Origin of the sequence: Halomonas maura (assembly GCF_030409305.1) — a bacterium.
Taxonomy (GTDB): Bacteria; Pseudomonadota; Gammaproteobacteria; order Pseudomonadales; family Halomonadaceae; genus Halomonas; species Halomonas maura.
The window spans coordinates 1-113,002 of the sequence record NZ_JAUFPQ010000016.1; the positions used below are offsets into that span (position 1 = coordinate 1).

General features: G+C 67.8%; 104 protein-coding genes and 2 pseudogenes (1 of these 106 cut by a window edge). 67 read left to right on the plus strand and 39 right to left on the minus strand.

What is annotated here, in order from left to right:
- Positions 1-75 precede the first annotated feature (75 nt).
- Both QWY76_RS09235 and QWY76_RS09240 read right to left on the minus strand, forming a co-directional pair.
- Positions 76-714: a TRAP transporter small permease subunit gene (locus QWY76_RS09235; RefSeq protein WP_290310867.1), complete on the minus strand. Its 639-nt coding sequence runs from the start codon at positions 712-714 to the stop codon at positions 76-78.
- 97 nt (positions 715-811) lie between these two features.
- On the minus strand, positions 812-1,831 hold the full coding sequence (locus QWY76_RS09240) for a TRAP transporter substrate-binding protein (RefSeq protein ID WP_290310868.1): 1,020 nt from the start codon (positions 1,829-1,831) through the stop codon (positions 812-814).
- Positions 1,832-2,066: 235 nt separating this feature from the next.
- Between QWY76_RS09240 and QWY76_RS09245 the strand changes: the two genes are divergently transcribed.
- From QWY76_RS09245 to QWY76_RS09255, 3 genes are all read left to right on the plus strand, one after another.
- The gene (locus QWY76_RS09245; protein WP_290310869.1) at positions 2,067-3,812 is read left to right on the plus strand and encodes an IlvD/Edd family dehydratase; all 1,746 of its coding nucleotides are present in this window, start codon (positions 2,067-2,069) and stop codon (positions 3,810-3,812) included.
- 28 nt (positions 3,813-3,840) lie between these two features.
- Positions 3,841-5,640, plus strand: coding sequence for an IlvD/Edd family dehydratase (locus QWY76_RS09250; RefSeq protein ID WP_290310870.1), 1,800 nt, complete (start codon positions 3,841-3,843; stop codon positions 5,638-5,640).
- A 103-nt stretch (positions 5,641-5,743) separates the two neighbouring features.
- The gene (locus tag QWY76_RS09255; protein ID WP_290310871.1) at positions 5,744-6,667 is read left to right on the plus strand and encodes a Gfo/Idh/MocA family protein; all 924 of its coding nucleotides are present in this window, start codon (positions 5,744-5,746) and stop codon (positions 6,665-6,667) included.
- Positions 6,668-6,682: 15 nt separating this feature from the next.
- On the opposite strand, the gene QWY76_RS09260 is transcribed toward QWY76_RS09255, so the two are convergent.
- A complete protein-coding gene (locus QWY76_RS09260; protein WP_290310872.1) occupies positions 6,683-7,648 on the minus strand; it encodes a LysR family transcriptional regulator in 966 nt (321 codons plus the stop codon).
- Between the two features lie 504 nt (positions 7,649-8,152).
- Here QWY76_RS09260 and QWY76_RS09265 point away from each other — a divergent pair.
- From QWY76_RS09265 to QWY76_RS09280, 4 genes are all read left to right on the plus strand, one after another.
- Positions 8,153-9,145, plus strand: a complete 993-nt coding sequence (locus QWY76_RS09265; protein ID WP_290310874.1) for an arabinose ABC transporter substrate-binding protein — start codon at positions 8,153-8,155, stop codon at positions 9,143-9,145.
- A 26-nt stretch (positions 9,146-9,171) separates the two neighbouring features.
- Entirely contained in the window at positions 9,172-10,665 is a 1,494-nt protein-coding gene (gene araG, locus QWY76_RS09270) for an L-arabinose ABC transporter ATP-binding protein AraG (protein ID WP_290310875.1), read from the plus strand.
- Between the two features lie 42 nt (positions 10,666-10,707).
- Positions 10,708-11,721, plus strand: a complete 1,014-nt coding sequence (gene araH / locus QWY76_RS09275; protein ID WP_290310877.1) for an L-arabinose ABC transporter permease AraH — start codon at positions 10,708-10,710, stop codon at positions 11,719-11,721.
- Between the two features lie 89 nt (positions 11,722-11,810).
- Positions 11,811-12,710 carry an SMP-30/gluconolactonase/LRE family protein gene (locus QWY76_RS09280; RefSeq protein WP_290310878.1) on the plus strand — a complete coding sequence of 300 codons (900 nt, stop codon included), beginning with the start codon at positions 11,811-11,813 and terminating at the stop codon, positions 12,708-12,710.
- A 28-nt stretch (positions 12,711-12,738) separates the two neighbouring features.
- Here QWY76_RS09280 and QWY76_RS09285 read toward each other — a convergent pair whose 3' ends face one another.
- Together QWY76_RS09285 and QWY76_RS09290 are read right to left on the minus strand one after the other, a co-directional pair.
- Positions 12,739-13,506, minus strand: coding sequence for a FadR/GntR family transcriptional regulator (locus QWY76_RS09285; protein WP_290310879.1), 768 nt, complete (start codon positions 13,504-13,506; stop codon positions 12,739-12,741).
- A 117-nt stretch (positions 13,507-13,623) separates the two neighbouring features.
- On the minus strand, positions 13,624-14,526 hold the full coding sequence (locus QWY76_RS09290; protein ID WP_290310880.1) for a LysR family transcriptional regulator: 903 nt from the start codon (positions 14,524-14,526) through the stop codon (positions 13,624-13,626).
- 103 nt (positions 14,527-14,629) lie between these two features.
- Between QWY76_RS09290 and QWY76_RS09295 the strand changes: the two genes are divergently transcribed.
- The 11 genes from QWY76_RS09295 to QWY76_RS09345 all read left to right on the plus strand — a co-directional run bounded on the left by QWY76_RS09295 (position 14,630) and on the right by QWY76_RS09345 (position 25,398).
- Complete coding sequence (locus QWY76_RS09295; protein WP_290310881.1) at positions 14,630-15,748, plus strand: muconate cycloisomerase family protein; 1,119 nt, start codon at positions 14,630-14,632, stop codon at positions 15,746-15,748.
- A 32-nt stretch (positions 15,749-15,780) separates the two neighbouring features.
- Positions 15,781-16,071, plus strand: coding sequence for a muconolactone Delta-isomerase (gene catC, locus QWY76_RS09300; RefSeq protein WP_290310882.1), 291 nt, complete (start codon positions 15,781-15,783; stop codon positions 16,069-16,071).
- A 45-nt stretch (positions 16,072-16,116) separates the two neighbouring features.
- The gene (catA, locus tag QWY76_RS09305) at positions 16,117-17,091 is read left to right on the plus strand and encodes a catechol 1,2-dioxygenase (protein ID WP_290310883.1); all 975 of its coding nucleotides are present in this window, start codon (positions 16,117-16,119) and stop codon (positions 17,089-17,091) included.
- An 85-nt stretch (positions 17,092-17,176) separates the two neighbouring features.
- Positions 17,177-18,544, plus strand: a complete 1,368-nt coding sequence (locus tag QWY76_RS09310) for a Rieske 2Fe-2S domain-containing protein (RefSeq protein WP_290310884.1) — start codon at positions 17,177-17,179, stop codon at positions 18,542-18,544.
- 33 nt (positions 18,545-18,577) lie between these two features.
- Complete coding sequence (gene benB / locus QWY76_RS09315) at positions 18,578-19,069, plus strand: benzoate 1,2-dioxygenase small subunit (protein WP_290310885.1); 492 nt, start codon at positions 18,578-18,580, stop codon at positions 19,067-19,069.
- 57 nt (positions 19,070-19,126) lie between these two features.
- On the plus strand, positions 19,127-20,170 hold the full coding sequence (gene benC / locus QWY76_RS09320) for a benzoate 1,2-dioxygenase electron transfer component BenC (RefSeq protein ID WP_290310886.1): 1,044 nt from the start codon (positions 19,127-19,129) through the stop codon (positions 20,168-20,170).
- Complete coding sequence (benD, locus tag QWY76_RS09325) at positions 20,167-20,952, plus strand: benzoate diol dehydrogenase BenD (RefSeq protein WP_290310888.1); 786 nt, start codon at positions 20,167-20,169, stop codon at positions 20,950-20,952. The genes benC and benD overlap by 4 nt, the downstream gene beginning before the upstream one ends.
- A 68-nt stretch (positions 20,953-21,020) precedes the next feature.
- Positions 21,021-22,262, plus strand: coding sequence for a benzoate/H(+) symporter BenE family transporter (locus QWY76_RS09330; protein WP_290310889.1), 1,242 nt, complete (start codon positions 21,021-21,023; stop codon positions 22,260-22,262).
- 121 nt (positions 22,263-22,383) lie between these two features.
- Entirely contained in the window at positions 22,384-23,589 is a 1,206-nt protein-coding gene (locus QWY76_RS09335; RefSeq protein ID WP_290310890.1) for a benzoate/H(+) symporter BenE family transporter, read from the plus strand.
- Positions 23,590-23,736: 147 nt separating this feature from the next.
- Positions 23,737-24,372, plus strand: a complete 636-nt coding sequence (locus tag QWY76_RS09340) for a transglycosylase SLT domain-containing protein (RefSeq protein ID WP_435388974.1) — start codon at positions 23,737-23,739, stop codon at positions 24,370-24,372.
- A 201-nt stretch (positions 24,373-24,573) separates the two neighbouring features.
- A complete protein-coding gene (locus QWY76_RS09345; RefSeq protein ID WP_290310893.1) occupies positions 24,574-25,398 on the plus strand; it encodes a c-type cytochrome in 825 nt (274 codons plus the stop codon).
- A 121-nt stretch (positions 25,399-25,519) separates the two neighbouring features.
- On the opposite strand, the gene QWY76_RS09350 is transcribed toward QWY76_RS09345, so the two are convergent.
- A complete protein-coding gene (locus QWY76_RS09350; protein ID WP_290310894.1) occupies positions 25,520-26,209 on the minus strand; it encodes a glutathione binding-like protein in 690 nt (229 codons plus the stop codon).
- Between the two features lie 12 nt (positions 26,210-26,221).
- Positions 26,222-26,908 (minus strand): type 1 glutamine amidotransferase domain-containing protein, encoded by a 687-nt coding sequence (locus QWY76_RS09355; protein ID WP_290310896.1) that lies wholly within the window; start codon positions 26,906-26,908, stop codon positions 26,222-26,224.
- Between the two features lie 430 nt (positions 26,909-27,338).
- Here QWY76_RS09355 and QWY76_RS09360 point away from each other — a divergent pair, with 430 nt between their 5' ends.
- Positions 27,339-27,806, plus strand: coding sequence for a LysR substrate-binding domain-containing protein (locus tag QWY76_RS09360; protein ID WP_290311055.1), 468 nt, complete (start codon positions 27,339-27,341; stop codon positions 27,804-27,806).
- A 12-nt stretch (positions 27,807-27,818) separates the two neighbouring features.
- Here QWY76_RS09360 and QWY76_RS09365 read toward each other — a convergent pair whose 3' ends face one another.
- On the minus strand, positions 27,819-28,853 hold the full coding sequence (locus QWY76_RS09365; protein WP_290310897.1) for a LacI family DNA-binding transcriptional regulator: 1,035 nt from the start codon (positions 28,851-28,853) through the stop codon (positions 27,819-27,821).
- Between the two features lie 125 nt (positions 28,854-28,978).
- Between QWY76_RS09365 and ltnD the strand changes: the two genes are divergently transcribed.
- From ltnD to acuI, 12 genes are all read left to right on the plus strand, one after another.
- Positions 28,979-29,905, plus strand: a complete 927-nt coding sequence (gene ltnD, locus QWY76_RS09370; protein WP_435388975.1) for an L-threonate dehydrogenase — start codon at positions 28,979-28,981, stop codon at positions 29,903-29,905.
- A 2-nt stretch (positions 29,906-29,907) separates the two neighbouring features.
- Positions 29,908-31,188 (plus strand): 3-oxo-tetronate kinase, encoded by a 1,281-nt coding sequence (gene otnK / locus QWY76_RS09375; protein ID WP_290310900.1) that lies wholly within the window; start codon positions 29,908-29,910, stop codon positions 31,186-31,188.
- A complete protein-coding gene (otnC, locus tag QWY76_RS09380; RefSeq protein ID WP_290310901.1) occupies positions 31,185-31,832 on the plus strand; it encodes a 3-oxo-tetronate 4-phosphate decarboxylase in 648 nt (215 codons plus the stop codon). The genes otnK and otnC overlap by 4 nt, the downstream gene beginning before the upstream one ends.
- Positions 31,833-31,852: 20 nt before the next feature.
- Positions 31,853-32,647 carry a 2-oxo-tetronate isomerase gene (otnI, locus tag QWY76_RS09385; RefSeq protein WP_290310902.1) on the plus strand — a complete coding sequence of 265 codons (795 nt, stop codon included), beginning with the start codon at positions 31,853-31,855 and terminating at the stop codon, positions 32,645-32,647.
- 46 nt (positions 32,648-32,693) lie between these two features.
- Complete coding sequence (denD, locus tag QWY76_RS09390; RefSeq protein ID WP_290310903.1) at positions 32,694-33,656, plus strand: D-erythronate dehydrogenase; 963 nt, start codon at positions 32,694-32,696, stop codon at positions 33,654-33,656.
- A 63-nt stretch (positions 33,657-33,719) separates the two neighbouring features.
- Positions 33,720-34,721: a TRAP transporter substrate-binding protein gene (locus QWY76_RS09395; RefSeq protein WP_290310904.1), complete on the plus strand. Its 1,002-nt coding sequence runs from the start codon at positions 33,720-33,722 to the stop codon at positions 34,719-34,721.
- 65 nt (positions 34,722-34,786) lie between these two features.
- Positions 34,787-35,401, plus strand: a complete 615-nt coding sequence (locus tag QWY76_RS09400; protein WP_290310905.1) for a TRAP transporter small permease — start codon at positions 34,787-34,789, stop codon at positions 35,399-35,401.
- A complete protein-coding gene (locus QWY76_RS09405) occupies positions 35,398-36,672 on the plus strand; it encodes a TRAP transporter large permease (RefSeq protein WP_290310906.1) in 1,275 nt (424 codons plus the stop codon). Before QWY76_RS09400 ends, QWY76_RS09405 begins: the two co-directional genes overlap by 4 nt.
- Before the next feature lie 27 nt (positions 36,673-36,699).
- On the plus strand, positions 36,700-38,160 hold the full coding sequence (locus QWY76_RS09410) for an aldehyde dehydrogenase family protein (protein ID WP_290310907.1): 1,461 nt from the start codon (positions 36,700-36,702) through the stop codon (positions 38,158-38,160).
- A 39-nt stretch (positions 38,161-38,199) separates the two neighbouring features.
- A complete protein-coding gene (locus QWY76_RS09415) occupies positions 38,200-39,111 on the plus strand; it encodes an NAD(P)-dependent oxidoreductase (protein WP_290310908.1) in 912 nt (303 codons plus the stop codon).
- A 98-nt stretch (positions 39,112-39,209) separates the two neighbouring features.
- Positions 39,210-39,842: an acrylate utilization transcriptional regulator AcuR gene (acuR, locus tag QWY76_RS09420; RefSeq protein WP_290310909.1), complete on the plus strand. Its 633-nt coding sequence runs from the start codon at positions 39,210-39,212 to the stop codon at positions 39,840-39,842.
- Positions 39,843-39,898: 56 nt separating this feature from the next.
- On the plus strand, positions 39,899-40,882 hold the full coding sequence (gene acuI, locus QWY76_RS09425; RefSeq protein ID WP_290310910.1) for an acrylyl-CoA reductase (NADPH): 984 nt from the start codon (positions 39,899-39,901) through the stop codon (positions 40,880-40,882).
- Between the two features lie 61 nt (positions 40,883-40,943).
- On the opposite strand, the gene QWY76_RS09430 is transcribed toward acuI, so the two are convergent.
- The gene (locus QWY76_RS09430) at positions 40,944-41,705 is read right to left on the minus strand and encodes a sporulation protein (RefSeq protein ID WP_290310911.1); all 762 of its coding nucleotides are present in this window, start codon (positions 41,703-41,705) and stop codon (positions 40,944-40,946) included.
- 107 nt (positions 41,706-41,812) lie between these two features.
- On the opposite strand from QWY76_RS09430, the gene QWY76_RS09435 reads away from it, so the two are divergent.
- From QWY76_RS09435 to gcvA, 3 genes are all read left to right on the plus strand, one after another.
- Complete coding sequence (locus tag QWY76_RS09435) at positions 41,813-42,502, plus strand: helix-turn-helix transcriptional regulator (protein ID WP_290310912.1); 690 nt, start codon at positions 41,813-41,815, stop codon at positions 42,500-42,502.
- A 73-nt stretch (positions 42,503-42,575) separates the two neighbouring features.
- The gene (gene yddG, locus QWY76_RS09440) at positions 42,576-43,499 is read left to right on the plus strand and encodes an aromatic amino acid exporter YddG (protein ID WP_290310913.1); all 924 of its coding nucleotides are present in this window, start codon (positions 42,576-42,578) and stop codon (positions 43,497-43,499) included.
- A gap of 75 nt (positions 43,500-43,574) precedes the next feature.
- Complete coding sequence (gcvA, locus tag QWY76_RS09445) at positions 43,575-44,501, plus strand: transcriptional regulator GcvA (protein WP_290310914.1); 927 nt, start codon at positions 43,575-43,577, stop codon at positions 44,499-44,501.
- Positions 44,502-44,528: 27 nt separating this feature from the next.
- Here the strand turns inward: gcvA and QWY76_RS09450 are convergent, their stop codons facing one another.
- Positions 44,529-45,506 carry a LysR substrate-binding domain-containing protein gene (locus QWY76_RS09450; RefSeq protein ID WP_290310915.1) on the minus strand — a complete coding sequence of 326 codons (978 nt, stop codon included), beginning with the start codon at positions 45,504-45,506 and terminating at the stop codon, positions 44,529-44,531.
- Between the two features lie 211 nt (positions 45,507-45,717).
- On the opposite strand from QWY76_RS09450, the gene QWY76_RS09455 reads away from it, so the two are divergent.
- The 10 genes from QWY76_RS09455 (at position 45,718) to QWY76_RS09500 (ending at position 58,962) form a co-directional block, all read left to right on the plus strand.
- On the plus strand, positions 45,718-46,929 hold the full coding sequence (locus tag QWY76_RS09455) for an aromatic ring-hydroxylating oxygenase subunit alpha (RefSeq protein ID WP_290310916.1): 1,212 nt from the start codon (positions 45,718-45,720) through the stop codon (positions 46,927-46,929).
- Positions 46,930-47,324: 395 nt separating this feature from the next.
- Positions 47,325-48,413 carry a quaternary amine ABC transporter ATP-binding protein gene (locus QWY76_RS09460; RefSeq protein WP_290311056.1) on the plus strand — a complete coding sequence of 363 codons (1,089 nt, stop codon included), beginning with the start codon at positions 47,325-47,327 and terminating at the stop codon, positions 48,411-48,413.
- A 35-nt stretch (positions 48,414-48,448) separates the two neighbouring features.
- A complete protein-coding gene (gene proW, locus QWY76_RS09465; protein WP_290310917.1) occupies positions 48,449-49,402 on the plus strand; it encodes a glycine betaine/L-proline ABC transporter permease ProW in 954 nt (317 codons plus the stop codon).
- A gap of 65 nt (positions 49,403-49,467) precedes the next feature.
- A complete protein-coding gene (proX, locus tag QWY76_RS09470) occupies positions 49,468-50,493 on the plus strand; it encodes a glycine betaine/L-proline ABC transporter substrate-binding protein ProX (RefSeq protein ID WP_290310919.1) in 1,026 nt (341 codons plus the stop codon).
- Between the two features lie 84 nt (positions 50,494-50,577).
- A complete protein-coding gene (locus QWY76_RS09475; protein WP_290310921.1) occupies positions 50,578-51,912 on the plus strand; it encodes an MmgE/PrpD family protein in 1,335 nt (444 codons plus the stop codon).
- 233 nt (positions 51,913-52,145) lie between these two features.
- On the plus strand, positions 52,146-53,036 hold the full coding sequence (dapA, locus tag QWY76_RS09480) for a 4-hydroxy-tetrahydrodipicolinate synthase (protein WP_290310922.1): 891 nt from the start codon (positions 52,146-52,148) through the stop codon (positions 53,034-53,036).
- 25 nt (positions 53,037-53,061) lie between these two features.
- A complete protein-coding gene (locus tag QWY76_RS09485; protein WP_290310923.1) occupies positions 53,062-54,390 on the plus strand; it encodes an NAD(P)/FAD-dependent oxidoreductase in 1,329 nt (442 codons plus the stop codon).
- 25 nt (positions 54,391-54,415) lie between these two features.
- On the plus strand, positions 54,416-55,921 hold the full coding sequence (locus QWY76_RS09490; RefSeq protein ID WP_290310924.1) for an aldehyde dehydrogenase: 1,506 nt from the start codon (positions 54,416-54,418) through the stop codon (positions 55,919-55,921).
- Between the two features lie 88 nt (positions 55,922-56,009).
- A complete protein-coding gene (gene gbcB / locus QWY76_RS09495; RefSeq protein WP_290310925.1) occupies positions 56,010-57,116 on the plus strand; it encodes a glycine betaine monooxygenase reductase subunit in 1,107 nt (368 codons plus the stop codon).
- Positions 57,117-57,300: 184 nt separating this feature from the next.
- Entirely contained in the window at positions 57,301-58,962 is a 1,662-nt protein-coding gene (locus QWY76_RS09500; RefSeq protein WP_290310926.1) for a BCCT family transporter, read from the plus strand.
- 112 nt (positions 58,963-59,074) lie between these two features.
- On the opposite strand, the gene QWY76_RS09505 is transcribed toward QWY76_RS09500, so the two are convergent.
- A complete protein-coding gene (locus tag QWY76_RS09505) occupies positions 59,075-60,067 on the minus strand; it encodes an Ldh family oxidoreductase (protein ID WP_290310927.1) in 993 nt (330 codons plus the stop codon).
- A gap of 32 nt (positions 60,068-60,099) precedes the next feature.
- Positions 60,100-62,151, minus strand: coding sequence for an NADH:flavin oxidoreductase (locus tag QWY76_RS09510; protein WP_290310928.1), 2,052 nt, complete (start codon positions 62,149-62,151; stop codon positions 60,100-60,102).
- Between the two features lie 144 nt (positions 62,152-62,295).
- Between QWY76_RS09510 and QWY76_RS09515 the strand changes: the two genes are divergently transcribed.
- Positions 62,296-63,087: a pyrroline-5-carboxylate reductase family protein gene (locus QWY76_RS09515; protein WP_290310929.1), complete on the plus strand. Its 792-nt coding sequence runs from the start codon at positions 62,296-62,298 to the stop codon at positions 63,085-63,087.
- A 25-nt stretch (positions 63,088-63,112) separates the two neighbouring features.
- On the opposite strand, the gene QWY76_RS09520 is transcribed toward QWY76_RS09515, so the two are convergent.
- Together QWY76_RS09520 and QWY76_RS09525 are read right to left on the minus strand one after the other, a co-directional pair.
- On the minus strand, positions 63,113-63,784 hold the full coding sequence (locus tag QWY76_RS09520; RefSeq protein WP_290310931.1) for a TetR/AcrR family transcriptional regulator: 672 nt from the start codon (positions 63,782-63,784) through the stop codon (positions 63,113-63,115).
- Between the two features lie 159 nt (positions 63,785-63,943).
- Positions 63,944-65,635, minus strand: a complete 1,692-nt coding sequence (locus tag QWY76_RS09525; protein WP_290310932.1) for a BCCT family transporter — start codon at positions 65,633-65,635, stop codon at positions 63,944-63,946.
- A 356-nt stretch (positions 65,636-65,991) separates the two neighbouring features.
- Here QWY76_RS09525 and QWY76_RS09530 point away from each other — a divergent pair, with 356 nt between their 5' ends.
- From QWY76_RS09530 to QWY76_RS09550, 6 genes and pseudogenes are all read left to right on the plus strand, one after another.
- Positions 65,992-67,182 carry an aromatic ring-hydroxylating oxygenase subunit alpha gene (locus QWY76_RS09530; protein ID WP_290310934.1) on the plus strand — a complete coding sequence of 397 codons (1,191 nt, stop codon included), beginning with the start codon at positions 65,992-65,994 and terminating at the stop codon, positions 67,180-67,182.
- A 46-nt stretch (positions 67,183-67,228) separates the two neighbouring features.
- A complete protein-coding gene (locus QWY76_RS09535) occupies positions 67,229-68,671 on the plus strand; it encodes an aldehyde dehydrogenase family protein (protein WP_290310935.1) in 1,443 nt (480 codons plus the stop codon).
- Positions 68,672-68,682: 11 nt separating this feature from the next.
- A pseudogene (locus tag QWY76_RS20095) lies at positions 68,683-68,844 on the plus strand (rubredoxin); the annotation flags it as partial.
- A complete protein-coding gene (locus QWY76_RS09540) occupies positions 68,833-70,077 on the plus strand; it encodes an FAD-dependent oxidoreductase (protein WP_353960401.1) in 1,245 nt (414 codons plus the stop codon). The pseudogene QWY76_RS20095 and the gene QWY76_RS09540, both read left to right, overlap by 12 nt.
- Before the next feature lie 113 nt (positions 70,078-70,190).
- Complete coding sequence (locus QWY76_RS09545) at positions 70,191-71,510, plus strand: NAD(P)/FAD-dependent oxidoreductase (RefSeq protein ID WP_290310937.1); 1,320 nt, start codon at positions 70,191-70,193, stop codon at positions 71,508-71,510.
- Positions 71,511-71,524: 14 nt separating this feature from the next.
- Positions 71,525-71,887, plus strand: coding sequence for a cupin domain-containing protein (locus QWY76_RS09550; protein WP_290310938.1), 363 nt, complete (start codon positions 71,525-71,527; stop codon positions 71,885-71,887).
- Positions 71,888-71,896: 9 nt separating this feature from the next.
- Here QWY76_RS09550 and QWY76_RS09555 read toward each other — a convergent pair whose 3' ends face one another.
- From QWY76_RS09555 to QWY76_RS09570, 4 genes and pseudogenes are all read right to left on the minus strand, one after another.
- Positions 71,897-73,141, minus strand: coding sequence for an MFS transporter (locus tag QWY76_RS09555; RefSeq protein ID WP_290310939.1), 1,245 nt, complete (start codon positions 73,139-73,141; stop codon positions 71,897-71,899).
- Positions 73,142-73,337: 196 nt separating this feature from the next.
- Positions 73,338-73,634, minus strand: a pseudogene (locus QWY76_RS09560) (aldehyde dehydrogenase family protein); the annotation flags it as partial.
- A gap of 134 nt (positions 73,635-73,768) precedes the next feature.
- Complete coding sequence (locus tag QWY76_RS09565) at positions 73,769-74,443, minus strand: Fe2+-dependent dioxygenase (RefSeq protein WP_290310940.1); 675 nt, start codon at positions 74,441-74,443, stop codon at positions 73,769-73,771.
- Positions 74,444-74,502: 59 nt separating this feature from the next.
- Positions 74,503-75,114: a hypothetical protein gene (locus QWY76_RS09570; protein ID WP_290310941.1), complete on the minus strand. Its 612-nt coding sequence runs from the start codon at positions 75,112-75,114 to the stop codon at positions 74,503-74,505.
- A gap of 45 nt (positions 75,115-75,159) precedes the next feature.
- On the opposite strand from QWY76_RS09570, the gene QWY76_RS09575 reads away from it, so the two are divergent.
- Complete coding sequence (locus tag QWY76_RS09575; protein ID WP_290310942.1) at positions 75,160-75,762, plus strand: 4-helix bundle domain-containing protein; 603 nt, start codon at positions 75,160-75,162, stop codon at positions 75,760-75,762.
- Positions 75,763-75,987: 225 nt separating this feature from the next.
- On the opposite strand, the gene QWY76_RS09580 is transcribed toward QWY76_RS09575, so the two are convergent.
- From QWY76_RS09580 to argF, 4 genes are all read right to left on the minus strand, one after another.
- Positions 75,988-76,449 carry a thioesterase family protein gene (locus QWY76_RS09580; protein WP_290310943.1) on the minus strand — a complete coding sequence of 154 codons (462 nt, stop codon included), beginning with the start codon at positions 76,447-76,449 and terminating at the stop codon, positions 75,988-75,990.
- The gene (locus tag QWY76_RS09585; RefSeq protein WP_290310944.1) at positions 76,449-76,580 is read right to left on the minus strand and encodes a hypothetical protein; all 132 of its coding nucleotides are present in this window, start codon (positions 76,578-76,580) and stop codon (positions 76,449-76,451) included. Before QWY76_RS09585 ends, QWY76_RS09580 begins: the two co-directional genes overlap by 1 nt.
- Before the next feature lie 328 nt (positions 76,581-76,908).
- The gene (locus QWY76_RS09590; RefSeq protein WP_290310945.1) at positions 76,909-77,214 is read right to left on the minus strand and encodes a hypothetical protein; all 306 of its coding nucleotides are present in this window, start codon (positions 77,212-77,214) and stop codon (positions 76,909-76,911) included.
- 160 nt (positions 77,215-77,374) lie between these two features.
- Positions 77,375-78,295 (minus strand): ornithine carbamoyltransferase, encoded by a 921-nt coding sequence (gene argF, locus QWY76_RS09595; protein WP_290310946.1) that lies wholly within the window; start codon positions 78,293-78,295, stop codon positions 77,375-77,377.
- A 160-nt stretch (positions 78,296-78,455) separates the two neighbouring features.
- Here argF and QWY76_RS09600 point away from each other — a divergent pair, with 160 nt between their 5' ends.
- A complete protein-coding gene (locus QWY76_RS09600) occupies positions 78,456-78,800 on the plus strand; it encodes a Grx4 family monothiol glutaredoxin (RefSeq protein WP_290310947.1) in 345 nt (114 codons plus the stop codon).
- Positions 78,801-78,938: 138 nt separating this feature from the next.
- On the opposite strand, the gene rnt is transcribed toward QWY76_RS09600, so the two are convergent.
- A complete protein-coding gene (gene rnt / locus QWY76_RS09605; protein WP_290310948.1) occupies positions 78,939-79,604 on the minus strand; it encodes a ribonuclease T in 666 nt (221 codons plus the stop codon).
- 146 nt (positions 79,605-79,750) lie between these two features.
- On the opposite strand from rnt, the gene QWY76_RS09610 reads away from it, so the two are divergent.
- The 3 genes from QWY76_RS09610 (at position 79,751) to QWY76_RS09620 (ending at position 82,589) form a co-directional block, all read left to right on the plus strand.
- Entirely contained in the window at positions 79,751-80,971 is a 1,221-nt protein-coding gene (locus QWY76_RS09610; RefSeq protein ID WP_290310949.1) for an argininosuccinate synthase, read from the plus strand.
- 49 nt (positions 80,972-81,020) lie between these two features.
- Positions 81,021-81,317, plus strand: a complete 297-nt coding sequence (locus tag QWY76_RS09615; RefSeq protein ID WP_290310950.1) for an HlyU family transcriptional regulator — start codon at positions 81,021-81,023, stop codon at positions 81,315-81,317.
- A gap of 141 nt (positions 81,318-81,458) precedes the next feature.
- Complete coding sequence (locus QWY76_RS09620) at positions 81,459-82,589, plus strand: DUF294 nucleotidyltransferase-like domain-containing protein (protein ID WP_290310951.1); 1,131 nt, start codon at positions 81,459-81,461, stop codon at positions 82,587-82,589.
- On the opposite strand, the gene QWY76_RS09625 is transcribed toward QWY76_RS09620, so the two are convergent.
- Genes QWY76_RS09625 through QWY76_RS09640 form a run of 4 tightly spaced genes read right to left on the minus strand, consistent with a single transcriptional unit; the run spans position 82,549 to position 87,956 of the window.
- Complete coding sequence (locus tag QWY76_RS09625) at positions 82,549-85,314, minus strand: sensor histidine kinase (protein WP_290310953.1); 2,766 nt, start codon at positions 85,312-85,314, stop codon at positions 82,549-82,551. The two genes, QWY76_RS09620 and QWY76_RS09625, sit on opposite strands and share 41 nt — an antisense overlap.
- 7 nt (positions 85,315-85,321) lie before the next feature.
- On the minus strand, positions 85,322-85,516 hold the full coding sequence (locus tag QWY76_RS09630) for a hypothetical protein (RefSeq protein ID WP_290310955.1): 195 nt from the start codon (positions 85,514-85,516) through the stop codon (positions 85,322-85,324).
- Entirely contained in the window at positions 85,513-87,585 is a 2,073-nt protein-coding gene (locus tag QWY76_RS09635) for a 3'-5' exonuclease (RefSeq protein ID WP_290310956.1), read from the minus strand. Before QWY76_RS09635 ends, QWY76_RS09630 begins: the two co-directional genes overlap by 4 nt.
- Positions 87,585-87,956 (minus strand): response regulator transcription factor, encoded by a 372-nt coding sequence (locus tag QWY76_RS09640; RefSeq protein ID WP_290310957.1) that lies wholly within the window; start codon positions 87,954-87,956, stop codon positions 87,585-87,587. The genes QWY76_RS09635 and QWY76_RS09640 overlap by 1 nt, the downstream gene beginning before the upstream one ends.
- Positions 87,957-88,226: 270 nt before the next feature.
- Between QWY76_RS09640 and QWY76_RS09645 the strand changes: the two genes are divergently transcribed.
- Positions 88,227-88,910: a glutathione S-transferase family protein gene (locus QWY76_RS09645; protein ID WP_290310958.1), complete on the plus strand. Its 684-nt coding sequence runs from the start codon at positions 88,227-88,229 to the stop codon at positions 88,908-88,910.
- 195 nt (positions 88,911-89,105) lie between these two features.
- Here the strand turns inward: QWY76_RS09645 and QWY76_RS09650 are convergent, their stop codons facing one another.
- The 10 genes from QWY76_RS09650 to metG form a co-directional block, all read right to left on the minus strand.
- Positions 89,106-89,855 carry a YdcF family protein gene (locus QWY76_RS09650; protein ID WP_290310959.1) on the minus strand — a complete coding sequence of 250 codons (750 nt, stop codon included), beginning with the start codon at positions 89,853-89,855 and terminating at the stop codon, positions 89,106-89,108.
- A gap of 49 nt (positions 89,856-89,904) precedes the next feature.
- Positions 89,905-90,540, minus strand: a complete 636-nt coding sequence (gene nth / locus QWY76_RS09655) for an endonuclease III (protein ID WP_290310960.1) — start codon at positions 90,538-90,540, stop codon at positions 89,905-89,907.
- An 18-nt stretch (positions 90,541-90,558) separates the two neighbouring features.
- Positions 90,559-91,269: an electron transport complex subunit E gene (locus QWY76_RS09660; protein WP_290310961.1), complete on the minus strand. Its 711-nt coding sequence runs from the start codon at positions 91,267-91,269 to the stop codon at positions 90,559-90,561.
- Positions 91,266-91,904: an RnfABCDGE type electron transport complex subunit G gene (locus tag QWY76_RS09665; protein WP_290310963.1), complete on the minus strand. Its 639-nt coding sequence runs from the start codon at positions 91,902-91,904 to the stop codon at positions 91,266-91,268. The genes QWY76_RS09660 and QWY76_RS09665 overlap by 4 nt, the downstream gene beginning before the upstream one ends.
- The gene (locus QWY76_RS09670) at positions 91,901-92,968 is read right to left on the minus strand and encodes an RnfABCDGE type electron transport complex subunit D (protein WP_290310964.1); all 1,068 of its coding nucleotides are present in this window, start codon (positions 92,966-92,968) and stop codon (positions 91,901-91,903) included. Before QWY76_RS09670 ends, QWY76_RS09665 begins: the two co-directional genes overlap by 4 nt.
- A complete protein-coding gene (gene rsxC, locus QWY76_RS09675) occupies positions 92,965-94,674 on the minus strand; it encodes an electron transport complex subunit RsxC (RefSeq protein WP_290310965.1) in 1,710 nt (569 codons plus the stop codon). Before rsxC ends, QWY76_RS09670 begins: the two co-directional genes overlap by 4 nt.
- Positions 94,667-95,305: an electron transport complex subunit RsxB gene (rsxB, locus tag QWY76_RS09680; RefSeq protein ID WP_290310966.1), complete on the minus strand. Its 639-nt coding sequence runs from the start codon at positions 95,303-95,305 to the stop codon at positions 94,667-94,669. The genes rsxC and rsxB overlap by 8 nt, the downstream gene beginning before the upstream one ends.
- 12 nt (positions 95,306-95,317) lie before the next feature.
- Positions 95,318-95,899 (minus strand): electron transport complex subunit RsxA, encoded by a 582-nt coding sequence (rsxA, locus tag QWY76_RS09685; protein WP_290310967.1) that lies wholly within the window; start codon positions 95,897-95,899, stop codon positions 95,318-95,320.
- A 189-nt stretch (positions 95,900-96,088) separates the two neighbouring features.
- Positions 96,089-97,669 (minus strand): GGDEF domain-containing protein, encoded by a 1,581-nt coding sequence (locus QWY76_RS09690; RefSeq protein WP_290310968.1) that lies wholly within the window; start codon positions 97,667-97,669, stop codon positions 96,089-96,091.
- 132 nt (positions 97,670-97,801) lie between these two features.
- A complete protein-coding gene (metG, locus tag QWY76_RS09695; protein ID WP_290310970.1) occupies positions 97,802-99,838 on the minus strand; it encodes a methionine--tRNA ligase in 2,037 nt (678 codons plus the stop codon).
- A gap of 278 nt (positions 99,839-100,116) precedes the next feature.
- Between metG and QWY76_RS09700 the strand changes: the two genes are divergently transcribed.
- The 10 genes from QWY76_RS09700 to QWY76_RS09745 all read left to right on the plus strand — a co-directional run bounded on the left by QWY76_RS09700 (position 100,117) and on the right by QWY76_RS09745 (position 110,333).
- Positions 100,117-100,386: a hypothetical protein gene (locus tag QWY76_RS09700; protein WP_290310971.1), complete on the plus strand. Its 270-nt coding sequence runs from the start codon at positions 100,117-100,119 to the stop codon at positions 100,384-100,386.
- 713 nt (positions 100,387-101,099) lie between these two features.
- Entirely contained in the window at positions 101,100-102,443 is a 1,344-nt protein-coding gene (locus QWY76_RS09705) for a sensor domain-containing diguanylate cyclase (RefSeq protein WP_290310973.1), read from the plus strand.
- A 215-nt stretch (positions 102,444-102,658) separates the two neighbouring features.
- On the plus strand, positions 102,659-103,201 hold the full coding sequence (locus tag QWY76_RS09710; protein ID WP_290310974.1) for a GrpB family protein: 543 nt from the start codon (positions 102,659-102,661) through the stop codon (positions 103,199-103,201).
- A gap of 385 nt (positions 103,202-103,586) precedes the next feature.
- The gene (locus tag QWY76_RS09715; protein WP_290310975.1) at positions 103,587-104,153 is read left to right on the plus strand and encodes a hypothetical protein; all 567 of its coding nucleotides are present in this window, start codon (positions 103,587-103,589) and stop codon (positions 104,151-104,153) included.
- 71 nt (positions 104,154-104,224) lie between these two features.
- Entirely contained in the window at positions 104,225-104,842 is a 618-nt protein-coding gene (locus tag QWY76_RS09720) for a LysE family translocator (protein ID WP_290310976.1), read from the plus strand.
- 423 nt (positions 104,843-105,265) lie between these two features.
- Positions 105,266-106,834 (plus strand): GMC family oxidoreductase, encoded by a 1,569-nt coding sequence (locus QWY76_RS09725; protein WP_290310978.1) that lies wholly within the window; start codon positions 105,266-105,268, stop codon positions 106,832-106,834.
- A 315-nt stretch (positions 106,835-107,149) separates the two neighbouring features.
- Positions 107,150-107,572, plus strand: coding sequence for a phasin family protein (locus QWY76_RS09730; RefSeq protein WP_290310979.1), 423 nt, complete (start codon positions 107,150-107,152; stop codon positions 107,570-107,572).
- 167 nt (positions 107,573-107,739) lie between these two features.
- Entirely contained in the window at positions 107,740-108,108 is a 369-nt protein-coding gene (locus tag QWY76_RS09735; RefSeq protein WP_290310980.1) for a glyoxalase superfamily protein, read from the plus strand.
- Between the two features lie 537 nt (positions 108,109-108,645).
- The gene (locus QWY76_RS09740; protein WP_290310981.1) at positions 108,646-109,713 is read left to right on the plus strand and encodes an outer membrane protein assembly factor BamB family protein; all 1,068 of its coding nucleotides are present in this window, start codon (positions 108,646-108,648) and stop codon (positions 109,711-109,713) included.
- A gap of 74 nt (positions 109,714-109,787) precedes the next feature.
- Positions 109,788-110,333: a cytochrome P460 family protein gene (locus tag QWY76_RS09745; protein WP_290310982.1), complete on the plus strand. Its 546-nt coding sequence runs from the start codon at positions 109,788-109,790 to the stop codon at positions 110,331-110,333.
- 37 nt (positions 110,334-110,370) lie between these two features.
- On the opposite strand, the gene QWY76_RS09750 is transcribed toward QWY76_RS09745, so the two are convergent.
- Both QWY76_RS09750 and QWY76_RS09755 read right to left on the minus strand, forming a co-directional pair.
- A complete protein-coding gene (locus tag QWY76_RS09750; RefSeq protein WP_290310983.1) occupies positions 110,371-110,871 on the minus strand; it encodes a hypothetical protein in 501 nt (166 codons plus the stop codon).
- A 12-nt stretch (positions 110,872-110,883) separates the two neighbouring features.
- Positions 110,884-113,002, minus strand: the 3' portion of a protein-coding gene (locus QWY76_RS09755) for a DUF6519 domain-containing protein (protein WP_290310984.1). 1,082 nt of this gene lie beyond the right edge of the window; 2,119 of the gene's 3,201 nt are visible here — the last part of the coding sequence; its start codon lies beyond the right edge, outside the window — the gene reads right to left on this strand; its stop codon occupies positions 110,884-110,886.

Here is a 113,002-nt window from a genome sequence, read left to right on the forward strand (position 1 = left end):
AGGCCAGCGGCAGGCCGGTGACCAGCAGCGCGAAGATCAGCCCCACCAGCAGCAGGGTTCCGTTGGCGATATCCATCAGGCGGTGCCCTCCATGTCATCGGGGTCGGGGGCCGGCTTGCCGCGCAGCGACTGCCTCAGGTGCAGCAGCGCCTGCACGCACATGATCGCCAGGGCCACCAGGATCACGCCCTTCACCAGGGCCGGGATGGGCGGGTTCCAGGCGGTGCCGGAGCGCTCCAGCTGCCACTCGCCCAGCGGGTTGTGGGAGGCCGACCAGAACATGGTGTAGGCGGCGTAGGTCATGCCCAGGCAGAACAGGAAGGTCACCAGGTCATTGAAGCGATCGAGCCACAATCGGGCGCGAGGGCCGACGGCGTCGTAGAGCACCTTGACGCGGATGTGGCGGTCATTGGCCAGGGCCGCGGGGCCACCCAGGGCGAAGCCGACCGCCACCAGCATCACCACGCTCTCGTGGACCCAGGAGGTGGGCGAGCCGAAGGCGTAGCGCATGATGACCTCATAGACGCTGATCGCCATGGCGATGAACACCAGCCAGGCGGCGCCGCGGGCGGCCCGGATCACGCCGCGGTCGAAGACCCCGCGAAGCGGTGCGCCGGCCGCAGGATCATGGGCAGGTTCCGGCTCGCCGGCGGTGGCCGCGGAGAGTTCATCCTCGTCGACGGCGAGGCGCTCGTCGTGATTCTTGGGAGACATGACTCCTCCGGGCGGCGCCCACGGCGCCGCCGATGTCATTGGGAGTTGGGAGAAGGGCGGTGCCGGCCGGGCACCGCCGAGTGGGCCAGAGCCGGGGTTACAGCAGGCTTCGGGATTCCAGGAAGCGGGTGGCCGAGTCGTAGACCTTCTGGGTCATCTCGTTGCGACCGGCCCATTCACGCCATTCCTGTTCGGCGGCCTGGCGGAAGCGCTTGCGCTCCTCGGCGGACAGGTCGTACGGAGTCACATCCGGATTGTCCTTGAGCGCCTGCAGGGTCTCGAGGTCCTGCGCCTTGAGCCGCGCGATCAGGTCGTAGGCCATGCCGTCGAAGGCCGTCTCGAGGGTGGTCTTCAGCTCGTCGGGCAGGCCGTCCCAGATCTCCTTGTTGAGCGACACGGCGATCATCGGCATGGAGTGGAAGCCCGGGTAGAGGGGGTAGGGCGCGAACTCGTGGATCCCCATGGCGTCGTTGTTGGACAGCACCGTGGAGTCGGCGGCGTCGATCACGCCCTTCTCCAGGCCGGTGTAAACCTCCGAGCCCGGCAGGTTGACCGGGGTGGCGCCGATGCGCTCGAAGATGTTGTAGACCATGCCCTGGGGCGCACGGATCTTGAGGCCCTCGAAGTCATCGATGGACTCGATCGGCACGGTGGAGGGAATCGACTCCAGCGGGAAGGTGGCCGCGCTGATCAACTGGGTGCCGTAGGGGTTGGCCAGCTCGTTGTAGAGCGCCTCGCCGCCGCCATACTTCATGTACTCCAGGAAGTCGTAGGGATCGCTCCAGGCGCCGACCAGGTTGCCCAGCATGCCGAAGGCGGGATTCTGGCCCGAGAAGTAGCTGGGGTCGGTCATGTGCCCCTGGAGGATGCCGGAGGACACCGCCTGCAGGGTCTCGGTGGGGCCGACCACCGAGTTGATCGGCAGGATCTCGATATGCACCCGGCCATTGGTCATGGTCTCGATCTTGTCGGCCCACTCCTCCTTGATCTTGAAGCTGGGCTCGCCAGCGGTCTCCGAGGCCTGGAACTTCCACTCGTACTCCGCCGCCTGGGCCGTGGAAAGGCCGAGCATCAGGGCCGTGCCGGTGAGCAGCAGGCTTGGCTTGAGGTGGGGCATCTGCATTCTCCATCGAAGCTGTTGTTGTGTCGTGGTGTCACGGCTGGCAATGCCGTCGTGGAGCTAAATGTTGTACATACGATCTATTTGTTCAACATATACTTTCGTATGTGTCGACTATCCGTCGGCATCGGGCTACCGTCATGGCCAGGCCGCGCCGCCTTCGGGGCGACGCATGTATGGCGATGCACTTGATACAAGCGATAGGCCACGATACGCCAAAGGAGAGATTCCCATGACCGACAGCAAGCGCCGGTTGCGCAGCGCCGAGTGGTTCGGCAGCGCCGACAAGAACGGTTTCATGTACCGCAGCTGGATGAAGAACCAGGGCATCCCCGACCACGAGTTCCAGGGCAAGCCGATCATCGGCATCTGCAACACCTGGTCGGAGCTGACGCCCTGCAACGCCCACTTCCGCAAGATCGCCGAGCACGTCAAGAAGGGCATCCTCGAGGCCGGCGGCTACCCGGTGGAGTTCCCGGTGTTCTCCAACGGCGAGTCCAACCTGCGCCCCACGGCGATGTTCACCCGCAACCTGGCGAGCATGGATGTCGAGGAGGCGATCCGTGGCAATCCGATGGACGCGGTGGTGCTGCTGGTGGGCTGCGACAAGACCACCCCGGCGTTGCTGATGGGGGCGGCGAGCTGCGACCTGCCGACCATCGTGGTGACCGGCGGGCCGATGCTCAACGGCAAGCACGAGGGCCAGGACATCGGTTCGGGCACCGTGGTCTGGCAGCTCTCCGAGCAGGTCAAGGCGGGCAAGATCTCGATCCACGAGTTCATGGCCGCCGAGGCCGGCATGTCGCGCTCGGCGGGGACCTGCAACACCATGGGCACCGCCTCGACCATGGCCTGCATGGCCGAGTCCCTGGGTACCTCGCTGCCCCACAACGCGGCGATCCCGGCAGTGGACTCGCGTCGCTACGTGCTCGCGCACCTGTCCGGCAACCGCATCGTCGAGATGGTCGACGAGGACCTCAGGCTGTCGAAGGTGCTGACCCGTGAGGCCTTCGAGAACGCCATCCGCACCAACGCGGCAATCGGCGGCTCGACCAATGCGGTGATCCATCTCAAGGCCATCGCCGGGCGCATCGGCGTCGACCTGGCGCTCGACGACTGGACCCGCATCGGCCGCGGCACGCCGACCATCGTCGACCTGCAGCCCTCGGGGCGTTTCCTGATGGAGGAGTTCTACTACGCCGGCGGACTGCCGGCGGTACTCAAGCGCCTCGGTGAGGCCGACCGGCTGCCCCACAAGGACGCCCTGACCGTCAACGGCAAGACCCTGTGGGAGAACGTCTGCGAGGCGCCGCTCTACAACGAGGCGGTGATCCGCCCGCTGGACGCTCCATTACGCGCAGATGGTGGGATGTGCGTACTGCGCGGCAACCTGGCCCCGGGCGGGGCGGTGCTCAAGCCCTCGGCGGCGAGCCCCGAGCTGATGCAGCATCGTGGCCGCGCCGTGGTGTTCGAGAACTTCGACGACTACAAGGCGCGCATCAACGACCCGGACCTGGAGGTCGACGCCGACAGCATCCTGGTGATGAAGAACTGCGGGCCGCGCGGCTATCACGGCATGGCCGAGGTCGGCAACATGGGCCTGCCGTCCAAGCTGCTGGAGCAGGGCGTCACCGACATGGTGCGCATCTCCGACGCGCGCATGAGCGGCACCGCCTATGGCACCGTGGTGCTGCATGTGGCACCGGAAGCCGCCGCCGGCGGCCCGCTGGCGGCGGTGCGCAACGGCGACTGGATCGAGCTCGACTGCGACGGCGGCCGGCTGCACCTGGAGGTCGACGAGGCGGAGCTCGCCGCGCGGCTGGCCGAGGGCGACCCCACCGCCGAATCGAAGGAGATCGCCCGCAGCGGCGGCTATCGCCAGCTCTACATCGAGCACGTGCTGCAGGCCGACGAGGGCTGCGACTTCGACTTCCTGGTCGGCAAGCGGGGCGCCGACGTGCCGCGCCACTCGCACTGAGGCCTCGGACGACATGACCGATCGCCCCATGATTGAACGTTCCATGACCCCGGACCGGCTGCGCTCGCGGCAGTGGTTCGACGACCCGGACCACCCCGGCACCACCGCGCTGTGCCTCGAGCGCTACCTGAACCAGGGCATCACCCTGGAGGAGTTGACCGGCGGGCGGCCGATCATCGGCATCTGCCAGTCGGGCTCCGACCTGACGCCCTGCAACCGCCACCACATCGAACTGGTGACGCGGGTCAAGGACGGCATCCGCGCCGCCGGCGGGGTGCCTTTCGAGTTCCCGCTGCACCCTATCCACGAGAACGTGCGCCGCCCCACCGCGGCGCTGGACCGTAACCTGGCCTACCTCGGCCTGGTGGAGGTGCTGCACGGCTACCCGCTGGACGGCGTCGTGCTGACCACCGGCTGCGACAAGACCACCCCGGCCAGCCTGATGGCCGCGGCCACGGTCAATATCCCGGCCATCGTGCTCTCCGGCGGCCCCATGCTCAACGGCTGGCGCGGCGCCGAGCGGGTGGGTTCGGGGACCATCATCTGGGAGCTCAGGAAGCGACTCGCGGCGGGCGACATCGACTACGCCGAGTTCCTGGCGCGGGCCGCCGAGTCGGCGCCCTCGGTAGGGCACTGCAACACCATGGGCACGGCCTCGACCATGAACTCGCTGGCCGAGGCGCTGGGCATGAGCCTGCCCGGCTCGGCGATGATTCCCGGCCCCTACAAGGAGCGTGGCGCGGTCGCCTACCGGACCGGCGAGCGCATCGTCGACATGGTCTGGGAGGATACGCGGCCGAGCGACGTGCTGACCCGCGAGGCGTTCGAGAACGCCGTGGTCACCTGCTCGGCGCTGGGCGGCTCCTCCAACGCGCCGATCCATGTCAACGCCATCGCCCGCCATGCCGGCGTCGCACTCGACAACGACGACTGGCAACGCCTCGGCCACGCGGTACCGCTGCTCGCCAACGTGATGCCGGCCGGGGCCTACCTCGGCGAGGAGTTCCATCGCGCCGGCGGCGTGCCCGCGGTGATGCACGAGCTGCTGGCCGCGGGCCGACTCCACGGCGAGGTGGCCACCGTCAACGGCCGCACACTGGCCGAGAACCTGGCCGGCCGCGAGACGTGCGATGACGAGGTGATCCGCCGTTACACCAACCCGCTGGTCGAGCACGCCGGTTTCCTCAACCTCACAGGCAACCTGTTCGACTCGGCGCTGATGAAGACCAGCGTGATCGCCGCGGACTTTCGCGAGCGCTTCCTCAGCGACCCCGTCGACCCCGACGCCTTCGAGGGCAAGGCGGTGGTGTTCGATGGCTCGGAGGACTATCACGCGCGCATCGATGACCCCGCGCTCGGCATCGACGCCTCGACCATCCTGGTGATGCGCGGCGCCGGCCCGGTGGGCCATCCCGGCGGCGCCGAGGTGGTCAACATGCAGCCGCCGGAGGCCCTGATCCGTGCCGGCATCGAGTCGCTGCCGTGCCTGGGCGACGGCCGCCAGTCCGGCACCTCGGGCTCGCCGTCGATCCTCAACGCCTCGCCGGAGGCCGCCACCGGCGGGCCGCTGGCGCTGCTCGAGAGCGGCGACCGGCTACGCGTGGACCTGGGGCGTGGCGAGGTGCGGCTGCTGGTCGACGATGCCGAGCTGGCCGCCCGCCGTGAGCGTCTGGCGGCCAGCGGCGGCTACGCCTATCCGGACCACCAGACCCCGTGGCAGGAGATCCAGCGCTCGATGGTGGAGCCGCTGGCCCGGGGCATGACGCTGGGGCCGGCGCCCAGGTACCGCGACGTGGCGCGGCGCAGCCCGCCGAGGGATAACCACTGAGACACAGGCGACGACGCCTGGCGAGGCCGTCGGCGTCTCGCTAGACTGCCACGCCCGTGAGGCGCCTGAGTCCCGATCAGGCGCGCTGGACAAGGAGATTCCCATGCCCTCTTTTCGCCTGGGCCTGGTCGGCGTCGGCAAGATCGCCCGCGACCAGCACCTGGCCGCCATTGCCGGCACGCCCGGCCTCGAACTCGTTGCCACGGCGGATCCCCATGCCCGCCTCGACGGTGTCGCCGCCTATCCGTCCCTGGTGGCGATGCTCGATGCCGAACCGAGCCTGGACGGCGTGGCGATCTGCACCCCGGCCCACCTGCGTCACGAACTCGCCACCCTGGCGCTGCGCCACGACAAGGCGGTGCTGCTGGAGAAACCCCCCGGCGCGACCCTGGCCGAGATCGAGGACCTGAAGGCGCTGGCCGCCTCGCGAGGCCAGGTGCTGTTTGCCGCCTGGCACTCGCGGTTCGCGCCGGGGATCGCCACCGCGAGGCAGTGGCTGGCCGGCAAGGTGGTGCGCGGCGTGGCCATCCGCTGGCATGAAGACGTGCGAGTCTGGCACCCCGGCCAGCGCTGGCTCTGGGAAGCCGGTGGCATGGGGGTCTTCGACCCCGGCATCAACGCGCTGTCGATCGCCACCGAGCTGCTGGCGCCGTTCTTCCTGCGACGCGCGACCCTCGAGATCCCGGAGAACTGCCAGACGCCCATCGCCGCGGCCCTGGCGTTCCGCAGCGCCGCCGGGGTCGAGATCGAGGCCGATTTCGACTTCCGGCATGAGGACCCGCCGTGCTGGGAGATGCACATCGACACCGAGCAGGGCGTGTTGTCGCTCGAGAAGGGGGGCGCCCGCCTGGTCATCGACGGCGAGGCGCTGATGGATGAGCCGGAGCGGGAATACCCGGGCGTCTACGCTCACTTCCAGGGCCTGCTCGAGCGTGGCGAGAGCGATATGGACATCGCTCCCCTGCGCCATGTGGCCGACGCCCTGATGCTCGGCCACCGGCATGCCGTGGCGCCGTTCCACGACTAGGACCTTGTGGGCCCCTCAGCGGCTCTCGCGGCGGCGGATCACCTCGCGCAGCTGGGTGGTGAGCGCCGCCGCCCCGGGAGACAGGCGCTTGGCCCTCAGGGTGACCAGGCCGTAGGGCTGCACGTTCACCGGCTGCGGGGTCGGCAGCAGGCAGAAACGCTGCGGGTCGCAGAGCAGCTCGGCCACCTCCCGGGTGGTCACCGTCAGGGTGTCGGAGGCCGCCACCAGGGCCAGCGATACCAGGATATCCGGGGTGTCGACGACCTGCGTGGGGGGCGCCAGGCCGTGATAGCTGAGCAGGTAGTCGAAGCGCTGGCGCATCAGGGCGCCGGGGGGCTGCAGGGACCAGGGGTAGTCGACCATCTCGACCAGCTCGGGGGTGGCCCTGGCCGTCAGCGGATGGCCGTGCCGGCAGATCAGGCTGATGACTTCCTCGCCGATCTCCTCGAAGACGAACTGGCCGTGATCGAAGCCCGCCGGAATGCGACACAGGGCGATGTCGAGATCGCCCTCGAGCAGGCGCGGGATCAACCGCTGGCTGACATCCACGTCGACGTTCACCTTGAGCCCGGGCAGGTCGCCGCGTGTGGCTTCCAGGGCCTGGGACAGCAGGGTGACCGCGGGGTCCATGACCGTGCCCACCGAGACGCGGCCGGCATTGCCGGCGCGCAGGGCGTTGAGCTCGTCTCCGGTCTGCTGCAGCTCCGAGAGCATGCTGCGGGCCCGGCGCACCATGACCTCGCCGTACCAGTTGGGGTCGAGCCCCCGGGCATGGCGGTCGAAGAGCCTGACGTCGAGCCGCGCCTCCAGCTCCGCGAGCAGCTTCGAGGCGGCGGGCTGGCTGATCGCCAGGCTGGCGGCGGCGCGATGCAGGTTGCGATGCTCGTCGAGGGCGGCGAGCAGCTGCAGGTGGCGACACTTGAGTCGCACGTCGAGAAACCAGTCCGGCGCCAGACGGCCGTCATGGGGGGATGACGTCATGGGCATGATAACCATGTGAATATGAGTAGAGCGTCAAGCCAGTATCTGCGGTTACCAGAAGCGGTGTCCAGGCGTGACCCGTCGCCGGCAAGACCGGATGCCGCGATGTCCATCGCAGCGGACTGGCGCAGGAACCCCGGCACTCTCCCGACTCGCCCACTCCCCCGCATTCCCCACGACGATGCTGCCGCCGGGCGTGACCGGCAGGGGGCTTACCGGGTGGCGTTTCTCGACCCGCTGAGTCGGCCGCTCAGCCAGTTCGGCCCGGCGCACCGCATCCCTTGGCCACACACTTTAGTCGCAGCGCTGTCGCCCCCGTCGTCCTGCCCGTGTCCCCGCAGCGCCCCCTTCGTTCAGGTTGATAACCATATGGATATCACTTTGTGCGCCAAATGCTATTGGAGAGTTATGGTTGCCACGGCGTAGGGTGACCATGACCGCGGCGGTTGAAGGGCAGCCGGCGGGATGCACAACAACAACCGAGATCACCACAAGGAGTACGCGATGAGACCCCTTTCACTGCTCGCCAACGTTTCCCTGGGCGCCGGCCTGGCCCTGTCTGCTCCCACCATCGCCCTGGCCCAGGAGGAGGTGACCCTGGGCTTTATCGTCAAGAAGCCCGAGCAGGCCTGGTTCATCAACGAGCAGCAGGCCGCCACCGCCCTCGGCGAGGCGCAGGGCTTCGAGGTGGTGCGCCTGGCCGGCGAGGACGGCCAGCAGGTGCTCAGCGCCATCGACAACCTCAACTCCCAGGGGGCCCAGGGCTTCGTGATCTGCCCGCCTGACGTGCGCCTCGGACCGGCGGTCATGAACCGCGCCAAGCAGTACGGCATGAAGGTGGTCACCGTCGATGACCGCTTCGTCGGCCCCGACGGCGAGCCCATGGCGGGGGTCCCCCACCTGGGCATGTCCGGCTACAAGATCGGCCAGCAGGTGGGCGAGGCCATCGCCACCGAGATGGACGCGCGCGGCTGGAATCCCGAGGAGGTCGCCGCGCTGCGCATCACCAACTACGAGTTGCCCACCGCCAAGGAGCGCACCGACGGTGCCACCGATGCCCTGCTCGAGGCCGGCTTCCCCGAGGGCAATATCTTCGATGCCCCCCAGCAGAACAGCGATACGGCCAGCGCCTTCTCGGCGGCCTCGCCGGTGTTCGCCAAGCGTGGTGACTATGAGCACTGGGTGATCTATGCGCTCAACGAGGAGAGCGTGCTGGGGGGCGTGCGGGCCAGCGAGCAGTATGGTCTGGGTGCCGAGGACGTGATCGGCGTGGGCATCAACGGCTCCGGGGCGGCCTTCGCCGAGTTCTCCCGCGAGGCCCCCACCGGCTTCCACGGCACCGTCGCGGTCAGCTCCACCATGCATGGGCGCCAGACTGCGGAAAACCTCTACGCCTGGGTCAGCGAGGGCGACAAGCCGCAGGCCAACACCGTCACCTCCGGCACCCTGATGACCCGCGATAACTGGCAGGCCGTGCGCGATGAACTCGGCCTCTGATCCCGTCCGCTGAGGAGTCTGCCCCCATGTCAGAACCCTATCTGCGTTTCGACGGCATCAGCGTCGAGTTCCCCGGCGTGCGCGCGTTGGACGGGGTGAGCTTCTCCGCCCATGCCGGCCAGGTGCATGCCCTGATGGGCGAGAACGGCGCCGGCAAGTCGACCCTGCTCAAGGTGCTCAGCGGCGTCAATCGCGTGACCGAGGGCGCCCTGTGGCTGGGCGGCGAGCGTCACGTCTTCGCCAATGCCCGCGAGGCCCTCGCTCAGGGGGTCGCCATCATCTACCAGGAGCTGACGCTGTCGCCCAACCTGTCGGTGGCCGAGAACCTGCTGCTCGGCCAGCTGCCGGCCCGGCATGGCTTCGTCGATCGCCATCGCATGCGCGAGGCGGCCCTGCGCATCCTGCGCGACCTGGGCGAGGATGCCATCCATCCCGCCACCAAGGTACGTGACCTGTCCATCGGCCAGCAGCAGATGATCGAGATCGGCCGCGCCCTGCTGCGCGATGCCAAGGTGATCGCCTTCGACGAGCCCACCAGCAGTCTTTCCGTGCAGGAGACCCGCCAGCTCAAGCGCATCGTCAAGCGCCTGCGTGACGAGGGGCGGGTGGTGCTCTATGTCACCCATCGCATGGAGGAAGTGTTCGAGATGTGCGATGCGCTCACGGTGTTCCGCGACGGCCAGCACATCCGCACCCATGACAGCCTCGACGCCCTGGACCACGACACCCTGGTCAGCGAGATGGTGGGGCGCGACATCGAGGACGTCTACGGCTATCGCGCCCGGGAAGCGGGCGATGAGCTGATGGCCATCGATGCCATCGATGGCCCGGGACTGAGCGAGCCGGTCAGCTTCAGCGTCCGGCGCGGCGAGGTGTTCGGGCTGTTCGGCCTGGTCGGCGCCGGGCGCAGCGAGCTGATGCGGCTGGTCTGCGGCGTCGAGCGGCCGCGCGGTGGCGAGGTGCGCTTCGCCGGCACGCCGCGGCGGTTCCGCACGCCCGGCGAGGCGATCCGCGCCGGCATCGCCATGTGCCCGGAGGACCGCAAGTCCCAGGGCATCTTTCCCATCGCCAGCGTCACCGACAACCTCAACGTCAGCTGCCGGCGCTTCTACAAGCGCTGGGGGCTGTTCCGCCAGCCGGCACGGGAGCTGGCCAACACCCGCGATTACATCGAGCGGCTGAGCATCAAGACGCCGGGACCGCGGACCCGCATCAGCACCCTGTCCGGCGGCAACCAGCAGAAGGTGATCCTGGCCCGCTGGCTGTCCGAGGAGATCGAGCTGTTCGTCATGGACGAACCGACCCGCGGCATCGACGTCGGTGCCCGGCGCGACATCTACACCCTGCTCTACGACCTGGCCGACCAGGGCAAGAGCGTGGTGGTGATCTCCAGCGACCTGGCCGAGGTCAGCTCGATCTGCGACCGCATCGGGGTGATGCGCGACGGCGCCCTGGTCGACGTGGTGGAACGCGACGAGGCCACGCCGGAGCGCCTGCTGGGCCTGGCGCTGCCCGCCTGAACGACATCGCCTGACACCACAACAACTGCGAGAGAGAATCCTATGAATACGCAAGAGATCGCCCAGGGCGAGGGCGCCGCTGCGGCCCGGCCCGAGGGCCGCCAGGGGCTCACCAAGCCGCTGCGTACCCTGCTCGACACCTCGGGGCTGATCGCCATCTTCCTGGTGCTGTTCGTGGCCCTGTCGGTGTTCATCCCCGACTTCCTGACCGGCCGCAACATGGTCGGGCTGCTGCTCTCGGTGACGCTGATCGGCACCATCGCCACCACCATGATGCTGGTGCTGGCGCTGGGCGAGGTGGACCTCTCGGTGGCCTCCATCGTGGCCTTCGCCGGGGTGGTCGCCGCGGTGGCCACCTCGGCCTCGGGCAGCGTGATCATCGGCGTGCTCGGCGGGGTGGTCGCCGGCGGCGCCGTGGGGGCCTTCAACGGCTTCGTGGTGGCGCGCTTCGGCATCAACTCGCTGATTGCCACCCTGGCGGCCATGGAGTTCGTGCGCGGCCTGGCCTACATCACCTCCGGCGGCGATGCGGTGATGATCACCGTGCCGGCCTTCTTCGAGCTGGGCAGCGCCTCCTTCCTGGGGCTCACCCTGCCGGTGTGGACCATGATCGCCTGCTTCGTGATCTTCGGCGTGCTGCTCAACATGACCGCCTTCGGCCGCAACGTCCTGGCCACCGGCGGCAACGCCGAGGCTGCGGCCCTGGCGGGGGTCAACGTGCGCCGCCTGAAGATCATCGTCTTCGGCCTGCAGGGCGTGGTTGCCGGCATCGCCGGGGTGCTGCTGACCTCGCGCATGGGCCTCGGCGACCCCAATACCGCGCTGGGCCTGGAGCTCGCCGTGATCTCGGCCTGTGTGCTGGGCGGCGTGGCGCTGTCCGGCGGCATCGCCTCGATCACCGGGGTGTTGGTGGGCGTGCTGATCATGGGCTGCGTGCAGAACGCCATGGGCCTGCTCAACGTGCCGACCTTCTACCAGTACCTGGTGCGCGGCGCCATCCTGTTGCTGGCGGTGATGTTCGACCGCTGGAAGCAGACCCGTCGTTCACGAGCCTAGTCAGCCGCTGCCCCTCGAGGCGCGATCGGCTCCCATGCTGCGGTATGGGGCCGATCGAACGTCTGGCATACCCGATCAGGAGTCCAACCATGGCGGAACCCGTGTCCCGCGAGGTCGACGTCGCGCTCGCCCTCGACATGCACCTCGGTGAGAGCCCCGTCTGGTCGGTGGCCCGGCAGACCCTCTACTGGGTGGACATCACCCCTGGCCATGTCTACGCCTGGCGCCCCGGGGGCGACGCGGCGCCGGTCCGACACGATCTCGGCAGTAGCGTGGGATGCGTGGCCCTTACCGAGGAGGGGCTGTGGGCCGCCACGTCCCCGGGGCCGACACGGCTTCGTCTGCCCTCGGGAGAGCGCCGGGCCACCGCCGTCGCCAACCCGGAGTGGGACCGCGGTCGCGGCCATCGCTTCAACGACGGCCGTGTCGACCCGGCCGGGCGGTGGCTGGTCGGCACCCTGGCCGCCGGGGCGGGGCACGCCGCCCTCTATCGGCTGGAGAACGGGGAACTCGCGCCGCTGATCGAGGGAATCACGATCAGCAATGGCCTGGCCTTCAGTCCCGACGGGCGCTGGCTCTATCACGCCGATTCGCCCCGCCGGCGGGTCAGGCGCCACGCCTATGCGCCACACACCGGCGAGCTGGGCGAGGGCGAGACCTGGGTCGATCTCGCCAGCCTGGGTCTTCCCGGCGTGCCGGACGGTGCCGCCGTGGACGTCGAGGGGCACTACTGGTGTGCCCTCTACGGCGGGGGGCGGGTCGTGCGGTTCTCGCCGCAGGGGGAGCCCGTCGCCGAGGTCGTGCTGCCGTGCCCGGCTCCCACCATGGTGGCCTTCGGCGGCGCGGCGCTGACCACGCTCTATATCACCACGGCGACCCAGGACATGGACATGCCGGCCCGGCGGCGCTCGCCGCTGGCCGGCAGCCTGCTGGCACTCGAGGTGACGACGCCGGGACTGGCGGAGCCGGTGCTGGCCGCATTGCCCTGAGGCCGATCGGGGGCAAGGGCGTGGCCGGTCAGGCCGGCTTCGGTGGCAGGTCCAGCTGACTGCCCAGGATGGCGTCGCCGGGGGCGATGCCCAGGGCGTCGGCGGTCCCCGCCAGGACGGCCTGGGCGGCGCGAAAGGCGGCGGCCGGGCGCCGGGCGCGAATGGCCTCCATCAGGTCGCGGTGGCGCTCCAGGCTGGCTTCCGGGTCGGTCGCGCTCTCGTTGGACATCTCGATCAGCATATGGATCGAGGGGCGCAGGATATGCGAGAGCTGGGCCCAGACGATGTTGTGGGTGGCCCGGAAGATGGCGACATGGAAGGCGATGTCGTAGTCGCTGTGCAGGCGCTTGGCATCCTGCCCGGAGCGATGCATCTCGCGCTCCATGCCCTCGAAGGCCTCCTCGATGGCGACCAGGTCCCGGGCGTTGGCGCGCCGGGCGGCGGTCATGCCCACGTAGGGCTCCACGTCGAGGCGAAAGGCCAGGATCTCGCGCTGGATCTCCGGGTTGGGGGCGGCGTAGCGGGTCATCCAGTCGGTGACCAGGGGGTCGAGGATGTTCCAGGCGTCGTACTCGCGCACCTTGGAGCCGTGCCCGGAGATGCGTTCGATGATGCCGACGTCGACCAGTTGACGCAGGTCGCTGCGCACCGCCGAGCGGTTGATCGCGAACCGCTCGGCGAGATCCACTTCCTTGGGCACGAAATCCCCGGGCTGGTAACGGCCGGAGAAGATCTCCCGGGCGAGGTGATCGGCGATGCTGGGGCGGGCGGTGTCCTGGCGGGAGCGAGTCGACAAGGCGGGTCTCCACGAAATAACCACGATGCTAGCCTATGTTCAACATACAGACAATGGCTGGTGATGGCGTGAGGCAAAGGGACCGGCTCATGGCCGGCTCGGCTGGCCGTGGCAGGATCAGGGGTAGCGGCCCGTTCGGCGATTCTCGACCAGCACCTCGAGGATGGCGTTGGCCTCGCGCATGATCGGGGAGGGCGGCTCGCCGCGGCGCCGGCTGCACAGGATCGGGATGGTGATGTGGGTCTCCGCCAGGTAGACATAGTTGATCCCGTCGCGCTGCAGCCGGCGAACCTGCTCGGGCACCAGGGTGATGCCCAGGTCCGAGGCTACCAGCCCCAGGGCGGTCTGCATCTCGTTGGCCTCCTGGGCGACCTGCACCCGCAGGCCGCGGCGGCGGAACATGCCGAGCACGGTGTCCGCCATGCTCGGTCGCGGCGTGGCCGGGAACAGGATCAGCGGATACTCGGCCAGCTGCGCCATGGTCGGCGTGGTGCCCTCCAGCGGGTGGCCGTTGGGCAGCGCCGCCATCATCGGCTCCTCGAACAGCACCTCCTGCTCCACGTCGGGGTCGTCGATGCGCAGCCGGCCGAAACCGATATCGATGCGGCCGGCCTTGAGCGCCTGGATCTGCTCCACCGTGGTCAGCTCGGCGAGGGTCAGCTCGACATCCTCCTTTTGTCGCAGGCCGCGCACCAGCAGCGGGAGCTGACCGTAGAACACCGACGGCACGAAGCCGATGCCGAACAGCTGGCGCTTGCTGCGGGCGATGCGGCGGGTCCCCGCGACGGTGGTGTCGACCTTTTCCAGTATCTGCAGGGTATGCTCATGAAAGAACTGGCCCGCCGGGGTGAGGGTCAGTCCCCGGGGGCTGCGCTCGAACAGTCGGGTGCCGATTTCCTCTTCCAACTGATTGATCTGCCTTGTTAAAGGCGGTTGCGACATGTGCAGCCGGGCGGCCGCCCGGGTCATGTTCAGTTCCTCGGCCGCCACGCAGAAGTAGCGCAGGTGACGAAGCTCCATGATACCTCCAGGGTATGGATAGCCACCAAAACCATATTGGTTCCTCTCCCCGGGCGCAATCAAACTGCCCAGCATTCCTTCAGTTCGTAGCCCGGGAGCCTTCATGTCCGCCTTGATCGAATCCATCGAGACGCTGCTGGTCGACCTGCCGACCATCCGCCCCCACAAGCTCTCCATGACCACCATGGCCCGCCAGACGATGGTCATCGTGCGCATGCGCCACAGCGACGGCGTGGAGGGCCTGGGCGAGGGCACCACCATCGGCGGCCTGGCCTACGGTCCCGAGAGCCCGGAGAGCATCAAGCGCAATATCGACGCCTACCTGGCGCCGCTGCTGATCGGCCAGCCCGCCGACAACCTCAACGCCCTGCGCGCCCGGATGGCCCGCCATACCCGCGGCAACATGATCGCCAAGTCGGCGCTGGAGACCGCGCTGCTCGACGCCCGGGGCAAGCGCCTGGGGCTGTCGGTGGCCGAGCTGCTGGGCGGCGCGCGCCACGCGCATCTGCCGGTGCTGTGGACGCTGGCCTCGGGGGATACCGACAAGGACATCGACGAGGCCTTCCAGCGCCTCGACGATCGTCGCCACTGTGACTTCAAGCTGAAGATCGGCGCCCGTGACCTGGACGAGGACGTGCGGCACGTCGCGGCCATCAAGGCGGCGCTGGGTGACCGGGCGAGCGTGCGGGTCGACGTCAACCAGGCCTGGGACGAGGCCACCGCGGTGCGGGGCATCGCGGCCCTGCAGGATGCCGGCATCGAACTGATCGAGCAGCCGATTCCCGCCCGCGAGCATGCTGGCCTGGTGCGCCTGGCCAACCGCTTCCGGGTGCCGATGCTGGCCGACGAGGCGGTGGCCGACGCCCGCGACGGCCTCGACCTGGCGGCGCGCGGCTTCAGTGGCGCCTTCGCGCTGAAGATTGCCAAGTCCGGCGGGCCAGTGGCGGCGCTGGAGCTGGCGCATCTGGCCCAGACCGCCGGGATCGGCCTGTATGGCGGCACCCTGCTCGAGGGCACCCTCGGCACCGCCGCGTCCCTGCATGCCTGGTCGACGCTCGGCGAGCTGGCCTGGGGCACCGAGATGTTCGGCCCGCTGCTGCTCGAGGACGACATCGTCGCCGAGCCGCTGCGTTACCACGCGTTCGGCGTCGACCTGCCGGCCGGCCCCGGCCTCGGCATCGCCCTCGACGAGGACAGGCTCGCCCACTATTCGCGCAAGTAAGCGTCCAGACCCCGATTCGGAGGAGGAGAGACATGCTGTTTCAAGTGGAAATGACCGTGAAGCTGCCGCCCGACATGCCGGCCGAGCGGGCCGCCGAGATCAAGGCGACCGAGAAGGCCTATTCCCAGGAGCTGCAACGTGCCGGCAAGTGGCGCCACCTGTGGCGGGTCGCCGGCAGCTACGCCAACGTCAGCATCTTCGACGTGCAGGACAACTCCGAACTGCAGGAGATCGTCTCGAACCTCCCGCTCTTTCCGTACATGGAGATCCACGTCACCCCGCTGTGTCGCCACCCCTCGTCGGTCCGCGACGACGACAGCTGACTCGACGCCCGAGTCCATCAGATACAACAACACGAGGATGCCAGCATGACCGTAAAGATTTTCGATACCCCCGAGGTCCAGGACTTCCTGAACACCGTCGCCGGCTTCGACCAGCAAGGCGGCAACGAGCGCGGCAAGCAGATCCTGCACCGCCTGCTCTCCGACCTCTATCGGCTGATCGACGACTATGACGTCACCCCGGAGGAGTTCTGGAACGCCGTCAGCCTGCTCAACGCTCTGGGCCATGGCACCCAGTTCGGCCTGCTGGCCCCGGGGCTCGGCTTCGACCACTACCTGGACATGCGCATGGATGCCGAGGACGAGGCGCGTGGCCTGGCCGGCGGGACCCCGCGCACCATCGAGGGTCCGCTCTACGTGGCCGGGGCTCCCGAGGTTCAGGGTCGGGGCCGCATGGATGACGGGCGCGACAGCGACGGCGAGACCATGTGGTTGACCGGCCAGGTGCGTGACACCGACGGCAACCCGGTCGCCGGGGCCAGGGTCGAGGTGTGGCACGCCAACTCCAAGGGCGGCTACTCCTTCTTCGATCCGACCCAGAGCGAGTACAACCTGCGGCGCAGCATCATCACCGACAGCGAGGGACGCTACGCGGTGCGCAGCATCATTCCCTCCGGTTACGGCTGCCCGCCGGACAGCCCGACCCAGCAGGTGCTCGACCTGCTCGGCCGCCACGGCCAGCGCCCGGCGCATATCCACTACTTCATCTCGGCGCCGGGCTACAAGCACCTGACCACCCAGATCAACCTGGCCGGCGACCCCTACACCTTCGATGACTTCGCCTACGCCACCCGCGAGGAGCTGGTGGTCCCGGCGAACCGCATCGAGGATCGGGACGAGATCGCCAGGCGCGAGCTGGATGGCCCCTTCTCCGAGGTGACCTTCGATATCGAGCTGGCCAAAACCGACGACCCCGAGCTGCAGCATCGCCACAAGCGGCCGCGCGCCAAGGAAGACGAGCAGGATCAGGCCAGCCAGCTGGCCGGCACGGCCAAGGTGTAACCGAGGCCCGTCTCAACCCGACGCCCAGGCAGGCCCGTGAGCCGGGCCTGCCGGACACCAGAACACAAGACCGAGGATCTGGATCATGACCACCAAGCTTGATCGTCTCGAACAACGCGTCCGCGGTGCCGTCGTCGACGACGCCGAGGCCGGTATCTTCCGCGCCCATCGCAGCATCTTCACCGATCCCGAGTTCTTCGAGCTCGAGATGAAGCACATCTTCGAGGGCAACTGGCTGTTCCTGGCCCACGAGAGCCAGATCAGTGAGCCGGGCGACTACATGACCGTGACCCTGGGCCGCCAACCGGTGATCATCACCCGCGACAAGGCCGGCGAGCTGCATGCCCTGATCAACGCCTGTGCCCACCGCGGCGCCACCCTGTGCCGCAAGAAGCGGGGCAACAAGGGCACCTTCACCTGCCCGTTCCACGGCTGGACCTTCAAGAACGACGGCAAGCTGCTCAAGGCCAAGAACGAGAAGACCGGTGCCTATCCGGAGGGCTTCAAGCAAGAAGGGTCCCACGACCTCAAGCGGCTGCCGACGTTCGAGAACTACAAGGGCTTCCTGTTCGGCAGCCTGAGCGCCGACGTGATGCCGCTGGCGGAGTACCTGGGCGAGACCACCAAGGTGATCGACAACATCGTCGACCAGGCCCCGCAAGGCCTGGAGATCCTGCGTGGCACCTCCTCCTACACCTATACCGGCAACTGGAAGCTGCAGGCCGAGAACGGCGCCGACGGCTATCACGTCAGCACCGTGCACTGGAACTACGCCTCGACCATGGACCGTCGCAACTACGACGCCGGCGGCACCCAGGCGGTGGATGCCGATGGCTGGTCGAAGAGCCAGGGCGGCTTCTACTCCTATGAGAACGGCCACATGATGCTGTGGACGCGACTGCTCAACCCGGAGGTGCGCCCCGTCTACAGCCGCAAGGACGAGATCGAGGCCGAACTGGGCGAGGCCCGGGCCGATTCCATCGTCAACCAGACCCGCAATCTCTGTCTCTATCCCAACGTCTACCTGATGGACCAGTTCTCCACCCAGATCCGGGTCTTTCGCCCGCTGGCCGTGGACAAGACCGAGGTGACCATCTACTGCTTCGCGCCCAAGGGCGAGTCGGCGGAGAACCGCCGCGTGCGCATCCGCCAGTACGAGGACTTCTTCAACGTCTCGGGCATGGGCACGCCGGACGACCTGGAGGAATTCCGCGCCTGCCACAACGGCTACCACGGCGAGCTGGCCGAATGGAACGACCTGTCGCGTGGCGCCAAGCAGTGGATCGAGGGGGCCGACGACAACGCCAAGGCGATCGACATGCAGCCGCTGCTGAGCGGGGCATCCCCGGAGGACGAGGGCCTCTACGTGCTGCACCACCAGCACTGGATCGAGGAGATGCTGCGCGCCATCGACAAGGAACGCAGCCAATACATCGCCACCGCGACCGCCTAAGCGCCCAGCGACCGTGAAGAGGGGAGAGAGACCATGAGCAGCAACTATCAGGATATTCAGGCCTTCATCCATCGCGAGGCGCGCCTGCTCGACGACCGCCAGTGGGACGAGTGGCTCGAGTGCTACCGCCAGGACGCGGTGTTCTGGATGCCGGCCTGGGACGACGACGACCGACTGACCGAGGACCCGCAGAGCGAGATCTCGCTGATCTACTACCCGAGCCGCGAGGGGCTCGAGGACCGTGTCTACCGGATCAAGACCGAGCGCTCCGGGGCCACCAGCATTCCCGAGCCGCGCACCACGCACCTGATCAGCAACCTGGAGGTGCTGGGGCAGGAGGGCGACGAGGTGAAGCTGCGCTTCAACTGGCACACCCTCAGCCACCGCTACCAGCAGACCAACCAGTACTTCGGGACGTCCTTCTACACCCTGGACGTGTCCGGCGAGACACCGCTGATCACCGACAAGAAGGTGGTGCTGAACAACGACTACATCCACCAGGTCATCGACGTCTATCACATCTGATGACGCCGGGGCCGGGACAAGCACCGGCCCCCGACACCGGTGCGGAGGAGAACGACCATGAGCTATACCATTGCCCTCAACTTCGAAGACGGCGTCACCCGATTCATCGGCTGCAAGGCAGGAGAGACGGTCCTCGACGCGGCCTACCGGCAGAAGGTCAACCTGCCCATGGACTGCTCCGATGGCGTCTGTGGCACCTGCAAGGGCCACTGCGAGCAGGGTGAATTCGACATGGGCGACGAGTACCTGGAGGAAGCGCTCTCCGACGAGGAGGCCGCCGAAGGCCGGGTGCTGACCTGCCAGATGGTGCCGTCCACCGACTGTGTCATCCAGGTGCCGGTGGCCTCTACCCTGTGCAAGGCCGCGGTGGGCAAGGTCGAAGGCACCGTGGCCATGGTCGAGCAACTCTCCGAGGATAGCATCGAGCTGGCCATCGACCTCGATGACGGCGCCGAGCTGGCCTTCCTGCCCGGCCAGTACATCCATATCGACGTGCCGGGCACCGCCGAGCATCGCTCCTACTCCTTCAGCTCCAAACCGGGCGAGTCGCGGACGACCTTCCTGATCCGCAACGTCCCCAACGGCCTGATGAGCGGCTACCTCACCGACCAGTGCAAGGTCGGCGAGCGCCTCTCCCTGACCGGGCCGATGGGCAACTTCTACCTGCGCGAGATCACCCGCCCGGTGCTGATGCTGGCCGGCGGCACCGGACTCGCCCCCTTCCTCTCGATGCTCGAGCAGCTGGCCCAGAAACAGGAAGACGGGCAGGGCGGCGAGGCACCGGTGCACCTGATCTACGGCGTCAACAAGGACGACCACCTGGTCAAGACCGAGGCCCTGGAGGCCCTCAAGGAGCGCCTGCCGACCTTCAGCTACGCCACCGTGGTGGTGGACGAGGGCAGCGACCATCCGCGCAAGGGCTACGTCACCCATCACATGGACGCCGAGGTCCTGCACGACGGCGACATCGACGTCTACCTGTGCGGGCCGCCGCCCATGGTCGATGCCGTGCTCAAGCACTTCGATACGCAGGGCATCGCCCCGCAGAGCTTCCATTACGAGAAGTTCACCCCCAACCAGGCACCCGGGGAGGCCGCATGAGCCGCCAACGTTTCGACGACCAGGTGATGGTGATCACCGGCGCCGCCCAGGGCATCGGCCGGCGTGTCGCCGAGCGCGCCGCCGCCGAGGGGGCTCGCCTGGCCCTGGTGGATCGTGCCGACTACGTGAAGGAAGTGGTGGCCGGGCTCGAGGCGCAGGGCGTGGAGGCGATCGCCCTGCAGGCCGACCTGGAGACCTGGGAGGGGGCCGAGGACGTCATGAGCCGGACCGTCGCGCATTTCGGCCGCATCGATATCCTGATCAACAACGTGGGCGGGGCGATCAACTTCAAGCCGTTCACCGAGTTCAGCGATACCGAGATCTCGGCCGAGATCACCCGTTCGCTGATGCCGACCCTGTGGTGCTGCCGGGCGGCTCTGCCCGCCATGGTGGAGCAGGGCAGCGGCGTCATCGTCAACGTGTCCTCGGCGGCCACCCGCGGTATCCACCGGATTCCCTACTCGGCGGCCAAGGGCGGCGTCAACGCCATGACGGCGTCGCTGGCCTTCGAGTATGCCGAGCATGGCATTCGCGTGGTGGCCACGGCACCGGGGGGGACCGAGGCGCCACCGCGGCGGATCTCGCGCGGCACGCCGGAGCCCCGCAACGAAACGGAGCAGGCCTGGTTCCAGGCGCATATCGACCAGACCAAGGCGAGCTGCCTGATGGGGCGCTACGGCACCCTGGACGAGATGGCCGCGCCGATCCTGTTCCTCGCCTGCCGTGATGCCAGCTACATCACCGGCACGGTGGTGCCGGTGGCCGGTGGTGACCCGGGCTAGCCGGCCGATGGCCCGCCCGCCCCGGGCGCTCTCCTGACTTCCAACGACAATAACCCCTGGAGCAGATCATGAAGCATATCGAAAAGGGCGTCGGGCTGATGTCCGCGCCCCGCGACTTCATCCGCGATCTCAACGCCGACAACCTCAGCGCCGGCCTGGTGGCCGGGATCTTCGGCCTCAGCGCCGGTATCATCCATATCAGTGCCGGCACCGCCGCGGGGCTCCCGCAGGAGTTCACGCTGTTGTGGGTGATCAGCTACCTGATGATCAACGGCCTGTTCGGGCTCTTCCTGCCGGCCTACTATCGGCTGCCGCTGCCGATGGCCAACTCCATCCCCGGTGCCTTGCTGTTCGCGGCGATCATTCCCGTGGTCGGCCTCAACGAGGCCCTGGGGGCGACCCTGATCGCCGGGGCCATCTCGCTGGTCGTCGGCCTCGCCGGGATGATGAGCCTGGTCATGCGGCTGATCCCGATGCCGATCGTCATGGGCATGGTCGCGGGCATTCTGCTCAAGTTCGGCATCAACATGGTGATGCCGCTGCAGAACGCCATGCTGCCGGCCGCCGTGATGATCCTGTCCTTCTTCTTCGCGGCGCGCTACCTGCGTCCGGTGCCGCCGCTGGTCGTCACCCTGCTGGTCGGCGTCGCCTACATGGCACTGTCCGGTGCCGACCTGTCCAGCGTGGAATTCTCGGTCCGGTTCCCCGAGTTCATCATGCCCGCGTTCACCCTGGACGCCTTCCTGGCCTACGGGCTGCCGCTGGCGCTGATCCTGGTCGGCATGGAGACGCCCGCCGGCGTGGGCCTGGTCAAGGGCATGGGCTACAAGGAGGCGCCGGCCAACGCCATCACCGCCCTGGGCGGTTTCGGTACCATGGTCTCGGCCTTCTTCAACCTGCACAGCACCTGCATCGCGGCGCCGATGACCGGTATCTGTTCCGGGCCGGAAGCCGGCAGCCATGACAAGCGCTGGGTGGCCGCCGTCGTCGTCGGCATCATCTTCGTCGTGGCCGCGCCCTTCTACGGCTTCGTGTTCAGCCTGATCGAGGCCATGCCGTCATACTTCATCGCCATCATCGCCGGGCTGGCCCTGCTGCGGGTGATCGGCTCGGCGATGCACATGACCTTCTCCGGCAAGCATGAGGTGGGCGCGATGTTCTCCTTCCTGATCGCCGTATCGGGCCTGCAGATCCTCGGCATCGGCTCATCCTTCTGGGCGCTGGTGCTGGGCGCGGGGCTCTCGATGCTCGTCGAGTTCAAGGACTTCGACTTCGGCTTCGAGCGCCCACGGTTCCGGAAGGCCGGCTAGGCCCCGGCCTCCGCCCTGGTATCCTCCTTGGTCCGCGCCTGCGATGGCAGTGCGGGCCTTTTTTTTCCTTCGTCGGCGCCTCCGGGTGCCGCCTTGCCGTTTCACCGCCGAGGAACTCGCCATGCGACTCCATCAGGACTGGTCCCTTCCCGCCGTCACCGCCGGCTTCGTGGCGGTGCTGGTCTCCTATGCCGGCCCCCTGGCCATCTTCTTCCAGGCCGCCCAGAGCGCCGAGATCTCGGGCGCCATGATGACCTCCTGGGTCTGGGCCATCTCCATGGGGGCCGCCGTCTCCGGTATCGGGCTCAGCCTGTGGCTGAGGGTGCCGGTAGTCACCGCCTGGTCGGCACCGGGCACGGCGCTGCTGGTCACGCTCTTCCCGGAACTGTCGCTCGGCGAGGCGGTGGGCGCCTACCTCACCGCGGCATCGGTGCTCCTGGTGATCGGCATCACCGGCTCCTTCGACCGCATCATCCGGACGATTCCGCCGGGGATCGCCAGCGCCATGATGGCCGGCATCCTCTTCCAGTTCGGCGTCGGCGTCTTCGTCTCGCTGGAGTCGGTGCCGGCGCTGGCCATCGGCATGCTCCTGGCCTACCTGGTCTTCAAGCGCCTGACGCCGCGCTACAGCCTGGTGCTGCTGCTCATCGTCGGCGTCGTCCTGGCGGTCGTCCTGGAGGGGGCGAGCCTCGAGGGCGTGACGCTCGCGCTGGCCTCGCCCCAGTTGATCCGCCCGGAGTGGACCTGGCAGGGCACCCTGAGCCTGGCGATCCCGCTGGTGCTGGTCAGCCTGACCGGGCAGTTCCTGCCGGGCATGGCGATCCTGCGCACCTCCGGCTACAACACCCCGGCCAGGCCCATCGTCACCGTTGCCAGCCTGACCTCCCTCGCGACCGCCTGCTTCGGCGGCATCACCACCGTGGTGGCGGCCATCACCGCGGCGATCTGCACCAGCCCGGAGGCTCACGAGGACCCGGACAAGCGCTATGTCGCCGGCGTGGCCAACGGCGTCTTCTACCTGGTCGGCGGGACCTTCGCCGGCACCATCGTGGCGCTGTTCACTTCCTTGCCCGGCGAGTTCGTCGCCGTGCTGGCGGGTCTGGCGCTGATCGGCGCCATCACCAGCAACGTCAGCGCCTTTGCCGCCCAGAAGGATCACCTGGAGGCCTCGGTGATCACCTTCATCGCCACGGCCTCCGGCATGAGCTTCCTGGGGCTCGGCTCGGCCTTCTGGGGTGTGGTGGTCGGTGCCCTGGCCTACGCCCTGCTGCATCGGCCACTGGCCATCCCGCGTCGCCGCGCCGCAACGGAAAATACGCGGCGCTGAGCGTCGGCGGGTGCGTGGAACGCGCCGACTGCCGCCGCACGGGTTCTGGTGGTAGGCTCGCCATCAGCCCGGCCGACTGGTGGCCGCTGGAACAGCAGGGAGGAGACGGTGGAGGGAAGACCAGGCGCCACGCGGCGGCGGAGCATGATGGGAGGGTTGCGCGGACCTTGCCTGCTCGGCGTCGCCCTCGTCCTGACGGGCTGTGCCATGTTCGCCCCGGCGCCGCCCCGGGACCAGACCAACCTGTGCGAGATCTTCCGCGAGCAACCGGACTGGTACGACGCCGCCCGGGACGCCGAGCAGAAATGGGGCACGCCGATCTGGACGCAGATGGCCTTCATCGAGCGTGAGTCGTCCTTTCGCAGCCATGTAAAGCCTCCCCGCCAACGCCTGCTCGGCTTCATCCCCTGGACCCGGCCGTCGTCGGCCTACGGCTATGCCCAGGCCCAGGACCCGGTGTGGGGGGAGTACCAGGCGGAGGCGGCCGGCTGGTTCGCCAGCCGCAGCGACATGGACGACGCCACCGACTTCATCGGCTGGTACAACGCGCGCACCCGGCGCATGACGGGGGTGTCGCTGCACAATCCCGAGCATCTCTACCTGGCCTACCACGAGGGCCAGGGCGGTTACCGGCGGGGCAGCTACCGCAGCAAGCCCGGCGTGCGACGCGCCGCCCGGCAGGTTGCCGCGACCGCCGGACGCTATCGGTCCCAACTGGCCGCCTGCAAGGCCGAGTTCCGCTGCGATCGCTTCTACCAGGTCTGGCCGTTCTGCCGGGGCTAGCCGAGCGGGGGGAGGCGTTCGAGGTGCCGGGCCTCTCGTGGCACACTGTTCGCGGGTTCGCAGGCGGGCAGCCGCGTCCGCCGTGCAGGTCGATCGGCCCCTCCGGCCGCTGGTGGTACTAGTGAACGGAGGGGGCGGTCCGAGGTGCGTCCAGAACCCTGCGAATGACCGACACCATCAACGACGCAGAGGATGGTTCCTATGTTGCGTATCCTGGCCGGCATGGTGCTGGGCCTGGGCCTGCTCGGCGCGGGGGGCATGGCCTACATGCACAGCGGCATGTACAACGTGGCCGCCAGTGACGACCACCTGCCGCTGGTCGAGACGGTCCTGCATTCCACCATGCACGCCTCCGTGTCCACCCGGGCCGAGGACATCGAGGTGCCCGACCTCGACGACCCCGAGATGATCCGCCAGGGGGCGCGCGCCTACGAGGAGCTCTGTACGGCCTGCCACCTCAAGCCCGGACTCGACGGCACGGTGCTGCGGGCGGGCCTGAACCCCACGCCGCCGCGGCTCGCCGAGCCGGGCCATCGTTCGCCGGCGGAGCAGTTCTGGATCATCAAGCACGGTATCAAGATGACCGGCATGCCGGCCTGGGGCGAGACCCATGAGGATGCCGAGCTGTGGGAGATGGTGGCCTTCCTGCGGCGCCTGCCCGAGCTCTCCGAGCAGGACTATGCCGCCTCGATCGCGCCCGAGGCGCGGCAAGGCGCGGCCGACGATGGCCGTGATCACAAGCATGGCAAGATGTCGGCCATGGCGGGCGAGGGCGACTCCCGCGACGATCCGGCGCCTGCCGCCGGCCAGGCCCAGGCCGACGACGGCCATGACCATGAGCATGGCAACCTGCAGGCCATGGCGGACGACACGGCGGGGCAAGGGGAGGCCGGTGAGGGCCACCACGACGGGGCGGCCGATGACCACGGTGCCGAGGACCCGAAGGCCGATGACCACCACGAGGAAGAGGCCACCGCCCGGCCCGGGGACGGCCATCACGACGATGGCCATGATCACGCCCATTGAGGGCCGCCGGCCCTCGTAGCTTGCCAGGCGGCAACGGGCACGACGGTGCTGATGACGGCAGGCGATGACTCCGGTCATCGCCTGCCTGGTTCAGGGGGGCCGACCCCGAGGGCCGACTGACCTAGCGCTGCCCGAACATATGGCGGCGGGCCTCGTCGTCCAGCGGCTTGCCGGCATCGGGATTGACCTTGCGGGTCAACGCGTAGGCGCGCTGGGTCGCCGGCCGCTGCCCGATGCGCTCGAACCAGGCCTTGAGGTGGGGGAAGTCGTCCAGGTCCTGGCGCTGGTTCTCGTGGGGCACGATCCAGGGATACACCGCCATGTCGGCGATGGAGTAGTCGGCGCCGGCAATGTAGTCGCGCCGGGCCAGGCGCGTGTCGAGCACCCCGTACAGTCGTGCGGTCTCATTGACGTAGCGGCTGATGGCGTACTCCAGCGTTTCCGGCGCGTACTGGATGAAGTGATGGTTCTGGCCGGCCATGGGGCCCAGCCCGCCCATCTGCCAGTGCAGCCACTGCAGGGTCTTGGTGCGGCCCCGCAGGTCCTTTGGCAGGAAACGGCCGCTCTTGTCGGCCAGGTACTCGAGTATCGCCCCGGACTCGAAGAGCGACAGCGGCCCGCCGCCATCCTCCGGGGCATGGTCGACGATCGCCGGGATGCGGTTGTTGGGGGCGATGGCCAGGAAATCCTCGTCGAACTGCTCGCCCTTGCCGATGTTGACCGGCTTGATGTGATAGTCGAGCCCCGACTCCTCCAGGAACATCGTGATCTTGTGCCCGTTGGGCGTGGTCCAGTAGTAGAGATCGATCATGTCGGCTCCTCGTTACTCCTTCAGCATGGCGATCAGCCGTTCGGCCACCGGCTCGGAGGAGGGCGGGTTCTGCCCGGTGATCAGGCGGCCGTCCTGGCGGGTGTAGGGCGCGAAGTCCTCGGCCTTGGAGTAGTGGCCGCCGCGCGCGATCAGGGCGTCCTCCACCAGCTGGGGAACGACCTCGGTCAGGCCGACCGCCGCTTCCTCGCCGTTGGTGAAGCCGGTGACCTCGCGACCCTCGACGATGGGCCTGCCCGAGGCGTCCCTGGCGTTCAGCAGCACGATGGGCGCGTGGCAGACCGCCGAGACCGGCTTGTCCTGGGCCCAGAAGGCCTCGATCAGGCGGATCGAGTCGCGGTCGTCGACCAGATCCCAGAGGGGGCCATGCCCGCCGGGGTAGAAGACCGCATCGAAGTCGTCGGCGCTCATCTCGGCGAGCCTTTGGGTGGCGGCAAGCTGGGCCTGGGCCTCCGGGTCCTGCTTGAAACGCCGCGTGGCCTCGGTCTGGCTGTCCTCGGCGTCGCTCTTGGGGTCCAGGGGCGGCTGGCCGCCCTTGGGGGATGCCAGGGTGATCTCGGTACCGGCATCCTTGAGGGCGTAGTAGGGCGCGGCGAACTCCTCCAGCCAGAAGCCGGTCTTCTCGCCGGTGTCGCCGAGACGGTCATGCGAGGTCAGCACGATCAAGATCCGCTTGTTCATCGGTCTTTTCCTCCCGGGGGCCGGGACGTCGGGTCATGCGGCCCCGGCAAAAATGGGGTGATCCCGGTGATCTGGCACCGGGCGAGTCGAGTGGTTCCATCCTGGACGGCCCACATTTATTCGAAATAGCTCATTTTCGATACCAGGTATTAAAGAAATGAATCTCGTGGGTAAGGACCTCAACCTGCGGCTGCCAGGAGCGCAGCGTCTCGGCGGGCATCGATGGCTTCTTCGAGCTGTGCGAGGGCGGCGACTTCCTGTCGCGCGTGGACCGGGTGCACCTGTTCACCACCGATGACATGGAACAGCTGCTGCTGCCGCGGCTGCTGGAGGTGACCCGCCGGGAGGCCCCGAACCTGCAGCTGGTCACTCACAACACCCGCGGCGCCTGCCTGGCGCCGAGCTCGAGACGGGGGAGTGCGACATCGCCATCGCCGGCTTCTACGAGGACCCGCCGGGCAGCTACTTCCAGCAGCGCATCCACGAGGAGGGATTCGTGGTGCTGGCGGCACGGGACCATCCGCGGATCGGCGAGCGGCTGGACCTGGCGACCACCCTGACCGGCGAGCACCTGGTGACCACCCTGACCGGCGACCTGGACGGTCGGGTCGACAAGCGGCTGGGCGAGCAGGGCCAGGCCCCGGCGCATCGTGGCGGGCTCTCCAGCTTTACCGTGCCGCCGCTGCTGGTCGCCCAGAGCGACCTGCTGCGGACCTGCCTGAGGAGCGTCGCCGAGCAGGCGGTGACCCGCCATCCCGGCCTGGTGATTCACGAGTGTCCGCTGTCGCTCGGCCGGGTCGCGGTCATCCAGGTCTGGCACCAGCGGACCCATGACGACCGGCTGCGGGCCTGGCTGCGCGAGCGGATCCAGGCGCTGCTGGCGTCCGACGGCGAGTGACCCTGGAACGCCTCAGGTGCTCTCGCCGACCAGCAACTCGAAGCCGACATTGCACTGGCGTCGGGTGACCCGCTTGCCGTCCAGCCGCCGCAGGATCTGTTCGGCGGCTTGGCGTCCCATGGTTTCGCGGGGGGACTTGATCGTCGTCAGGCGCGGGGTGAGGTGCTGGCCAAGTGCCAGGCCATTGAACCCGGCGATGGCGATCTCGTCCGGTACCTTCAGGCCGAGCCGGAAGCCGTGCAGCAGGGCTCCGGCCGCCAGGTCGTCGTTGGCGAAGTGGATGGCCTCGGCGTCGGGATAGGCGTCACGCACCCGATCGAGCCCGGCGGCGCCGGCCTCCAGGCTGCCCAGCCGGTCCAGCTCGATGAGCGGCGCCTCGCGCCCGGCCGCCTCCATGACCTCCCGGTGGCCGTCGAAGCGCAGCCCGGCCCGGTAGTCCTTGTCCAGGCAGGCGCCGACGTAGACGATGCGCCGATAGCCACGCTCCAGCAGGTGGCGGGCCATGCAGCGGCCGGCCTCGCGATGGTCCAGGCCGACATTGAGGTCCAGGGCCTCGCCCAGTTCCATGACCTCCATCACCGGCTTGTCGCAATGCTCCAGCAGGTCGCGACAGGCCGGGGTATGGCGCAGCCCGGCGGTGACCAGCGCCGAGCAGGACCAGCCCAGGAAGGTCCTGACCAGGCGGTGCTCGCGCTCGATGTCGTAGTCGGTGTTGCCCAGCAGGATCTGGTAGCCCTGTGCCTCGAAGGTTGCCTGCAGGCCGCGGATCACCTCGATGAACACGGCGTTGGCCAGCGACGGCACGATCACCGCGATGAAGCGGGAGCGGGCGCTGGCCAGGCTGCCGGCGACGAGGTTGGGCACGTAGCCCACCCGGTCGACGGCCTCGAGGACCCGCTTGCGGGTTTCCTCGTTGACGCGCTCGGGCGCGTTCAGCGCGCGGGAGGCGGTGATGGAGGACACGCCGGCGGCGGCCGCGACCTCCTTGAGGGTCGGCTGGGCCGAACCGCGGCGGCGCCGTGTCCTGCTGGGATCCTGATTAGACATTGGTCACATCCTTGCACACTGGGCTTGCTGCGGGAAAGTCACTCGTCTAGAACTATGATAGCGCTAACATGATAGCGCTACCATAACGAATCACACGACCATCGGGAGATCGAAAGGTGAGTGACATTTCCGCAAGCGCGCCGCGCATCGGGGTCATCGGCCTGGGCGCCATGGGCATGGGCACGGCCACTGCACTCCACGAACAGGGGCTGGCGGTGACGGGCTGCGACGTCTCGGCTCCGGCCCGCCAGGCCTTCGCGGCCAAGGGTGGGCGTGCGGCCGCCACCCCTGCGGAGCTGGCCGCGCACTGCGACATCGTGCTCCTGGTGGTCGTCAACGCCGACCAGGTCGAGCAGGTGCTGTTCGGCGACCAGGGCCTGGTCGGTCGCCTCGCCCCGGGCAGCGTGGTGCTGCAGTGCGCGACGGTGGCCCCCAGCATCGCTCGCCGGCTCGGCGAGCGGCTGGCCGAGGCCGGGCTCGAGATGCTCGATGCGCCGATCAGCGGCGGGGCGGCCAAGGCCCGCAGCGGCGAGCTCTCGGTCATGGCCTCCGGGACGCCCGCGGCCTTCGACAAGGCCGCGGCGGCCCTCGACGGCATGGCGGCCACCGTGTATCGGCTGGGTGACGCGGCCGGCATCGGCTCGAGCATGAAGCTCGTCAACCAGCTGCTGGCCGGGGTGCATATCGCCACGGCGGCGGAGGCCATGGCGCTGGGTATCCGCCTGGGACTGGACCCGGACACCGTCTATGAGGTGATCACCCATTCGGCGGGCAACTCCTGGATGTTCGAGAACCGGGTGCCGCATATCCTCAAGGGCGACTACACGCCGCTGTCCGCCGTCGACATCTTCGTCAAGGACCTCAACATCGTCCACGACACCGGCCGCGAGCTGGCCATGGCGACCCCGGTGGCCGCCAGTGCCCTGCAGCAGTTCACCGCGGCCAAGGGGGCCGGCTTCGGGCGCGAGGACGACTCGGCGGTGATCAAGGTCTACGAGCGGCTGTCGGGCATCGCGCTGCCCGAGGCGGCCAACGACCCGGGGGAGGCGTGACCATGGCTATCGTGCTGGGCGCCATCGCCGACGACTTCACCGGGGCCACCGACCTTGCCAACAACCTGGTGCGCAGCGGCATGCGCTGCCTGCAGGTGATCGGCGTGCCGGAGCAACCGCTGGCCCTGGACGACATCGATGCCGTGGTGGTGGCGCTGAAGTCCCGCTCATGCCCTGTGACCGAGGCCGTCGAGGACTCCCTCGCCGCCCTCGACTGGCTGCAGGGTCAGGGCGCTCGGCAGATCTTCTTCAAGTATTGCTCGACCTTCGACTCCACGGACAAGGGCAACATCGGCCCGGTCAGCGAGGCGCTGATGGAGCGCCTCGGGGCGCCGCAGACCGTCATGGCCCCGGCGTTCCCGATCAACGGCCGTACCGTCTACCAGGGCCACCTGTTCGTCGGCGACCGGCTGCTGAACGAGAGCGGCATGCAGCACCATCCGCTGAACCCCATGCATGACGCCGACCTGGTGCGGGTGCTGTCCCGGCAGGCCTCGCGTCCGGTCGGGCTGGCGGCCCGCCCGGTGCTGGCCCAGGGCGGCGAGGCGACCCGCCGGCACCTGGACGCCCTGCGCGAGCAGGGGGTCGGCCATGTCATCTGCGACACCCTCGACGCGCAGGACCTCGCGGTGATCGCCGCGGCCGTGGTCGATCTGTCGCTGGTCACCGGCGGCTCCGGGCTCGGCCAGGCGCTGCCGGCGCAGTACCGGCGCCAAGGCTGGCTGGCCGAGGTCGCCGAGCCCGGCCGCCTCGCCCCGGCGGCGGGCAGCGCCCTGGTGCTCTCGGGCAGCTGCTCGCGGGCGACCCTGGGCCAGGTCGCCCATTTCCTCGAGCACCATCCGGGCCATGCCCTGGACCCGCTGGCCCTCGCCGAGGGCGAGGACCACGTCCAGGCGGCCCTGGCCTTCGCCCGGGAGCGGCTGGCGACCGGCGGGCCCGTGCTGGTCTATGCCTCCGCCGACCCGGCGCGGGTCCAGGCCGCCCAGGCGGCGCTCGGCACCGAACGAGCCGGCCAGCTGGTCGAGGCGGCGCTGGGGCGCCTGGCCCGCCAGCTCGTGGCGGAGGGCGTGGGGCGCCTGGTGGTCGCCGGGGGCGAGACCTCCGGTGCGGTGGTCTCGGCGCTCGGCATCCGCACGCTGCGCATCGGCGACCAGATCGACCCCGGGGTGCCCTGGACCCAGGCGCCGCTCGCCGATCGCGGGGCCCCGCTGTCGCTGGCCCTCAAGTCGGGCAACTTCGGTGGCCCGGACTTCTTCACCCGAGCCTTCGAGGTGCTGCCATGAGTTCCCATGCGATCAATGCACTGCGCGAGCAGATCGCCACCCTGGGCAAGTCGCTGTTCGACCGGGGCCTGACCATGGGCTCCAGCGGCAACATCAGCGTGCGCCTCGAGGATGGTGGCTGGCTGATGACCCCCACCAATGCCTGCCTGGGACGCCTCGACCCGGCGCGCATCGCGCGCCTGGACCGGGACGGCCGGCTGCTCGACGGCGACAAGCCGACCAAGGAGCACTTCCTGCATACGGCGATGTACGAGGAGCGCCCCCAGTCCGGCGCCATCGTCCACCTCCACTCCACCCATTCGGTGGCCGTCTCGTGCCTGCCCGACGTGGACCCCTGCGACTGCATCCCGCCGCTGACCGCCTACTACGTGATGCGGGTGGGCCGCCTGCCGCTGGTGCCCTATCACATCCCCGGCGACCCGGGCCTGGGCGATGCCGTGCGCGGGCTGGCCGGCCGCCACAGTGCGGTGCTGCTGGCCAACCATGGCCCGGTGGTGGCCGGCAAGTCGCTGGAGGCCGCGGTCTATGCCACCGAAGAGCTGGAGGAGACCGCCAAGCTGTACCTGCTGCTGCGTGGCCAGAATCCCCGTGGCCTGAGCCCCGAGCAGGTGGCCGAACTCGAAGCGCGCTTCCCGCGCGACTGACCCCACAGCGAGGACCGATCATGATCCGACTGGCCGCCAACCTCAGCATGCTGTTTCGGGAGCATGCCTTCCTCGACCGCTTCGCCGCGGCCGCCGCTGCCGGCTTCACGGGGGTCGAGTACCTGTTTCCCTATGCCCATTCCCCCGAGGCGCTGCGCACGGCACTGAAGGAGAACGGCGTCGAGCAGGTGCTGTTCAACCTGCCGCCCGGTGACTGGGAGGCGGGGGAGCGCGGGCTCGCCAGCCTGCCGGGCCGCGAGGCGGAGTTCCGCGATGGCGTGATCGAGGGGCTGCGCTATGCCGCGCACCTGGACTGCCCGCGCGTGCACGCCATGGCCGGACTGCTCCCGGAGGACGCCGATGCCGAGGTCCGCGAGGCCCATCACGCCACCTACCTGGCGAACCTGCGCTTCGCCGCCGGGGAGGCGGCCAAGGCCGGACGCGCCCTGCTGATCGAGCCGATCAATACCCGTGACATGCCGGGCTACTTCCTCTCGCGGCAGGACCAGGCCGTGGCGGTCCTCGAGGCCGTGGGCGCCGACAACCTGCGGCTGCAGTTCGACCTCTACCATTGCCAGATCATGGAAGGCGACCTGATCCGCCATCTCGAGCGGCTGCTGCCGCACATCGGCCACGTGCAGATCGCCGGGGTGCCGGAGCGCCACGAGCCGGACATCGGCGAGGTCCATTATCCGCCGGTGCTCGAGCGCCTCGCGGCCCTGGACTATCGCGGCTGGGTCGGCTGCGAGTACCGACCGGCCGCCGAGACCCGCGACGGCCTGGGCTGGGGGCGCGACTACGGGCTCCAGCCCTGACCGGCCGGACCGACACGACAACGACAACCTCAGGAAGCGAGAACCCATGCATATAGCGATCACCGGCGCCGCCGGCTTTCTCGGCCAGCGCCTCGTGCACCAGCTCCTCGATCGCGGCGCGCTCGATGGCACCGCGATCCGCCGCCTGACCCTGATCGACCAGGCCGAGCCGCCCGCCATCGAGCGGGAGGGCGTCGAGATCCGCTGCCTGGCGCTGGACATCAGCTCCCCGGGGGCCCTGGACCCGGTGCTGGAAGCCCGGCCCGACGTCATCTACCACCTGGCCGCGGTGGTCAGCTCGGCGGCCGAGGCGGACCTCGACCTGGGCATGCGCGTCAACTTCGATGCCACCCGGGCCCTGCTCGAGGGCTGTCGCGCCCAGGGGCTGTCCGCTACCCGCCTGGTCATGGCCAGCTCCGTGGCGGCCTATGGCGGCGACCTGCCCGAGGTCCTCGACGACATTGCCGCGCTGCACCCGCAGAACTCCTATGGCGCCCAGAAGGCCATGAGCGAGCTGCTGGTCAACGACTACAGCCGTCGCGGTCTCGTCGATGGGCTGGTGCTGCGCCTGCCGACCATCGTCATTCGCCCCGGGCGTCCCAACGCCGCGGCGTCGAGCTTCGCCTCCAGCATCCTGCGCGAGCCCCTGAACGGCGAGGAGGCCGTCTGCCCGGTTCCCACCGACCTGGACCTGTTCGTGATGTCGCCGGCCAAGGTGGTCGAGGCGCTGATCCACGGCGCCGAGGTCCCGGGCGAGGCGCTGGGCCCCTTCCGGGCCTTCATGCTGCCGGGCATCACCGTCAGCGTGGCCGAGATGCTCGAGGCGCTGCGCGAGGCGGCCGGCGAGGAGGCGCTGGCCCTGGTCCGCCACGAGCCCGATGCGCGCATCGCGGCCATCGTCGGCAGCTGGCCGGCACGCTTCACCAACGAGCGCGCCCGCCGGCTGGGCTTCCAGAGTGACAAGAACTTCCGCGAGATCGTCGAGGCCTTCCTGGACGAACGTGCCTGATCCCGGGACCACGCACCCCGGGATGTTTCCCCAAGCGTGTCAATGCCAACAGAGGTGACAACAATGACAGCCACTTTCGCACGCCGCACCCTGGCCACGGCCATCACCGGTGCCACGACCGCCGCGCTCGCCATGGGGGCCCTCAGCGCCCAGGCGGCACAGACCGTCAACCTGGGGCATACCCTCTCCGACAGTTCCCACTACTCGGTCGGGGCCGATGCCTTCAAGGAAACCCTCGAGCGCCTCAGCGACGGCGAGTTCGAGGTCGTGGAGCATCCCTCGGGCGCCCTCGGCGGCGAGCGCGCCATGATCGAGGGCCTGCAGATCGGCACCGTGGACCTGGTGATCACCTCCACCGGCCCGCTGGGCAACTTCGTGCCGGAGACCTACGTGCTCGATCTGCCGTTTCTGTTCGAGGACTACGACGAGGCCCGCTGCGTGCTCGACGGTGAGGTCGGCCAGGACCTGCTCGACAAGATGGGCGACCACGACCTGGTGGGCCTGGCCTGGTCGGAGAACGGCTTTCGCCACATGACCAACAGCAAGCGGCCGGTCACCTCCCCGGGGGATGCCGAGGGCCTCAAGGTCCGCACCATGGAGAACAAGGTGCACATGGAGGCCTTCGAGCAGATGGGGGTGCATCCCACGCCGATGGCCTTCCCCGAGGTGTTCACCGCCCTGCAGCAGGGCACCGTGGACGGCCAGGAGAACCCCATCACGGTGATCGTCGCCACCAAGTTCTGGGAAGTGCAGGACCATCTCTCGCTGACCGGGCATGTCTATTCGCCCGCCGTGGTGCTGGGCTCGCCGATCCTGCTCGACGGGCTCTCCGAGGAGGAGCGCGGCTGGTTCGAGCAGGCCGCCCAGGCGTCCGCCGAAGCCACCCGCGAGGAAGTGTCGCGTCTCGAGAGTGAGGGCGTGGAACTGCTGCGCGAGAACGGCATGACCGTGGAAACGGACATCGACAAGGCGCCGTTCCAGGAAGCCGTCAAGCCGGCCTACCAGATCTACACCGACCAGTACGGCAGCGAGATGCTCGACCGCGTGCGCGCCAGCGACTGCTGATCCGCTGAACCGATCCCCCGGCACCCCCAGGGTGCCGGGGCCCTGCTTCACTGATGGTGGCCACGATGCTGCAACTCTTTCTCAGGGTCGAGCGCCAGACCACCCGTCTGGCCCTGCTCGGCGCCGTGCTCATGCTGATCGTGTCGGTCACCCTGGGGTTCTACCAGGTGATGACGCGATTCGTCTTCGATGCCCCCTCGACCTGGTCCGAAGTGATCTCCCGCTCGGCCATGATCTGGTGTGTCTTCCTGGGGGCCGCGGCAGGCTTCCGGGGCGGATTCATGATGTCCGTGGAGGTCATCTACAAGCTGATACCGGGGCGTCGCCTGATCTGGCTGGAGGCCTTCATCGCCGTGTGCTGCGCCGTGGTGCTGGTGGTGCTGATCACCTTCGGCACCGCCATGATGCTGCGCGTCCAGACGCAGATGCTGTCGGGGCTCGAGGTCTCGATCTCCTGGGCCTATGCCGCCATGCCGGTGGGAGCGAGCTTCGCGCTGGTCGCAGTGGTCGCCCGGCTGCTCGCCCAGGCCACCGGCCAGGAGACCATCGGCCCGGTCGTGGAGGAGGCGCTGCCCGGCTCGCCGGCGGTGGCCGGCGAGGACGCGGCGCCCGAGACCGGCTCCCCCGATCAGGACGCCGTTACCCCCGGCAAGCTCAACGACAGGAGTGAACGCCCATGAATGCCGCCATCGGACTCTCGCTGATCATCCTGTTCAGCCTGGGGGTGCCCATTGCCGTCTCGATCGTGCTGGCCTCGATCATCGGCATCGAGTTCTTCTCGCGCCTGCCGCTGCTGCTGGTGCCCCAGCAGATGTTCGTGGGCATCGACAACTTCCCCCTCATGGCGATCCCGTTCTTCATCCTGGCCGGCAACCTGATGGCCGCCGGCGGGATCTCGCGGCGCCTGGTGGACCTCGCCAAGGCCCTGGTCGGCGGTCTCCAGGGCGGGCTGGCCATGACCTGCGTGCTGACCTGCATGATGTTCGCCGCGGTCTCCGGGTCGAGTGTGGCCACCACCTTCGCCATCGGCTCGATCCTGATTCCCGCCATGGTCAAGCACGACTATCCGCGCCCGCTGGCGGCCTCCATCCAGGCCTCCTCGGCGGAGCTCGGGGTGCTGATTCCGCCCTCCATCCCGCTGATCCTCTACGGGGTGAGCACCGACACCTCGATCGGCAAGCTGTTCATCGCGGGGATCGGGCCGGGGCTGCTGATCGGCGGCGCGCTGCTGCTGTTCCTGTACCTGTTCTGCAAGATCCGTGGCTACGGGCTGCGTGACCGGGAGGATCGCCACGACTTCCCGACCGCCTTCAAGCGGGCCTGGGCCGCGCTGCTGATGCCGGTGGTGGTGATCGGCGGGATCTATGGCGGTGTCTTCACCCCCACCGAGGCCTCCGCAGTGGCGGTGGTCTATGCCCTGATCGTGGGTGGGCTGATCTACCGCGAGCTGCCCCTGGCGGAGCTGTTCCCGATCTTCAAGGAGAGCGTGATCTCGACGGCGGCGGTGATGCTGATCATCGCGGCGGCGGCGCTGTTCAGCTTCCTGATCAGCCGCTCCGGGCTGCCGGGCGAGGTGGCGAGCTGGGTGACCGAGGTCTTCGACAGTCCCATCGCCTTCCTGCTGGCGGTCAACGTCATGCTGCTGGTGGTCGGGATGTTCATCGAGACCTCGGCGGCGATCCTGGTGCTCGCGCCGATCTTCACCCCCATCGCCGTCCAGTACGGCATCGACCCGGTGCACTTCGGCCTGATCATCGTGGTGAACCTGGCGCTCGGCATGTTCACGCCGCCGCTGGGCGTCAACCTCTTCGCGGCCTGTGCAGTGGCGCGGCTGTCCGTCGACCAGCTGCTGCCCTGGCTGATGCGGTTCGTGCTGGTGGTCCTGGCGTGCCTGCTGGCCATCACCTACCTGCCCTGGATCTCGCTGGGGCTGGTCGACCTGCTCTATTGACGACAACAACGATACGGAGTCCACCCCATGCCTGCTTTAACCGACATGCCGCGCCGCGAGGCCCTGATCGGCGGTGAATGGGTCGCCACCCTCGAGACCCTGCCGGTCGAGGCGCCCGCGCGGGGCGAGCCCATCACGCGCATTGCCCGCGGCCAGGCCGAGGAGGTCGACGCAGCCGTCAGGGCGGCGGGGGACGCCTTCGCCGGCCGGCTCGGGGACTGGTCATGCTGGAGTGCGCGCCGGCGCGGCGAATGGCTGCTGGCCTTCGCCGCCGCCATCGAGGCCGATCACGCACGGCTGGCCGCCCTGGAGTGTGCCGATACCGGCAAGCCGATGGCCCAGGCCCGCGGGGACATCACCGCCTGTGCCCGTTACTTCCGCTTCTACGGCGGGGCGGCGGACAAGCTGCATGGCGAGACGATCCCCTTCGAGACCGACTTCGCGGTGATGACCTGGCGCGAACCCTACGGGGTCTGCGCCCAGATCATTCCCTGGAACTATCCCGCCCAGATCTTCGGCCGCTGTGTCGCCGCGGCCCTGGCGGCGGGCAACACCGTGGTGCTCAAGCCGGCGGAGGAAGCCTGCCTCGGCGTGCTGCGCCTGGCCGAGCTGGCCACCCAGGCGGGCCTGCCGCCGGGCGTGCTCAACGTCGTCCCGGGCCTGGGACGCGAGGCGGGCGCCGCCCTGGCGGCCCATCCGCGTATCGATCACCTGTCGTTCACCGGCTCCCCCGAGACCGGCACCCGGGTGACCCAGGCGGCGGCGGAGCATCATGTGCCGGTCATCCTGGAGCTGGGCGGCAAGTCCCCACAGCTCGTCTTCGCGGATGCCGAACTCGAGACGGCGCTGGCGGCCGTGGTTCGCGGCATCATCCAGAATGCCGGTCAGACCTGCTCGGCCGGCAGTCGCCTGCTGGTCCAGCGCGAGGTGGCCGAGCCCCTGCTGGCACGTCTCGCCGAGCGCTTCTCGGCACTGCGCTGCGATGCCGGCGAGGCGGATGCCGACTGCGGACCGCTGATCAATGCCCGGCAGAAGGCCGGCCTCGAGGCCAGGCTCGAGGCCGCCCGTGCCGATGGCATTCGGGTGCTGGCCCAGGGGCAGCTGGCCGAGGATGCGCCTGCCGGTGGCCACTTCGTGGTGCCGCAGCTGCTGACCGACATTCCGGAAGGCCACGAGGTGCTGCGGGAGGAGTTGTTCGGGCCGGTGCTGGCGGTGCAATGCTTCGACGACGAGGCAGAGGCGCTCGCCCTGGCCAATGCCACCGACTTCGGGCTGTGCGCGGGGATCTGGACCCGGGACGGCGGGCGCCAGCTGCGCCTCGCCCGAGGCATCCGCAGCGGCCAGGTGTTCGTCAACGACTATGGGGCCGCCGGCGGTATCGAGTTGCCCTTCGGGGGCGTGGGGCGCTCCGGCCATGGTCGCGAGAAGGGCTTCGAGGGACTGCGCAGCTACACCCGGTTGAAGACCCTGGCCATCCGCCATGGATGATGAGGCCAGGCGCCTCGCCCACTGCCCAAGGAGACGGCAATGACCCATACAATGCGTGTCGGACTGATCGGCGTGGGCCTGATGGGCCACGGCATCGCCCGCAACATCCTCACGGCCGGGTATCGGCTGTGCTTCCTCGACCATCCCGGCAACCAGCCCGTGGACGATCTCCTCGCGGCGGGCGCCGAGCGCAAGAACCAGGGGCGCGAGGTCGCCGAGGCGTCGGACGTGGTCATCCTCTGCGTGACCGGCTCGCCCCAGGTCGAGGCGGTCTTGTTCTCGCCCGGAGGGGTGCTGGAGGGGCTCCGGGAGGAGGCCGTGGTGATCGACTGCTCCACCGCCCAGCCGAGCTCGACCCGTCGAGTGGCCGAGCGGGTGGCCGGGGCAGGGGGGCGCTTCATGGATGCCGCCATGACCCGCACGCCCAAGGAGGCGGAGGCGGGGCGGCTGAACCTGATCGTGGGTTCGCCCGAGCCGCTCTTCGCGCAGTGCCGGCCGCTGCTCGCGAGCTTCGCCGAGACCATCACGCATGCCGGCGAGGTGGGCGCGGGGCATACCCTGAAGCTGCTCCACAACTTCGTCTCGCTGGGCTTCTCGGCGGTGCTCGCCGAGGCCGCCGCTGCCTCGCGCGGGGCGGGAATCGACGACGGAGCCTTCCTCGAGGTAGTGGGCAGGGGAGGCGGTGGTGGGGTGATTTTCGAGCGCCTGCGCCCCTTCATCGAGACCGGTGACCCCTCCGGCTTCCGCTTCAGCGTGGCCAACGCCAGCAAGGACCTCGGCTATTACCATGCCATGACCGATGAACTGGGCGCGGCCCGGGGCATTGCCTCGGCGGTCGAGGGGCTGTACGCCGGCATCGAGGATCGCCAGGCCCACGTGCCCGAGCTGATCCGCCTGCTCGGGTCGCTGGGCGGAGGCCCGGACGCCGGTTCCGGAGAGAGCGGCCGGTAACGCTCCTGCCGGTCGGCGGCCCGCGGCCGGCAGGGGCCCTGGACAAGGATTCGGGTGGGTTGGGTTGATTTTATAGACAGTCGGTCTATATTGGGGGCATGACGCAAGCGACTTCCAAGCCACGTCGCGGCCGCCCCCCCAAGGTGCCCCGTGACGATCCCGATACCCGCGCGGCCCTGATCCGCAGCGGGCTCGAGGTCCTGACCGAGCAGGGCTTCGCCGTCTCCGGCATCGACGGCATCCTCAAGCGGGTCGGGGTGCCCAAGGGCTCCTTCTACTACTACTTCGACAGCAAGGAGGCCTTCGGGCGGGCGGTGATGGAGCACTACGGGGCCTACTTCGCCCGCAAGCTCGACCGCCACCTCCTGGATGCGTCGCGGTCGCCCCTGGCGCGCATCACCGCCTTCGTCGCCGATGCCAAGGCCGGCATGGCCCGTCACGACTACCGTCGCGGTTGCCTGGTGGGCAACCTGGGGCAGGAGGCCGGCGGCCTGCCGGAGGCGTACCGGCAGTGGCTGCGGGCGACCCTCGACGACTGGCAGCGGCGCCTGGCCGGCTGCCTGCGCGAGGCGCAGGCGAACGGCGACCTCCGTCAGGACGCCGATTGCGACAGGCTCGCCGAGGCCTTCTGGATCGGCTGGGAAGGCGCCGTGATGCGCGCCAGGCTCGAGGGCGGGGCGCGTCCCCTGGAAACCTTCATCACGACCTACCTGGAGGGGCTGCCCCGCTAGGTGGGATTTGCTTCATGCCATTTAATAGACGACCGGTCTATAAGGAGGAGTGAACGATGTTCAAGGCCATTCTGATCGACAAGCACGACGCGGGGCAGCAGGTGGCCCTCGAGATGCTGGACGAGGCGCGCCTGCCGGACGGCGACGTCACGGTGCGGGTCGATTGCAGCACCCTCAACTACAAGGATGCCCTGGCGATCACCGGCAAGGGCCCGGTGGTGCGCCAGTTTCCCATGGTGCCGGGCATCGACCTGGCGGGCACGGTCGAGAGCTCGACGGCCGACGCCTACCGGCCGGGCGATGCCGTGCTGCTCAACGGCTGGGGCGTCGGCGAGACGCACTGGGGCGGGCTGGCCGAGAAGGCCCGGCTGGACAGCCGCTGGCTGATTCCTCATCCGGCGGCCTTCACGGCCCGGCAGTCCATGGCCATTGGGACGGCCGGGTATACCGCGATGCTCTCGGTCATGGCGCTGGAGAAGCAGGGCGTCACCCCGGAACAGGGCGAGGTGCTGGTGACCGGCGCCAACGGCGGCGTGGGCAGCTATGCCATCGCGCTGCTGGCGCGACTGGGCTACCGGGTCATGGCCTCCACCGGTCGCCTGGAGGAAGCCGATTATCTCAAGGGGCTCGGTGCCGAGCAGGTGATCGACCGGGCGGAGCTGTCCGAACCGGGCCGCCCCCTGGCCAAGGAACGCTGGGCCGCTGCCATCGACTCGGTGGGCAGCCACACCCTGGCCAACGTCCTGGCCGGGACCCGCCACGGTGGCGCCGTGGCGGCCTGTGGGCTGGCCCAGGGCATGGACCTGCCGGCGACTGTCGCGCCCTTCATCCTCAGGGGCGTGACCCTGGTGGGGATCGACAGCGTGATGCGGCCCTATGCGGATCGCGTCGAGGCCTGGCGCCGGCTCGGCGAGCTGCTGGCCCCCGGGCAGCTCGACGCCATCACCCGCACGATCTCGCTGGAGGAAGCCATCGACACGGCCGGCGAACTGCTGGCGGGTCGCGTCCGCGGACGCGTCGTGGTCGACATGATGGACTGACGGCGTAGCACGGCGGGACGCGCTCCCGCCGTTGTGTTGCTGTTGACGGGCCCGTCGGGCCTCAGCGCAGCACGGCGTCCAACTGGCGTTGCAGCTCCTCGACGGATTCCTTCCCGCTGAGGGGAATACGGTAGAAGCGCTCATCGGTGCCGGCCATCTCGGAGAGCAGCGAACCCAGCCCCGTGGCACGGGTATCGCGCTGCACCAGCAGGTCGAGGCCATCCCCCCGGGTGGAGGGCAGGAAGGCGATCTCCGCCTCGTCCAGGTGACCGAAGCGGCTGCCGGGGGTGGGCTTGAATTCGAACTCCTGCAGGCAACCGGTGGCGGGGTTCTGGCGCGACAGCTCCAGTGGTGCGCCGCTCATCACGAAGCCCAGCGCCTCCATGGCCTCGAAGGCGGCGCGGTGGACAGGCCCCGGCAGGATGCGCAGGGGATCCTTGTCGCGCGGGTCCAGCGCCAGGGCGATGTCGGCCCGGGTGGCCACCCAGGTCTTGGGATGCTGGCGGCCTACCGAGAGGGGAGACAGCAGCGGCAGGGTGAGCTCGAAGGGGAGCCGGCGCTCCTCGCCGGCGGCGATGGTCATCGCACCGCAGATCTCTACCGAGGCCCAGGGGTGGCCGATCCTGACCTTCTTGTCGTCGACTTCCCTGATGGCCTCGCTGGCCAGGTCCAGGACCAGGGCGTCCAGGTCCTGGCTGACCTCGCCGCCCTGGATATGCACCTCGCCCTTGAGCACCCCGCCGGCCTCGGCGGTGTCGCTTTCCAGGAGGGTATCCACGCGGGCGCTGCCGATCCCGATGGCGGCCATGAGCTTGTCGAACATCCGTCGCTTCCTTCTGCTGGGTCCATGGGGGAGGCCCGAGTATAGCGGTCCCGGCGGTCAAGGCGACAACCCTGGCATCCTCGCCGATCTCGCGGCATCCTTCGGCCATGGACCACGATACCTCCGTACTGCCGGGCAGCGTGGAGCGCTCTTATCCCCTTCACTGCCTGAGCGACACTCATGACTTCCACCAGCTGCTGGTGGGCCTCGACGGCCGCGTGGACGTCGAGGTGGAGGGCCGTGGCGCCGCCGTGGCCCCGGGCGGTGTCTGCCTGATCCCGGGCGGGGCCACGCACCACTACCTGGGCATGGAAACCGGCAATCGCTGCCGGGTGCTGGACCTGCCCGTGGGCGACGACCGCCTCGATGCGCTCTTCGCGCGCATTCGTTTCCTGCGCCTGGCAGCCGACGAGGCGCGCCGTGCGAGCGATGCCGCCCTGCTGGCGCAGCTGACCGGGGCACCGCCGCTGGCGGGCCCGCGGCTCAACATGGCCCGGCTGACCCGGCGGGTGCAGGCCGACCCGGGGGCTGCCTGGAGCCTGGCGCGACTGGCCGAGGCGTCGCGCCTCTCGGAGCGGCAGCTGCGCCGTAGCCTGACCGCGCTCACCGGGCTGCCCCCCTGGCAGTGGCTGCAGCGCCAGCGTCTGGCCCAAGCCGCCCGGCTGCTGGACACCAGCGAGGCCACGATCACCGAGATCGCCCTGGCCTGCGGCTTCGCCGACGGTCCCCAGTTCAGCCGCCATTTCCGCCGCTGGCACGGCATGACGCCGAGGGAGTTCCGCCGCCGCCATCGCTGATGGCCGAAATCGACAAGCCGACGTCGTCGCCGGCGGTCACACTGCCCAGCTGACACCTGAGTGGAGATTCGCGATGTCGGCTGTTTCCCCTGCCGAGGCACGCCGCGCCACCCTGTGGGGCGCGACCACGCTGCTCAACTGGGCGACCCTGGCGCTGTTCACCCAATGGGCGGGCCCGGTGCCGCCCTTCCTGCTCACGGCCCTGTGCTTCGGCCTGGCCGGTGGCCTGGCGCTGCTGGTCTTCCTGGCCCGTGGCGAGAAGCGCGCCCTGGCCGAGGCCTTCCGCCAGCCGCCGGCGGGCTGGTTGCTGGGCGTGGGCGGGCTGTTCGGTTACCACCTCTGCTACTTCATCGCCCAGCAGAATGCGCCTGCGGCCAGCGCCGGGTTGATCAGCTACCTCTGGCCGCTGCTGATCGTGATCCTGGCCGGCTGGCTGCTGCCGGGTGAGCGCCTGAAGGGCATCCACCTGCTGGGTGGAGCCTGTGGCTTTGCCGGCGCGGCCCTGCTGGTGAGCCCGGATGGCCTCGACTGGGCGGGCGAGTACACCTTCGGCTATCTGGCGGCGCTGGTCGCGGCCTTCATCTGGAGCGGCTATTCGGTGGCCTCGCGGCTGCTGGCGCGGATTCCGACCGCGGCGGTGGCCTGGAATTGCCTGGGCGCCGCCGGTCTCGCGCTGCTCTGTCACCTGGCCTGGGAGCCTCGCGGCTGGCCAGACGGGGCCAACCTCTGGGCGATCCTGGCGCTGGGGCTCGGCCCGGTGGGCAGTGCCTTCTTCACCTGGGACCTGGGCATGAAGCGCGGCCACGTTCGCCTGCTGGGCCTGCTGGCCTATGCGACCCCCTTGCTCTCCACCCTGGTACTGATCGCCGCCGACCTGGCCGAGCCGAGCGCGAGCCTGTGGGTCGCGGCGCTGCTGATCTGTGGCGGGGCCCTGGTCGGCAGCGGGAGTCTGCGGCGTCGCCGTCCGGTCGACGAGGCGGGGGAGGCGACGCCTTAGGCGCGTGGCGTCGCGTCAGCGGGAGGCGTAAACTCGACCAGCCTGCCACCGGACAATGGTCGACGCCGAATCCCTATGAAGATCAGCCCCTTGCCCCCCCTGAACAGCCTGGTGGCCTTCGAGGCGGCGGCCCGGCACCTCAGCTTCACCCAGGCGGCCGACGAGCTTCACGTCACCCAGGGCGCAATCAGTCGCCAGGTGCGCAGCCTCGAGGACTATCTGGGCAAGCCGCTCTTCGCGCGGGCCAACCGCAGTGTCACGCTCACTCCCATGGGGCAACGCTATGCCCAGGCGATCCATCATGCACTTGCCGACATTTCGTCGATTACCGAGGAGGTGCGCAGCTGGAGGGGCATGCACCAGATCACCGTGGCCACCACCAGCGCCATGGCCTCGCTCTGGCTGCTGCCCAAGATCGCCGAGTTCCAGCGTGAGCACGAGAATATCGAGCTGCGCATCGTCGCCACCGAACAGATCCGCGACCTTTCCCGGGTGGAGTCGGACGTCGCGCTCTTCTACTGCCGGACCCCGCCCGCCACGATGCAGGCCACGACCCTCTTCCACGAGGAGGTCTTCCCGGTCTGCAGTCCCCGCTACCTGGAGCGGTTCGGTCCCTTCGCGGGGCCCGAGGCCCTGCTCGATTGCACCCTGCTGTCGCTGGAGGATGCCGACCAGGACTGGATGAGCTGGAAGCAGTGGTTCACCGAGGTGGGCGTGATCTCCCGCCTGCCGCGGCGGCGGCTCAACATCAACAGCTACTCGATGCTGGTGCAGGCGGCGATGATGGACCAAGGGGTAGCGTTGGGCTGGAGTCAGCTGGTCGACGACTACCTGGAACGTGGCCAACTGGTGCGGCCGGTGGAGACCGTGCTGCGAACCCAGGCACGTTTCTGCCTGCTCGAGCCCGGCGAGATGCGCTCGCAGCGACGCGGCGTGCGCGCCTTCCGCGAGTGGCTGCTCGACACCGTGCCCCGGGAGGTGGGGGACCTGGGGCTGACCTGACCCAGGGCCCCGCGCCGGGGGGCTGCCTCAGGGAGCCGCCGCCGGGGCGCCGCCGTGATCGAGGAACCACTGGCGGAACCGGCTCAGCGCCGGGTCGTCGGCCTTGTCCTCCCGATAGGCCAGATAGTGGCGCGTCTCCTCCAGGACGACATCCTGCTCGACCGGCCTGACCAGGCGTCCCTGCTCGACGAGCGGCCCCACCAGGTGGTCCCAGCCCAGGGCCACGCCCTGGTCATTCAGTACCATCTGGATCAGCAGGTTGTAGTCGTTGGCGTTGAAGAAGTGGGGGCCCTCCCGGGAGCGGTCCTCGAGGTCCAGGTTATGGATGGCCAGCCACACCCCCCAGTCCACATGTTCGGCGACCTGGGAACGTCCGTAGGGGCTCAGGTTGAGCAGCACCCCGTCCCGCAGTCCCTCGAGGGTGCGGGCCCCGGGGTGGGCCTCGAGATAGCGGGGCGTGCACACCGGATAGATGACGTCGTGGAACAGCGGCAGGCTGCGATAGCCCTCGCGCACCCGGGACATCTTGGTGATGAAGATATCGGGATGGACGCCCGGCTCCATGGAGAGGAAGTTCTGGGTCGTCACCAGGTTGAGGTCGATATCCGGGTTGGCGCTGAAGAAGTCGGGTAGCCGGTGCGACATCCACAGTGCCGAGAAGGCGGGAGAACAGCACAGGGTCAGGGTGCGCTTGGCCGAGGAGCCGTGGTCCTTGCGAATGCGATCCGCCGCCTGGGCGATGTTGATAAAGGACAGCTGGGCCGCATCGAAGAAGATCGACCCGGCGGTGGTCAGCTCCACCGAGCGACCCGCCCGTCTGAACAGCTCCGTGCCGAGATAGCTCTCGAGCTCCCGGATCTGCCGGCTGATGGCCGCCTGGGTCACGCACAGTGCCTCGGCGGCACGGGTGAAGTTCTGATAGCGGGCGGCCGCCACGAAGGACTTCACGGCCCTCAACGACGGCATCTTGATCAGTGTCTGGTCAGGGTCGGTGTGCTTTGTCATAACAAGAAGTCATCAACATCCTGAAAAAAAAGTCGATTTTGCCCGGATAGCGACCTATCTAGACTCGGGATACCAGACAACATGATGGCCAAGGGCCTTATCTAGGCTAACCGAAAGTCTCTGCAGGCGACAGGCGAACCGCCGCAGACCCGTTCGGCTAGGGGATGCCGTTGGAAGACCCGACCGGGACAGACAGCAGGAGTTGATAAAAATGACCCATCAGATTCAGACGCTGGAGCTCGTCCAGCAGCGCAAGCCGCGTCATGCCTTGCCGCGTGAACTCTACGGTGACCCGTCCGTGTACCGCGAGGATCTGGAGCAGCTCTGGCACAAGGAATGGATCTTCGCGGGCCACACCTTCGAGCTGGAAAAGCCCGGCCAATACCTGACCCTGCAGATCGGCGACTATCCGATCGTCGTGGTCCGCGGCGCGGACGGCGAACTGCGCGCCTTCCACAACGCCTGTCGCCACCGTGGCTCCAAGGTCTGTCAGGAGGCCAGCGGCAAGGCCGCCAAGCTGGTCTGTCCCTACCACAAGTGGACCTTCGACCTGGACGGCAAGCTGCTGTTCGCCGGCAACATGGGCAGCGACTTCAATACCCGGGATTACGGCCTGAAGCCGGCCCATTGCGAGGTGGTCGAGAGCTACATCTTCGTCTGCGTGGCCGAGACGGCCCCCGACTTCGAGCCGTTCCGCCAGGCCGTGACGCCCTTCATCGCCCCCCATGGCCTCGACAACTGCAAGGTGGCCTTCGAGTCCAACCTGATCGAGAAGGGCAACTGGAAACTGGTGTTCGAGAACAATCGTGAATGCTTCCATTGCGATGGCGCTCACCCGGAACTGATGAACTCCTTCGTCGAGAACCTCTCGGTGGCGGGCGTGGCCGATTCCGAGGACCCGGAGTTGGAGGCGTTCTGGGATCGCTGCGAGGCCGCGGGGCTGCCGAGCCGCATGGCCATGGGCGAGACGGGCCAGTATCGCATGACGCGCATCCCGCTATCCTCCAAGGCCGTCAGCTACACCATGGACGGCAAGCCGGCGGTGTCGCGTCGGCTCGACCAGAGCGGGGTGGAGAACATCGGTGCGCTGCTGTATTTCCATTACCCGAACACCTGGAACCATTTCCTGGGCGATCATGCCCTGAGCTTCCGTGTCCTGCCGCTGGGGCCCACCGAGACCCTGGTGACGACCAAGTGGCTGGTGCCCAAGGATGCTCAGGAAGGCATCGACTATGACCTCGACCATCTCACGCGGGTCTGGTTGGCGACCAACGACCAGGACCGCAAGCTCGTCGAGGCGACCCAGGCCGGCGTGACATCGCCCGCCTATGAGCCGGGGCCCTATTCGGATCTGGCCGAGAACGGTGTCTGCCAGTTCGACGACTGGTATTGCGAGACCATGCGTCAGAAGCTCACCGACTGACCTCCCGCCTTTTTTCAGGCGGCCGGACCAGATAACGCGACGCCAATCATCCTGTCTCCGGCCGCCTGTCGAGATCTCCCGCATAACGACATGAGCCCCATGGCTATCGACACCCCCGCCTCGATGGGGGTGTCGTCGTGCACGGCAGTGAGGTTTTTCGGAAGCATTTTCGGCCTTTTCAATAACCGGGTGTTATGTCTTTTCCGTAAGAAATGTCGTTAGACGCTGCTTCGCAAGGGGGCGTAGCGTAAAGGGAGAGGTCTGGAAAAGTGGCTTCCATGACGTTCCCTTAAGGCCAACTATAACAAGAGGTTTAAATGGGTATGGATGACGAGATTCTGTCGGTGAAGAACATCTTCAAGGTCTTCGGTAGTCAACCGGAGGAAGCCATGAGGATGTTGGATAGCGGCAAGAATAAAGACGATGTCTTTCGAGAAACAGGGCAGGTGGTCGGTGTCTTCGATGCCAGCTTTTCCGTCCGAAAAGGTGAGATCTTTGTCATCATGGGACTGTCGGGGTCCGGCAAGTCAACCATGGTGCGCCTCTTCAACCGCCTGATCGAGCCGACCTCGGGCAGCATCTATCTCAACGGCAACGAGATCACCGGTCTCACCGACAAGGAGCTACTCACCGTCCGGCGAAAGGACATGAGCATGGTCTTCCAGTCCTTCGCCCTGATGCCCCATATGACGGTGCTGGACAATGCGGCCTTCGGCCTCGAAGTCTCGAGCGTGGGGGAGGCCGAGCGCTATCGCCGCGCCCGCGAGGCCCTCGAGCAGGTCGGACTGGCGGGACACGAATACAGCTATCCCCATCAGCTTTCCGGGGGCATGCAGCAGCGTGTCGGCCTCGCCAGGGCCCTGGCCAACGACCCCAGCATCCTCTTGATGGACGAGGCTTTCTCGGCGCTCGATCCGCTGATCCGTACCGAGATGCAGGACGAGCTGATCCGCCTGCAGGCCGAGCAGCAGCGTACCATCATCTTCATCTCCCATGACCTCGATGAGGCCATTCGCATCGGCCATCGTATCGCGATCATGGAAGGGGGGCGCGTGGTGCAGGTCGGCACCCCCCAGGAGATCCTCAACAACCCCGCCTCCGATTACGTGGAAGCCTTCTTCAAGAGCGTGGATTCCTCGAGGGGGCTCAGGGCCGGCGACGTGGCGCGTTTCGAGTCCGATATCGTGATCCATCGGTCCTCCACGGACAGCCGCGTCGATGGGCATTCGATACCCTACGCCTACCTGACCGACGACGATCGGCACCTGCTTGGCCTGCTGGACAGCAGCGGGGTCGCCCAGGGCGAGTCGCCTCGCGAGATCGCCCCCGCCGAGCTGAGCGTCGTCGCCTTCGACACCCCCCTGCACGACGTGCTCGACCTGGCTGCCTCGGTGCCCTATCCGCTGCCGGTGCTGACCCGGGAAGGAACGCTGCACGGCACGATCACCAAGGATTCCATTCTGAAGTCGCTTAGCCGCCACTGAGACGCCACAACAAGACTAGAGGGTAGGTAGGCCATATGTCAGTACTGACCATTCTCGATCCGTTTCAGGTGCTCCATATCCCGCTGGGAGAGTGGGTGGAGGCCAGCCTGAACTATCTCGTCGACAACTTTCGCGGCGTGTTTCGCGCCGTGCGCTGGCCCATCGACCAGGTGCTCGATGGCATCGAGGGCCTGCTCCAGTCGGTGCCGCCGACCATCGGGATCCTGCTCGGCTCGCTGCTGGGCTGGCAGGTGGCGGGACGCCGCATGGGACTTTTCTGCGCGTTCACGCTGATCCTGCTGGGCCTGATCGGCGTGTGGTCCGAGTCGATGACCACCCTGTCGCTGGTCCTGACGGCGGTCTTCTTCTGCGGCCTCTTCGGAGTGCCGCTGGGCATCCTCTGCGCACGCCACGATCGTCTGGAGCAGATGGTCCGGCCGGTGCTCGATGCCATGCAGACCCTGCCCGCCTTCGTCTACCTGGTGCCGGTGGTGATGCTGTTCGGCATCGGCAATGTCCCGGGGGTGCTGGTCACCATCGTCTTCGCCCTGCCGCCCCTGGTACGCCTGACCAACCTCGGCATCCGCCAGGTGCCGGCCGACAAGATCGAGGCGGCACGGGCCTTCGGCTGCACCCCCGGGCAGATGCTGCGTCGGGTACAGCTGCCGCTGGCGACCCAGACCATCATGGCGGGGCTCAACCAGACCCTGATGCTCTCCCTCTCGATGGTCGTGATCGCCTCGATGATCTCGGTCGGCGGCCTGGGGCAGATGGTGCTGCGTGGCATCGGTCGCCTCGACATGGGCCTGGCCACCGTGGGCGGGCTCGGACTGGTGATGCTGGCCATCTTCCTGGATCGCCTGACCCAGGCGATGGGCGAGCGCAGCGCGATCGCCGGCGACCACCGCCGCTGGTTCCAGAAGGGCCCCCTGGGCCTCTGTCTCCGCCTATTCGGGATCGGCAAGCTCCAGGCGACCCCGAACGTCTGAGGCGACCCGCACCCCCGAGCGGTGTACCCCTCTCGCAAGTCACCGACAACAACAGGAACGACACCATGATCTCCACTGCACAACATCGCAAGCACCTCTGGGCCTATCCGCTGGCACTCTCCGTCGTCGGCATGCTGCCGGCCGCCAGTCTCCTGGCGGCTGGGGAGCAGCCCGGGGAAGGGGTGACGGTCACGCCGATCTTCCCGACCATTGCCGAAGAGCACTTTCGTGGCCAGGTGGCCGTGATCGGGTTGCAGGAACTGGGTTACGAGGTCGAGGAGCCCAAGGAGACCGACTACCCGACCATGATGATGGCGCTGTCCTACGGCGATGCCGACTTCACCGTGCACCTCTGGGACAACCTTCACGAAAGCTTCTATGAGCGGGCCGGCGGCGACGACACCATGTCCAAGGTCGGCGACGTCATGGACGGGGTGATCCAGGGCTACCTGATCGACAGGCAGACCGCCGAGGAGCATGGCATCGACTCCCTGGACGACCTGCGCGACCCCGAGATCGCCGCACTGTTCGATACCAACGACGATGGCAAGGCCGACATGACCGGCTGTAATCCGGGATGGGGCTGCGAGGTGACCATCGACCATCACCTGGAAGCCTATGACCTGACGGATACCGTCACCCAGAACCGCGGCTCCTACTTCGCCCTGATGGCCGACACCATCACGCGCTACGAGCAAGGCGAGCCCATCCTGTATTTCACCTGGGTGCCGCAGTGGATCACCGCGGAGCTGGTGCCCGGGGAGGACGTGGTCTGGCTGGAGGTGCCCCATACCGACCTGCCGGATGGCGACAACGACGTGAACACCTCCTATCAGGGCAAGAACCTGGGCTTCGCCGTGGACACCGTCAAGGCCGTGTTGAACAAGGACTTCGCCGAAGAGAATCCGGCGGCCCGCCAACTCCTCGCGCAGGTGGAGATCAGCCCCGATGCCGAGAGTGCCCAGAACCTGATGATGCAGCAGGGCGAGAACAGCCAGGCCGATATCCGTCGCCATGCCGAACAGTGGGTCGACGATAATCGCGCCCAGTTCGACGAGTGGCTGTCGCAGGCGCGTGCCGCCGCGCAGTGATGCCTTCTCGCTGGTGCCCGCCTGCCGGGCACCCGCTGTCTCTGCATGTTGTCCCCGCGTCGAGGGGACGGAGGTCCAGGCAAGATGTCACTTTTCGCCTTCCAGCGAGACCTGCGCTTTTCGCAGCTGCCCGCTGCCACCCAGACCACGCTGAAGACGTGCCTTCTGGATATCCTCGCGGTCGCCGCGGGTGCCCGGGATACCCCTGCCAGTCGGTCGCTCAGGCGGTACGCGGCCGAACACTATCCTCCCGGCCGCCTGGCCAGTCGGCTGCTCTTCGATGGTCATGCGACCCATCCCCTCGGGGCCGCCTGGGCCGGCGGCTTCCGTGTCGACAGCCTCGACGCCCACGAGGGGCACTTCACCTCCAAGGGACATGCCGGTGCCACCGTGGTGCCGGCCTTGCTCGCCCTGGTCGATGCCTATCGGGAGCAGGGCAGGGCGATCAGTGGCGAGGAGTTCCTCGGCGCCCTGGGTGTCGGCTACGAGTCGGCACTGCGGGCCGGGGTCGCCCTGATGGCGACGGCCCCCGAGTACCATGCCTCCGGGGCCTTTTCCGGGGTCGGCGTGGTGTGTGGCGGTGCCCGTCTGCTGGGTCTGGACGAGGTCACCTTTCGCCATGCCCTGGGGATCGCCGAGTACTTCGGTCCGCGCTGTCCGATGATGCGCCTGATCGATCATCCCTCCATGCTCCGCGACGCCCACGGGGCCGGTGCGTTCGCCGGCGTCAATGCCCTCTTGCTGGCGCAGGCCGGGGTGACCGGTGCCCCGGCGACCACGGTCGAGAGCGAGGCGGTGGCAGCGCACTGGTCGGACCTGGGGGAGCGCTGGGAAATCGATGACCAGTACTTCAAGCCCTGGCCGGTGTGCCGCTGGGCCCAGCCGGCGCTGACCGCGGTGAGCGCCCTGATGGCCGAGCATCCCGACCTCGATGCCGATGCCGTCGAGTCCATCCGTGTCGAGACCTTCCATGAATCGATGCGACTCCAGGGTCATGCCCCGGCCAATGCGGACGAGGCGCAGTATGCTCTAGCGTTCCCCCTCGCGGCCCTGATTCGACGCGGGCGGCTCGGGCCCGCCGAAGTCGATGATCGGGCCACCCAGGCCGAGGACATCCTCGCCATCAGTCGACGCATCGAGATCGTCGAGGCCGAAGAACTCTCAGCGCGCTTCCCACGGGAACTCCTGTCGCGGGTCCGCTTGCTGCTCAAGGATGGTCGGGAACGCTGCAGCGGGATCACTGCGGCCCGCGGTGACCCCGATAGCCCCCTGTCACGGGATGACTTCGTGAACAAGTTCCGTCGGTACTCGTCGAGCACGCTGGGCGAGACCCGGGCCGACAAGATCATCGAAGTCGTCGACGGACTCGACCGCGCCCCGGACTGCAGTGAGCTGCTCGATCGGGTGCTGACTGGCTGAATGATCCCGGACGCGATGCCCTACGCACCGGGCCGCTTGCCGGGTCGGCTGGGCCGGCCACGGGCGGTGCGCCGGGAGACGGGGCGGGGGCGAAAGGAGACCGCCTGATTCATAACATCCGGTGATGATTTGCCGAGAAAAAAGGTTTCTTTCGGGGCTTCTGGCGTCTGTTTACTCTAGGGACATGCCCGATGTTGGCGGCATGACAACATCCCATACAACAAGGTGAGACTATGAACTTTGACGGCATCTGGACCCCGGTGGTGACCCCCTTCTCCGAAGACAACACCATCGCGTTCGACACCCTGAAAACGGTGCTCGACACCCTGGTCGATCAAGGGGTTCACGGCCTGATCATCGGTGGCACGACGGGCGAGTACTACGCTCTCGGCAAGGATGAGCGCAAGCAGGTCTTCGATGTGGTCGCGCAGCATGCCAAGGGTCGGATCCCGATCATGGCGGGGATCAATGCCACCACCACCGAAGACAGCCTCGAGCTCGGCCAGCATGCCAAGGCGGCGGGCTTCGATGCCATCCTGGTGGCGGCGCCCTATTACTGCCAGCCGGCTCAGGACGAGCTGCTGCACCATGTCCAGCGCGTCGATGATGCCCTCGACATGCCGATCATGCTCTACAACTTCCCCGATCGCACCGGTGTCCCGATGGAGCTCGAGTTCATCGAGGCGCTGCGTGATCGCTCCAACATCCAGGCGATCAAGGAAAGCACCGGCTCGATCGAGCGCATGCATGCGCTGATCAACGAGTTCAGCGATCAGCTCCAGGTGAGCTGCGGCATGGATGACCAGGTCCTGGAGTTCTTCGTCTGGGGCGCGCGCAGCTGGGTCGGCGGGGCCTCCAACTTCCTGGCGCCCGAGCATGTGGCACTCCACCGGGCCTGCGTCATCGACCGGGACTTCGTGGCCGGTCGCGAGATCGCCGCTCGGCTGTTGCCGATGCTCAACCTGCTCGAGCAGGGCGGCAAGTTCTGCCAGTACATCAAGCACGGCTGCGAGCTGGCGGGGCTGCCTGTCGGCCCGGCGCGGTCGCCGCTGATGCCCCTGAACGACGCCGAGAAGGCCAGCTTCCAACGCGTCTATGACGCCCTGGTCGCCCATCGCGGCTGATCCCCTGGCGGCGGAGGCACATCCCATGCAGCTGAATTGCAACTTTCTGCCCCAGGACGATGGTCGCTGCGGTTGGTACGAGACGCTGCCAACGCCGCCGGCGTCCATCCCTCTCAAGGGGGAGGTCAGAGCCGACTGGGTGGTGCTGGGCGCGGGCCTGGCCGGGCTCGCCGCGGCGCGGCGACTGGCCGAGCTTCAGCCGGATGCGGTGATTGCCCTGTTGGATGCACGGCGTGTCGGCTTCGGGGCCGCCGGACGGAACTCCGGGTTCATGATCGACCTGCCGCATGACCTGACCTCCCACGACTACACCGGTGACCGGACGGCCGATCGCCAGCAGATCCGACTCAATCGTGCGGCGATCGACTACATGCGTGGCATCGTGAAGCGCCAGGGCATCGACTGTGACTGGCGGGAGCAGGGCAAGCTGCATGGGGCGATCGAGGCCCGCGGGGAGCGAGCCCTCGAGACCTTCGCCAAGGGATTGTCCGGTCTGGACGAGCCCTACCGCTTGCTCGATGCCGGGGAGATGAAGGCGGTCACCGGCACCGACTGCTATCGGTCGGGCCTGCATGCACCGGGCACCGTGCTGGTCCAGCCGGCCGCGCTGGTGCGTGGCCTCGGTGCGACCCTGCCGGAGAACGTGCTTCTCTATGAGGACACGCCGGTGCGCAAGATCGAGGTCGGCAAGCCGCATACCCTGGTCACCGACCAGGGACGGGTCCACGCGCCCCGGCTGGTGCTGGCCAACAACGCCTATGCGGCGCAGTTCGGCGAGCTCGGCCTCAAGGGGCGCATCCTGCCCGTCTACACCTACGGTAGCCTGACGCGTCCCCTCGCTCCGCAACAGGTCGCCGAGCTGGGAGGTGAGCAGAGCTGGGGCCTGATCCCCGCCGATCCCATGGGCACGACGGTGCGCCGCATGGGCAGCGGGCGCATCTGCATCCGCAACTCCTTCACCTACAACCCGCGTCTCACCGCGGGTGCCTCACGGTTGGCACGTGCGCGGGCCGCCCATCGGCGCTCGTTCGAGCGACGCTTCCCGATGCTGCCGGGCGTCGAGCTGGAATACACCTGGGGCGGTGCCTTGTGCGTGTCCCGCAACGGCGGCACGCCGTTCGGCGAGCTCGCCGCGGGGGTATTCAGCGCCGTCTGCCAGAACGGCCTGGGCCTGGCCCGGGGGACGATTTCCGGGAAGTTGATCGCCGAGTATGCGCTCGGCATGGAGAGCGAGCTGCTCGACATCATGCTGAACCTTCCCCAGCCGGTCGCCAACCCTCCCGAGCCGCTGCTCGGCATGGGGATACGCTCGACCCTTGCCTGGAAAGAGTGGCAGGCCGGCACCGAACTCTGACTTCTACCACAGGAGGCGAACAACAATGTCCGATACCCTCACCCAGGACGCCATCGTGCGTCAGATCGAGCAACTCGAGTATCGCAACCTGGCCTTCATCGATGGCCGCTTCGTCGCCGCGCGCTCGGGCGAGACCTTCGAGACCCTCAATCCCGCCACCGGCGAGGTCCTGACCCAGGTCGCCGCCTGCGGGGAAGAGGACGTCGATCTCGCCGTCCAGGCCGCCCGCCGGGCCTTCGAGGCCGGGGTCTGGTCGGGGCTCGCGCCCGCCGAGCGCAAGGCGATCATGCAGCGCTTCGCCGACCTGATCGAGGAGCATTGCTTGGAGCTGGCCGTGCTTGAGGCCCTGGAGGCGGGCAAGCCCATCGGCGAATGCTTCAATGTCGACATTCCCGATACCGCCAATACCATTCGCTGGCATGCCGAGGCCGCCGACAAGCTCTACGACGCCGTGGCGCCCACCGAGAAGGGCGTGGTGGCTACCGTTAGCCGCGAGCCCATCGGCGTCGTCGGCGCGGTGCTGCCCTGGAACTTCCCCGCCATGATGGCCGGCTGGAAGCTCGGCCCGGCGCTGATCACCGGCAACAGCGTGGTGCTCAAGCCCGCCGAGCTGACCTCGCTCAGCACGACGCGCCTGGCCGAGCTGGCCCATCAGGCCGGCATCCCCGCCGGCGTGCTCAACGTGGTGACGGGACTCGGCCATGTGGCCGGCAAGACCATCGGCCTGCACCCCGACGTCGACCTGGCCGCCTTTACCGGGTCCACCGAGGTGGGGCGCAAGTTCCTCGAGTACTCGGCGGCCAGCAACCTCAAGCGGGTGGTGCTGGAGTGCGGCGGCAAGAACCCGCAGGTGGTGATGCCCGACGTCGGTGACCTCAAGGCCGTGGCGGGCGATGTGCTGGCCTCCGCCTTCTGGAACATGGGCGAGAACTGTTCCGCGGGCTCGCGGCTGATCGTGCATCGCTCGATCAAGGACGCGCTGCTCGACGAGATGCAGGTCCAGCTGGCTTCGGACTGGCAGATCGGTGATCCGCTGGATCCCGAGGTGCAACTCGGCGCGCTGATCGAACAGGCCCACATGGACAAGGTGCTCGCGCACATCGCGCAGGCCAAGAGCGAAGGCCTGAAGGCGGTGACTGGCGGGGAACGCGTGCTGCAGGAGAGCGGCGGCTATTTCGTGCCCCCGACCATCTTCGACGATGTCTCGCCCGAGGCGGGCGTGGCCCGCGAGGAAATCTTCGGTCCGGTGCTGGCGGTGATCCCCTTCGACACCGAAGAGGAGGCCATCGCCATCGCCAACGACACCTGCTATGGACTGGCGGCCTCGCTGTGGAGCGATGACCTCAACACCGTCCATCGCATGGCGGCGGCCATCCGTGCCGGCACGGTCTCCGTCAACTGCTTCTCCGAGGGGGATATCACCACGCCCTTCGGCGGCTACAAGCAGTCGGGTTTCGGTGGGCGTGACAAGTCCGTGTATGCCCATGACCAGTACTGCGAACTCAAGACCACCTGGATCCAGCTGGGCTGATCCAGCCACCCGTCAGTGACATGACGAGCGCCTGACTCGCCACCCCCTGCCCCCGGGCAGGGGGCGGCTCTCCCGTAGGAAGTGCCCCATGACCTTTACCAGCTCCGAATTCCTCAACCCCGTCAACACCCAGACCTGGGCGAATGGACGCCACCTGGTGCGCTGTCTCAAGATCATCCAGGAGACGCGGGACGTCAGGACCTACTGTTTCAGCATGCAGCAGCCGGTGCTGTTCTTCTTCAAGCCGGGGCAGTTCGTGACCCTGGAGCTGGAGATCGACGGTGAGCAGGTCATGCGCTCCTACACCATCTCCAGCGCCCCCTCGATTCCCTACAGCTTCTCCATCACGGTCAAGCGGGTCTCGGGTGGCCTGGTCTCGAACTGGCTGCATGACAACCTCCAGGAGGGGGACCTGATCGCCGTGCATGGCCCGGTGGGCCAGTTCAACTGCATCGACTACCCGGCAGAGAAGGTGCTGCTGCTCTCCGGCGGCGTGGGGATCACGCCGGTGATGTCCATGGCGAGGTGGTTCTTCAATACCAACTCCGAAGTGGACATGGTGTTCGCCCATAGCGCCCGTACGCCGAGCGACATCATCTACCGTGCCGAGCTGGACTACATGTCCACGCGTATCGAGAACTTCAAGCTGCATCTCATCTGCGAGCAGAGCGAGACCGGCCAGATCTGGGGCGGGTATCGTGGCTTCCTGACCCGCGAGATGCTGCAGCTCATCGCCCCCGACTTCCTCGATCGCGAGGTCTTCTGCTGTGGGCCGACCCCCTACATGCGTGCCGTCCGCCAGCTCCTCCAGGAGGCCGGCTACGATTTCTCCCGCTATCACGAGGAATCCTTCGGCGCGACACCGGACGAGGACATCGCCATGGCCGAGGAACACGCGGCCGAGGCCCTGGAGCGTGACGACCTGCCCCAGGACGGGTACTGGGTGACCTTCCAGGACTCCGGCAAGTCGGTCCAGGTGGTCGATGGCACGACCCTCCACGAGGCCGCAGCCAGTGCCGACCTGAACATTCCCAAGGCCTGCGGCATGGGCATCTGCGGTACCTGCCGGGTACGGGTGCTGGGCGGCGAGACGGAGATGCAGCAGAACGGCGGGATCAGCGAGGAGGAAATCGCCGAGGGCTACGTGCTGAGCTGCTGCACGAGCGTGAAGGGGAACGTCGCGGTGGAGTACTGAGTGGCTAACGCGCTCATGCCATGTCCGGCCCCTGATCGTTCATGGCCCCCAGCGGGGCACCAGTCACAACCGGATGACCCTGACCACCGCCGATGCCTCGGTATGTCCGAGGCCAGGGGGCGGGGCATCACCAGCAGCACGATGCCTCGATTGCCCAATGTGCCAACAACAAAGAGATGCTTCCATGAGCAATAGTCATTATCAGGAGGAGGCCGCGACGGCGGGTAAGGGAATTCCCTCTCCCGAAGGGCCGGCCAATATCATCGATACCGATTACGTGATCGGCCAGGACAACATCGCCTTCAAGCGTTTCGGGTTCGATCTCGACGTGCACGGCAAGGTCTTCAGTATCTCGGCCCTGACGATCCTGTTCTTCGTGATCATCACCCTGGCACTTCAGGAGCAGGTCGAGCCGATCTTCGATGCGGCCTTCGGCTTTCTCACCGGCAGCCTGGACTGGTTCTTTCTGCTGTCCACCAACATCATTCTGTTGATAGCCGTTGTGCTGATCTTCACCCCGCTCGGCAGGGTCCGGCTCGGCGGGGCCCATGCCAAGCCGGAATTCAGCTATACCGGCTGGTTCGCCATGCTGTTTGCCGCCGGCATGGGCATCGGGCTGGTGTTCTTCGGCGTCAATGAGCCGCTGACCCACTTCGGTTCCTCCCTGGCCGGCACCACCGTCGAGAACGGGGGGCGCACTGACTGGGCGCCGCTGGGGGCCGCCGCCGGTGATCCGGAGGCCGCCATCTCGCTGGGCATGGCCGCCACCCTGTACCACTGGAACCTGCACCCCTGGGCCGTCTACGCGATGGTGGCGCTGGCGCTGGCGCTGTTCTCCTTCAACAAGGGGCTACCGCTGACCATGCGCTCGATCTTCTACCCGCTGCTGGGAGAGCGCGTCTGGGGCTGGCCGGGCCATCTCATCGACATCCTGGCGGTCTTCTCCACCCTCTTTGGGCTGGCCACCTCGCTGGGCTATGGTGCCTCCCAGGCGACGGCGGGGCTCAACTACCTGTTCGGCATTCCCGACGGCAACGTCACCATGGTGCTGCTGATCCTGGGCATCACGCTGGTGGCACTGTTGTCGGTGATGGCCGGGGTCGACAAGGGCGTCCAGCGGCTGTCCAAGATCAACATGGTCATGGCCTTCGTGCTGCTGCTGTTCATGATCGTGGTCGGACCGACCCTGATGATCCTGAGCGACTTCTTCGCCAACCTCGGCGGCTACCTGAGCCACCTGCCGGCCCTGTCCATGCCGTTCGGCCGGGAGGATGACAACTATCGTCAGGGCTGGAGCGCCCTGTACTGGGCCTGGTGGATCTCCTGGTCACCGTTCGTCGGTATGTTCATCGCCCGTGTCAGCCGCGGCCGCACCGTGCGCGAGTTCCTGATCTCGGTCATGATCGTGCCCACGCTCGTCTCGACGCTGTGGTTCACGGCCTTCGGCACCACCGCCATCGACCAGGTCGTCACCGATAACTTCGAGGGGGTCAAGGACGCGGTCGTCGAACTGCAGCTGTTCGTGATGCTGAGCCAGCTGCCCTGGACGGCCATCATGTCCTTCGTCGGCATCGTGCTGGTGATGGTGTTCTTCATCACCTCCTCGGATTCCGGCTCGCTGGTGATCGACTCGCTCACCGCGGGCGGCAAGGTGGACGCCCCCAAGGCACAGCGCATCTTCTGGGCCTTGATCGAGGGGGCTATCGCCATCGCCCTGCTGCTCGGCGGCGGGCTGGGGGCCCTGCAGACCGCCGTGATCACCACCGGCCTGCCCTTTACCCTGATCCTGCTGGTGGCCTGTTTCGCGGTGATCAAGGGGTTGCGCAGCGAGCCCAGAAGCGCCTAGACGAGCGCTACGTATCGGCGTGAGTCCGGTCATTCAAGGCCGGGGGCGCGCCAGAAGGCACCGACATCCCGGGGATGTCGGTGCCTTTTCGATTGGGGCCGTCGCGTGTCGCCTACAGGAAGCGGCGAATCGCCTCGAGCACCGAGGCATCGAGCGTGATGCTGTCCCGCTCCGACCAGTTCAGGCCTGCGGGGCGCCGTCCGGGCACATGCGTGCCATGCTCGGCGGCCCTGTCGAGCTGACGTGTCAGGCGCACGCAAAAGTCGTCGTCCACTGCCGTGGGATGGATGGCGATGATCGTCATCCCGGCGTCGACCGGGCGTTTCCCGTCCCGGTGATCCGCCATGTCGAGCGACCAGGAGGCGCCTGACAGGCCGGCGGCGAGACACTCGACCATCAGCGCCACGTTGGCGCCCTTCGTGCCCCCGAAGGTCAGCAGGATGCCGTGCAGGGCCGCCTTGGCATCGGTGGTGGGATGCCCCTCGCCGTCGAGGGCCCAGCCCTCGGGAATGCTGCGCCCCTCGGCGGCGGCGTCTGCCAGGGTGACGAGAGCCGTGGCGCTGGAGGCCTGGTCGATGACGAGCGGGGCGTCCGGATCGGACAGGGGGGCGGCAAACGCCATCGGGTTGGTGCCGAAGACGGTGTTGCCGCCCGGCGAACCGGCAACCACGGCGGGGCTGTTGGATACGGCCAGGGCGACCAGCTCCTCCAGGGCGAGCCGCCGCACGTAGTAACCCAGTTCGCCGGTGGTGAAGCCGTTGCGCTGGGTGAAGAGCGTGACGCCCAGTTCCCGGGTCCTGGCGACCAGCGTGGGCAGGGCCAGGTCGAAGCCGAGCTGTGCGGTGCCGCCATCCGCGTCCGAATCGAGGATCGCGGGCAGGGGAGCGGTCAGTGACGGCTCGGCCTCGCCGTTGAGGCGCCCGCCGCGAAAGCCGTCGAGGTAGTGCAGCAGGTGCGGAAAGCCCACGGCAGGACGGCCGTACAGCGTGGCTGATACCGTCGCCCTGGCCAGGGAGCGCGCGGTGGCAGGGTTGGCACCCGCGGCGAGGCAGGCCTCCTTGGCCAGTTGCTCGGCCTCACGGGCGGTCAAGGTCTGCAGATTCAAGAACCTCTCCTTCAGATAGCCGCTGCCGGGGATCACAGGTCCTTGACCAGCCGCAAGGCATCGTAGATGGCCGCATGGGTGTTGCGGGACTCGACGGCATCGCCGATGCGGAACAGCTGGAAGCCACCGTCCGCGTGGCGAAGGGTCGATTGCGGTCGGCCGGCGATCAGGTCCTCGTAGTTCACCTCGCCGCCGTTGCGGGAATGCGGCTTCAAGTCGAAATAGAGGTCGGCCATCGGCGTGATGCCATAGTTGACCACCACCTGGTCGATACGCCGTTGATGATCGAGGTCCGACTGATCTTGTGAGACATAGTCGCTGGTGATCGTGGCGAGCAGTTCGTCGCCGTCCCGCTGCACGGACTTCAGCCGGTAGGTGGGCGTGAAGGTGACAGTGGGCCGCTGCAGGGCGCGCATGTAGGGCACCAGGTTCATGGCCATGATCTCCGCCGAGAAGGTGCGGTCCGGCGTCATGATCTCGAGCTCGGCCCCGGTGGCGGCGATGATCTCCGCGGCCTGCATGGCGGCATGATCGCCGGCCTCGTCGAACAGCAGCACCCGCTGTCCCGGCGCGACGTGTCCGGACAGGATATCCCAGGTGGTGACCACCAGCTCGTGGCCCACCGCGGGCTGGTCTTCCGCGGGGAAGCCGCCGGTCGCCACGATGACCACGTCCGGCCGCTCCTGTACCACGTCCTCGAGCTCGGCCCAGACGTTGTAGCGGATCTCGACGCCGAGCGCCTCGCAGCGCGCCAGGCGCCAATCGATGATGCCCATCATCTCGCGACGCCGCTCGCTCTGCGCCGTGAGGCGTACCTGGCCGCCGGCATCGCTGGCGGCTTCCAGCACCACCACCGGATGGCCTCGCTCGCCGGCGACCCGGGCGGCCTCCAGGCCCGCGGGACCGGCGCCGATGATCACCATCCGGCGCTTCTGTGTGGCCTCGGGGAGGGTGTGAGGCATGGTGGTCTCCCGCCCGGTGGCGGCGTTGTGGATGCAGTAGGCGGCGCCGCCCTGGTAGATGCGATCGAGGCAGTAGTTGGCGCCGACGCAGGGACGGATCTCCTCCTCGCGACCCGCGATGATCTTGCGCACTATGTGCGGGTCGGCCATGTGGGCGCGGGTCATGCCGACCATGTCGACCTTGCCCGAGGCGATGGCATGACGGGCGGTGGCGACGTCCTGGATCTTGGCCCCATGGAAGGTGGGGAAGTCCACCTCGCGACGGATCTCGCCGGCAAAGTCCAGGTGCGGGGCGCTGCGCATGCCCTGGATGGGGATGACGTCGGTGAGACCGGGGTCGGTATCGATATGGCCGCGAACCACGTTGAGGAAGTCGACCAGGCCGCTGTCCTTGAGGCGCCGCGAGATCTCCAGGCCGTCGCTGGCCGTGAGCCCGCCCGCCAGCATCTCGTCACCGGTGTAGCGCACGCCGACGATGAACGCCTCGCCGACCCGCTGGCGGATGGCGCGCAGCACCTCGAAGGTGAAGCGCAGCCGGTTGTCGAGATCGCCACCATAGGGTGCCTCGAGGGTATTGGTCAGCGGCGACCAGAACTGATCCATCAGATGCCCATAGGCCTGCAGCTCGATGCCATCGAGAGCGGCCGCGTGCATGCGTTCGGCGGCGTCGGCGTAGTCGCGGATCAATCGCTCGATATCCCAGTCCTCGACCTGCTTGGGAAAGGCCCGATGGGAGGCTTCACGATGGTGGGATGGCGATACCGTCGGCAGCCAGTCGCCCTTGTCCCAGCGGGTGCGGCGGCCCAGGTGGGTCAACTGGATCATCACGGCGGTGCCGTGCTCGTGGCAGGCCTCGGTCAGCTCGCGCATCCAGGGCACCACCTCGTCCTTGTAGGCCAGGATGTTGTTGAACACGGGGGGGCTGTCCCTGGCCACCGCCGCCGACCCGGCCGTCATCGTCAGGCCGATGCCGGCCCTGGCGCGCTCGACGTGATAGGCCCGGTAGAGCGCCTTGGGCATCCCGTCCTCCGGGTAGGCAGGCTCGTGGGCCGTCATCATGAGCCTGTTTTTCAAGGAAAGATGCTTGAGCTGAAAGGGCGTCAGCAGCGGGTCGGTCGCCATGGTCGGGCCTCTCTCTTGTTGTGCGCTTGACAGCGTTCAGGGTGAATGTACACACTCGTTTACTATATGTACATAGGTGTACATTCCTGTCGATAGGCTGATGCCAGACCGGCTTCGCTGCCGGGTGGAGAGGAGGGGCAAACGATGCATCAAGACACCGTGGTGGGGATCATCGGGGGACAGGGCTGGATGGGGCGCTCGCTGGGGCTGTCCTGGCTGGAGCAGGGGCTACTGCCTCCCGAGCGGCTGGTGAGTTCCTCGCGCTCCGGTGGCGACGCCTACCGCGACTGGCCCGACGTTCGTTGCGTCGAGGACAACCGTGAGCTGGCCGAGCGGGCGGATGTCATCGTGCTGTCCGTGCGTCCGCAGGACCTCGCCGGCGTCGAACTCGACGCCGGTGGCAAGCTGGTTATCTCCCTGCTGGCGATGGCGTCCTGTCAGGCCGTCGCCAGCCGGGTGGGCAGCCATCGGGTCGTGCGGGCCATGCCGAACGCCGCGGCGGAAATCCGCCGCGGCTATTTCCCCTGGTATGCCTCACCACAGGTGAGCGATGGCGACCGGCGACTCGTCCAGGCGCTGCTGGAGAGTTGCGGCACGGCACGGGCGCTCCCGTCGGAGCGCGATCTCGATTACCTGACGGCCCTGAGTGGCGCCGGGCCGGCCTATCCCGCCCTGCTGGCCCAGTCGCTGCTGGAGCACGCCCGACAGGCGGGCATCGCCGACGAGATCGCCCGCGAGGCCGTGCTCGAGACCCTGGTCGGCGGGTCGCTGCTGCTGGCGCGCGAGGGCGTCGATCCCCGCGAGATGGTCGAGCGGCTGATCGCCTATGACGGCACCACGGCCGAGGGGCTGCGCGCGATGATCGACGCGGGCCTGGGCCAGGCGATTCACCGGGGGCTCGAGGCGGCCCATAAGAGGGCGCGTGAAACACGCTAGGGAGCGGTGAGGGAGAGCCGTCCGTTCAGCTCTCCCGAGGGATGCCGTCACTCTTCCGGCCATCCGTCCCGGGGACGTAACCATGGCGAGCGTGAAAGCGTTGCAGCTCGTGCCGTTGCGGTGCCTGCCCGGTGAAGATCTCGACATAGGCGGGAATGCGCCGCATCCGCACCTCGAGGGCTTCCCGGGTCTTCATCGAGATATAGCCGATCTGGGTGAGGTAGATGGTGCGCCCCCGCACATTGGCCGCCAGCGTCTCGAAGTCGTGTCGCACGAACATGCGTGTCAGGGCCTCGAGGCGCGTCTCGTCGGCGGCATCGATCTCCCTGGCCACCTTGTCCGACTGGAGGGCCCAGCTGCGTATCGCAAATTCCAGCTGGGCGTCGAACAGTTCCGGGTCCAGCCAGCAGTCGAAGACGTTGAGGATCGCTTCCACGATGCTGTCGGCATAGGCCTCGGTCTGCCGGACCAGGCCCTGGGTGTTCTTCTCGCGCCAGCGCTCGATCAGGGCGTCGAGCAGCGCCTCGCGATCCTTGAAGAACCAGTAGAAGCTGGTACGCGAGACGTTGAGCCGCTTGGCCAGCGGCAGGATCCGCACGCTGTCCACGCCGGACTCGAGCAGCAGCGCGAAGGCCGCATCGAGCCAGGCCTCGCGGGAACCTTTCCATTTGGTGTCGGGGGGATCGGCAGGGGGCATCGAGAGGAGTCTCCGGTCCGGGAACGCAGGGCGGCAGCACGGGCGCTGACCAGGAGGGGAGGCTACACGTGTGTCGAGTTTATGTACATCTAGCCGGCGCAATGAGCCAGGGCCCGGCGTGTGCCGGGCCCTGGCCGTTCGGGACAACAGGGTGTCGTTTCAGGCCTCGAGAACCGGCTCCCGCGGGGCGCGGCTGCCGCCAGCCGGGGCTGAGTCGGTCTTGCCACTGTGATGATCCAGTTCCGCGTCCGCCGGGCGCGCCTGGGGCGGCAGCATCGCGGCGGCCATGGGTTCCCGGCGCAGGGTGCGGTAGAGGCTCAGCGTCATCACCAGGATGAACACGGCGATCGGCAGCCCGGCGATGATCGAGGCGGTCTGGATCGTCTTGAGGCCGCCGGCATAGAGCAGGGCGCCGGCGATGCAGCCGATCACCAGTCCCCAGATCACGCGGATCGGCTGGGGCGGCTCGGGGCTGCCGACGCTGTCGAGGGTACACAGCACCAGGGTGCCGGAGTCCGCCGAGGTGATGAAATAGGTCGCCAGCAGCAGCACCGCCAGGATCGACAGCAGGCTGCCGAGGGTGCCCGGGTCCAGGGCCTCGAAGAGGGTGAACAGCGCCAGGGTGGTGTCCTCCCGGGTGGCCTCCAGCACCGTGCCGCCGCCGAACTCGGCATTGGCCGCCACCGTGCCCTCGGCCACCGCCTGCTCATGGGCCTGTCGGGCCTGCTGTTCCTCGAACAGGGCGCTGCCGCCGAACACCGCCATCCACACGAAGGTGACCAGCGTCGGCACCAGCAGGGCGCCGCCGATCAGCTCGCGAATGGTGCGGCCCCGGGAGATGCGGGCGATGAACATGCCGACGAAGGGCGCCCAGGTCATCCACCAGGGCCAGTAGAAGGCGGTCCACCAGTTCTGCCAGCCGCTGTCGGCATTGGCATCGCTCCACAGGCTCATGCCGATCAGGTTGTCGGCATAGTCGCCGGTGCTCTGCAGCAGGATGTTGAGGATGTAGCGCGTCGGCCCGATGGCCAGCACGATGGCCACGATGGCGATCGACAGCAGCATGTTCCACTCGGACAGCCGGCGGATGCCGCGGCCCACCCCGGACATCACCGAGGCGATGGCGAACAGGGTGATCACCGCGATCATGGCGAGCTGGACGCCGATGCCGTTGGTCACCCCGAAGACGTGATGCAGCCCGCTGTTCATCTGGATCACCCCCAGGCCCAGCGACTGGGAGACCCCGAAGGCGGTAATCGCCACGGTGAGGATGTCGACGGCATGGCCGATGGGGCCGTAGATGCGCTCGCCGATGAAGGGATAGAGGATCGAGCGCAGTGTCAGGGGCAGGCCCTTGCGATAGGCGAAGTAGGCCAGGGCCAGGGCCACGATGATGAACATCGCCCAGGGGTGCAGGCCCCAGTGGAAGAAGGTCAGGCGCATGGCCATCCCGGCCGCCGCATCGCTCATGTTCTCGGTAAAGGGGTTGTCGGCGTAGTGCCACATGGGCTCGGCCACCGACCAGAAGATCAGGCCGATGCCCATGCCGCCGGAGAACAGCATGCTGACCCATGACAGGAAGCTGAACTCGGGACGCTCGTCGTCCTTGCCCAGGCGGATATGCCCGAAGCGGCTGACCATCAGGTAGAGCAGGAAGGCCAGCACGGCGCTGACCAGTCCGAGGTAGAACCACTTGGCGTTGTCGAGGACGGCCGTGGAGACGTCCTGGAAGATGGCGCCGGCCTTCTCGGCCAGCACGGCGCAGAAGATCACGAAGCCGATGACCAGGACCTTCGAGGCGATGGTCACCGTGGGGTTGAGGCCCTTGAACAGGCCACTTTCTGAGCGCATGGCGTCACTCTCGGGTTGTTATTGATCAGTAAGGCGTCGGGGAAGGGACCACGCGGGTCCGTTGCGCAGCCTGGGGGGAAGGGGGGTGGTGAGCAACGCATTTATTGTCATCAATCCATGAGCTTTTCTCACTCGAAGAGGGATCGATAACGCCGGCTTGCCATGCAGGGAGGCATACGGTAACGCAGCATCCTCGAATTATCCATTCGTCTAATGGATGAGATTTACTCATCAGTTGATGCCGAATCATCGATTGTCGCCACGCTGTGCCGCTCCCAGACTCGCCTCCACCAGCCGGGACCCCCGGTAGGGCCACAACAGATCAGAAACCGCCCGTTTCCCGTGAGGAGGCCAAGATGTCCGACCTGACCCAATCCCTGATTCCCGCCCGCCAGCTCGATGACGTGCTTGCGCCCATCGAGGAGGCCACCGGCATGCCCAACGCCGCCTACGTCAGCGAGGCCTTCTTCGCCGCCGAGCGCGACCGCCTCATGGCCGGCACCTGGGCCTGCATCGGCTTCGCCAGCGACATGGTCAAGAACGGCTACGTCAAGCCGGTCGACTTCATGGGCCTGCCGCTGCTGATGATGCGCAACAAGGACGGCGAGACCCAGGTCTTCCATAACGTCTGCAGTCACCGCGGCATGCAGCTGGTGGCCGAGGAGGGCGAGGTGCAGGGTGTGATCCGCTGCCCCTACCACTCCTGGACCTACGACCTGAACGGCAACCTGCGTGGCACGCCGCATATCGGCGGCGTCGGCCAGCACAAGGTCGAGGGGTTCAAGTGCGAGAAGCATGGCCTGAAGCCGATCCGCAGCGCGGTATGGATGGACATGGTGTTCGTCAACCTCGACGGCCAGGCGCCCCATTTCGCTGAGCACGTGGCTCCCTTGGAGAACCGCTGGCGTGACTTCGTCGGCGCCGACGGCTTCGAGCTGCTGCGTCGCGTCAACATGGGCGGCAACCTGGAGATCACCGTCAACTGCAACTGGAAGCTGGCGGTCGAGAACTACTGCGAGAGCTACCACCTGCCCTGGGTCCACCCCAGCCTGAACACCTACTCGCGCCTCGAGGACCACTACAACATCCAGTTCGGCGAGCACTTCTCCGGGCAGGGCAGCCTGGCCTACCGGCTCTCCGACGTGGCCGGCACCCGCCTGCCCAAGTTCCCCGCCTGGCCGAAGGACAAGATGGAGCACGCCGAGTACGTGTCCTTCTTCCCCAACGTGCTGCTCGGCATCCAGGCCGACCACGCCTTCGCCATGATGCTCGAGCCGGTCTCCGCCGGGCAGACCGTGGAACACCTGCGCGTCTACTACGTCGGTGACGAGGCCACCCAGGATGCCTATGCGGCCTGCCGCACCTCCACCCTGGAGTCCTGGCGGGTGGTGTTCGGCGAGGACATCGGTGCCGTGGAAGGCATGCAGCGCGGCCGCCGGTCCCCGGGCTTCCAGGGCGGCGTCTTCTCGCCGGTGCTGGACCACCCGACCCACTTCTTCCACCAGTGGGTGGCACGCCGCGTGCGCGGCGATGCCGAGGCCGCCTGATCCCCCGGGTCCTGCCCGAACCATCGCTTCTGGAGTTTCCCCCCTAATGAGCACGCTCGACCGCTACTACAACTATATCGACGGCGCCTGGACGGGCGCCGACAGCTGGCTGATGGTCGTCGACCCGGCCACCGACGAGGCCTATGCCGAGATCGCCGAGGCCGGCCTCGAGGATGCCGACGCCGCCATGGCCGCCGCCCGGCGTTGCGTGGCCTCGGGGGCGCTGACCTCGGTGCGTCCGGCCCAGCGCGTCACCTGGCTGCTGGCGATCGCCGAGGAGATCAAGGCGTTCACCGAGGAGGCCGCCCTGGTGCTGTGCCGCGAGAATGGCAAGTCCCTGGACGTGGCTCGCGGCGAGTTCGAGGAGGCCGCCCGCTACTTCGAGTACTACGCCGGCATGGCCGACAAGATCGAGGGCACCTCGATCCCGCTGGGCGACGACTATGTCGACTTCACCAGCTATGAGCCCCTGGGTGTCTCGGTGCAGATCGTGCCCTGGAACTTCCCGCCGTCGATCTGTGCCCGCTCCCTGGCGCCGGCCCTGGCCGCCGGCAACGCCGTGGTCATCAAGTCGCCGGAAATCTCTCCGCTGGCGATGACCTTCCTGATGACCGCCTGCGAGCGTGCCGGCCTGCCGAAGGGCGCCGTCAACCTGCTGTGCGGCAAGGGCTCGGTGATCGGCGCCCATCTGGTCAGGCATCGGGATGCCAACCAGATCGTCTTCACCGGTTCGGTGCCCACCGGCCAGCGCATCCTGCGCGATGCCGCCGAGCGCGCGACGCCGAGCGTGATGGAGCTGGGTGGCAAGTCCGCGGCCATCGTCCATGTCGATGCCGACATCGAACAGGTCCTCGATAGCGTCAAGGCCGGCATCTTCTTCAACGCCGGCCAGGTCTGCTCGGCGATGTCGCGCCTGCTGGTGCACCGCTCGCGCTACGACGAAGTCGTTGCCCGTGCCCGGGAGTTGGCTGAGGGGCTGTCCATTGGCCCGGGCGTCGAGAATCCGGACCTGACCCCACTGGTCTCGCGCGACCAGCTCGAGCAGGTAGAGGCCATGTGCCAACGGGCCATCGAGGCCGGCGCCACCTGCGTGTCCGGTGGCGAGCGAGTCTCGGGTACCAGCGGCTACTTCATGCAGCCGACGCTGTTCGCCGACGTCTCGGTGGACAGCGAGATCTTCCAGGAGGAGGTCTTCGGCCCGGTGCTGGTGATCCATCCCTTCGACAGCGAGGACGAGGCCGTCGAGCTCGCCAACGGCACCGAGTTCGGCCTGGTGGCCGGCGTCTTCGACACCCGCCTCGACCGGGCCCTGCGCACCGCGCGTCGACTGCGCGGCGGCCAGGTGTTCATCAACGAGTGGTTCGCCGGCGGCGTGGAGACGCCCTTCGGCGGGGTGGGCCTCTCGGGCTTCGGCCGCGAGAAGGGCCAGGAGGCGCTCTACAGCTACGTCCAGACCCGCAACATCGCCGTGCGCGTCAAGGGCGCGTGAAGGAGGTATCGATGAAGAAGTGGCTCTGCATCATCTGCGGCCTGATCTACGACGAGGCCGAGGGCTGGCCGAGCGACGGCATCGCCCCCGGCACCCGCTGGGAGGACGTCCCCGAGGACTGGCTGTGCCCCGACTGCGGCGTGGGCAAGGCGGATTTCGAGATGATCGAGATCACCGATGACGCCCCCGCGGCCGCACCGGCATCGACGCCGCTGGCGGACGCCGTGGCGGCGCCGGCTAAGGCGGCCCTCCCGGCCGGCCCGCTGGTGATCATCGGCAGCGGCCATGCTGGATACGGCCTGGCCGAGGCGGTGCGCGCCCGGGACGCCGAGCGCGACATCCACGTAGTCACCGCCGACGACGGCGGCCTGTACTCCAAGCCGGCGCTGTCGAACGCCTTCGCTCTGGGCAAGAACGCCGAGGCGCTGCTCGACGAATCGGCGTTGTCGATCGAGCGCCGCCTGAACATCCGGGTGCATGCCTTCTGCCCGGTGGAGCGCATCGACGCCGAGGCCGGGCGGGTCATCACGCGGCTCGGCGAGCTGGACTATGGCCAGCTGGTGCTGGCCACCGGGGCCAGCCCGATCCGCATCCCGGTGGCGGGCGACGATGAGGCGCTGCTGTCGGTCAACGACCGCGCCGACTATGCCGCCATGCGCCAGCGTCTCGAGGCCGTCGGGCGCAACGCGCGGGTGGTGATCATCGGCGATGGCCTGATCGGCTGCGAGTTCGCCAACGACCTGGCCCAGGCCGGCCACCGGGTCGAGGTGGTGGGCCTGGCCGAGCGCCCGCTGCCGGGCCTGCTGCCCGAGGCGGGCAGCCGGGTGCTGCGCGAGGCGCTCTCCGACCTCGGGGTGGGCTGGCATCTGGAGCGCTCGGTGGCCAGCGTCGCCGCCGAGGAGGACGGCTACCGGCTGACCCTGACCGACGGCCGCGAGCTCGAGGCGGACCTGGTGGTCAGCGCCGTGGGCCTGACGCCCAACACCGCGCTCGCCCGCGCGGCCGGAATCGACTGTGGTCGCGGCATCCGGGTCGACGACCATCTCGCGACCACGCTCCCGGGCATCTATGCCCTGGGCGATGCCGTGGAGATCGACGGCCGGCTGCTGCCCTACCTGGCGCCGATCAACGCCGGCCTGCGCGCCCTGGCGGCGACCCTCACGGGCACCCCGACCCCGGTCAGCTACCCGGTGATGCCGGTGATGGTCAAGACGCCGGCGGCGCCGGTCTGCGTGGTGGTGCCCTCCGGTGAGGCGCACTGGCGCGTCACGGAGACGGCCGATGGCATCGAGGCCGGTGCCTATGATGCCGGCGGCCGGCTGCTGGGCTTCGCTCTGGTGGGGGAGGCGGCCATGGCGCGGCGCAGCGAGTGGGTAAAGGCCTGCGGCCAGTCCCACGCCGCCTGAGAGTCCCCCTACTAAAAACGAGCACGCCCTAGGTGGCGCCGTCTGCGGCGCCATCCTCATCCCTGATAACACCGGTAGACGGTGACGACGTCGCGCCCTGCGCGGGAGTCCCAATGACACGATCCATCATTCCCCAGGATGACAAGTGCAACGGCTGGTACCAGTTATTGTCCGATCCGGCTCCGCCGAACCGCCTCAATACGCACACCGATGCCGATTGGCTGGTGATCGGCGCCGGCTTCACTGGCCTGGCCGCGGCCCGGCGTGTTGCCGAGCTTCGCCCTGGCGAACGCGTGGTGCTGCTCGAGGCTTTGCGAATCGGGCAGGGCGCCTCCGGGCGCAATACCGGCTTCGTCATCGACCTGCCTCACAAGCGCGATCTCGAGGGCGACGACCTGGCCCGAAAGCAGAAGCTGCTGGCGCTGAACCGTGGGGCGGTGGATGATCTCGAAACGCTTGTCCAGCGCCACGGCATTGACTGTGGCTGGTCGCGCGCCGGCAAGTACCAGGGCGCCGTGGGCGAGCGAGGGCTCAAGTACCTCGACCACTACGAGCGGCTTCTCAAGGAGTTCGATTATCCCTATCGGCGCCTGGAGTGCGAGGACCTGTCACCGATCCTCGGCACCCGACACTATGCGGCGGCCATCTATACCGCCAACACCGCCTTGATGCAGCCCGCTGCCCTGGTGCGCGGCCTGGGCGAGACGCTGCCGGACAACGTCGATCTCTACGAGCATACGCCGGTGGTGAACCTGACCCGCCTGGACGGCCAGTGGTGCGCCACGACGCCGGAAGGCGAGGTGCGCGCGACCAATCTGCTGCTGGGCTCCAACATCTACTCCCGGGAGTTCGGCTTCCTCAGGCATCGCATGTTGCCGGTGATGACCTTCGCCAGCATGACCCGGACACTGACCGACGAGGAGATGGGGCCGTTCTCCGCGGCACCCCATCACTTCGGGCTGACCCCCGCCGATCATGCCGGCACCACGGTGCGCCTGACCCCCGATCGGCGGCTGATCATTCGCAACCAGTATCGCTTCGTGCCGCGCTATCACGACGACCTCTCCGAGCGTACCCGCATCCGCCAGGGGCATCGCGAGTCCTTCGAGGCCCGCTATCCCGAGCTCGCCCAGGTGCCCTTCGAGGCGACCTGGGGCGGCGCCTGCGGGCTGTCGCGCAATTACACGGCGTTCTTCGGCAGGGTCGGCGACAACGCCTGGATGTCCGGTGTTCACCAGAGCGTCGGAGCGGCCCGGGGCACCATCTCCGGCAAGCTGCTGGCGGAGCTGGCCACCGGTCAGGACTCCCGTCAGCTGGCCGACATGCTGGCGGTCTCCGGCAAGCCGGCGCTCAATCCGCCGGAGCCCTTTTTGAGCCTCGGCGTGAAGACGCGCATGAGGCAGGCTGCCTGGGCCAGCCGCAGCGAACTCTAAGGACACCTACCACCATGAGCGATACACCCATTCGTGCCATCAAGTTCGACCATCGCGATACCGCCTTCCGCCATCGCGGCGGGCCGCCTGGCCACGCCGAGATCGGCCGCACCGTGGACACGGCCCTGAGCGAGACGATGGGCGCTGGCTTCGCCCGCTGGGAGGGCGCCGAAGTCGCCTGGACGGTGCTCTATGATGAGGTGATCTTCGTCATCGAAGGCGAACTCGAGGTCACCGCCGCCGGCGAAACCCATCGCATCGCGCCCGGCCAGATGCTGTGGATCCCCGAGGGCACCGAGCTGGTCTACGGTGGCCAGGCGCTGTTCGGCTATGCCCTGTATCCGGGCAACTGGAAGGCCTTGCACGGCATGGATTGACGTCGGGCGTCAGACGGCCAGTCGGATGGCCGGGCGTCGTGTGGCCCGGTAAAGGCCGCCCATCACCAGGACGCAGCCGGTGACGAACCAGGGAATCGCTTCCAGCGAAGAGTGGTCGGCCAGGATGCCGGCCAGGGTCGGCAGGCTAGTGGCGCCGACCCCGGCGGCGGCGATCTGCATGCCCATGGCGTTGCCGAGGTGTTCCGGGCCGACCCGCTGCCGGGTACCCGAGACCATGCCGGGGAAGATGGGCGCGAAGGCGAAACCAATGAGGCCGATGACAATCAGCCCCCGCCCATCGACCGGGTTCCAGGCCAGGAGGAGGGAGCTCGCCAGCGCCAGCCAGAGGCTGGCCAGGACCAGCCGATGATGCCCCAGCCGGTTGGCGAAGACGCCGGCCATGACCCGGCCGAGGGTGAACATGCCCCAGTAGATCCCGACCCAGAGGCCGGCGCTGGCCGCGCCGATGCCGCGGGATTCGGTCAACAGCGAATAGGCCCAGAGGCCCAGTGTCAGCTCCAGGCCGGAGTAGACGAAGAAGAGTCCGGTGCCGATCCACACCGGGAGGCTGGCGAGGGACGCCCGGAGGTGGGTCTGGTGCGGTTGGGCCGTGATCGCCTCGGGGTGGGTGGCGGTGACATGGCCGGCGTCGTCGGTCAGGGAAGGCTCCGCCGGGACGGCGTTCGGGGCCGCGGGAGGGGCTTCCCAGAGTCGGGCGGTCAGCAAGAAACCGACGCCGAGGGCGAGTTGGGCCGCTCCCACGACCCAGTAGCCGGCTCGCCAGCCGTCGGTGATGTTCAGGCCGGCGGTCATGATCAGCGGGCCCAGGGTGACGCCGATGCCGAAGCTGGCATGCAGCCACTGCATCAGGCGTTCGCTGTGGTGGGTGGCGACATAGGTGTTCAGGCCGGCATCGATGGCGCCGGCCCCGAGGCCGATGCCCATGCCGATGGAGATCACCATCCACCAGGACGGGACCAGGGTGAGCCCCAGCAGGGACAGGCCGGTGGCCGCGCAACTGAAGGCGAGCAGACGCCCGATCCCCAGGTGTCGGCCGATGGCGCCGCTGAAGAAGCTGCTGAGCATGTAGCCGCTCGTGATCGCGACCAGCAGCATGCCCAAGGCGTCCAATGGCTGGTGGAAACCGGCGCGCATCGAGGGCCAGGCGACGCCCAGCAGGCCGTCCGGCAGACCCAGCGACACGAAGGCGATGAAGGCGAGGGCGATCGGGACGAGGCGACGTGGGTCGGTCATGCATGATCCTTTGCAGGGACCTGTCCTCAAGCGAAAGAACCCGGCGAGGGAGGAGCGCTCGAAGGAGTGGCAGGTTAGGAAAGCGGCCATTCTTCCTGACTAGTTCCGAGGCTATCAAGCCTCGGCCGTCGGTTACCACCCTGGCCCCGGCGGCCGATCGTGCCATGCCTTCAGTACGGGCAGGCGAGGCAATAGCTTAGACCCCCTCCCGCCATGGCCGGCTGGTGACCGGCACGTCGCGGAACACCCGCGGGGCGACGAAATGCCCCTGCTCGGGCAGTCGGATGGCCGGCGCCGTGGGGATGAGTCCCTCGATCTCGGCCGCCACCAGAAGGCCTGGCACCCGATCGCATTGGGCGGCGTTGACGAGCGGGCCCAGGCCGGTGGCCGGGTCCAGCGGGTCGCCGGGGATTCGCTCGGGGTCGGCGTCATCCAGACGGGCGTCGAGGGCCTCGTGTACCAGCAGCCGGGAGGTGGCCGAGCAGATCTGGCCGGCGTTGAAGCAGAATCAGGCCATCACCTGCTCGCTGGCCAGGTCGAGGTCGGCCTCCTCGCCCAGATGGGGCACCCCGTGCAGTGGGCCCTGGCCGCGGCCGAGGGTGCGCTGATTGACGCTGCAGATCACAGCTAGACCTCCGCCCACATGCGTAGCAGGTTGGCCAGGCTCTTGGACAGCATGTCGAAGGTGCGGGTCTTGCCGTTGGCCTCGAATTCCTGGCGCCGGGTGGTATCCAGGTCGAAGAGAATTTCCCGCTGCTGCGGGTCACGCACCTGGCTCTGCGCCCAGCCCACGGCGGCCAGCCGCTCGCCTCCGGTGACGGGCTCGACCCGATGCAGGGTGGACGAGGGATAGAGGATCAGGGCGCCGGCGGGCAGCTTGTAGGTCTGCTCCCCGGCGGTGGAGTCGATCAGCAATTCGCCGCCCTCGTAGCTGTCCGGGTCGTTGAGAAAGAGCGTGAACGACAGGTCGGTGCGCATGGCGCCCTGGGGAGTGGCCATGACCGCATCATCGACATGGTTGCCGTAGCTCATGCCCTCCTGGTAGCGGCTGAACATCAGCGGCTTCATGCGGCGCGGGCGGGCAGCCATCAGGAACAGCGGGTGGCGTTGCAGTGCCGAGGCCAGTTCCTCCCGCAGGGCGACCACCTCGGGTTGTCGGCCGTCGGCCTGCTCGTTCTGCTTGACGGTGCGGGCATGCCAGCCGGCGGTTTCCCGGCCATCCCGAAAGACGCTGTCGGCCAGGGTGGCCTGTACCCGCCCGAGCAGCTCCGGCGAAATGACCTGGTCGATACAAAGGATCACGGTAGGCGCTCCAGTCGAGAAAACGACTGCCAATTATAAACGGCTGTGAATGGTTTGCATTAAACTTTCGCAGCCGGCAATCTATGCCGTTGACCGAGTCGGCCAGTGTGGCCGAGCGCCCTGGCAACCCCGTAAATAAGGAAGACTGCATGTCTAACAATACTCGCACCAAGCTCTGGGTCGGTGTCGGCGCCTCCGTTCTGCTGGGCACCAGCGCGGCCAGCTGGGCCGAGGCCGATGCACCGGCCGACTACCCCCAGGGATCCGACAGTCTGCTGCTGGCCAGCGCCGACCATGGCGGTGAAGGTGGCGAAGGCGCCGAGGGCGGCGAAGCCGGCCACTATCCCGAAGGTGGCGAAGGTGGCGAAGGTGGCGAAGGTGGTGAAGGTGGTGAAGGTGGTGAAGGCGCCGAGGGCGGTGAAGCCGGCCACCATCACGAAGGCGGTGAAGGTGGCGAGGGCGGTGAAGCCGGCCACCACGAAGGTGGCGAGGGCGGTGAAGCCGGCCATCACCACGAAGGCGGTGAAGGCGGTGAAGGCGGTGAAGGCGGTGAAGGTGGCGAAGGCAGCGCCGCGGCCGATCCCTTCGCGGTATTCGCCTACCTGAATGCCTCCGCCGGCGGTGAAGGCGGTGAAGGCGGTGAAGGTGGTGAAGGTGGTGAAGCCGGCCATGCCATCGACGCCAGCAACCCCGGTGTCTACTACACCAACCTGGCCATGATGAAGGGCCACCTGGCCATCGCCCGCGAGCTGTACCAGCAGGGGGCCCAGACCGCCTCCCAACCGCACTTCGGCCATCCCCTCCATGAGCACTACGAGCCCCTGGAGACGGCCTTCGAGACCCGCGGCGTTGCGCCGTTCGAGGATACCCTCCAGGCCCTGGTCGATGAGGCCCGCGAGGGCGGCGAGTGGGGGGAGCATGCCGATGCCTACCAGGCCGCCGTGGCCGCCATCGACACCGCCATGCAGGACGTCGATGGCGAGCTGCGCGACGACGTGGCCTTCCAGAGCCGCGTCCAGCTGGCCCTGCTGCGCCAGGCGGTGCACGAGTACGAGGAAGCCGTGGATGACGGCCAGTTCGTCAACGTGCCGGAGTACCAGGATGGGCGTGGCTTCATGCTGACCGCCAAGGCGCTACTCGAGCAGCAGGCCGAACTCTACCAGGCCAGCGACGAGGCGGCCTACGAGGAGCTGATGGCGGCCTATGACCAGGCGATGGCGGCCTGGCCCTCCGCCGAGGCGCCCCAGACCCCGGTGATGAGCTACGGTGAGCTGTCGTCCAGCACCTTCAAGCTGGAATCGCTGCTCGGCCGCTACTGAGCCATTGGCGCCGCGAGCGGCGCCGAAGCGGGCACTACCCGCGTCGACAGGCCCGATCCGGATGCCCTCCGGGTCGGGCCTGTTCGTTGCCGCCTCGTTGTCAGCCCCATGCGAACGCCGGGCAAGCATGGCCCCCAGGGATGGGGGCAGGGGAGGCTCGTTGAAGAGGCAGAAACAGGGAACCAGGGCCATGAAGCCGCGCCAAAGATGCCAAAGGCGGCATGATCAGAACCTGGCGGGCAGGCCGATCCGGCGTCCGGCGAGCTCCGGCCAGGCGTCGTGGGCGGTGCTCGATAGCTCGCCGATGGCCGCGTCGACGGGCACGGGGAAGGGCGCGGGCCGCCCGGTGTCGGTGTCGATGCCCATCAGCATCTGCTCGCTGGTGGCCAGCAGGGTGCCCTCGGCGTCACGCATCTCGAAGAAGACGTGCAGGCGCTTGGCATCGCGGTCCAGCACCGTCGCCTCGATCGCCAGCGGCTGGCCCTCATGGGCCTCGCGGCGGTAGCAGAGATGTGTCTCCAGGGTAAAGATGGTGTAGCCGTGGCGGCGCCGGCCGGTCTCGTCGAGACCGATGGCGTCCATCAGCGCCTCCACTCCCAACGAGAACACCCGGGCGTATTCGGCATCGTTCATATGGCCGTTGTAGTCGACCCACTCCGGGGCGACGCGCGTCTCGAGTAGAACCATCAGGTGCGCTCCTCGAGGCCCTTGGTCTCGGGCCAGTGCTTGTGGGCCCGGTCGAACCGTTCGACCAGGGAGACATCGCGGCCGTGGTCCGGCCTGGCCACCGGGTGATCGGCGCAGGGCGAGCAGATCATCGGCCATGTCGTCGGCCAGCTGCCGAAGCGACTCGGGATCGATGCCTCGCTCGGCGTAGGTGCGCAGGCCGATGATGTTGGCCTGCAGGCGCCGGGCCAGTCGTGCCGGGTCGGTCTCGGGGGGCAGTTCACCACATTCCCGGTCCCCGGTGAAGGCCGTTTCGAAGCGCCGTTCGAGCTCGTCGAGCAGGCGATCGGTGAAGGCCCGGGTCTCGGCGTGGCGGGCAGCGAGTTCCAGCAGGGTCTTGACCGGCAGACAGGCGCGTAGCGGGTGAGGAAGGGCCAGGGGCCGTGCGGCGGCCCCGGGGCCGCCGCGTGGGGCATCGTCTCAGGCGCAGCTATCCGCCGCGCCGGCGCCGAACATGCTGAACAGCAGTTCGCGGCCGAGGTCGGTGAGCACCAGGCGCTGCTGGTCGTTGCAGGTAGCGGCGCCGCTGCCTTCCAGGATGCGCCGGTAGCGGGGCCAGTCCCCGTCGGCGGCTTCCAGATGCTGGAGCGCCCGGGCGTCGAGGCCCCGGTCGGGGATCGAGACGGTTTCCAGGACGTGGCCCTCGCGGTAGAGCAGGGCGGCCATGTCGCAGAGGCACTGACGCAGGCTGCGCTGCGGGGTGGCCACGGGGGATGAGGTGTTCATGGGCGCTGTTGCCCTCCTCGCGGTCGCCAATGTTGCAGCGCATTATACCGGTGGTCGGGGGTTAGACCAAGGTCGAACCCGCTTTGCCCTGTCCTCCGGGCCCAATGCAAGACGCCCCGGCCATGGCGGGCCGGGGCGTCAGGGGCGGGTGACGGCCGGATCAGCTGTCCACGCGGCCCAGCAGCAGGAATTCCAGCAGGGCCTTCTGGGCATGCAGCCGGTTGCCGGCCTCCTGCCAGACCACGGCGCGCGGGTCGTCGAGCAGGGTCTCGCTGATCTCCTCGCCGCGGTGGGCCGGCAGGCAATGCAGGAAGATCACGTCGTCGGCGGCGCGGTCGAGCAGCGCCTCGCTGACCTGGAAGCCGGCGAAGTCCGCCTCGCGCCTGGCCTGTTCCTCTTCCTGGCCCATGGAGGCCCAGACATCGGTGGTGACCAGGTCGGCATCGACCACCGCCTGCTGGGGATCGTGCAACAGGGTGACCCGGTCGCCGGCGGCGTCGAGGATATCCTGACGCGGCTCGTAGCCCTCGGGGCAGCAGATGCGCAGCTGGAAATCGAACTGGCGGGCGGCGTTGATCCAGGAGTGGCACATGTTGTTGCCGTCGCCGATCCACACCGCGGTGCGGCCCCGGACGCTGCCGCGCAGCTCGGTCCAGGTCATGACGTCGGCGAGCAGCTGGCAGGGGTGGTAGTCGTCGGTGAGGGCGTTGATCACCGGGACCTCGCTGGCGGCCGCATAGGTCTCCAGGCCCTGGTGGGAGAAGGTGCGGATCATCACCGCGTCGACCATCTCGGCGAGCACCCGGGCGGTGTCGGCGATGGGCTCGCCGCGACCGAGCTGGGTGTCACGGGGCGACAGGAAGAGCGCATGGCCGCCGAACTGCGCCATGGCGGTCTCGAAGGAGACCCGGGTGCGCGTCGAGGACTTCTCGAAGATCATCGCCAGGGTGCGGTTGGCGAACGGCGTATAGGTCGGGCCGTGGGTCTTCAGGCCGTTCTTGATCGCGATGCCTCGCTGGATCAGGTGGCGAAGTTCATCCGGACTCAGGTCGAGCAGGGTCAAGAAATGGCGGGTCGCCATGGCGTCACTCCACGGGGAAAAAACGACCATCCTAGCCAGCTACGGGGGGATGCGCAATGCGCCCGGCATCCGTACAATGGGCCTATCATCAAGGCCGACCAACGCACTCGGGTATTGCCCGGCAGCGCCCTGGTCACCACGCGATCCAGAGGGAGTGCACATGAGTAACACCGTCGAGAACATCCAGCGCCAGATCAGCGAGAACCCGATCCTGATCTACATGAAGGGCACCCCCCAGCTGCCCCAGTGCGGTTTCTCCGCCCAGACCGTCCAGGCCCTGATGGCCTGCGGCGAGCGCTTCGCCTTCGTCAACGTGCTGGACAACCCGGACATCCGCGCCGAGCTGCCCAAGGTGGCCAACTGGCCGACCTTCCCGCAGCTGTGGGTCGAGGGCGAGCTGGTCGGTGGCTGCGACATCGTCGTCGAGATGTACCAGAACGGCGAGCTGGAGACCCTGATCAAGGATACCGCCGCCAAGCACCAGGACGATCAGCCGCAGGGCTGAAGCCTGACCGGGCTGCGCCCGGAGCGGTAAGTCTTAAGCTTGAAGCGGTAAGAAAACCCTCCGAGGTGATGCCTCGGAGGGTTTGTTGTTTGAGGGGAGAGGGTCGATATACGGCGTTTCCAGCTTCGAGCTTCCAGCTTACGTCTCTTCGATGCCCTGTTCGCGCTGCGCCAGCCGCCAGCCGCCCAGGTCCTTGTAGCGGTTGACCATGGCGCAGAACAGCTCGGCGGTACGCTCGGTGTCGTAGCGGGCCGAGTGGGCCGCGGTGTTGTCGAACTCGATGCCCGCGGCCCGGCAGGCCCGGGCCAGCACGGTCTGGCCATAGACCAGGCCGGCGAGCGAGGCGGTGTCGAAGCTCGAGAAGGGATGGAAGGGATTGCGCTTGATGCCGCAGCGCTCTACCGCGGCATTCAGGAAGCCGTGGTCGAAGGCGGCGTTGTGGCCCACCAGCACCGCTCGCGTGCAGCCGTTGGCCTTGATCGCCTTGCGTACCGGACGGAACACCTCGCCCAGCGCCTCGGCCTCGCTGACCGCCACCTGCCGACGCAGGGGGTCGTCGAGGCGGATGCCGGTGAAGTCCAGCGCAGACTGCTCGATGTTGGCCCCCTCGAAGGGCGTGACATGACAGGCATAGGTGGCATCCGGCATGAGGTTGCCTTCGGGGTCCATGGTCAGGGTCACGGCGGCGATCTCCAGCAGGGCATCGCGCTGGGGATTGAAGCCGCCGGTCTCCAGGTCCACCACCACGGGCAAAAAGCTGCGGAATCGCTGTGCCATGAGTTCACGGGCGACCACCTCGCTCATGCACCTCTCCTTGTTGGGCCGATGGAATATCTCGAAACGCGAGAGTCTACCAGCTCGGGCCCGGGGCGTCCCGTCGCCGGTATTCGCGGTGGGCCTGGCGCGCTATAATCGGGCCTTTACGTCGTTCACCTAGAAGGAGCCCCAGCATGTCCGATGTCAAGAAGGTCGTGCTCGCCTATTCCGGCGGCCTGGACACATCCGTCATCGTCAAATGGTTGCAGGAAACCTACGACTGCGAAGTGGTGACCTTCACCGCCGACATCGGCCAGGGCGAGGAAGTCGAGCCGGCTCGTGCCAAGGCCGAGGCCCTGGGCGTCAAGGAGATCTACATCGAGGATCTGCGCGAGGAGTTCGCCCGCGACTACGTCTACCCGATGTTCCGCGCCAACACCATCTACGAGGGCGAGTACCTGCTCGGTACCTCCATCGCGCGGCCGCTGATCGCCAAGCGCCTGATCGAGATCGCCAACCAGACCGGCGCCGACGCCATCTCCCACGGCGCCACCGGCAAGGGCAACGACCAGGTACGCTTCGAGCTGGGCGCCTACGCGCTGAAGCCGGGCGTCAAGGTGATCGCGCCGTGGCGGGAGTGGGACCTGAACTCCCGCGAGAAGCTGATGGCCTACTGCCAGCAGCACGATATCCCGGTGGACTTCACCAGCCAGAAGAAGAAGTCGCCGTACTCCATGGACGCCAACCTGCTGCACATCTCCTACGAGGGCGGCAACCTCGAGGACCCCTGGACCGAGGCCGAGGAAGACATGTGGCGCTGGAGCGTCTCCCCGGAGGCCGCCCCGGACACCCCCACCTACGTCGAGCTGACCTACGACCAGGGTGACATCGTGGCCATCGACGGCGTGCCGATGCGGCCCCACGAGGTGATCTCCAAGCTCAACCAGCTGGGCGGCGACAACGGCATCGGCCGTCTCGACATCGTCGAGAACCGCTATGTGGGCATGAAGTCCCGCGGCTGCTACGAGACGCCGGGGGGCACCATCATGCTGCGCGCCCACCGTGCCATCGAGTCCCTGACCCTGGACCGCGAGGAGGCCCACCTCAAGGACCAGCTGATGCCCAAGTACGCCGAGGTGATCTACAACGGCTACTGGTGGAGCCCGGAGCGTCGCGCCCTGCAGGCCGCCATCGACGAGACCCAGAAGAACGTCTCCGGGGTGGTGCGCATGAAGCTTTACAAGGGCAACGCCAGCGTGGCCGGCCGCAAGTCCGATGCCTCGCTGTTCGACGAGTCCATCGCCACCTTCGAGGACGATGCCGGCGCCTACGACCAGAAGGATGCCGAGGGCTTCATCAAGCTCAACGCCCTGCGGCTGCGCATCGCGGCGGGCAAGGGTCGCCAGCAGGACTGATTGCCGGGGCGCCGGCCCGGCCGGCGCCCTTGGCTCGGGAGGGCCCACGATGTTCAAGAAGCTGCTATCCGGCCTGTTCGGCCAGGGCGAGGCGGCCGCCGCCGCCGAGGGCGAGCCGGTGGCCTACAAGGGCTATCTGATCGTTCCCCAGGCCGAGGACATGGGCGGCCAGTTCCGCGTCAGCGGCTGGATCCGCAAGCCCCGGGGCGACGACGGCGAGATGCTCGAGCATCGCTTCGAGCGCTCCGACGTGGTCGCCGGCCGCGAGGCCTGCGATACCCTGATGGTCAGCAAGGCGGAGCGGTTCATCGACGAGATGGGCGACGCCCTCTTCGACGAGCACTGAGCTCCTCGGCCAGACCGGACCAGATCAAGAGGGACCGACCGACGGCGCCTGCGTGGCGCCGTTGCTGTTGGCGGCGCCCCTGGGCCGGGGAGCGTCCCGGCGGGGCTGCTACCCTGAAGCGGAATGCTTGCCGGAGTCCCCATGCGCCTGCTCCACCGTGCCTCCCCCTGGCGGGGCCTGCTTGCCGGCCAGGCGGCCCCGCTCGATGACCGCCTGACGGCGTTGCTGGCCCCGCTGCGCGACTCCCTGGCCCGGCTCGGGCCCGAGCCCACGCTGGCCGCGTCCCATACCTGGCAGGCCGAGCTGGTGGATGCCCTGTCCCGGCTGGAGCTGCCGGCCTGGCGGATCGCCCAGCTGATCAGCGACCACAACGATGGCCTCTATCGCCATGCCATCGAGCTCGCCCTCAACGAGATGCGAGGCCAGGGCTGGGGGGAGCCCCCGGTGGCCTTCTGCGTGCTGACCCTGGGCTCGGCGGCGCGCCACGAGAGCCTGCTGCGGCCCGACCAGGACAACGCCATGTTGATCGCCGACTATGCGGATGCCCGCCATGGCGAGATCGACGCCTTCTTCCAGTCCCTGGGCGAGCGCTTCACCTCGCGGCTCGATGCCGCGGGGATCCCGCTGTGCCCGGGGCATGTGATGGCCCGCTGGCCGATGTGGCGCAAGCGCCTGGGGGAGTGGGATGCCCAGCTCGCCATCTGGACCGCCGAGCGCCGGGTCAAGCGGGTGCAGCAGGCCAATATCCTGCTCGACTTCCATCCGGTCTATGGCGCGACGGCGCTGGCCGAGGCGCTGGCCGACAGCGTCGCCCGGCACGTGCCGGCGGCGTCGCTGTTCCTCGACGAGATGGCCGCGCTGCTCGACGAGTCGCCGGTGGCGTTGGACCGCTTCGGGCGGCTGGCCGGTGGCGGCAAGGAGGCGCCCCACGATGGGGCCGTGGACCTGAAGCTCGGTGGGCTGATGCCGCTGGTGGGGGCCGTACGCCTGCTGGCGCTGCGCCATGGCCTGCGGGCCGTGGCGACGCGTGATCGCCTCGCCGCCCTGGTGGCCGAGGGCGCGCTCGCCGCCACCGAGGCCGCCGAGGCGATGCGCTCCCTGGGACGTCTCCAGGCGCTGCTGCTGGAGGCCCAGCGCGAGGCGCGCCGCGAGGGACGCGCGGTGGACGGCTGGGTGGGCCTCGACGGCCTGGGCGAGGACCAGCGGCTGATGCTGCGTCACGACCTGGCCGTCATTCGGCGGCTGGTACGGCGGGCGCAGGCGTCGTCGTAGGGCTTTCCTCGGGGGCTTCCGGCAGCTCCATCACCAAGCAGGCGCCGCCCAGTGTCGGTGCGGCCTCGACCCAAAGCCGGCCCCCCAGGTGGGCGACGATGCCCCGACTGATGGGCAGGCCGAGCCCGCTGCCGCGCGGCCGGCCGCGGACGTCGCCGTCGTCCTCGCGCTGGATCTGGTGGAACTTCTCGAACACCCGCTCGCGCTCGGCCTCGGCGATGCCGGGGCCGTTGTCCTCCACGGCGAGGCGGTAGCCGCGCTTGTGGCGGGCCAGCTGCAGGCGCACCCGGGGCGCCTCGTCGGCGGCGAACTTGCCGGCATTGTCGAGCAGGTTGATGATCACCTGCTCGAGACGGTCCGGGTCGCCGATCACCGGCGCGGTCTCGACCTCGATGGCCACCTCCAGGGCCACACCGCGCTCCTCCAGGGGCCGCTGGATCGCCTCCAGGCTGTGGCGGGCCAGGGCGACCAGGTCCAGGCGCTGCGGATGCAGGGTCAGCCGGCCGCTCTCCAGCCGGGCCAGGTCGAGGATCTCCTCGATCAGCCGTGACAGCCTCTGGCTCTCGCGTACCACCACGTCGAGGAAGTGCGCGCGCTTGTCGTCGGGCAGCTCGCGGTTGTCGCGCAGGATCTCGGCGAAGGCGCGGATCGAGGTCAGCGGCGTTCTCAGCTCGTGGCTGACCATGGCCACGAACTCGTCCTTGAGCCGGTCCAGCTCGCGCAGGCGCTCGTTGGCGTCGCGCAGCTCGCGGCCGATGCGCTCGAGCTCCCGGGACTTCTGCTCGAGCCGGCGGTTCATCTCCAGGGTCTCGGAGGTGGTGTCGAGGATGCTGAGGATGGCCTCGAGGTCGAGGGCCTCGCCGCGCACCACCGAATCGATCAACACCCGGGCCGAGGCGTTGCCCAGGGCGCCGGCCAGCGCCTGCTCCGCCCGGGCGATCAGGGCGGCGGGCGCCGGCTGGTCGTCGTCCTCGGCGGTGGTGTCGCCGAAGACCCGGGCCGTGGCGGCGGCCCCCAGGTAGCGGTCGAGCAGGGCCCGCAGCTCCCCGCGCGGGATCTGCCCCTGCCACAGCGAGGCCTGGTCGAGGCGCGGATGCAGGGCCTCGGTGAACAGCGCGGCCTGGGTCTGCTCGAGGGGCGATTGCCGGGCGAACAGCGAGACGCCCACCAGCAGGCCGACGTTGGCGGCCAGGCTCCATAGCAGCGAATGGGTGTAGATGTCCCAGCCCTCGAGGCCGAACAGCGCATAGGGCCGCAGCCAGCCGAGCCCGAAGGGACCCTGGGCCAGGAAGCCGGCATCCAGCCAGCCCGACTGGGCGAATCCCGGAATCAGCAGGGTCCAGGCCCAGACCAGAAAGCCCGCGCTCATGCCCAGCCCGGCGCCCAGCCGGTTGGCGCCGCGCCAGTACATGCCGATCAGCAGCGCCGGGGCGAACTGCGCGGCCGCGGCGAAGGACACCAGGCCGATGGTGACCAGGCTGTAGGCGTCGCCGATCAGCGCGTGGTAGCTGTAGCCCAGCAGCAGGATGCCGAAGATCGCCACCCGGCGGATGCCCAGCACCCAGCCGGCCAGCGCCCCCCGGCTGCTCTGCGGCAGGCGCTTCGAGCGCAGCAGCAGCGGCATCACCAACTGGTTGCTGACCATGGTGGACAGCGCGATGGTCTCGACGATCATCATGCCGGTCGCCGCCGACAGGCCGCCGATGAACACCAGCACCGGCAGGCCCTCGCCGCCCGCGGCCAGGGGCAGGGTCAGCACGAAGCCGTCCGGGTCGCTGCCGGCGTCGCCCAGCAGCCCGGCCAGGGCGATGGGGATCACGAAGAGGTTGATCACCAGCAGGTAGAGGGGAAACAGCCAGGCGGCGCGCTGGATGTGCCGCTCGTCGACGTTCTCCACCACCAGCACCTGGAACTGCCGGGGCAGGGTCAGGAAGGCCAGGAAGGCCAGCACCAGCATGCCGACCCAGCCGAGCGTGCCACCCGGCACCGCCGTCAGGCTCAGCGCCTGCTCGAGGGCCGGGGTGGCGGCCACCCGGGCGAACAGGTCGGCGGGGCCCTGGTAGAGCACGAAGACCGTGAAGACGCCCACCGACAGGAAGGCCGCCAGCTTGACCAGCGACTCGAAGGCGATGGCGGCGACCATGCCCTCGTGGCGCTCGCTGGCATCCAGGTGCCGGGTGCCGAAGAGGATGATGAATACCGCCAGCACCAGGGCGACCCAGAACGACTTGTCGGCCAGGAAGCTCGCCTCGTCGAGGCGCCGGGCGGTTTCCTGGGGATAGTCGACCAGGGTGGCGTAGCTCAGGGTGATGGCCTTGAGCTGCAGGGCGATGTAGGGGGTGATGCCGATCAGCGCGATCAGCGCCACCAGGGCGCCCAGCCCGGCGCTCTTGCCATAGCGGGCGCTGATGAAGTCGGCGATGGAGGTGATGCGCTGGGCGCTGGCGATCCTCACCATCTTGCGAATCACGAAGGGCGCCAGCAGCATGGCCAGCGTCGGGCCGAGGTAGATCAGCAGGAAGCTGGGGCCGGTCTGGGCGGCGCGGCCGACGCTGCCGTAGAAGGTCCAGGCGGTGCAGTAGACGGCGATGGACAGCGCATAGACGGTGGGCGAGCCGATCAGCGAGCGGCCCTGTTCGGCGCGCCGGTCGCCCCAGGCGGCGATGACGAAGAGCAGCGCCAGGTAGCCGAAGGCGATGGTCAGTACCGTCAGTTCGTCTCTCATGGGCCCGTCACTCCCCGCGCCCGCCTTCCATCAGCCAGGCCATCAGGCCGATCACCAGTCCCCAGGCGACGAACAGGTAGACCGGCAGCCAGGACGGGCTGCCGCCGGCGCGATCGGCCACCAGCAACAGCGGCGGGGTGAACAGGGCCGTGGCCAGCACGACCAGGGCGATGAGACGTTCCTTGCGGCGCGGCGAGATCATGAGGCGCTGGCATCCTCCCGGTCGAAGGCGCTGGCCTGCAGGGCCAGCAGCGCCTCCAGGGTCTCGATGCCCCGGGCCTCGAGCCGCGGCAGCAGGGCCAGCCACAGCTCGGCGGTGACCCGGGCATCCCCCAGGGCGGTGTGACGGCTGCCCGGCGGGAAGCGCAGGTCGTAGCGCTCGGCCAGGGAGTCGAGGTCGTGGCCGTCGAGGCCGGCGTCCAGCGCCCGGGAGATCAGCAGGGTGTCGAGCACCGGCATGTCGAAGGTCACCCCGCCATCGGGCGGCTGGATGGCCAGCAGGTCGAAGGCCGCGTTGTGGGCGAGGATGATCGCCTCGCCGATATAGTCGCGGAAGCGCGGCAGGGCCACGGCGGGGGGCGGTGCGCCGGCCACGTCCTCGTCGCTGAGGCCGTGGATGGCGGTACTGGCCGGCGGGATGGGCCGGCCCGGGTCGACGCGGATATCGAAGGTCTCGCTGGCCAGCAGCCGGGCGTTGACGATGCGGCAGGCCCCGATGCTGATCACCCGGTCACCGCGGCGCAGCTCCAGCCCGGTGGTCTCGGTATCGAAGGCGACGATCTCCAGGGCGCGCAGGGGGCAGGCGGCGAGCTCGGCCTCCGGCGCCGGCAGCTCGGCGATGCCGAAGTCGTGGAACTCGGGGCGTGGCGGGGTGCGCGGGCGGGGCGCCCCGACCCGCTCCAGGGCCGGCAGCGGCAGGCGCAACCGGGCATGCTCGCCATCCGGGTCCGCCAGGCTCCAGGCATCGCTGTCGTGCTGGCGGAGCACCTCGCCGACCGTCGGCGTCATCGGCAGGCTCTCCAGCCGCCACTGCCGCCAGGCATCGATGCGCTGCTCGGGCAGTGGTGCGCCGCGCCAGCGCAGGTCCAGGTAGACGCGGCGGTTGCCCAGGCACACCTCGCCGTCGAAGGCCGTCTGGCCGGTATGCTCGGCGAGGCGTTCCAGCAGGGCGGTCAGCACCACCAGCAGCGCCGGGGCATCGCCCTTCAACCAGGCCGGCATGCCCACCGGCGTGACGCGCGGCGCCGTGTCGGGGAGGCGTTCGGCGAGGGCGGCCCAGAGATCGTTGGACCACAGCGGGGCCAGTCGCTCGCCATGGCGCTGCATGTCGTCGACCACCTCGCCCAGGCGGGCGAGGCGGTCGGCCAGGGCCCGGCCCTCCTCGTCGATCACCGCCTCCAGGCGTTGGCGCAGGGCATCGGCGTCGGCGTCCGCTCGCGGCAGCTGGCCCAGGGCATCGGCGGCGGTGCTCAGGCTGGCGCCGTGGCGACGCAGCATGGGCAGCAGCTCGGCGAGCTCCGCCCGGGCGCCCAGCTCGCTGGACCAGGCCGCGGTGGTGTCGGCCAGCGTCAGCAGGGCCTCGCCCTCGCTACCGGGCACCCGTCGCAGGCCCGCGCGCAGCCAGCGCTCGCCGCTGGGCACCAGCAGCTCCCGGGGGCTGCCGTCCTCGGGCAGCTGGCCCAGGGCATCGTGCAGGCTGGCCACCGGCAGCAGGGTCTCCAGGCGCTTGCCCAGTCCCAGCCCCGGGTGATCCTCGAACAGGCGCTCGGCGGCCTGGTTGTAGAGCAGCAGCCGGCGATGCCGGTCGCACAGCAGAAGGGGCGTGTCGAGGACCTGCAGCAGGGCCTCCAGTTCCTGGCGGATGCGGGCGGCACTGCGCGCGCCGTCGGCGTGGGCGGTGGCGAGTCGGCCGCGATCGCTGCGCCAGGCGTCGCGGATGCGTACCAGGTCGGGGCCCAGGCCGCGCAGCCAGCCCTCGGGCGGGTAGTCGTCACGGGCATCGGGGTTGGCCACCATGCGCGCCAGTTGCACCTGCAGGTGGCGCAGTGGGGCAAACAGCTGGCGCTCCAGCAGCAGGCCGACCAGGAAGATGGTGCCGCCGCCGGAGAAACAGCCCAGCCACAGCACCCAGCGGGCCAGCCCTCGAGGCTGGAAGAGGCCATCGAGCCACAGGGCGAAGATGGCCCCGCCCAGCAGGCTGATGCCGCTGAGCAGCAGCCACAGCCCGACCAGGGTCTGGCGGCGGGGGATGCCGGGGTTGCGCCGGGCCATCAGCGGGCCTCGTCGAGCAGCGCCTTGACCTTCTCGACCAGCGCCTGGGTGGAGAAGGGCTTGGTGATGTAGTCATCGGCGCCCAGCGCCAGCCCCTTCTCGCGTTCCACCTCGCGGCCGTGGGCGGTCAGCATGATAATCGGCAGCCGGGCCAGTGCCGGGTCGGCGCGCAGGCGTTCGAGCACGTCGAAGCCGCTGATGCCCGGCAGGCTGATGTCCAGCAGCAGCAGGTCCGGGGGGGCGGCGGCGACGCAGTCCAGCGCGGCCTCGCCGTCGCCGGCGGTGGTCACCTCGAAGCCGGCCTGCTGCATCAGGAATTCGAGTGACAGGACGATGTTGGGCTCGTCGTCCACCACCAGCACCTTGGCCATGGCGCTCTCCTCGTGACGGCTCGTTATATGGCGTTGCGCTCAGGAAGCGCTGATTGATCTCGCGAGCGATGAGAGGCTGGACGCTGCCGGAACGGAAACACCGGAGTTTACATGGCGGTAAATGAGGGTGTTGAGTACCGCCGGCGGCCAGGATATCGAGCGCAGCAATAAATCAGCGTTTCCGTAAGTCTAGTGACCGCCCCCGGGCCAGCAAAGACGACCTTGGCCCAAGCCGCTAGACTGGCGGTTCCATCGTCAAGGAGGTCGATCATGATCCGCGTGCATCACCTGGAGAATTCCCGCTCCCAGCGCGTGCTCTGGCTGCTGGAGGAACTGGGCGCCGACTATGAGCTGGCCACCTATCGGCGCGACCCCGAGACCCTGCTGGCGCCGGAGGCGCTCAAGGCCGTGCATCCTCTGGGCAAGTCGCCGGTGATCACCGACGAGGGCCGCGACGGCCGCGCGGTCGCCGAGTCCGGGGCCATTCTCGAATACCTCCTCGAGCGCCTCGACCCGCAGGGCTCGCTGTCGCCGGCGCCCGGCACGGACGAGCGGGAGCGCTATCGGTTCTGGCTGCACCATGCCGAGGGGACGGCGATGCCGCCCCTGGTGATGCGGCTGGTCTTCTCGCGCCTGTCGAAGCCGCCGGTCCCGGCGCTGATGCGCCCGCTGGGACGACAGTTCGCCAAGGGCGTGGAGCGAGGCTTCCTGGCGCCCCAGTTGCGCGGCCTGATGGCGCTGTGGGAGGCCGAGCTGGGACGCTCGGCCTGGTTCGCCGGCGAGGCCTTCTCGGCGGCCGATATCCAGATGAGCTTCCCGGTGCTGGCCCTGGAGGGGCGCGGCGGGCTCGACGCGGCGCCCAACCTGCGGGGCTTCCTGGCCCGCTGCCGCGAGCGGCCGGCCTATCGGCGGGCCATCGAACGGGGCGGGGAGTTCTCCCTAGGAAACCACTGATTGATTGCTGCGCTCGATGACCCACAGGGACGTGGGAAATGCGGAGGTTCGTAGGGAACGAACCTAGCTATCCTGGCCGCCGGCGGTACTCAACATCCTCATTTACTGCCGTGTAAACTCCGGTGTTTCCGTTCCGGTGGCGACCAGCCTCTCATCGCTCGCGACATCAATCAGAGCTTCCCTGGTCGGCGGCGACTAGCGGGGCAGTCGCGCCTGCAGCCGCCGCGCGGCGCGGCCCAGCCATTCGCGCAGGGCGCGGCTGCTCTGGTGGAGGTGATAGGCGCTGGGCCGCCAGGCGGCGAGCCCCTCGGGCGGTGCACTGGCGAACTCGGTGGGGGCGGCGATGACCTCGAGGCCGGCGCGCTCGAAGGCCACTCTCGCCCGGGGCAGGTGCCAGGCCTGGGAGACCAGGGCGACGCGCCGGATGCCCTCCTCGCCGAGCAGCTCGGCGCTGTAGCGGGCGTTCTCCGCGGTGGTGCGGCTGCGGCCCTCGTACCAGCGGACCGGCACCTCGAAGACCTCCTCGAGGGCCGCGGCCATCAGGCTCGCCTCGGCGCTGGGCTCGTCGTTGAGGCGGCCACCGCTGACCAGGATCGGCAGCTCCGTCTGGCGATGCAGGTAGGCGCCGTAGGCGAGCCGCCGCCAGCTGGCGTTGGACGGGGCATCGCCCCAGCCGAACTCCGGCGAGTCTTGGTCGCGTCCGCCGCCGAGGATCACGATGGCCTCGGCGCCTCGCAGCTCCTCCGCCGTCCGCAGTGCCGGTGGCTCGAGGTCCTGGCGCAGCGTATGGCTCGCGACGGGGGTGGCCAGCAGCATCAGGCCACCGAGGCCCAGCACCACCGCCAGGCCGCCGAGCAGGTGGTGCCGGGGCCACAGCAGGCCGCCGACCAGGGTCAGCAGGGCATTGACCGTGGGGGGGAGCAGCAGGGTTTCCAGCAGAGCCATGCGGTCACCTCGGATGCGGGGGGCTTCCTGAAGCCTCGTCCAGCCCGGCCTAGATGTCGACCTTGTCCGGGTACTCGCAGAGATCCTCGATCACGCAGCTGCCGCAGCGGGGGCGGCGCGCCAGGCAGGTGTAGCGGCCGTGGAGGATCAGCCAGTGGTGGGCATCCTGGCGAAACTCCCGGGGCACGTGGCGCATCAGCTTGCGCTCCACCTCGACCACGTCCTTGCCCTTGGCCAGGCCGGTGCGGTTCGAGACCCGGAAGATATGGGTGTCCACGGCGATGGTCGGCTCGCCGAAGGCGGTGTTGAGGATGACGTTGGCGGTCTTGCGGCCGACCCCGGGCAGCGCCTCCAGGGCCGCACGGGTGCGCGGCACCTCGCCGCCGTGCTGCTCCTCGAGGAGGCGGCAGGTCTTCATCAGGTTCTCGGCCTTGGTGTTGTACAGGCCGATGGTCTTGATGTGCTCCTTGAGGCCGTCCAGGCCGAGCGCCAGGATCGCGGCCGGGGTGTTGGCCACCGGAAACAGCCGGGCGGTGGCCTTGTTGACCCCCACATCGGTGGCCTGGGCCGAGAGCAGCACGGCGGCGAGCAGCTCGAAGGGGGTCGACCAGTGGAGCTCGGTGGTCGGCTCGGGGTTGTGGTCGCGGAGCCGGGCGAAGATCTCGTGACGTTTCTGGGCGTTCATGGTGGTGAGACGAATCCTTCAGCGAATGGTGCCGGTCACCCGGACGCGGCGATGCTCCCGGGGGCGGTCGGGCTGCCGTTCCAGGCGGCGCCGCTCCAGGCGGTCGTCGATGACGTTCTTCAGGGCGATCAGCAGGCCGGTGGCGAAGAAGGCGCCCGGCGGCAGCACCAGGAACAGGAAGTCGAGGTCGGGGAAGACGGTGATGCCCCAGCCGGCGGCCGCGGGGCCCAGCAGCAGGTCCATGCCGACGAACAGCGTGCCCTGGCCGAACAGCTCGCGCAGTCCCCCCAGCAGGACCAGCACGGCGCCGAAGCCGAGCCCGGTCATCAGGCCGTCGGTGGCCGAGGGCAGCAGCGGCTGCCGGGAGGCGAAGGCCTCGGCGCGGCCGAGGATCGCGCAGTTGGTGACGATCAGCGGGATGAAGATGCCGAGGATGCGGTAGAGCTCGAAGGTGTAGGCGGCCATCAGCAGTTCCGCGCAGGTCACGAAGGCGGCGATGATCATCACGAAGGCCGGCAGGCGCAGCGTGCCGGTCACCTGATGACGGATCAGCGATACCGCGACATTGGAGCCGAGCAGCACCAGCAGGGTGGCCAGGGCCAGGCCCAGGGCGTTGACCACGCTGCTGGAGACCGCCAGCAGCGGACACAGGCCGAGCAGCTGCACCAGCGCCGGGTTGTTCGACCACAGGCCGTGGCGGCTGACCTCGCCGAGGCTGGGTGTGGTCATGGCGTCTCTCCGGTGTCGGCGGTGGCGAACAGGGCGGGCCGGGCCTCGACCCATTGCAGGGTGCGATGCAGCGCGGCGATCACGGCCCGCGAGGTGATGGTGGCGCCGGTCAGGGCGTCCACGCCGCCGCCGTCCTGGCGCACCGCCCAGCCCCCGGCGGGCGGGTTCGCCAGCGAGTGGCCGGTGAACTGCTCGATCCAGTCGCCCTTGCGGGCCTCGATGCGGTCGCCGAGGCCCGGGGTCTCGCGGTGCTCGGTGACCCGCACCCCGGTGATGGTGCCCGTGGCGTCGAGGCCGACGACCAGCGCGATGTCGCCGCTATAGCCCCCGGGCGCCGTCACCGGCACCACCCCCCCGAGGACCCGCTCGCCGTCCCGGGCCTGCCACAGGCTGACGGGGGACTCGAAGCCGAATGCCGGTGCGGCGGGCCGGCTGACGACGTGGTCGAGCAGCCGGCCGTCGTGCCCGGCCGGGGCCACCGCGGCGACTTCCCGGTGGCGGCTGGCCTGGCGATTGTCGGCGATGCGCTCCGCGGTCAGGGCGCGGGTCAGGGCGACGCTGCCGGCGGTGATCAGGGCGAAGGTCGCGAGTCCCAGGGCGGCCCGGCCCATGGCGCGGGGCAGCGCGGCGCTCATCGCTCCTCCTCGCCGGCGTCGGCGCGGATGCCCCGGGTGGCGGCGGGGTGGCCAAAGACCCGGGGCTCGCTGTAGTAGTCGATGAACGGGGCGGCGAAGTTCATCAGCAGCACGGCGAAGGCCACGGCATCCGGGTAGGCGCCGGCGGCGCGGATGGCCATCACCAGCGCGCCGATGCCGGCCCCGTAGAGCAGCTTGCCGCGCCGGCTGGTGGCGGCGCTGACCGGGTCGGTGGCGATGAAGAAGGCGCCGAAGATGGCGGCCCCGCCGAGCAGGTGGAACAGCGGCGAGCCCTGGTGGCTGGGATTGCCGGCGTAGAGCAGCGTGGCCACCAGGCTCAGGGTGCCGAGCATGGCGACAGGGATCTGCCAGCCGATCACCCGCTTGTAGAGCAGCAGGGCGCCGCCGGCCAGCCAGGCCAGGGCCACCTGGCGCCAGGCGGTCAGTGCTCCCTCGGGGAGCGGTGTACCGGCCCAGAACTCGCCGGCCATCAGCGCCTCGGGCTTGTGCTTGAAGGCATCCAGCGGGGTCGCCCCGCTCAGGGCATCGAGGGTCTCGAGGGAGGTCAGGCCGGCGAACTGGCGCAGCGTCTCGCCCAGGGGGCGGGCCTCGGGACCGAGAAGGCCGTCGGGGCCAGGCCACAGGCTCATCGGCCCGGGGAAGGACACCAGCAGCAGCGCATAGCCGACCATGGCCGGGTTGAACAGGTTGTGGCCCAGTCCGCCATAGAGGTGCTTGGCGACCACGATGGCGGCCACCATGCCGATCAGGATCAGCCACCAGGCGCTGCCCGGGGGCAGGGCGACGCCGAGCAGCACGGCGGTGACCAGGGCGCTGTTGTCGGCGAGGGTCGCGGAGACCGGGCGGCCGCGCAGGCGCAGCATCGCCGCCTCCAGGCCGATGCCGGCCACGGCGGCGAAGCCCAGGTTGGTGAGCACCCCCCAGCCGAAGTGCCAGGTCAGCGCGGCGATGCCGGGCAGGGTGGCGAGCAGCAGCCAGCGCATCACCCCGGCGGTGGAGGCGGGGCGACGCGGGGCCGTCTGGTCGGCGTGCATCAGGCTCATGCGGGCTTCTCCTCGGCGTCACGGGCGGCCTGCAGGCGGGCCTCGGCGGCCTGGCGGTTCTCGCGGGCGGTGGCCAGCTGGGTCTCCAGGTCGTCGAGGCTCGCCGGATCCGCCTCGCCGCTCTCGGCCGCGCGGGCCAGGGCCTTCTCGGCCTTGCGCTCGGCCGCCGTGGCGGCGCTGTGGGCGATGCGCAGTCCGCGCAGGTCGGCGGCCGGCGCCGTGCCCTGGGTGTCGCCGCCGGCGGGACGCCGGGCGGCCGGGGCGGCGGCGCGCTTGCGGGCGGCCCGGCGGGCCTCCTTCTCCGCCTGCTCACGGGCCAGGCGGGCCTGGCGGAACTCGAAGCGATGCCGGGCGTGATCGGCGCGTGCGGCCTCGCGGCGCTGGGCACGGATCGCCTGCTTGGCGGCGCGGTAGTACTGCTCCAGGGGGATGTGACTGGGGCACACGTAGCTGCAGGCCCCGCACTCGATGCAGTCGAACAGGTGGAAGCGCTCGGCCTTGTCGTGCTCGCGGCCCCTGGCGAACCAGTAGAGCTGCTGGGGCAGCAGGCTGGCCGGACAGACCTCCTCGCAGGCGCCGCAGCGGATGCATGGCTGCTCCGGCGGCGGGTCGGGCAGCTCCTGGCGAGTGGCGGCGATCAGGCAGTTGGTGGCCTTGACCACCGGCGAGGCGAGCTCGCCCAGCGCCTCGCCCATCATGGGGCCGCCCATCACCAGGCGATGCAGGGCCCGGGGGTCGAGCCCGGCGAAGTGCAGCAGCTCGCCGATGGGCGTGCCGAGCCGGGCGACGACGTTGCCGGGCCGGGCCAGGGCCTCGCCGGTGAGGGTCACCACCCGCTCGACCAGCGGCACGCCGTCGCGCACGGCGGCCAGCGCCGCGCGCAGGGTGCCGGGGTTGTGGCAGTGGGTGCCGACATCCGCCGGCAGGCCGCCGCTCGGCACCTCGCGGCCGAGCAGGCGCTTGATCAGCTGGCGCTCGCCGCCGCTGGGATAGCGGGTGGCGATGGGGCGGATCTCCACCGGCATGGCCTCCGCCAGGCTGGCCTCCCGGGCGGCCTGCAGGGCCTGGAGCGCCTCGGGCTTGTCGTCCTCGATGCCCACCAGGATGCGTTCGGCGCCGGCCAGGCGGGCCATCAGGCGGGCGCCCTCCAGCACGTCGGCGGCGAAGTGGCGCAGGGTCAGGTCGTCCGCGGAGATATAGGGCTCGCACTCCGCCGCATTGACCACCAGGGTGTCGATGGCATGCAGCTCGCGGATGCGCGCCTTGACCTGGGTCGGGAAGGCGGCGCCGCCGAGGCCCACCACGCCGGCGGCGTCGAGACGCTCGAGCAGCGTCGCCTGCGGCGCCTGCCGCCAGTCCAGGGACGGCAGGGTCAGCCAGTCGTCCTCGCCCTCGCCCTCGATGACGATGCACGGGCCCCGCCGGCCGTCGCCGGCGGGCAGGGCATGCTCCTCGATGGCCGCGACCCGGCCGGTGATGCTGGCATGCAGCGCGGCGGAGATCAGGCCGCTCGCCCGGGCGATCCGCTCGCCGGTGCGCACGCGCTGGCCGAGCTCGACGCAGGGCTCGGCGGGGGCGCCGGCATGCTGGTCGAGCGGCAGGATGACCCGGCGCGGCAGGGGGGCCGTGCGCAACGGCGCGCGGGTAGAGCGGGCCTTGCGGGTCGGCGGCGTGATGCCGCCCGGGAAGTCGAACCGCTCAGCCATGCCGGGCCTCCTCGGGCGCGGACGGGCGGTCGCTGGCGATCAGCGCCGCCCCCCAGGCCGGCGTGGGCAGCACGGGGCGATGGCCGGGCCCGGCGGGCAGGGGGATGGCCTCGCGTCCCGCGTCCCGGGGCAGCATGTCGATGCAGTCGACCGGGCAGGGCTCCAGGCACAGGTCGCAGCCGGTACACTCGTCGGCGATCACCGTGTGCATGTGCCTGGCCGCCCCCAGGATGGCGTCCACCGGGCAGGCCTGGATGCACTTGGTGCAGCCGATGCACTCCGCCTCGCGGATGAAGGCCACCCGGGGCATGGCCTCGGCCTCGCCGTCCAGGGGCTTGACCTCACGGCCCAGCAGGTCGGCCAGGGCGGCGATGGTGGCCTCGCCCCCGGGTGGACACTTGTTGATCTCCTCGCCCTCGCCGATGGCCTCGGCATAGGGGCGGCAGCCCGGGTAGCCGCACTGGCCGCACTGGGTCTGGGGCAGCAGGGCGTCGATGTTCTCCACCACCGGATTGCCCTCGACGCGGAAGCGCTCGCCGGCGAAGCCGAGCAGGGCACCGAAGCCCCCGGCCAGCCCCACCAGCGCCAGTACGGCAACGACCAGGTCGGCATCGAGCAGGGTCTCAAGCATCGGCGTCTCCGCTCATAGCCGCACCAGCCCCGAGAAGCCCATGAAGGCCAGCGACATCAGGCTGGCGGTGACCATGGCGATGGCCGCCCCGCGGAAGGGGGTGGGCACATCGGCGGTGGCCAGGCGTTCGCGCAGCGCGGCGAACAGCACCAGTACCAGCGAGAAGCCCACGGCGGCGCCGAAGCCGTAGAGGGCGGCCTCGAGAAAATCGGAGCTACGGTTGAGGGTCAGCAGGGCCACGCCGAGCACGGCGCAGTTGGTGGTGATCAGCGGCAGGAAGATGCCCAGCACCTGATGCAGCAGGGGACTGGTCTTGCGCACCACCAGCTCGGTGAACTGCACCACCACGGCGATCACCAGGATGAAGGCGATGGTGCGCAGGTACTCGAGCCCCAGCGGCGCCAGCAGCAGGTGATAGACCAGATGGCTGGCCACCGAGGACAGGGTCAGCACGAAGGTGGTGGCCAGCGACATGCCCATGGCCGACTCCAGCTTGCTGGAGACGCCCATGAAGGGGCAGAGGCCGAGGAATTGCACCAGCACGAAGTTGTTGACCAGTGCGGTGCCGACCAGGATCAGGAAGAAATCGGTCATTGCCTGCCAAGCGAGTCGAAACGGGGCGCCCCGGCGCAAGCGTCGGGGCGATGAGGCGCCCATTATAGGGGCAGCCCCTGTCGGCGGGCCAGGCCGCACGGGCCAGGGGCGGGGCGGCGGTCCTGGCCCATGCGGCAGCTCAGCTCGCCTCGAGCCCGCCTGGCGGCGCAGCGAACGGTAGGGCTGGGGTCACAGCCAGTTCAGGGCCGTCTCGACCTGGACCCGGTTGCGCCCCGTTCGCTTGGCGGCATACAGGGCGGCGTCGGCGCTCTCGATCAGCGACTCGGCGGCGAGTGCCTGCCCGGGCGCGACGTGGCTGACGCCGACGCTGATGGTGACCCGCGGATAGGGATGGTGGGGGATGGCGAGTTGCTCGACGGCGGCGCGCAGGCTCTCCGCCATGCGCGGCCCGGCCTCGGCGGGCGCCCCGGGCAGCACCACCGTGAATTCCTCGCCGCCGGTCCGGGCCACCAGCTGCCCCGGTCGGCTGAAGTGCCGGCGCATGGTCTCGGCGATCGTCTTCAGGCAGGCATCGCCGGCGGGGTGGCCGAAGTGGTCGTTGTAGGCCTTGAAGTGATCGATATCGACCAGCAGCAGGGTCACGCCATGCTCGCCCTTCGCCGCCTGCGCCAGGGCCGCGGCCAGGTGCTCGTCGAGGAGCCGGCGGTTGGCGAGCCCGGTCAGGGCGTCATGCTGGGACAGCTGGAGCAGCAGGTCTTGTTGGTGACAGTGGCGATTCCTCAGGTGCTGGAAGGCGCGGGCCAGGATGCCGATCTCGTCCTTGCGCCCGATCAGGGCCTCGGGCGTCTGCTGGCCCGGGTCATGCGGCTCCAACTGCTGGGTGAAGCGAGCGAAGTCCCGCAGCGGGCGCAGGATCATGCGCTCCAGCAACAGCAGCACCACGATCAGGGTCACGGCGAGGACACCCGCGGTCCAGACCAGCGCGAAGCGGAAGGTCTCCAGGCTCGCCTGGTAGCGTTGACGCGGCAGGGTCGCCTCGAGGCGCAGCGCCTGCCCGGCCGGCAGGGCCGGGAGGTCACGGGTGACCCGCATGCGGGTCGGCGACAGCCGTTCCAGGCGGTCGTCGGCCTGGGAGCCCTCGAGCGGCTGGCCGTGAAGCGTCAGCTCGATGCCGGTGGTCTCGCTGAGTTGGGCGACCAGGGCCTCCGACAGCGGCATCACCATCGCCAGCCAACCATTGGCGGGGGCGTCCTCCTGGCTCTTCAGGATCGGCGTCAGGGCGATCAGCGCCGGGGCGTCGCCGGCCCATAGCCAGCTATGGGTCCGCTCGTCGAGTCCCTGGCCGATGCGCGAGCCGAGTCGGTCGGTGAGCTCGCGGCTGCCCTCGCAGGCGTCGGGTTGGCCGGCGCAGGACCAGAAGGCGCCTTGACGGTCGAAGCCGGCGGTCCAATAGGGGGAGCCGTCGGTGGTGAAGAAGGCCATGAGCTGCACGCCGAGGGTCTCGAGGGCGCCGGCATAGAGATTGCTGTCGACATATTCCGGACGCGTACCGCCGACGAAGGCGTAGGTGTCATCCCACCAGGCCCAGTCCTCGACCAGGCTCTGCAGGTGATCGCGTTCGTTGCCCAGCGCACGCTCGATGCGGTCGAGCTCGTCGCTGGCATAGCGGCTCTCGTCCTCCAGCAGGATGGGGGCGATCTGGTAGCGGGCGATCAACGCCAGTATCAGCACGGCGACGCCCACCACCACGGCCAGGGCGGCCAGGAAGCGATTGCGCAGCGAGGAGAAGCGGGGGGGCAGCGAAGCCATGGCGGGCGGGCGTCCTTGTCACGAGACCTGTGAGCCAGGGTGACGGCTCGCCGGCCCCGGAACAAGTCGGGCCTGCCAACGCGCGGGCCGGCAGACCGGGGGCATGAGGCCCCCGGGTGCGGGGCAGCGGGTTCAGCTCACGCGCTGGCCCGGCTCGGCGCCGGAGTGGGGTTCCAGCAGGTAGATGCCCTTGTCATCGCCGGCCGCCAGCACCATGCCCTCGGAGACGCCGAAGCGCATCTTGCGTGGCGCCAGGTTGGCGACCATCACCGTGAGGCGGCCCTCCAGGGCCTCGGGGGCGTAGGCCTTGCGGATACCGGCGAAGACGTTGCGGGTCTCGCCGCCCAGGTCGAGGGTCAGCCGGAGCAGCTTGTCGGCGCCCTCGACGTACTCCGCCTTGGCGATGCGGGCGATGCGCAGGTCGACCCGGGCGAAGTCCTCGAAGCCGATCTCCGCGGCGATCGGCGTGTCGGCCAGCGGGCCCTTGGGGGCGTCCTTGAGTTTCTGTTCTTCCACCAGGTCCTCCTTCGATGCTTCGATCATGGCAGCGATGCGGTCACTCTCGACGCGGGTCATCAGCGGCTGGAATTTGGCGACCTCGTGATCCAGCAGCACTTCCTGACGGCTGTCCCAGTCGAGGGTCTCGAGCTGCATGAAACGCCGGGCGCCCTCGGCCATGGCCGGCACCACCGGGGCCAGGTAGACCATCAGCTGGCGGAACAGGTTGATGCCCACCGAGCAGATATCGAGCACCTCCTGGTCGCGGCCGCCCTGCTTGGCCAGCACCCAGGGTTCGGCCTCGGCGATGTAGGTATTGGCCTCATCGGCCAGCTCCATGACCTTGCGCATGGCGCGGCCGAACTCGCGCGCCTCGTAGTGCTCGGCGATCTCGTCGCCGGCGGCGATGAAGCGGGCGACCAGCTCGGGTGCCGCACAGTGGCCGGACAGGCGGCCGCCGCCGAGCTTCTTGACGAAGCCGGCACAGCGGCTGGCGATGTTGACCACCTTGCCGACCAGGTCCGAGTTGACGCGTTGGGCGAAGTCCTCGAGGTTGAGGTCGAGGTCGTCGACGCCGGCGGTCAGCTTGGCCGCGAAGTAGTAGCGCAGGTACTCGGGGTTGAGATGGTCGGCATAGGTGGCGGCCTTGATGAAGGTGCCACGGGACTTGGACATCTTGGCGCCATTGACGGTGACGAAGCCGTGGCAGTTCACCGCCGTGGGGGTGCGCAGCCCGGCGCCGTGCAGCATGGCCGGCCAGAACAGCGCATGGAAGTAGACGATGTCCTTGCCGATGAAGTGGTAGACCTCGGCGTCGGAGCCCTCGCGCCAGTAGGCGTCGAAGTCGATGCCCTCGCGGTCGCAGAGGTTCTGGAAGCTCGCCAGGTAGCCGATCGGCGCGTCCAGCCAGACGTAGAAGTACTTGCCCGGGGCGTCGGGGATCTCGAAGCCGAAGTAGGGGGCGTCGCGGGAGATGTCCCACTCATTGAAGCCGGACTCGAACCACTCCATCAACTTGTTGCGGATCTGCGGCTGGACATGGTCGTCGTCGATCCAGCCCTGCAGGAAGCGGGCGAAGTCGGGCAGCTTGAAGAAGTAGTGGGTGGAACTCCTGACCTCCGGCGTGGCGCCGGATATCGCCGAGACGGGGTCGATCAGCTCCGCCGGGGTGTAGGTGGCGCCACAGGCCTCGCAGTTGTCGCCGTACTGGTCGCCGGTATGGCACTTCGGGCAGCTGCCCTTGATGAAGCGGTCGGCCAGGAACAGGCCCTTCACCGGGTCGTACATCTGCTCGATGTCGCGGGTGGCGATGTGGCCCCTGTCGCGCAGCCGGGTGTAGATCAGCTCGCTGAAGTGGCGGTTTTCCTCGGAGTGCGTCGAGTGGTAGTTGTCGAAGGCCACCCCGAAGCGCGCGAAGTCCTCCTGGTGCTCCCGGGAGACGCGGTCGATCAGCGCCTCGGAGGTGATGCCCTCCTGCTCGGCGCGCAGCATGATGGCGGTGCCGTGGGCGTCGTCGGCGCAGACGTAGTGGCAGTCCTGGCCGCGACTCTTCTGGAAGCGCACCCAGATGTCGGTCTGGATGTATTCCAGCAGGTGGCCCAGGTGAATGGCGCCATTGGCATAGGGCAGGGCGCTGGTGACCAGGATCTTGCGCGGGGCGGTATTCGACATGGTGGCTCAGAGGTTCCCGTAAACGTGGATCACGGCGGCCGACTCGACGCCTGGGCGAAGTCGAGGCCGCCATGGGAAGTCCGTGAAATCAGGCCCCGATTGTAGCATCTTCGCCCTCGACTGCACCCGCCCGCGCGTGCGACTTGTCGAACAGTGTGCGATTAAGGTAAAGTCCTGATCCGCCGGGGCGCGTCGAGGGAACTGACGCAGGTGCCCGGCACTCTCACGCTTCGCGAGTCACCTTCGTCGGACCCATGTTCTCAACGGAGGTAATCCCCATGGCACTTCGCCGTTTCCTGCCCGTCCTCGGCCTCGCCACCCTGATGACCGGCTGCGCCGGTGGCGCCATCGCCCCGAACTACACCAGCGAGGATCCGGACATCATGCGCATCGGCAACCAGCGCCCGGCCGATCCCCAGGTCACCACCGAGAGCCTCGGCTCCTACTGCGTCAAGGTCACCGAGACCTGGCGCGAAGAGGGCGAGACCCCGGACGGCCAGAAGCTCTGGGCCCTCAACACCCAGCGCAACGTGGTGCCCTGCAACTGAGGATCGACCCCGATCCCTCGCGCCACACCCGGCCCGGTGCAGCCCCTGCACCGGGCTTTTTTTCGAGCGCTCCGCCGATCGCCGTGAAGGGCCGTTGGACGTAACCCTCATGGTTACACTGTACCGTCGCACTGCACCCCATGAAGGCGACACGACCCGCGGTGCCACCACACAGCCCTTCGCAGGAGCTCGGCCCTGCCGGCGGGTCGACGCTTCGACGAACGCCGCGCAGCGGCACAGGCCCGGCCAACCAGGGCGCACGACGACGTGGCCATGTCCTGACTATCCCGGCTCCGCTTGATTCAGCGCATCCTCCCTCGGATTTTCTCAAGCGACGCCTATCCTTGCCGAAGTTCTCTTTATAGTCTTGATTAGTGCAGTACGGCCATCGCCCGATGCTTCGACGGCCGGCTGCTCACCGCCTGGCGGATGTTGCCTATGTCGCAACATCCGGCGGTAGCGTGGCCGATGTCCGGCAGGGGGCTGACAGGGGGGCCAGCTGCCAATTGTGTTCCCGACGTCCTGGAAGGGTCGGTGATGGGTAACCAATCAGTCGGACAGGGGCGCTGCCTGACTGTCATCTACAGTATCTACAACTTATTCAGGGTGATTAATAGGTCAAAAGGCACTGAAGAGAGTCCGTTTTATGCTCTTGAATCGAGCCCTGCCTCACGAAAAATATCTATAGCCTGAATAAGCCCTGCGGAGAAAGCATGAGTACAATAGATAAGATACCGGCATTCTGGCGGCGGCGATCGCTGAGGTTCTGGCTGGCGACAGGCATGCTGATGAGCCTTGCTCCGATTTTTACTTTCGCGTTGACGGGTTACTTTCTCTATCATGGGGCGGTCATCCAACCTCTGGTCGAAGTCGCCTCGAAACAGCGCCATATTCTGCAACCGTTGCAGAGTGTCCAGATGTCTCTTTGGGATGTGTCGGAATCAGTGGTCGATTTTGCGATTGATGGCGAGGATCGGCATAAGATCGCATACCAGCAGCAGGTCCATCAGATTGACGATAATCTTGAAAAGCTTACCGTCGCAATGGAGGATCAGAAGTTCGATATATCCAACATCAATGAGGCTAAAGATCAATGGCGTGAGCTGGTGACTCTTCCAAACACAATCCTGTCGGGCGAAACCAATCACGTCAATGCCATCGTCGGCGAGGATATCGAAGAGTTTGAATTGCTTATTAATCGCCTAGCCCATCAACTTGGAACAGTGCATGACACCGTACGCATCAAGAACGAGAAAACGCACCAGCAGGCATTGGCCAGTCTGACTCTCTCGGAGTACTTGGCGGGCGCTGGGTTGCTTCTCTCGATCATTTTCTCGCTGCTGGGCGTCGTTGTGATCAACCGTTCACTTGTTAGCAGCATGGATCAGTTGGCCTCCGGCTCCATGCGGTTTTCTGACGGGGACCGCGAACATCAGGTCGAGGTTCACATCCCCCGTGAACTGGCCAATGTGGCCGATGCCTTCAATCAAATGATGAAGCAAATTCGTGAACAGGAAGACACTCTGGAGCGCATGGCGATCACCGATGGCTTGACCGGCTTGTACAATCGACGAGAGTTTGATCGCCTGCTGGGCGAGGAAGTTCGGCGAGCGGAGCGATACGGCAAATCCGTCAGCTTGATAATCGGTGACATCGATCATTTCAAGACCTTCAATGACAGCTATGGCCACCAGGCGGGGGACGAAGCGATACGTTCTGTCGGCCAGACACTATCGGAAAACCTGCGCGAAGCTGACAAGGCCTGTCGGTTTGGTGGTGAAGAATTTGTAATCATACTGCCGGAATGTGACGCGGAAGCCGCGCGCCAGGTGGCCGAACGGGTGAGGAACGCTGTTGAGGCGAGAGTCTTCCATATTGATGGAGAGCGGACGGCGCAGGTGACCATTAGCCTGGGGGTTGCCACCTCGGCCGGCAATAGCGACACGCTCGAAACCTTGTTGAAAAGGGCCGACTTTGCCTTGTATAAAGCGAAAGAACATGGCCGCAATCGGGTGAAATCAGGCCGCCTCAGTCATCAAGACGAACGAACATCCTGAGTGTCGTTGCAGATTAAGCGGACACCTTGATCCGTGCTATGCAGCAGGCGCAGTGGTCGGAGTTAAACTGCTGAACTATGCTTGATCTCTTTTCTTGATTTCAAAGGGTTGGGCTGTTAAGGACATGCGGTATAACCTGAATGAACGTATTGCGGGTTCCTGTCAATAAAAAAGCGGGAAGTCTAATCATTGGCATGTCGCAAGAGAGGTTGGCCATGGACGAAGAGGAATCCCTGCATAAAGCCATTTACGAAGAGGTTGCACTCTTCCCGTACAACGCGAATTGGCCATCGATGTATGAAGCAGAACGAGGCCGCCTCCTTCGCTTGTTTCCTGCTGATTTTTTGGCGATCGAGCACTTCGGTAGCACAGCAGTACCTGGCCTTTCGGCAAAGCCAATTATCGATATCCTGGCAGGAGTAGATTCGATATCACGTGCTGATGAATTAATGCAGCCGTTGTGCCATGCAAAATATACAACATCAACGGCGTTCAATGCATCATTAGTAGGACGGCGCTGGCTTATGCAATGGGCCGAGGGGCGTCGAACACATCACCTTCACCTTGTGGTGTACGGTGGCCAGGAATGGAAGCGACGCTTGGCGTTTCGGGACATACTTCGTGCTAATACTGAACTGGTAGAACAGTATGAGCAGAATAAGCGATTGTGGGCGGCGGAATTTAAATCAGATAGAGAGGGCTATACTGCAGCCAAGTCAGATTTTGTGCGGGAGGTGCTGAAGAGAGCAACAACATAGACAGGCCAATCACGGCGACAGCTTCTCCATTGTGGCTTCTCCTACACTTAAAAGCTGTCCGTGTTGACTGCGTCACATCAGGCCTATCTGAAAGGGCGCTTCTGGCCGGATGCCTAACTTTAACCTATGCTAATGGAAGTGTTCCAGCAGATAACGACCCAAAGCCGACATCCCGGCAAAGGCAGCGAACACGTTCATTGGGGATATGCAGCATGAATGATGATTGGTGTTATGCTGCCGAGCTATACTTAATGCCTGGGAATTTCAATAGGATGAGCTCTGGTCAAGCGCGTAGCATAACATTGTTGAACGCGCATGCTCGTTCAAGTGAAATATCGAGCACGCGGCCTAATACCTGTTAACCATAAAAGGGAGTTGAAGGAGAGTGTTAGCTCAAATCGCTGTACTGCTGGGCGCCATAGGCACTGGAATGCTGGCGCTTGATGTCGTCAAGCCAAAAATTCTAGCTAGTCTGAGGCGAGCATTTGGCGATATGGCGTCCCATCGTTTGAGTCCTAGATTCCTATTTAAGAGGGAATTCGACGATAAAGACCATGAAGCCTTATCAGCAATAAAAACGGTAGGATTTTATGGGTCTGTTGTTGCAACTTTATGTCTTTATTATTTCTATGAGCCAAGCAGCGATGTTGTAGAAAAAGTGATGTATTACCCGCTCCTCATAGTAGGGGTTATGCTGACAGGGTTTTTAGTGATGAACCTTAGCATGAGAATGGGTGGTTGGCTTATATCCTTGGGCTCGTATTTGGCTTTGCCGCTGATATATTGTTTTATGGTTATATTTTCGATTGTCAGCTTGGTGCTTCAGTCTCCTATAAAATTCGTGGTAGATAATGAGAAGATTTGGTTCGCGGAGAACCAAGCACCGAGGGTTCTTGGTCTACTCTTGTTGTTTATGAGCTTTGTACTTCAGTTCTTTGCGCTCAAAGGTTAACAATGCGCGTAAGGCGGACAGCCTTTTCAGGCTGCCGCTTGGCTTGGCGTTAAGATAAAAGGAAGCTTAAGATGATATCTATAGATTTTTTACTCACTTCTCTAGTGGTAGTCCTAATTCCGGGAACAGGGGTTTTGTATACCGTCGCGACAGGGCTCTTCGTAGGTAAACGTGCCAGTTTGTTTGCGGCATTCGGTTGTACCCTTGGTATAATCCCTGCCCTCTTAGCCAGCGCTTTTGGTCTTGCCGCTATCTTTCATACCAGTGCGCTTGCTTTTCAGGTTGTAAAATATGCTGGTGCTGCATATTTGCTTTACCTTGCATGGCAAATGTGGCGGTCTTCTGGACAACTCTCAGTAAATAGCGAGAAAACAGGCACGAAATACACCAGCATTATTTTAAAAGGTTTTTTAATTAACATCTTAAACCCTAAGCTTTCTATATTCTTTTTGGCTTTCCTGCCTCAGTTCATCCCTAGCACAGTCGATAGTGCTCTAGTTAGCATGCTGGCGCTCGGACTTGCTTTCATGTTCATGACCTTTTCTGTGTTTATTGTGTACGGCTTTCTTTCAGCCAGCTTCAGCGAATTTATTGTAAAGTCGAAAAAATCCAGTATTGCCATACAGAAAATTTTCGCTACAAGTTTTGCTGCTCTCGGACTTAAGTTGGCTTTTAGTGGGCGGATATAACAAGTCGCTGTAATGCGCGGCCTGCGGCCGCCGGACGCCCTTTTCATTGCGGCTTCGCCTATTACAAGGGCGCCGCTAAGCTCAGCGTTATATCAGCATGATGTGAACGTCCGCATATGGCCGACAGGAGAGTTTTTGTCTATGCTGAAGTACTATTTTCGTAGCAAACGACCCGAAGTGGCCGTGCCGGCATAGGCAGCGGGCACCTAGACGTATTATGCAGCCGGCACAATGATTGGTGTTATGTCGCCTAATTATGATTAATTTCCATGAAATTCAGAGGGTTGGGTTATGGGTGACGCGCGGTATAGTACGAATGAATGTGCCGGCGCGGACAAGTCAATAAACGAGCCACCTATCTAATACTTGTTAGGGCCGCCAGGGCGGACGCTATGACAGTGCACGGCTAAGGAGCGGCGAGACATGGAATACGACGTTCTCGTGGTTGGCGCCGGTTCGGCAGGTGCTGCCTTGGCGGCCCGGCTCTCCGAGGATCCCAATCGGACGGTGCTATTGCTCGAAGCCGGTCCGGATTTCGAGACACGCTCAGCGACACCGCCCGATCTGCTGGATTCGAGAGACCTCGGCCCTATCGCGTACGACTGGAATTATTCGGCGGTACCAGTAACCGGACGGACGATGCCTTATCGCCGGGGGAAGGTGAGCGGGGGCACTTCAGCAATCAACGCCGCGGCAGCCCAGTGGGGCAAGCCCCGCGACTTCGAAGCATGGGTCCGGGCAGGTAATCCGGAATGGAGCTGGGAGCAGGTGCAGCCGTATTACCGACAGCTCGAAGCAGACCGAGACAGCGAGGGCGAGGGACACGGAAAGACCGGTCCGATTCCGATTACTCGTTACACGGACGGGGAGCTGATCCCGATCCAACGCGGGTTCTACGATGCCTGTCGCGAGAAAGGGCTCCCGGAGGTTCGCGACCACAATGCCGTCGGCGCACATGGCGTCGGGCCGTGGCCGATGAATCGCGATTGTACAACTCGCATCTCAACCGCCGTTGGATACCTCGATACCGCACGCGAGCGTCCAAATCTCGCAGTGGAGCCGCTGAGCACTGTCTATCGCGTGCGCTTCGATGCTCGGCGCGCGGTCGGTGTCGAGCTCGAGAACGGCGGCTTCAGATACGCCAAGCAGGTGGTTCTGTGTGCCGGGGCCATAGGCTCACCCGCGATACTGCTGAGGTCAGGGATCGGGCCGCGCGAGCACTTGCGCGAACTGGGCATCGAGGTGTTGCTCGATTCGCCGGGTGTCGGCGCGAAGCTCTGTGACCATGCGGCGGTCCCTGTGTACCTGCGGCCACCGCCGGGCCAGTGCATGCCGGGCCGCGACCCGCGCTTCCAGGTCGTCGCGACGTTGACCGCCCAGGACTCGACCGAAACCGACGATTTGCAGATGGTGATGACCACGCATCTGGACATCAGCGGGATGCCGGCCTTGCTTGAACTCGCCCAGGTGCCCGTCGTCGCTGTCCTGAGGGCCGCTTTGATGGTTCCCCGGTCCCATGGGACGGTGCGCCTCGCCAGCGCGGACCCAAACGCTGCGCCGCAGATCGAGTTGAACTACGCTTCGGACCCCGAGGACATGCGGCGACTGATGGTGGCGACGCGTATCGCGTGGGGGCTCGCGAACACCGAACCCATGAGGCGGGAGACGCGAGGGATCGTCGGCCTGACCGATGATGTCGTTGCTTCTAACGAACTGCTCCGTGGCTATATCCTGCAGCATATCGGCACGTACTGCCATGCGCTCGGCACCGCGTCCATGGGTCAGGATCGCATAGCCGGGGCCGTGGTGGATCAGTACTGCAGAGTGCATGGATTCGAGAACCTCTCGGTTGTCGACGCATCAGTGATTCCCGCCATTCCGCGTGTGGTACCCAACCTCACGGTGATCATGCTTGCCGAGCGGGTAGCAGCATGGATGCGTACGCGGCCCAACCATCGCATCCAGCCGACGCCCGCGGACGGGCGCGGCTGATGCGTACGTTATATTAGAATATGCTGAATATAAGCTTCTGCTACCTCGGCGACTAGCGGAGACGAGGTGGCACCGCCCTACGCCGCCATGAACCGCCTGCGCCGCGACTGGCTACTGGATGACGCTGACGCCGCATAGCCAGCATTATCCAGGGGGCTCATCGTGACCGTGAGGGAACCCCATTTCCTGGGAGGTGGTAGGCGCGGAGCCCAAGCTCCGATCTATGTTGCAGTGCACAAAATTCCTTGCTATTGTGCACTGCAGCAGAGCGGGAATCTCCCGTTCCACGACATTCAGAACCCGGAGGTTCCCATCATGACCAACGTCTTCGCATTCGACGCCAAGCAGTTCGACACCGCCCAGTTCGAGTCCGTGTTCTTCGCCCCGGCACGCGCCTTCGCCGCCCTGTCCATCGACGTCACCGAGAAGCTGGTCAATGCCCAGCTCGACGCCACCAAGGCCTATGCCGACACCGGCTTGACGCAGCTGCGTAGCCTGGTGGAGGTCAAGGACGCCGCAGGCCTGAAGAGCTACCTGGAAGGCCAGCAGGCCGTCGCCAAGGAACTCACCGAGCGTCTGAAGGACAATGCAGGGAAGGCGGTAGCCCTGCAGCAGGAGTTCGTTCAGGAAAGCCAGAAGCTGACCGAGGGCAGCGTGAAGCAGGCCCAGGAAGGCCTCCAGCAGGCCACCGAGACCGCGACCAAGGCGGTCAAGCAAGCCGCTCCCAAGGCCAAGTAAGCCCTGGGCCCGCGGGCCGCGCTGACGCAAGACCCCAGGCCGCCGATCCATGATCGGCGGCCTCTTGGTATGTGAGCCATGGACATGGCCGTAAGCGGTCCCAATGGACTATCTTCATGGTTCTTTAGCAATCGAATGAATGCCGCAGACTAAAGAGTCCCCATACAATGAGCCTGGGAAGAACAACCCCGATTCTTCGAATCTTCGATGAAGCCAAGGCCAGGGAGTTCTACGTGGACTTCCTCGGTTTCGCTGTCGATTGGCAGCATCGCTTGACGGACGACTTGCCGCTCTACCTGCAGGTTTCCAGGGACGATTGCGTGCTTCACCTGTCGGAGCACCATGGCGATGCCTCTCCCGGTACGACGCTGCGGATCGAGGCCCGCGAGATCGCGGCGTTCCATCGCGAACTGCTGGGCGCCGGCTACCGATACGCCCGGCCGGCACTGGAGGCGATGCCCTGGGGGAGCAGCGAGATGTCGATTGCCGATCCGTTCGGCAACCGGTTGATCTTTACGAGTGCCATCGACGATTGAGTCTGGCGCCTGCCACATGACGGGGCGGAACGAGGCGTGGTCCTGCAGCACCATGCTGAGGCAAGGCGGGGTCGGTAAGCCTTGGTGAGGTGCGTTGCAGCAACCGATACGGGGGGAAGCGACAAGGCCTGCGCTTGTTGTTGTTATCCAAGGCCTTGATTCAAGAGCGTTTTGTATTTGTTGGAGCGTGTTTTGCTTTGTTTTTTGCAGGATCGGCTGCCTTGGCAGCGACGATTCTGAACGTGAGCTGGCGTGCTCCACCTGGTCCCCCTTCGGGGGACCTTTTTTTATGCGTGCTTCAATGGCCGGCATCATGGCCGTTACGGTCACCGGCGACAACACGACCTTGGTGGTAGGCCGAGTGGCATCGCGCCCGTGGCGCCTTTGGCCGCGCCCGGGAGACGAGCGGGTCGGCGCGCTGTAAGGAACGGCTGACCGGAGCGTCCCATCAGCAGGGAGGCGGCGTCGGTCCGGGCCGGCGCCTTCCGCTTGGCCACTGCATCTGCCGGGTCGGGCGCCGGGAAAAGGGGATATCGGATGGTCAGGCGCAAGCTGTTGCTGCTGCTACTGATGGCATGGCTGGTGCTGCCGGGCGTGTCAGCGGCCGACGCTGCGGCGGACGGAGCGCCTTTGGTCGAAGCCCCGGTAGCCGGAGCTGTCTATCCCGCCAATCCGCTGGTCACCGAGCGGGCGCTCTTCGCCTCCGATGACGGCGTGGTGCGTCTCGACCGCGAGAGCGGCGAGCGGGTATGGCGGGCACTGGCCGGCGAGCAGACCTTCGCGCCGGTGATGGCGGCGGGCAACCTGCTGGTCGGCACCGGCTCGGGCCTGGTGGCGCTGGACCCTCGCAGCGGCGAGGTGCGCTGGCGCCGCTTTCCTGAGGCGAGCCTCTATTCGCCCAGCGTGGCGGGCGACCTGGCCTTCGTGGCCGGTCGGGACGGTACCCTGCGGGCCGTCGAGGCGGCATCGGGGGAGGTGCGCTGGATGCGCCGCTTCGAGGGTTGGGTCTATCCGCCGGCACTCGCCGCCGGGGTGCTGGTGACCGGCGGCCAGGGCGCGAGGCTCACCGCACTGGAACCGGCCACGGGGCGCCTGCTCTGGCAGCGCCCGGTCGGGCAGGAACTGGTCTACCGGCCGGTGGCGGGCCGGGAACTGGTGTTCGTCACCACCTTCGCCGGCGAGGTGCTGGCGTTCGAGCCGTCGAGCGGCGACCTCCGCTGGCGCTATCGTGACCGGGTCGCCAGCGGCAGTCCCACGGTCGATGACCGACGCCTCTACCTGGCGCGCCTGGATGGCGTGCTGCGGGTGCTCGACCAGGCCAGCGGGACGCCGTTGGCGCGACACGACCTGGGGGCGGGCGTGTCGATGCCCCTGCGCGTCGCGGCCGGACGGGTCGTGGTAGCCGACGCGGCCTCGCGGGTCACGGTCCTCCGCGCGGATGACCTGTCCCGCGTCTGGCAGTCGACCCTGGACGATGCCCTGCGGGCCGCTCCTCGCCTGGAGCGCGATCGACTGATGCTGGTGACGGGAGCGGACTATCGCGTCCGGTGCCTGAGCCTGGTGTCGGCCTCGTCCCATGACGACGCCAGGCCGGATGGGCCGTAAGGTCGGCCGGATATCGACGACCAAGCCCTGCGGGCTATCGAATCATCCTGACGACAGAGGCGTGGAGGTCAACCATGAACACCATCAGACTACTGGGCACCATCGGGGTCGGACTGCTGATCGGCGGCCAGGCTGCACTGGCCCAGGAGGCGCCCTTCGGGGGCGACGAGGATGTCGCCTATGCCGAGGCGCTATGGAGCGCCCTGCAGGAGGCGAACCTGGTCGGCGAGGGGCGCACCATGTCCGCGCCCTATACCGGCCAGCATCCGCATGGCGCCATCCTCGATACCCTCGACGGCGAGGTGACGGTGGACGGGACCACCGGGCCGGTGATCGTCAAGCGCAACTACGGCGGCGAGGGCGCCTCGAAGGAGACGGTCTGGAACGCTCCCGACGATTACCTGGGCGCGGTGACGGTGATGTTCAAGCGGGAAGGCTACGACCCCGACAACCACGACTGGTTCTGGGTGAAGTACCTGCCGAGCGGCGAACTGGACAGTAATCCCGCCGGGGTGCCGCTGGCCGGGCGCGTCGCCAAGGGCATGGACCAGGGCTGCATCGCCTGCCATACCGGGGCCCCGGGCGGCGACATGGTGTTTGGCCACGACCGCATCCAGTAGCGGGTAAGCCGATCGAGGAGCGGCGCCTGGCCCGGGGCTAGCGCCGCTGCTTCTCGAGGCCGGCGAGGGCCTGCTTGAGTGCCGTCGCGACGGCCTTCTGCCGCGCGCCCGTCGCCTTGTCGCGAGCGCCGAGGGCCTTGGTGGCGAGGCCGGCGCTCTCCTTCAGTGCCGGGTGCTCGCCGAGCACGCGCTTGAAGGCGGCGCTCTTCGCCAGCTTGAGCGCGGCCTGGGTGGCCTGCCGGTCGCTCTCGAAGCGCGCCGCGAGCCGCTGGCCGAGCGCCTCCAGGGCCTCCGTCACGCCATCGCCGATCTCGTCGGCGGGATTCGCCAAGTCGCCTCGGGCGCGAAGGCGCGGGCCATCGAGGTCCGGCACCTCGAGCACGGCGCCCTCGGGCAGGGTCTTGGGGTCGCGCAGCCGGGGATTGGCCTTGAGGAGCGCGGCCTCGGCCTTCTCTCGCTGTCGAGGCGTGAGGCGGGTGTAGAGCCGTGTGGCGAGATCGGCGACGCTCTTCTCGCCGCGGTAGGTCGCGATGGCCATGACGTGCCTCCCTCAGATGCCGAAGATGTTGGTGAGCTGGATGTTCGCGGGGACCGGACTGCCATCGGGCACGTCGATCGGGCCCGTGCTGATGTTGCCGATGACGATGGCCTGCTGGTTCATCGGGAACAGCGCCAGCGTCTGCAGGTCACCCGGGGCGATCAGGCGATTGTTGCTGACGTTCAGCGCGCGTGCGCTCAACTGGCCGAGCAGCGGCTCCTTGCCGCCTTCCTCGATGATCGCTTCGCAGTGATTCTCGGTGAACAGGCAGGACTCGACGGCGGCGCAGCGGACGAGCGGCGTGCCCGACTGGTGGCCGCGCAGCCGATTGCCGCGGATCGACGCCTGCCCGGCGGCCACCGGCAGGGCGATGACCAGGCTGTCGGTCACCAGGTAGGCGGTGGTGCCCGCGGCGGCCTCGTTGGCCCGGCCCGCCATGACGATAGCCGCGGCGGCGTGATAGCGCGGGTCGCGGCCGCGCGTCGGGGCGAGATCCAGGGCGCTCCATTCGGCGATGCTCGGCGAGGGATCGCCGTCAGCGAGGCGGTCGATGCTGTTGTCGTCGAAGGCGACCCGGTCGAAGGGCGGCGGCAGGCGTGCGGCGGTGATCGGGCCGGCGCTGCGGTCGGGGCCGATGCCATGGAAGCGATTGCCGGCGATGCGCAGCTGGCCCACGCCCAGCACGCGCAGCGCATCGATGGCCGGGCTGGCGACCGCCTGGCGGGCCACCTGGGCGACGGTGTTGTCGAGCAGCTCGCCGCGCTCGACGCGCACCAGCTGTAGGGCGGCGAAGGCAAGGTCGTCGCCGGTCACCGCTAGGCCGAGCCGCTGGCAGCGGTTGCCGCTCAGGCGCAGCTGGCCGGCCGCGGCGTTCTCGCGCATCGCCAGCGCCCCCAGGCCCATGCCGTCGATGCGGTTGTCGGCGATGATCGCGTCGTCCAGTCGGTGGCTGACGGCGATGGCGTTGCCGCCCAGCTCGCGCAGCCGGTTGTGGCACACGCGGACCCCGTCGAGGGCCACGGGGTCGAGCCCCTCCTCGAGCACGATGCCGTCGCCGCTGCCCTCCAGGCCGGTGATCTCGTTGCCCACGATGCTGAGCGCATCCACGCCGCCGCGGATGCCGTCGCCGCGGGTGTAGATCACGTTGTCGGCGATCACCAGCGGCGAGCCGGGCAGGGTGGCGCCGGTGGCGACGATGGCCGCCCCCCGGCCGGCCAGCAGGACATTGCCCTCGAGGCGCGTGCTGGCGTAGTGCAGGCTGGTGCCGTCGAGGCTCACCCCGCGCCGGCTGGCGAGGATCAGGTTGCCGGCGATCCGCAGCTCTCCGGTCAGGACGTGGTCGAGATCGCCGCCGGCGACCCTGGCGATGCCGCGCTCGGCCACCAGCGCGCAGTCGTCGATGCGCAGGCCGAGCAGGTTGCCGCTCAGGCCGATTGCCACGCTGGTGGCATCGCTCACCGAAAGGCCGAGCACGTTGATATGGTGGGCGCGGAAGTCGAGCGTTCCGCGCACGGCGATCAGGGGGGTGACGCCCTCGTTGGCCGAGCCGATGACGGTGAGGTTCTCCAGAACCACCCCGGTGCCGTCGGCGATGTCGAGGACGCTCCCCGGGCGCTGGCCGACCAGCTGGGTCGCCCAGCCTTGGCCGCGGATGCGCAGCGAGCGGGCGTCGTGCACGTCGAGCGGCGTCTCGATCGCGTAGCGGCCGATGCCCAGGCAGAGGGTGCCCCCGCTGTCCTTCACCGCGTCGATGGCCTGCTGGAGCGTGGCCGTGCCGGCGTTGTGGCCCTCGGTGGAGACGCATACCGTGCACTCGCAGCCCTCGTCCGCGGGCAGCGGTGGCCACAGCGCGCGGCAGTCGGTCTCGTCGTCCGGGAAGGTGACGAGGGCGAGGCGTGCATGGTGGTGATGGATGCCGCGGGGCGGGGCCTGGTCGAGCGTCTCGATGCTGGCCTCGTCGCTGCGCGCGGTGAACACCCAATGATCGCCGGTCCGGAACTCGCCGCCCGTCGGGGCGAGGTCGAACTCGACCAGGATGCCGTGTTCGAGCAACAGCCGGGTGCCGGTAGGCGGAATGGTGATCTCGCCGCTGCTGCCGGGCGCGTCGAGATCGTGCCCCGGGTAGGGGCTG

Coding starts and splice junctions, on each gene's coding strand:
- QWY76_RS09405 (WP_290310906.1), top strand. CDS start 35,398: ATGAATGCCGCCATCGGACTCTCGCTGATCATCCTGTTCAGCCTGGGG.
- QWY76_RS09630 (WP_290310955.1), bottom strand. CDS start 85,516: ATGATCTCGCCGCGCCGCAAGGAACGTCTCATCGCCCTGGTCGTGCTG.
- QWY76_RS09460 (WP_290311056.1), top strand. CDS start 47,325: ATGTTGGATAGCGGCAAGAATAAAGACGATGTCTTTCGAGAAACAGGG.
- yddG (WP_290310913.1), top strand. CDS start 42,576: ATGTCGGCTGTTTCCCCTGCCGAGGCACGCCGCGCCACCCTGTGGGGC.
- QWY76_RS09240 (WP_290310868.1), bottom strand. CDS start 1,831: ATGCCCCACCTCAAGCCAAGCCTGCTGCTCACCGGCACGGCCCTGATG.
- catA (WP_290310883.1), top strand. CDS start 16,117: ATGACCGTAAAGATTTTCGATACCCCCGAGGTCCAGGACTTCCTGAAC.
- proW (WP_290310917.1), top strand. CDS start 48,449: ATGTCAGTACTGACCATTCTCGATCCGTTTCAGGTGCTCCATATCCCG.
- acuI (WP_290310910.1), top strand. CDS start 39,899: ATGTTCAAGGCCATTCTGATCGACAAGCACGACGCGGGGCAGCAGGTG.
- QWY76_RS09590 (WP_290310945.1), bottom strand. CDS start 77,214: ATGAACACCTCATCCCCCGTGGCCACCCCGCAGCGCAGCCTGCGTCAG.
- rnt (WP_290310948.1), bottom strand. CDS start 79,604: ATGAGCGAGGTGGTCGCCCGTGAACTCATGGCACAGCGATTCCGCAGC.
- QWY76_RS09260 (WP_290310872.1), bottom strand. CDS start 7,648: ATGACGTCATCCCCCCATGACGGCCGTCTGGCGCCGGACTGGTTTCTC.
- rsxC (WP_290310965.1), bottom strand. CDS start 94,674: ATGGCTGAGCGGTTCGACTTCCCGGGCGGCATCACGCCGCCGACCCGC.
- QWY76_RS09510 (WP_290310928.1), bottom strand. CDS start 62,151: ATGGCGACCGACCCGCTGCTGACGCCCTTTCAGCTCAAGCATCTTTCC.
- QWY76_RS09735 (WP_290310980.1), top strand. CDS start 107,740: ATGAGCCTGGGAAGAACAACCCCGATTCTTCGAATCTTCGATGAAGCC.
- QWY76_RS09585 (WP_290310944.1), bottom strand. CDS start 76,580: ATGATCTGCTCGCCCTGCGCCGATCACCCGGTGGCCAGGCCGGACCAC.
- metG (WP_290310970.1), bottom strand. CDS start 99,838: ATGTCGAATACCGCCCCGCGCAAGATCCTGGTCACCAGCGCCCTGCCC.
- QWY76_RS09650 (WP_290310959.1), bottom strand. CDS start 89,855: ATGGCTCTGCTGGAAACCCTGCTGCTCCCCCCCACGGTCAATGCCCTG.
- QWY76_RS09645 (WP_290310958.1), top strand. CDS start 88,227: ATGATCCGCGTGCATCACCTGGAGAATTCCCGCTCCCAGCGCGTGCTC.
- QWY76_RS09545 (WP_290310937.1), top strand. CDS start 70,191: ATGACACGATCCATCATTCCCCAGGATGACAAGTGCAACGGCTGGTAC.
- QWY76_RS09725 (WP_290310978.1), top strand. CDS start 105,266: ATGGAATACGACGTTCTCGTGGTTGGCGCCGGTTCGGCAGGTGCTGCC.
- QWY76_RS09335 (WP_290310890.1), top strand. CDS start 22,384: ATGCGACTCCATCAGGACTGGTCCCTTCCCGCCGTCACCGCCGGCTTC.
- QWY76_RS09720 (WP_290310976.1), top strand. CDS start 104,225: ATGATATCTATAGATTTTTTACTCACTTCTCTAGTGGTAGTCCTAATT.
- gcvA (WP_290310914.1), top strand. CDS start 43,575: ATGAAGATCAGCCCCTTGCCCCCCCTGAACAGCCTGGTGGCCTTCGAG.
- acuR (WP_290310909.1), top strand. CDS start 39,210: ATGACGCAAGCGACTTCCAAGCCACGTCGCGGCCGCCCCCCCAAGGTG.
- QWY76_RS09235 (WP_290310867.1), bottom strand. CDS start 714: ATGTCTCCCAAGAATCACGACGAGCGCCTCGCCGTCGACGAGGATGAA.
- benD (WP_290310888.1), top strand. CDS start 20,167: ATGAGCCGCCAACGTTTCGACGACCAGGTGATGGTGATCACCGGCGCC.
- QWY76_RS09455 (WP_290310916.1), top strand. CDS start 45,718: ATGACCCATCAGATTCAGACGCTGGAGCTCGTCCAGCAGCGCAAGCCG.
- QWY76_RS09635 (WP_290310956.1), bottom strand. CDS start 87,585: ATGGCCCGGCGCAACCCCGGCATCCCCCGCCGCCAGACCCTGGTCGGG.
- QWY76_RS09280 (WP_290310878.1), top strand. CDS start 11,811: ATGGCGGAACCCGTGTCCCGCGAGGTCGACGTCGCGCTCGCCCTCGAC.
- QWY76_RS09435 (WP_290310912.1), top strand. CDS start 41,813: ATGGACCACGATACCTCCGTACTGCCGGGCAGCGTGGAGCGCTCTTAT.
- QWY76_RS09520 (WP_290310931.1), bottom strand. CDS start 63,784: ATGCCCCCTGCCGATCCCCCCGACACCAAATGGAAAGGTTCCCGCGAG.
- otnI (WP_290310902.1), top strand. CDS start 31,853: ATGATCCGACTGGCCGCCAACCTCAGCATGCTGTTTCGGGAGCATGCC.
- QWY76_RS09710 (WP_290310974.1), top strand. CDS start 102,659: ATGGACGAAGAGGAATCCCTGCATAAAGCCATTTACGAAGAGGTTGCA.
- QWY76_RS09700 (WP_290310971.1), top strand. CDS start 100,117: ATGGCACTTCGCCGTTTCCTGCCCGTCCTCGGCCTCGCCACCCTGATG.
- QWY76_RS09265 (WP_290310874.1), top strand. CDS start 8,153: ATGAGACCCCTTTCACTGCTCGCCAACGTTTCCCTGGGCGCCGGCCTG.
- QWY76_RS09525 (WP_290310932.1), bottom strand. CDS start 65,635: ATGCGCTCAGAAAGTGGCCTGTTCAAGGGCCTCAACCCCACGGTGACC.
- QWY76_RS09245 (WP_290310869.1), top strand. CDS start 2,067: ATGACCGACAGCAAGCGCCGGTTGCGCAGCGCCGAGTGGTTCGGCAGC.
- QWY76_RS09550 (WP_290310938.1), top strand. CDS start 71,525: ATGAGCGATACACCCATTCGTGCCATCAAGTTCGACCATCGCGATACC.
- proX (WP_290310919.1), top strand. CDS start 49,468: ATGATCTCCACTGCACAACATCGCAAGCACCTCTGGGCCTATCCGCTG.
- QWY76_RS09580 (WP_290310943.1), bottom strand. CDS start 76,449: ATGGTTCTACTCGAGACGCGCGTCGCCCCGGAGTGGGTCGACTACAAC.
- araH (WP_290310877.1), top strand. CDS start 10,708: ATGAATACGCAAGAGATCGCCCAGGGCGAGGGCGCCGCTGCGGCCCGG.
- QWY76_RS09410 (WP_290310907.1), top strand. CDS start 36,700: ATGCCTGCTTTAACCGACATGCCGCGCCGCGAGGCCCTGATCGGCGGT.
- QWY76_RS09610 (WP_290310949.1), top strand. CDS start 79,751: ATGTCCGATGTCAAGAAGGTCGTGCTCGCCTATTCCGGCGGCCTGGAC.
- QWY76_RS09485 (WP_290310923.1), top strand. CDS start 53,062: ATGCAGCTGAATTGCAACTTTCTGCCCCAGGACGATGGTCGCTGCGGT.
- QWY76_RS09290 (WP_290310880.1), bottom strand. CDS start 14,526: ATGGAGCTTCGTCACCTGCGCTACTTCTGCGTGGCGGCCGAGGAACTG.
- dapA (WP_290310922.1), top strand. CDS start 52,146: ATGAACTTTGACGGCATCTGGACCCCGGTGGTGACCCCCTTCTCCGAA.
- QWY76_RS09640 (WP_290310957.1), bottom strand. CDS start 87,956: ATGGCCAAGGTGCTGGTGGTGGACGACGAGCCCAACATCGTCCTGTCA.
- QWY76_RS09705 (WP_290310973.1), top strand. CDS start 101,100: ATGAGTACAATAGATAAGATACCGGCATTCTGGCGGCGGCGATCGCTG.
- rsxB (WP_290310966.1), bottom strand. CDS start 95,305: ATGCTTGAGACCCTGCTCGATGCCGACCTGGTCGTTGCCGTACTGGCG.
- QWY76_RS09310 (WP_290310884.1), top strand. CDS start 17,177: ATGACCACCAAGCTTGATCGTCTCGAACAACGCGTCCGCGGTGCCGTC.
- QWY76_RS09575 (WP_290310942.1), top strand. CDS start 75,160: ATGATGAAGGGCCACCTGGCCATCGCCCGCGAGCTGTACCAGCAGGGG.
- QWY76_RS09730 (WP_290310979.1), top strand. CDS start 107,150: ATGACCAACGTCTTCGCATTCGACGCCAAGCAGTTCGACACCGCCCAG.
- QWY76_RS09690 (WP_290310968.1), bottom strand. CDS start 97,669: ATGGCTTCGCTGCCCCCCCGCTTCTCCTCGCTGCGCAATCGCTTCCTG.
- catC (WP_290310882.1), top strand. CDS start 15,781: ATGCTGTTTCAAGTGGAAATGACCGTGAAGCTGCCGCCCGACATGCCG.
- denD (WP_290310903.1), top strand. CDS start 32,694: ATGCATATAGCGATCACCGGCGCCGCCGGCTTTCTCGGCCAGCGCCTC.
- QWY76_RS09400 (WP_290310905.1), top strand. CDS start 34,787: ATGCTGCAACTCTTTCTCAGGGTCGAGCGCCAGACCACCCGTCTGGCC.
- QWY76_RS09615 (WP_290310950.1), top strand. CDS start 81,021: ATGTTCAAGAAGCTGCTATCCGGCCTGTTCGGCCAGGGCGAGGCGGCC.
- benC (WP_290310886.1), top strand. CDS start 19,127: ATGAGCTATACCATTGCCCTCAACTTCGAAGACGGCGTCACCCGATTC.
- QWY76_RS09295 (WP_290310881.1), top strand. CDS start 14,630: ATGTCCGCCTTGATCGAATCCATCGAGACGCTGCTGGTCGACCTGCCG.
- araG (WP_290310875.1), top strand. CDS start 9,172: ATGTCAGAACCCTATCTGCGTTTCGACGGCATCAGCGTCGAGTTCCCC.
- QWY76_RS09750 (WP_290310983.1), bottom strand. CDS start 110,871: ATGGCCATCGCGACCTACCGCGGCGAGAAGAGCGTCGCCGATCTCGCC.
- QWY76_RS09250 (WP_290310870.1), top strand. CDS start 3,841: ATGATTGAACGTTCCATGACCCCGGACCGGCTGCGCTCGCGGCAGTGG.
- otnK (WP_290310900.1), top strand. CDS start 29,908: ATGGCTATCGTGCTGGGCGCCATCGCCGACGACTTCACCGGGGCCACC.
- benB (WP_290310885.1), top strand. CDS start 18,578: ATGAGCAGCAACTATCAGGATATTCAGGCCTTCATCCATCGCGAGGCG.
- QWY76_RS09670 (WP_290310964.1), bottom strand. CDS start 92,968: ATGAGCCTGATGCACGCCGACCAGACGGCCCCGCGTCGCCCCGCCTCC.
- rsxA (WP_290310967.1), bottom strand. CDS start 95,899: ATGACCGATTTCTTCCTGATCCTGGTCGGCACCGCACTGGTCAACAAC.
- QWY76_RS09415 (WP_290310908.1), top strand. CDS start 38,200: ATGACCCATACAATGCGTGTCGGACTGATCGGCGTGGGCCTGATGGGC.
- QWY76_RS09515 (WP_290310929.1), top strand. CDS start 62,296: ATGCATCAAGACACCGTGGTGGGGATCATCGGGGGACAGGGCTGGATG.
- QWY76_RS09620 (WP_290310951.1), top strand. CDS start 81,459: ATGCGCCTGCTCCACCGTGCCTCCCCCTGGCGGGGCCTGCTTGCCGGC.
- QWY76_RS09530 (WP_290310934.1), top strand. CDS start 65,992: ATGTCCGACCTGACCCAATCCCTGATTCCCGCCCGCCAGCTCGATGAC.
- QWY76_RS09450 (WP_290310915.1), bottom strand. CDS start 45,506: ATGACAAAGCACACCGACCCTGACCAGACACTGATCAAGATGCCGTCG.
- QWY76_RS09255 (WP_290310871.1), top strand. CDS start 5,744: ATGCCCTCTTTTCGCCTGGGCCTGGTCGGCGTCGGCAAGATCGCCCGC.
- QWY76_RS09665 (WP_290310963.1), bottom strand. CDS start 91,904: ATGAGCGCCGCGCTGCCCCGCGCCATGGGCCGGGCCGCCCTGGGACTC.
- QWY76_RS09555 (WP_290310939.1), bottom strand. CDS start 73,141: ATGACCGACCCACGTCGCCTCGTCCCGATCGCCCTCGCCTTCATCGCC.
- QWY76_RS09340 (WP_435388974.1), top strand. CDS start 23,737: ATGGGAGGGTTGCGCGGACCTTGCCTGCTCGGCGTCGCCCTCGTCCTG.
- QWY76_RS09345 (WP_290310893.1), top strand. CDS start 24,574: ATGTTGCGTATCCTGGCCGGCATGGTGCTGGGCCTGGGCCTGCTCGGC.
- gbcB (WP_290310925.1), top strand. CDS start 56,010: ATGACCTTTACCAGCTCCGAATTCCTCAACCCCGTCAACACCCAGACC.
- QWY76_RS09740 (WP_290310981.1), top strand. CDS start 108,646: ATGGTCAGGCGCAAGCTGTTGCTGCTGCTACTGATGGCATGGCTGGTG.
- argF (WP_290310946.1), bottom strand. CDS start 78,295: ATGGCGACCCGCCATTTCTTGACCCTGCTCGACCTGAGTCCGGATGAA.
- QWY76_RS09430 (WP_290310911.1), bottom strand. CDS start 41,705: ATGTTCGACAAGCTCATGGCCGCCATCGGGATCGGCAGCGCCCGCGTG.
- QWY76_RS09500 (WP_290310926.1), top strand. CDS start 57,301: ATGAGCAATAGTCATTATCAGGAGGAGGCCGCGACGGCGGGTAAGGGA.
- QWY76_RS09355 (WP_290310896.1), bottom strand. CDS start 26,908: ATGAACAAGCGGATCTTGATCGTGCTGACCTCGCATGACCGTCTCGGC.
- QWY76_RS09660 (WP_290310961.1), bottom strand. CDS start 91,269: ATGACCACACCCAGCCTCGGCGAGGTCAGCCGCCACGGCCTGTGGTCG.
- QWY76_RS09395 (WP_290310904.1), top strand. CDS start 33,720: ATGACAGCCACTTTCGCACGCCGCACCCTGGCCACGGCCATCACCGGT.
- nth (WP_290310960.1), bottom strand. CDS start 90,540: ATGAACGCCCAGAAACGTCACGAGATCTTCGCCCGGCTCCGCGACCAC.
- QWY76_RS09540 (WP_353960401.1), top strand. CDS start 68,833: ATGATCGAGATCACCGATGACGCCCCCGCGGCCGCACCGGCATCGACG.
- QWY76_RS09365 (WP_290310897.1), bottom strand. CDS start 28,853: ATGTCTAATCAGGATCCCAGCAGGACACGGCGCCGCCGCGGTTCGGCC.
- QWY76_RS09600 (WP_290310947.1), top strand. CDS start 78,456: ATGAGTAACACCGTCGAGAACATCCAGCGCCAGATCAGCGAGAACCCG.
- QWY76_RS09490 (WP_290310924.1), top strand. CDS start 54,416: ATGTCCGATACCCTCACCCAGGACGCCATCGTGCGTCAGATCGAGCAA.
- QWY76_RS09330 (WP_290310889.1), top strand. CDS start 21,021: ATGAAGCATATCGAAAAGGGCGTCGGGCTGATGTCCGCGCCCCGCGAC.
- QWY76_RS09745 (WP_290310982.1), top strand. CDS start 109,788: ATGAACACCATCAGACTACTGGGCACCATCGGGGTCGGACTGCTGATC.
- otnC (WP_290310901.1), top strand. CDS start 31,185: ATGAGTTCCCATGCGATCAATGCACTGCGCGAGCAGATCGCCACCCTG.
- QWY76_RS09625 (WP_290310953.1), bottom strand. CDS start 85,314: ATGAGAGACGAACTGACGGTACTGACCATCGCCTTCGGCTACCTGGCG.
- QWY76_RS09475 (WP_290310921.1), top strand. CDS start 50,578: ATGTCACTTTTCGCCTTCCAGCGAGACCTGCGCTTTTCGCAGCTGCCC.
- QWY76_RS09570 (WP_290310941.1), bottom strand. CDS start 75,114: ATGGCCGGCTTCACCACCTTCACCACCTTCACCGCCTTCACCGCCTTC.
- QWY76_RS09350 (WP_290310894.1), bottom strand. CDS start 26,209: ATGATCGATCTCTACTACTGGACCACGCCCAACGGGCACAAGATCACG.
- QWY76_RS09535 (WP_290310935.1), top strand. CDS start 67,229: ATGAGCACGCTCGACCGCTACTACAACTATATCGACGGCGCCTGGACG.